This window comes from Streptomyces sp. CA-251247, from assembly GCF_050952975.1.
GTDB lineage: Bacteria > Actinomycetota > Actinomycetes > Streptomycetales > Streptomycetaceae > Streptomyces > Streptomyces achmelvichensis.
This window is the reverse complement of the sequence record NZ_CP191861.1, coordinates 571,595-681,664: the sequence shown is the minus strand read 5'-3', so window position 1 is coordinate 681,664 and position 110,070 is coordinate 571,595. Positions and strand designations below refer to the sequence as shown.

Sequence of the window (110,070 nt, the reverse complement as noted above, 5' to 3'; positions counted from 1 at the left end):
GCGCTGCCAGATCCGGATCGAGCCTGTCCGCCGGCAGTACGAGCCGGAGGAAGTGGGGATGCTGGGCGACCTGTTCGGCGAGCCGAGCCGCTGGAGCAGCACCCTCAAGCCGATGCAGTTCGCGCACTCCTCCATCACCGTGCCCGGTTTCACCGGCACGACGGACATCGATCTTCCGGTGCCCTGCACCTACGACACGGAGGTCGCTTCCGCGTCGTACTTCCGGGCCCTGTCCCGCGGCGAGATACCGCTGCTGTTCCTCTTCTCCGGCACGGTCTTCACCGGCAGGAACGGCTTCCGCGCCGAGCCCATCCCCTGGCACAAGGAGTCGAGCTATCTGATGCCCGTGGACGTGTGGCAGCAGATGATCGAGGAGTACTTCCCCAACTCGGGATGGCTGAGGCTGCGCAAGGACTGCCTCGAATCGCTCCGGCGCTACCGCTCGCAGCGAGCCCTGTCGTCGTGGGAGCAGGTCTTCCAGGAACTGCTCGCCACCGCCGGCGCGAAGGGGGGCGACTGAGATGAAGAACCCCGTCGAGGACGCCTTCGGGCAGGCCCGCGCGGTCGCGGACGCCGTCCTGTTCGAGGGCTATGTCCTCTACCCCTACCGTGCCTCTTCCGCCAAGAACCGGATGCGCTGGCAGTTCGGCGTCCTGGTGCCTCCCGCCTGGGCGGTCACCGGCGGCGAACACTCCGTACAGCGCACCGAATGCCTGCTGGAGCCGCGCGACGGCGAGCGGCTGCACGCGGAGTTGCGCTTCCTGCACGTCCGGCGGCGCACCGTCGAACAGCTCGGTGCGGACGGCGCCTACACCGAGGTGCCCGAACTGGAGCTGGCGGACCGGGTCGTCGTGCCCTGGGACGAGGGCGCCGAGGAACGTGTCCTCATCCATGCGCCCCTCATCGAGCTGACGGAGGATCAGGCGCATGCGCGCGCGGTCCGGTTCGACCTGCCGCCCGCCACCGCATACGAACCGGTGCTGGACGAGGACGGCACCACGCTGGGCCGGCTCGTCCGGCGTCGGGAGCGGCTGACCGGCGAACTGCGCCCGCAGATCGAGGAACTGCCCGGCCCCTACCGGGTCTCGCGGCTCACGGTGACCGTGCACAACACCACCGAGGACGCCGGTCCCGAGAGCGGCGGCCGGGAGGCGGCCCTCGCCCACAGCATGATCGGCACCCATCTGCTGCTCGGAGTGCCCGGCGGGCGCTTCCTCTCGATGACGGACCCGCCCGAATGGGCGCGCCCGGCCGTCGCCGACTGCCACAACGACCACACCTGGCCCGTCCTGGCCGGCATGGAGGGGCGCGAGGACATCATGCTCTCCTCGCCGATCATTCTGGAGGACCACCCCGTCCTCGCCGACGAGAGCCCGGGACCTCTCTACGACGCCACCGAGATCGACGAGATCCTCTCGCTGCGCACCGCCGCTCTCACCGAGCAGGAGAAGCGTGAGGCACGCGGCACGGACGTCCGCGCCTCCGAGGTCATCGATCTGGTCGACAGCATGCCGGAAGCGGTGATGGAACGGCTGCACGGGGCGATCCGCGGACTGCGCGAGGTGACGGGCGAGGAGCCGGCGGGCCGGGCAACCGCACCCGCGACCGGGCTGAGCCTGCCCGACGGCGCCGGACACCCCTGGTGGGACCCGGCGCAGGACGCCGAAGCGATGGACGTGCCCGCCACCGTCACCATCGACGGCGAGGCCGTGGGTGCGGGGAGCAGGGTCCTGCTCACCCCCGGCGCCCGGCGCTCCGACGCCCAGGACGCCTTTCTCTTCGGCCGGCACGCCACCGTCGAGGCGGTGGTCGGCGACCTGGACGGCGAGACCCACCTCGCGGTCGTGGTCGACGACGACCCGGGCACCGATGTACGCCGGCAACAGGGCCGCTTCCTCTACTTCAAGCCCGACGAGGTCGCCCCGCTGAAGGAGGAGCCATGACCGCAACGGAGACACCACGCCGTGTCCTCGTCGCCGGAGTGGGCAATGTCTTCCTCCAGGACGACGGATTCGGGGTGGAGACCGTCCGGTGGCTCGGCCGCGAGCCCTCCCGACTGCCGCCCGGCGTCGAGCTGATGGACGCCGGTATCCGCGGTGTGCACCTCGCCTATCGGCTGCTGGAGGGATATCGCACGCTCGTCCTCGTCGACATCGTCGACCGGGGCGGCGCCCCCGGCACGCTCTACACGATCGACGTCGGGCCCGAGCCGCCCGAGGCGCGCGAACCAGGGCCGCTCGACACCCACGCCATGGATCCCGCCACCGTGCTGGGCCTGCTGCACGATCTGCACGCGGGGGCGGGCGGCACCCTTCCCGACGAGGTCTACGTCGTCGGGTGCCAGCCACAGAACACGGACGAGGGCATGGGCCTGACTCCACCGGTCGCGGACGCCGTGGAGCCGGCCGCAGGGCTCGTGCTCGGCCTCGTGCGCCGCGCAACCTCCGTACCCCAAAGGAGCTGAACACGATGGAGGCACACATGGAATGGACCTGGGCCGGACTGGCGGTCGTGGGACTCGCGATGGTCTACGGCGCCGCCAGGGTCGTACCGGACGTACGTCGTTATCTGCGCATCCGGCGCATGTGATCCGGATGGTGCGGACCGGGGTCCGGGGCTTCCCCGCCCCCGCCCTCACCGCCCGCGACGTCCTCGAGCTGCACGTACCGCTCGAGGAAGAGGTGGAGGGTGCTGTGCAGCTCACCGAGGCGTACGAACCACAGGGCGAGGTCCATGGCGCCCTGCTGGGTGATGGCGTACACCCTGCGCGCGGGTCCGGTGGCCGAGGCGTGCCAGTGCGAGGAGACCTCCCCGCAGCTCTCCATGCCTCTCAGCAGCCGGTACACGTGCGCCGATTCGGCCTCGGCCCAGCCGAAAGCTCCCAGTCGCTGCACCAGCTCGTAGCCATGACCCCGACGTTCGGCGAGCAGCAGGAGCAGGACCGGGGTGAGCAGAGCCCGTCGCTCGACCTCGTGACCAGCCATCGTTCTTTCAGAGTAGCCAGGCAGGCCGGGTCCGCCCACCGGGACGGGCCGGACCGCGGTCCGGGCAGGTGAACGCCGTGCACGAACTCTCCATCGCGATGGCCGTCATCGACCAGGTGAGGGGTGCCGTCCCCGACGACCGGGTCGAATCGCTGACCCTGCGGATCGGCGAGCTCGTGGCGGTGGTCCCCGAGGCCCTGGACTTCTCCTTCGGACTGGCCGCCGAGGGCACTCTGCTCGCGGGCGCCCGGCTGGTGATCGAGACTGTTGACGGAGAGGCCCACTGCGACGGCTGCGGCCGGGACACACCGACCGGGATGCCCCCGGTGCTGTGGTGCGGCGACTGCGAGCGTCCGCTGACCCTGCTCGCCGGCCGGGAACTGGAGATCGTCCGGGTGGTCGTGGCCGACGAAGGTCCGGACGGGGCCGCGGTGGGGGACACCGCCCGGGACACGACGCGCGACGAGGAGACGAGCCATGTGCCGCACCGTTGACCTCCACCAGGCCGTGCTCGCGAAGAACGACGAGAACGCACTGGCCCTGAGGCGCTTTCTGGCGTCGCGCGAGACGGTCGCCGTGAACCTGATGTCCAGCCCCGGCAGCGGCAAGACCGCCCTGCTCGAACAGTTGCTGACCCGCGCGGTCGCGGCGGGCACACCGGCCGCTGCCGTCACCGCCGACCTGGCCACCGAGAACGACGCGACGCGGCTCGCCCGCTCCGGCGCCCCTGTGCAGCAGATCCTCACCGACGGCCTCTGCCACCTGGAGGCGGGGATGCTCCAGGGCCGGCTGGAGGACTGGCTGCCCGACGGCACTCGTCTGCTGTTCGTCGAGAATGTCGGCAACCTCGTCTGCCCCGCCTCCTACGACCTCGGCGAGACGCTGCGGATCGCGCTCGCCTCCGTGACCGAAGGTGAGGACAAGCCGGTCAAGTACCCGGCGGCCTTCGGTCTTGCCCAGCTCGTGGTGGTCACCAAGACCGACCTCGCGGATGCCGTGGGCTTCGCACGCGAGACGTTCCTCGGCGGAGTCCAGCAGGTCAACCCCGGTGTTCCGGTCCTCGAGACCTCCGCCCGCACCGGAGAGGGCATCGACGCCCTGCTCGCCCACATCCTGCGCAGCGCCGAGGGCGAGGAGACACACACCCCGGTGCTGGCGCGGCAGCACGAGAAGCATCTGCACAGCCATGCGAACGGCACGGTGCGGGAACCGGGGCCGGTGTCATGACCGGGGACCGGAGCCGGGAGCGCAGGCGGGTCACCGTCCGCGGTGTCGTGCAGGGCGTCGGCTTCCGGCCCTTCGTCTACACCCTCGCCGAAGAACTCGGCCTGACGGGATGGGTCACCAACAACGCGGACGGGGTCGTCGCCGAAGTGGAAGGCCCGGGGCGGGCCGTCGCGGACTTCTGCACGCGGATCGGGTCCGAGCCCCCACCGCTCGCCGTCGTCGAGTCCGTCGAGCACCGCGCCGTACCCGCACAGAGCGGTGACCACGGGTTCACCATCCGGCCCTCCGCCGGCGGACCCGGCCGCACCCTGGTCTCCCCGGACACCGCCACCTGCGACGACTGCCTGCGCGAGCTCGCCGATCCCGCCGACCGGCGCCACCGGCACCCGTTCATCACCTGCACGCACTGCGGTCCGCGCTTCACCGTGGTGACCTCGCTGCCGTACGACCGGGACCGGACCACCATGGCCGCGTTCCCGATGTGCGCCGACTGCCGGCGCGAGTACACCGCACCCGGCGACCGGCGGTTCCACGCGCAGCCCATCGCCTGCCCCATCTGCGGCCCCCGGCTCACCCTGCGCCGCGGCACCGCGGACACCGCTCCGCGCCAGGACGCCGCCGCGCTCGCCGAGGCCCGCAGCCTGCTCGCCCAAGGTGCCGTCCTGGCCGTGAAGGGTCTCGGCGGCTACCACCTGGCCTGCGACGCGAGCGATCCCACAGCTGTCAGGACCCTGCGCAAGCGCAAGAACCGCGGCGACAAACCCTTCGCCGTGCTGGCGGACTCCCTGGAAACGGTCGAGCGGCTCGCCCAGGTCGGCGAGGCGGAACGGGAGTTGCTCCTCGGGCCGCGCAAGCCCGTCGTACTGCTGCGGCGTCACCGGTCCGCGCCCACCGCCGACGTGGCGCCCGGTGTCGCACCGGGCAGCCCCGACCTCGGCGTGATGCTGCCGTACACCCCCCTGCACCGGCTGCTCCTCGGACTGCCCGGTGATCCGCCCGGTCCCACCGTCCTCGTCATGACCAGCGGGAACCGCGCAGGCGAGCCCATCGTCACCGACGACACCGAGGCACTCACCCGCCTCGACGGACTGGCCGACGCCTGGCTGATGCACGACCGCCCCATCCATGTGCCCTGCGACGACTCGGTCGTCCGGATCTGCGCCGGGGCCGAACTGCCGGTGCGCCGCTCACGCGGCTACGCCCCCTTCCCGGTCGCCCTGCCGGTGCCCGTCGTCCCCGCGCTCGCCGTGGGCGGCGACCTGAAGAACACCTTCTGCGCGGGCGACGACCGCTACGCCTGGATGTCCGCGCATGTCGGGGACATGGACGATCTGGCCACCCTGACCGCGTTCGAACGCGCCACCGCGCATCTGACGGACCTCACCTCCGTCTCCCCGCGGATGCTGATCGCCGACCGGCACCCCGGCTACCGCTCCACCCAGTGGGCGCGCCGCGCGGCCGAGACCTCCGGACTGCCCCTGCGTCAGGTCCAGCACCACCACGCCCACGTGGCCTCCGCGATGGCCGAACACGGCCTGGACGGCTCGGCACCGGTCATCGGGATCGCCTTCGACGGCACGGGCTACGGCGACGACGGAGCGGTCTGGGGCGGTGAGGTGCTCATCGCCGACTACGACGGATACCGGCGGTTCGCCCATCTGGCCTATGTGCCGCTGCCGGGCGGCGACGCGGCCGTCCGCAACCCCTACCGGATGGCCCTCTCCCACCTGCGGGCCGCGGGGCTGCCCTGGTCGGACGACCTGCCGTGCACCGCGGTCGCCACACCCGGGGAACGCAAGCTGCTCGACCGTCAGCTGGAGCGCGAACTCGCCTGTGTGCCCACGTCCAGCATGGGGCGCCTGTTCGACGCGGTGTCCTCGCTGGCAGGCGTCTGCCACCGGGTGGAGTACGAGGCGCAGGCCGCGATGGAACTGGAGAACGCCGCACTGTCCGATGTCACCGGCAGTGTCGGCGACGACGCGCGGAATGACGCGTACCGGTTCATCCTGAGAGCGGAGACCGAGGACCCCGCGGCTCCGCTGATCGCCGATCCGGCGCCGGTCCTCGCAGCCGCCGTCGCGGACATCCGCGCGGGGGCTCCGGCCGGGCCCGTGGCCCGTCGTTTCCACCAGGGCGTGATCGCCCTGGTCCAGGAGGTGTGTGAGGTGGCCCGACACCGTACGGGCATCGAAACGGTGGCTCTGAGCGGCGGGGTGTTCTGCAACGCCCTGCTGACCCAAGGCTGCTGCGACGTCCTGGAACGGGACGGCTTCACCGTGCTGCGGCACCGCCGGGTGCCGCCCAATGACGGCGGTCTGGCCCTCGGACAGCTGATCGTCGCCGCCCGAGCCGAGGAGTGAGGGAGGAACGCATCATGTGTCTGGCCGTACCCGGCAGAGTGCTGGAGATCGAGGAACGTGACGCGACGCGGATGGCCAAGGTGGACTTCGGCGGCGTCGTCAAGGACGTATGTCTGGAATACGTGCCGGACATGCAGGTCGGGGACTACGCGATCGTCCATGTGGGCTTCGCGCTGCAACGCCTGGACGAGGAATCGGCCAAGCAGACTCTCGAACTCTTCGAGAACCTTGGCGTGCTCGAGGAGGAGTTCGGCGACGCCTGGGGCAGGGCTGCCCGGGACGCGGGCGCGGAACGCCCCGCCGGCACCGAACTCCCCGGCGCCGGGGACACCCCCGTGGAACCCGTCGACAAGGAGGCGCGGTCATGAAGTATCTGGACGAGTTCAGCGACCCGGTCCTCGCCAAGCGGCTCTTCGACGACATCCGGGCCGTCACCACCCAGCCGTGGTCGCTCATGGAGGTCTGCGGCGGACAGACGCACTCGATCATCCGGCACGGCATCGACCAACTGCTCCCCGAGGAGATCCAGCTGATCCACGGGCCGGGCTGCCCCGTCTGCGTCACCCCGCTGGAGATCATCGACAAGGCCCTGGAGATCGCCTCCCGCCCGGACGTGATCTTCTGCTCCTTCGGCGACATGCTGCGCGTGCCCGGCAGCGGCCGCGATCTCTTCAAGGTCAAGAGCGAGGGCGCTGACGTACGCGTGGTGTACTCGCCCCTGGACTCGCTGCGGATCGCTCAGGAGAACCCGGACCGTCAGGTCGTCTTCTTCGGCATCGGCTTCGAGACCACGGCACCCCCGAACGCGATGACCGTCTACCAGGCCAAGAAGCTCGGCATCTCCAACTTCAGCCTGCTGGTCTCCCACGTCCGGGTACCCCCGGCCATCGACGCGATCATGAACTCCCCGGACTGCCGGGTGGAGGCATTCCTCGCCGCCGGCCATGTGTGCACCGTCATGGGCACCGGCGAGTACCCCGGTCTCGCCGAGAAGCACCGGGTGCCGATCGTGGTCACCGGTTTCGAGCCCCTGGACATCCTGGAGGGCATCCGCCGCGCCGTGCGGCAGCTGGAGGCCGGGCAGCACACGCTGGAGAACGCCTACCCACGCGCCGTGCAGGCCGGCGGCAGTCCTGCCGCCCAGGCCATGCTGGCCGACGTCTTCGAGGTCACCGACCGGGCGTGGCGCGGCATCGGCATGATTCCGCAGAGCGGCTGGCGCCTGTCGCCCAAGTACCGGGAGTACGACGCCGAATACCGCTTCTCGGTGACCGGCATCGACACCGAGGAGTCCACGGTCTGCCGCAGCGGCGAGGTGCTCCAGGGCCTCATCAAGCCGCACGAGTGCGCCGCCTTCGGCAAGGAGTGCACGCCGCGCAACCCGCTCGGCGCCACCATGGTCTCCAGCGAGGGCGCCTGCGCCGCGTACTACCTGTACCGGCGGCTGGAGGCACCGAACAAGGAGGCGAGTTCCGTTGGCTGACTCCGCTTCGGCACCCGTCGACTTCTCCGGGTGGACCTGCCCGGCGCCCCTGCGCGATCACGAGCGGATCGTGATGGGGCACGGCGGCGGCGGGACGCTCTCCGCCGAGCTGGTGGAGCATCTGTTCGCGCCGGCGTTCGGCAGCGACGTCCTCGCCGAACTGGGCGACTCCGCACACCTGACACTCGGCGGCGCCCGTCTCGCGTTCTCGACCGACTCGTTCGTGGTGCGGCCCCTGTTCTTCCCCGGCGGCAGCATCGGCGACCTCGCGGTCAACGGGACGGTCAACGACCTGGCGATGGTGGGAGCCGTGCCCGCCTACCTCTCCTGTGGATTCATCCTGGAGGAAGGCGTCGAACTCGCCCTCGTCGGGCGGGTGGCCGAAGCACTCGGAGAAGCAGCCAGGACGGCCGGGGTGGTCATCGCCACCGGGGACACGAAGGTCGTCGACGCCGGCCACGGTGACGGAATCTTCATCAACACCGCGGGCATCGGCCTGATCCCGGACGGCATCGACATCCGTCCGCAGCGCGCGGCGCCCGGCGATGTGGTCCTCGTCAGCGGACCGATCGGCGTGCACGGTGTGGCGATCATGAGCGTGCGCGAAGGGCTGGAGTTCGGCGTCGAGATCCAGAGCGACACCGCGTGCCTGGCCGGGCTGGTGGCGGACATGCTGGCGGTGTGCCCGGACATCCACGTCCTGCGCGATCCGACCCGCGGTGGTCTGGCCACCTCCCTCAACGAGATCGCGGCGGCCGCGGGCGTGGGCGTCACGCTCGACGAGCGGTCCCTGCCCGTGCCCGACACGGTCGCCAACGCCTGTGCCTTCCTCGGGCTCGACCCGCTGTACGTCGCCAACGAGGGCAAGCTCGTGGCGTTCGTGCCGCCGGACCACGCGGACGCCGTTCTCGCGGCCATGCGCGCCCACCCCCTGGGCAAGGAGTCCGTGTCGATCGGCCACTGCGTCGAGGAGCACGCGGGGATGGTGGTCGCGGCCACCGGTCTCGGCGGCACTCGCGTGGTCGACATGCCGCTCGGCGAGCAACTCCCGCGTATCTGCTGACGAACAGCCCGACCGCCGCCGCTGGTTCAGCGGCGGCGGTCGGGCATGTCACTGCCCCTGGAGCTTCGACCGGCGGCCGGCTACGTCACGGTCCGACGAGCGCCCAGCTGTCGAGCGTCTCTCGGCTGAGAAAGGCCAACTGCGCCCTCTTCTCCGGCTTGTCGATCTCGGGCCCGAGCACGAAGCCGGACCGGACCATGCGCGCGACGGCCTTCTCGTTGCGGGCGTCGGGCTCGACGACCACCCGCAGGACCTGCGGGTCCTTCAGGACGAATCCCACCAGCGCCGTCATCAGGGCACTGGTGAAGCCGCGCTGCGATGCGCCCGCGGCCGGAGGGCCGACCAGCAGATGGATGCCGAAGTCGCCGGGCTGCACGTCGTAGCACTCACCGACCGGGTCGGCGCCCGGCTCGTACGTCTGGAAGAGCGCGACCGGCTCGTCGTCGCGGTGGACGAGGTAGGCGTGGTGAGTGGCGAGCGAGTCCACGAACTCGTAGATCTCCTGCACCTGTTGGCGGGTGTGACCGGCCATGCCCCAGTACCGGGCGCGCGCCTCGGTGACCCAGCGGTGGACGAGAGCCGCGTCGGCGGCGGGGTCCAGCGGGACGACGCGGACCGTACCGAACCCGTCGACGGCGGCCTCGTGCACGGCCGTACGGGAGCGGGTGGCGTGTTCAGCGGGCATGTCTTCCTCGGTGAGTAGGTTCCAGTCGGTGATGACGGGGACGAAACCGCCGTGCAGCCACAGCGGCAGCTGGTCGCGCCGGTGCGGGTCGCCCGCGGCGCCGGAGGCGCCGAGCGGCACCACCCAGAGGCTGTCGTCGCGGCGGGCCAGGTCCCAGACGTAGCGCGCGGCGGGGCCGCGGGCGCTGAGGTCGCTGATGCCCGGGATGCTGGAGGTGGACAGCACACAGTCCTGGTCGCCGGAGAGCCCCGGCCACTCCTCCGGCTCGCCGTCCGGCTCTGCCTGCCAGGGCGCGAGCCGGTGCGTCTCGCCCCAGGTGGCAGCGGTCGGCGCGGCAGTGGCGGCCTCCTCCAGGGCCCTTCGTACGAGGTCCTGGCGGTCGAGTTCCGGCAGCGCGGAGGTCACGAGCAGCCCTTCCAGGGCGAAGGCGACCTTGGGGACCAGTGCCAGCCAGGGCCGCAGGGCCTCGGGGTAGGCGCCGGGGTCGACCTGCCCGGCGAGCTTCTCGAGCGCCGGGTGCTCCGCGACCAACCGCACCACGACGGAGCGCAGTCGGGCGTACGCCGCCGCGACCTCGCTGTCGGCGTCCATCCGCCGGTTCCAGCCGGCCAGCCGTTCCCGCAGACGGGCCGCCTCGGGGCTCAGCCCGTCGGCACCGGCGACGAGCCGCAACAGCGGCTTCGCCGAGTCCAGTTGGGTGTCCATATGGACGACGGCCATGCCCTCGGCGGTCCAGGAGTGCTGCTCGTGCAGCAGGGTGCGGATGCGCTCGGCCCGGTGCGGGGGAGCGAACTCGACACCGAGCGGGCCGGCGATGCTCCGCTCGTTGGCCATCACGGCGATACCGTCGACGGGCCGTCGCGGTGACTCGTGCCAGCCGTCCCAGTCGTGACCCGCCTCCCACGCGGGCACGACCCGCAGCATGTTGTCGGGGTGGCGCACCGGGACGCGTCCCGCCACGCGGTGCAGCACCCCGCCCTCGGTGTCGGCGGCCTGGACCACATTGACCGGCTCGGCCCACCGGTCGAAGGCCCGGTCCACATCGCCGACCGTGCGGGCCCGCAGCAGTGCGGGCAGTGCGTCGAACCCGAGCTCGCCGGTGACACGCGGCGGAATGCGCAGGCTGATCGACTCGGCCTCCCCGGGGCCGCCGATGATGACGGGGCCGCGTTCGGTCTCCACCACCTCCACGGTGACGGGGTCGGCGTCCGCCACCTCGATGGTCTCGCTGTGCACGGAGACGGAGCGCCAGCCGTCGGGGCCCAGCGCCTCCAACTCCCCGTCGCGGTCGCGGAATTGCTCGCGGTAGAGGTCCTGATAGTCGGCCATCGCATTGGTGATCGCCCAGGCGACCGAGCCGGCGTGGCCGAAGTGTGCGATGCCGGGGACTCCCGGCACGGCCAGTCCGACGACGTCGAACTCCGGGCAGGCGAGATGGATCTGCTGGTAGATGCCCGGGTCCTCGATGAACCGGTGCGGGTCGCCGGCGATGAGCGGGGCACCGCTCGCCGTACGGTCCGCATCGACGAGCCAGCCGTTGCTGCCCGCCTGGCCCATGCCGTCGGTGGCGAACAGATCGATCACGTCCTCGCCCAGCGCCCGGGCGACCTCCTCGCGCCACAGCTTGGTGGGGAAGCCCGCGAAGAGGATGTGCGTGCTCAGCCAGATGCCGAGCGGCACCCACGGCTGCCACGGTGTCGGTGCGAGACCTGTCGACGCGAACTGCGGCGCGCGCCCCGCTCCTTCGTCCAGGCCGGCGTTGACCCCGTCGACATAGCTGGTGATCCAGGCCGCCGTAGCGGGTTCCAGGCGCTCGAAACAGCGCCGCGCGGTGTCGTCGAGACGCGACTGCCGGGCGAACCGGTCCCAGCCGACGGCGCCACTTCCCAGGAAGGACGCGGAGGTGCCCTGCGCCCTGTGTCTCTCCACCTCGATCTGCCACGCCCGGTCGAGGGCGGCGTTGCGCCCCTGCGCCCAGGCGAGTTCGGCCGCGCTGCCGGCCCGCAGATGCGGGACCCCCCAGGCGTCGCGGTAATTCCTGATGTCCACTTTTCCCCGCCCTGTTGGCTCAATCCCCCGAGTGCTTAGGTTAGGCTGGCCTAAATTAGAGCACGGATGTTCGGGAGACAATCCCGGACCAAGGGGGAAGGAGCGGGCTGTGGGGCATGGCTGGGAGGGCGTCGTCCTCAAACTGATGCGAGGCAAGGACTTCGCATTCACCGTGACAGGAAGCGAGGACGTCACCGACCACTTCCGGCGGGTGCACTTCACCGACGGCGGCATGCTGGCCCAGACCGGGGTCCACCCCACCATGTGGGTCCGTGTGTGGTTCGACAACGCGGGAAAGCCGCATCAGCGCGCCTACACCCTGGTGGACGCCGACCCCGACGCGGGGACGTTCAGTCTCGAATTCGCCCTGCACGACGGCTGCGCCAGCGAGTGGGCGCGGAAGGCGCAGCCCGGCGACACCGTCGAGGCGACCCTCCAGGGGACGGGCTTCATCACGCCCGACCCGCTCCCCGCCAAGCTCCTCGTCGTCGGAGACCCCGCCTCGCTCCCCGCCATCAACTCCCTGCTCGCCGCGCTCCCCGCGGTGCCCGCGGTGATCTGGTTCGAGACGACGCACGACTCCGACAAGGAGCTGCCGCTGCGCCTGGACCCGGCTCTCCACGAACTGCGCCTGGTACCGCGCCGCGAGGCCGGCAACCACCTCGTCACCGAGGTGAAGGAGGCCCTGCCCGGTCTGCTGCGCGACAACCCAGGGGCGTACGTCTGGGTCGCCTGCGACACGGCGACGACCCGTTCGCTCGGCACCTTCGCGCGCAAGGACCTGGCCCTGCCGAAGGAGCAGGTCAACGCCCTCGGTTACTGGCGCGCGGCCTGATCACGACGGAGCGCCGCCGGGGCCGGCCGCCGCCGCCCGCCCCGGCCGGCGCCCGTCAGTACTCGACGAGACGCAGGTGCCGCCGCGCCGCACCCGATGGGCCGTAGGTCACCGCGCCACCGGCAGCGTGATACTGCTGACGCCGGTGCGTACGGTCATCCGGGTACCCGCGGGGTACCGCAGCGTGTAGTCGTGGTCGGTCGAGATCAGCACCACGCCCAGCCGGTGCCCCTTCTTGAACACATGGTCCTGGGGCTGCATCGCCCACTCCAGCCGGTACTCGCGCCCCTCGACCACCCGGTCCTCGCGGGAGAGCGAGTGACGGTTGCGGGCGTCCAGCCAGCCGCGCGAGACGATCTTGAAGTCGGTCGTCTCGGTGCGGTGTGCCGTGCGGTAGGCGCAGCCGGTGTCCCCGGGGATGCCCTCGCCGTAGCAGACGAGCTGCGACGTGTCGGCCACCGTGCCGGCCGTAGCCCGGGTGTCCCGGCCGTAGTCGACGAGCAGCGCCGTGACGTACGGCGATGTCCCGTCCAGCGAGGCACGCACCGACACCTCGGGCACACCGTTGACCCGCAGATCGCTCGGCAGCGGGCCGGTGGTGTAGGCGAGCCGGTTCGGGTCGGCGCTGTCGGGATCGGCAACCAGCGTCTCCGCCGGCAGGGTACGGCCCGAGTCCGTGAGTGACTGCTTCACCGGCACTCCCGGCAACGCCCCCAGTCCACGCGCACCCAGACGCAGCGTCAGATCGCGCGTGCCGCGGGCCGGCCAGTCGGACTGACGGCGCCAGCTGAAGTCCGCCTGCTCGACCTCGACCGGCGGCTCGTCGAGCGCGCCGTTGTCCAGGTCGTACAGCCAGTAGTCGAACCACTGGTGCAGCTGGCGAAGCCATTCCTCCATCCGCAGGGGCATCGGGTTGATGTGACCGGCCTGGTGCAGCCACATCTTGCGGGGCACGTCGTGCTTCTTCAGCGCCTGCCACAACTGGCCGAAGTGCTGCGTCTTCACGTTCCAGTCGTTGCCGCCGTGCACCGCGAAGACACCGGCGCGGATCCTGCCGACATCCCGCAGGTAGTCCCGCTCGGCCCAGAACCTGCTCCAGTCCCCGGTGACGCGGTCCTGCTCGGCGGTGAGGCGGTCCAGCACCGGCCGGCAGATCTCGCGGTCGGTGCGGCTGTAGACGCCCTTGGCGAGAACGTCGGTGTCCTCGCCCTGATAGCCGCCCGGAGCCACCACCCCGCCGCCCGCCCGGTAGTAGTCGTACCAGGAGGAGATCCCGGAGATCGGCACGATGGCCTTCAGACCTCTCACCCCCGTCCCGGCGACGGCGGTCGGCAGCGTCCCGTTGTACGAGATCCCCATCATGGCCGCGTTGCCCGTCGACCATGCGGCACCCACCGGCCGCCCGGTCGGATCCCAGCCCCTGGCGCGTCCGTTCAGCCAGTCCACGGCCGCCTTGGCGCCGAGCGTCTCATTACGTCCGCCGGAGGTCGGGCAGCCGGTCGAGTCACCGGTGCCGAGGCTGTCGACCTGCGCGACCGCGTACCCGCGCGGCAGGAAGTAGTTGTCGGTGTAGCCGGAGAACGGCACCGAAGGGCCGATGAGCCCCGGCAGCCGGGTCTGGCCGCCGAGCCGCCTGCCGTCGGGCAGACCGTCCTCGTCGAGATCCACCGGGTGGAACGGCACATCGTTGCCGCCGCCCCAGTACGGACTCGCCTCGATGATCGTGGCGACCCTCAGCCCGGCGTCCGTCTCCTTCGGGCGCAGGATCCGCATCCGGACCGTGTCCCGTCTGCCGTCGTGATCGCTGTCCGCCTCGGTCTCGACGTCGACGAGCTGCGAGACGGCGTCGGCGCGGGAGAAGGCGGGCTCGGTCCGGTTGCCGACGATCTTCAACGCCGGCTCGTCGTCCGCGTGCGCCACCGGCGCCGGGAGTGCGGTGAGCAGGGAGGCGGCGAGCGCGGTGACGCCGAGCCTGCGTGCCGAACGTAATGCGGTGTGTCTCGCCATCGTGTCTCCAGGGCCCGGAAGGTGACGATCACGCGGGGAGCGCGCGCACATTCCACCGCGTGCACGCGCCTCACGCCAGACACACTCCCGCCACTTCCAACCCTTGGCGCAAAGGGCCGCCCTCGGCTCCTTTTCCTCATGGATCACCGGCGGGCAATACTCGTTCCATGCAGTCGGACATGACAGGAGCCGGCCGGGGCGGGCGGCGGCAGGCCGCGCTGATCCGGCGGGCCACCGCCCGGGACGGGAAACGGCTCACCGCCCTGGTGCGAAAGTCACGCGCCTACGAGGGCCCCTACGCCCCGATGGTCTCCGGCTACCGGGTCGGCCCCGACTACATCGAGACCCACCGGGTCTTCGTCGCGGCCGACGAGACCGGCGCCGTGCTCGGCTTCTACGCGCTGCTCCTCGACCCGCCCGAACTGGACCTGATGTTCGTCGCGGACAGCGCGCAGGGCCGGGGCATCGGCCGGCTCCTCGTCGCCCACATGGTCGCCGAGGCGAAGGCCGCCGGGATCGAGGCCGTACGCGTCGTCGCCCATCCGCCCGCCGAAGGCTTCTATCTGAGTGTCGGTGCCCGGCGGACCGGCACGGTCCGCGCCCGTCCGCCCGCGGTGATGTGGGACCGGCCGGAGCTCGTCATCGACACGAACTGACCGCGCACCCCGCGCTGGACGACCACGACCTGTCCGTCCGCGATACGGCGCCGGTACCGCTTCCCGCGACCACCTTTCCGGCCATTCGACCGGCTCATGGGACCGGGCTGACGATCACGCAGAGCCGCAGGCCGGACACCGTGTCGGACCGGCCCGAACGCATGGTGGACAGCTCCCTCACCTACCGCCGCCGGTGCCTTACGATCGCGACGGACGGTCTCGTCGTGTCACCGCCCGCCCTGTACCCCATGGAGGTCAACCGTGTTCTGGACGGCCAGAGGACACCGCAGTCACCGCAGCAGCTTCCGCATCCGCGCCGCGGCCGGTACTGCCGCCGCGGGGATGTTCCTTGCCGTCGGCTGTTCCTCCGGCAGCGACGGTCCGGGAGAGGCCGCGGGCGGTGTGCCCGTCGTGGAGAAGGGCAAGCTGACCACCTGCACCCATCTGCCCTACCCGCCGTTCCAGTTCGAGAAGAACGGCAAGATCGTCGGCTTCGACGTCGCCCTGGTGGACCTGGCGGCGAAGAACCTCAAGGTCGAACAGAAGATCCTCGACACCCCGTTCGAGAACTTCAAGACCGGTGCCTTCCTCAACTCCGGCGAGTGCGACCTCGCGGCCGCCGGCATGACGATCACCGAGGAGCGCAAGAAGAACGTCGACTTCTCCGTTCCCTACTTCGACGCCACCCAGGCCCTCCTCGCCACCAAGAAGAGCGGTGTGACCTCGCTCGCCGACGTGAAGGCCAAGAACAAGAAGCTCGGCGCACAGGCGGAGACCACCGGCGAGAGCTACGCCAAGGAGCAGGGCTTCAACCCCGTCGCCTTCGAGAGCTCCGACGCCGTCCTCAACGGTCTGCGCACCGGCCAGGTCGACGCCGTCGTCATCGACTACCCCGTCGTCCAGGGCTGGCTCAAGGACAAGAAGAACGCCGCCGAGTTCGCCCTCGGGCAGAACATCGAGACCGGTGAGCAGTACGGCTTCACGGTGAAGAAGGGCAACGCCAAGCTCCTCGCCGCGCTCAACAAGGCGATCACCGACGCGCGCGCCGACGGCACGTACAACAAGCTCTACCAGCAGTGGATCGGTCCGCTGCCCAAGGCTTCGTCGTGACCTCTCGGCTGACCAAGCGGCAGCAACGCCGCATCTCGCAGGGCATCCAGTACGCGGTCTTCGTGGCGGTGCTGGTCCTGATCGGCGTCTTCGCCGACTGGGACCGGCTCCAGCAGCAGTTCGCGCAGACCGACCTGGCCTCGCGGCTCTTCCCCGACATCATCACCATCGCCCTGCGCAACACGGTGGTGTACACCCTCTCCGGGTTCATCTTCGGGCTGGTGCTCGGGCTGATCATCGCGCTGATGCGGCTGTCGTCGGTGGCGCCCTACCGGTGGTTCGCCGGCGTCTACATCGAGGTCTTCCGCGGCCTGCCCGCCCTGCTGATCTTCATCTTCGTGGGTGTGGCGATCCCGCTCGCGTTCCCGGGGGTGGAAATCCCCGGTGGTACGTACGGCAAGGTCGCGCTCGGCCTCGGTCTGGTCGCGGCGGCCTACATGGCGGAAACGATTCGGGCGGGTATCCAGGCGGTCCCCAAGGGACAGATGGAGGCCGCCCGGTCGCTGGGCTTCTCGCATGCCCGCGCCATGGTGTCGGTGATCATCCCGCAGGCCTTCCGCATCGTCATCCCGCCGCTCACCAACGAACTCGTCCTGCTGTTCAAGGACTCCTCGCTGGTGCTGTTCCTCGGCGTGACGCTGGACGAACGGGAGCTGACCAAGTTCGGCCGTGACCTCGCGAGCGAGACGGCCAACTCCACACCGATCCTGGTCGCGGGCATGTGCTACCTCCTCGTGACCGTGCCGCTGAGCTTCGTGGTGCGCCGCCTCGAAGCGCGCGCCGACAAGGCCAGGTGAGGACGAGATGCCGAAAAAGACGGAGACCGCGGAAACCATGGCCACCGACCGCCCGGAGATCGAGATCCGAGGGCTGCACAAGTCCTTCGGGGACAACCACGTCCTGCGGGGCATCGACCTGGAGATCGGCCGCGGCGAGGTGGTGTGTGTCATCGGCCCGTCCGGCTCGGGCAAGTCGACACTGCTGCGCTGTGTGAACCTTCTGGAGGAGCCGAACGAGGGCCAGGTCTTCGTCGGCGGCACCGAGGTCACCGACCTCGATGTCGACATCGACGCCGTGCGCCGGCGTATCGGCATGGTCTTCCAGCAGTTCAACCTGTTCCCGCACGTGAACGTCACCGAGAACCTCACCCTGCCCCAGCGCAGGGTGCTCCGCCGGGACAAGGCGCAGGCCGCGGCGGTCGCCCGGGAGAACCTGGCACGCGTCGGTCTCGCCGACAAGGCGGACGCCTACCCGGCGCAGTTGTCCGGCGGACAGCAGCAGCGGGTCGCGATCGCACGAGCCCTGTCGATGGGCCCCGCCGTGATGCTCTTCGACGAGCCGACCTCGGCGCTCGACCCCGAACTGGTCGGCGATGTGCTGTCGGTCATGCGGCTGCTCGCCGCCGAGGGCATGACGATGATGGTCGTCACCCATGAGATGAGCTTCGCCCGCGAGGTCGCCGACCGGGTCGTGTTCATGGACGAGGGAATGATCGTCGAGCAGGGACCGGCGGCGCAGGTCGTGGGCGACCCGCAGCACGAGCGGACAAGGAACTTCCTCAACCGCATCCTCGATCCGGCCGCTGCCGCCGCACCCGTGGCCGGATCGCAGGACCGGCTGCGGAAGTCGGTTGACGAGCCGTCCGAGGAGTGATGGGATCCCACGTCAGCGTCGCGGTGTACCCGGCAAAGAGACCGCCGTGGACATGGAGGCGCCGCACCATGGGACCCCAATGGACACCCCTGTCGAACCCGACGGCCGCATCACGGCCCTCGGCAATCAACTGATCGGCATTCATCTCGCGCTCCGCGAGGAACTCGAACAACTCCGCGAGGACGCCGACGCCTGGCTCGACGGCCGGGGCGAACGGCCGCGGGAGCTGCGGGCACACTGTCTGGCCTTCTGTTCGGCCCTCACCCGGCACCACACCGGTGAGGACGGCGGAGCCTTCCCGGCCCTGGCCCGGCAGCACCCCGAACTCCAACCCGTCATCGAGGAGTTGGAGCACGACCACCAGGCAGTCACCGCGATTCTGCGTGCGGTGGAGGAACTCGTCGCCGACGAGTCGGCACTCGACCCCGCGCGCGTACGGGCCGAGCTGGAGGGCCTCACCGCGTTGCTGGAGTCGCACTTCGTCTACGAGGAGAAACGGCTCGTGGCCGCGCTGAACGCGCTGCCCGCGGCAGCCGGGGACGCCGAGAGCCTGCTCGGCAGACCCGTCACCTGACCGTCCGGCCGCACGGCGGGCCGGGACGCCTGAGCACCGGGTCTGAGCTCCGGGCTTCGGGCTCCGGCCGCCCCGGCCCGCCGTGCGCTCCTCGGATCACGCGGGTCCCACGGGACAGCCCTTAGCGTGGACGTATGCGCCCGCACGACACCGCAGGTCCGCCGCCCGCACCCGACGACGGTGACTTCCCCGCCCGCCGCGCGCCGCTCTGTGTCGATGTCGCCGAGCTGGATTCCGTCGTCACCGAGTGCCGCGCCTGCCCGCGCCTCGTGGCCTGGCGCGAAGAGATCGCCGTGGTGAAGCGGGCGGCCTTCCGGGACCGGGAGTACTGGGGTCGTCCCGTGCCCGGCTTCGGCCCCACGGACGCGGCTCTGGGCGTCGTCGGACTCGCCCCCGCGGCCCACGGCGCCAACCGGACCGGCCGCATGTTCACCGGCGACCCCTCGGGAGACTTCCTCGTCAAGGCGCTGTACGAGGTCGGGCTCGCATCCCGGCCGACGTGCACCGACATCGATGACGGCCTGGAGCTGTACGGGGTACGGCTCACGGCGCCCGTCCGCTGCGCGCCGCCGCAGAACAAGCCCACCCCGGCCGAGCGGGACACCTGCCGCCCGTGGCTGGCACGGGAGATCGAGCTGCTCGGCCCCTCGCTGCGGGTGATCGTCGTACTCGGAGCATTCGGCTGGCAGGCGCTGCTGCCCGTCCTGCGTGACGCGGGTCGTCAACTCCCGCCCCGCCGACCGGTGTTCGGCCACGGTGCACACGTCGTTCTGCCCGCGGCCGGTGAGGCCAGCGATCTGCATCTGCTCGGCTGCTACCACCCGAGCCTGCGCAACACGTCCACGGGACGGCTCACTCAGCCGATGCTCGTGGAGGTCTTCGACCGCGCCGCGCACCTCGCCGGCCTGGATCGACGCGACGGATGAGCCCTTCCCCCTCATGGCGCGAGGCGGAACCTCACAGCGACCCCAGGTGCGGCAGGACGACATCCGGTGTGAGCGGCAGCTCCCGCAGCCGCACCCCGATGGCGTGATGGACGGCGTTGCCGATCGCCGCTGCCGTGCCGACGATGCCGATCTCCCCGATGCCCTTGCTGCCCATCGGGTTGAGGTGATCGTCCTCCTCGTCGATCCAGTGCGCCTCGATCTCCGGGACATCGGCGTTCGCCGGTACGTGGTACGACGCCAGGTCGCTCTCGGTGAAGTCGCCGAAGACCGGGTCGAGATGGCTGCCCTCCGTGAGCGCCATGCCGATGCCCATCGTCATCGCGCCGGTGAACTGGGAGCGGGCGGTACGGGCGTTGAGGATCCGGCCGGCCGCGAACATCCCGAGCAGCCGGCGCACGCGGACCTCGCCCGTCACCGTGTCGACCTGGACCTCCGCGAAGTGCGCGCCGAACGCGTGCCGTGAGTACGGCGATTCCTTCGCCATCTCCTCCTCCGTGTCGACGGTCACCGTCAGGCCCTGCGCCGGCAGCTCGTTCACCAGACCGTGCAGGCGCTCGACGAGGGTCCGGCAGGCCTTGTGCACCGACCAGCCCCAGGACGCCGTCCCCGAGGAGCCGCCCGCCAGCGGGGCATGGGGCAGGTCGCTGCTGCCGATGTCCACACGGACGGACTCCAGCGGTACCCCGAGCGCGTCCGCCGCGATCTGCGCGAGCACGGTACGGGCCCCGGTGCCGATGTCCGTCGCGTTGATGCGGATGCGGAACGTGCCGTCGGCCGCGGCATGCGCCGAGGCGCTGGAGGCGCTCACCTGTACCGGGTACATGGCGGCCGCGACCCCGGTGCCCAGCAGAAGGGTGCCCTCACGGCGGATGCCCGGCTGTGGGTCCCTGGGCTGCCAGCCGAAGAGCCGGGCCCCTTCGGCGAGGCACTCGGTGAGGTGACGGCTGCTGAAGGGGCGGCCGCTGTCGGGCTCCTCGTCCGGCTCGTTGCGCAGCCGCAGAAGCACCGGGTCCACACCGGCGGCCACGGCGAGTTCGTCCATGGCCGACTCCAGGGCGTACATGCCGGACGCCTCGCCGGGAGCCCGCATCCACGAGGGCGTGGGGACGTCCAGGGCGGTGACCCGGTGGCCGGTACGGCTGTTCGGCGAGGTGTACATGATGCGGGCGGGAACGGCCGCCTGCTCGACGAACTCCCTGATCGTGGACGTCTGCGTGACGACCTCGTGGGCGAGGGCCCTGATCACGCCGTCGGTGTCGGAGCCGATCCGCACCCGCTGGATCGTGGGAGCGCGATGGCCGACGACCGCTGCCATCTGGCGGCGGGGGAACACCACCTTGACGGGCAGCCCGGTGTGACGGGTGGCCATCGCGGCCAGCACCACCTGGGGCCTAGGGGTGCCCTTGGAACCGAAGCCGCCTCCGACGTGTTCGGAGAGCACGGTGATCTTCTCCTGCCGCAGCCCGAACATCGCGGCGAGGGTGTCGCGTACGGTGCTCGCGCCCTGGCTGCTGTCGTACACCGTCAGATGTCCGTCCAGCCACCACGCGGTCGCGGCATGCGGCTCCATGGGGTGGTTGTGCAGCGCGATCATGCTGTACGTCGCGTCGACCTGTACGGCCGCCGAGGCGAAGGCTCCGTCGAAGTCCCCGCGCTCTCGCAGGCCGGCTGCGCCGGCGTTGGCCTCCTCCGGTGTGTAGAGGCCCGGGTGGTCGGCCGTGAGCGTGACGTCGGGCTTCTCCTCGTCGTACTCCACCCTCAGCGCGCCGGCGGCCGCTTGGGAGTTCTCCGGGCTGTCGGCGACGACGAGTGCCACGTACCAGCCGCGGTGGGGAACGTCGGCGCTCTGGAGCACCGCGAGGTTGGCGTCGTCGGGCGGTTCCAGCCGGGGCGCGTTCTCGTGGGTGAGGACCTCGTGCACGCCCGGCAGCGCGAGCACCTCGTCCGTGTGGACGGCGGTGATCCGCCCCCGGCCGATGGAGGCCGGGACGGGCCAGGCATAGAGACAGCCCGGTGCGGTGTGCTCCGCCGCGTAGCGTGCGACGCCCGTGACCTTGTCGGCCGCCTCCCGGCGTACGGCCGGCGACCCCAGAACGCGCGGTGTCTGCGTCATGACGGGTCCTCGCTGTTCGGGTGCGGGGCGAGCGCGGTCAGCACGCTGACGGCGAGATTGCGGGCGAGCGGCACCTTGAATCCGTTGTCCCGCAGCGGCGAGGCGGCGGCCAGCTCGGCTTCCACGGCCCGGGCGAAGTTTTCCGGGGTCGCGGGCGCACCGTGCAGTGCCTCCTCGGCGACGCGAGCGCGCCAGGGGCGGTGGGCGAGCCCGCCGAACGCGAGGGCCGCGTATCGCACGTCGCCCTGTTCGAGCTCCAGCACGGCGGCGACGGACACGAGGGCGAAGGCGTAGGACGCCCGGTCGCGGGCCTTGCGGTACCGGGAGCGGACGCCGATGGGGCCGGGTGGCAGTTCCACGGCGGTGATCAGCTCACCCGGCCGGATGAGGGTGTCCTGCTCGGGGCGGTCGCCCGGGAGCCGGTGGAAGTCGGTCACGGGCAGGGCGCGCTCACCCTCCGGGCCGTACAGATGCACGGTGGCGTTCAGCGCGGACAGGGCCACGGCCATGTCCGACGGGTGGGTGGCGACGCAGTGTTCGGAGTGGCCGATGACGGCGAGGTCCCGGTGGGAGCCCTCCCGCGCGGGGCAGCCGCTGCCGGGGAGCCGCTTGTTGCAGGGCTTCGTCGTGTCCTGGAAGTACGGGCACCGTGTCCGCTGGAGCAGATTCCCGCCGGTGGTCGCCGTGTTGCGCAGCTGGCCGGACGCCCCGGCGAGCAGTGCCTGGGAGAGACAGGGGTAGCGCGACCGGACGCCGGGGTGGGCGGCGAGATCGCTGTTGCGCACGCCCGCTCCGATGTTCAGCCCTCCCTCCGCCGTGTCCGTGATCCGGTCGAACGGCAGCCGGCGGATGTCGATGAGCAGGTCCGGGGCGGCGACACCGAGCTTCATGAGGTCCACGAGATTGGTGCCGCCGGCGAGGTACTGCGCTCCGGCGCGGGAGGTGAAGGTGTCGATGGCGTGATCGGCGGTGGCCGCGCGGAGGTAGGCGAAGGGTTTCACCGCGCCACGTCCTCGATCGCCCGGACGATGGAGGGGTAGGCGCCGCAGCGGCACAGATTGCCGCTCATGCGCTCCCGGATCTCCATGGGGGTCAGCTCCGCCTCACCGCCGCCCGTGTACTCCGGCGGTGTCACATGGGAGGGGTGTCCCTCGGCCGCCTCGGTCAGCATGCCGACCGCGGAGCAGAGCTGGCCCGGTGTGCAGTAGCCGCACTGGAGGGCGTCCCGCGCGATGAACGCCTCCTGCAACGGGTGGAGCGACGCGCCGTCGGCGAGGCCTTCGACGGTGGTGATGTCCGCCCCGTCGTGGGCGACCGCGAGCATCAGACAGCTGTTGGCGCGACGGCCGTCGACGAGCACCGTGCAGGCGCCGCACTGTCCGTGGTCGCAGCCCTTCTTGGTACCCGTCAGATCCAGATGCTCCCGCAGCACGTCCAGGACGGTGGTCCTGTGGTCGAGCGTCAGAGGATGCTGGGTTCCGTTCACCCGGAGGGTGAGGGAGGAGCGGTGGGCGCCCACCGGGCGCTGGGTCACCGGGCCCTCCGGTCGGCTGGTTGGCTCCACGGCGCAGTGCCCTTCGGTCGCTCGTCCGGCGCTTTGCCTCTTTCCTACCAGTACGTGGCGTTTGGTGCGGCTCGGGAGGCCGGGACGTGCGTCGGGCCGGCGGCCCGCCTCGCGGCGGACCACCGGCCCTCGTCGTGCGTCGATCGGGTGCACCCGATCAGCGCCCCGATCACTGAGCGGATCGGCGCGTCGAACCGGTGTGTCAGAAGACGCTCACGCCATAGGCGCTCAGCGCCTCGGTGACCGGCTGGAAGAACGTGGTGCCACCGGAGCTGCAGTTGCCACTGCCGCCGGAGGTCAGACCGAGCGCGGTGGAACCGGCGAACAGGGAGCCGCCGCTGTCGCCGGGCTCGGCGCACACGTTGGTCTGGATCATGCCGTAGACGATGTCGCCACCGCCGTAGTTGACCGTCGCGTTGAGACCGGTCACCGTGCCGCCGCGCAGACCGGTGGTGCTGCCGCTGCGCTGCACCGCCTGGCCGACGGAGGCGTTGCCCGCGGACGTGATGTCGCGGTACGAGCCGTTGTAGAGGTAGACCCGGCCGTCGGCGGCCGACGCGTTCGCGTGCCGGATGATGCCGTAGTCATTGGTCGGGAAGCTGGATCCCGTCCGTGTGCCCAGCACCGTGGTGTTGGCCGAGTTGGTGTACCAGGTGCTGCCGATGTTGGTGCAGTGGCCCGCGGTGAGCGCGTAATAGGTGCTTCCGCTGCGGACGTTGAAGCCGAGGGAGCATCGCCCGCCGCCGGCGTAGATGGCCTGGCCTCCCGCGATGAGCTTGTTGAAGGTGCCCGGGGTGCGCTTGATCTCGAGGGTGCCGGCCTGCGCCCCGGCGGCCTTCTTGATCTGGGCGATCTCGGCGGCCGAGACGCTCTGGTCGGCCGTGACGACGAGCTTGCCCGTGGCCTTGTCCGTGTACCAGGCGGTGCCGGCGACGTCCGCGCCGAGCACGGCGTTGTTCGCCTGGGCGAGCTGGGCCGTCGTGGCTCGTGCGACGGTGCCCGTTTCGGCGACAGCGGTGGGGGCGGCAAGCGCGGAGACGGTCAGCAGTCCGGTGGCGACGGCGATCAGCCGGCCACGTCTGCCGACGCCGCCGAGGGGGGAGAAGCGCTTGATGTTCACTACATCCTCCGGTGGGGGATCCGGGGCCCGTTGGGTGGGCGGGCCCTTGAGCGCCGAACGGCCGGCTCGTCGACCGGGTGAACGGTCATGAGCCTGCCAAGCGGTGCGGTAGGAATCCTGTGCTCCGGATGGGATGGCGACAAGATCGCCTTTCGGCCGCTCTACGCGCGTCCGTCGTCCGTGCGAGGTGAATTGCGGGGCGGTGGCCGCTGGTTGGGCCGTGCGGGCGACAGTGGCGCGGGTGTCGCGAAGGGGTGCGGCGGCGCGAGCGACCCTTTGCTCACGTAGCGTCAGCTCACCCGCGCCGCAGATGTGACACAAGGTTTTCGAGTGGTACGCGCGGCGTGAACCGGAACCTCACGCACCGTTTCGGCTGTTCAGTGTCTGATCGGCAGCGGCAGCGCGCGCTCGCGGCCTCTCGGGTGATCTACGCGCATCGAACAGGCCCACCCGTGGCGGGTGCACACGGGCGCGAACCCTTCCGCGGGTGCCGTCGGGCGGGCCGGGCGGGGGCCGGACGGGTTGCGGCACCCCGCCGGCGACGCCGGCCGACTGGTCCGTGCGGGGCGGACGGATCGTGGGAGGCAGCCGTTATGGGCCCGATCGCCACCCTTGGGTCACCCTCCGCACGTGTCCGGAACTGGACGCGTCGATTCGGCTTTTCGCGGGAAGGGGTGCCCCGGACCGGACTACGCCGTCATTCCCGACGCGTCCATGAGGGCCTGTGCGGTGGTGAGTGTCAGTCCGTCGAGCTGCTCGGCGCCCACGCCGGCCCGTGCGCTCGCCCCGTCGAACAGCAGCGTCAACTGCCGTGCGAGCAGAGCCGGATCGCGGGCGCCGCCGTGCTGCGCCTCGAGGCGGAAGTACTCCGTGAGGGTCTGCTTCACCTCGCGGGCGACCTTGCTCGCCGGATGCTCCGGGTCCTTCAGTTCGACCTGTGCGGCGAGGAACGGGCAGCCCCGGAAGTCCGCGGTCAGGGCCTCCGCCTCCAGCCGCTCGAAGACATGGAGGATCCGGTCCCTCGGCGGCCGGGTGTCGTCCGACGCGGGGAAGAGCGCCGTGGCATACGCGGGGGCGCGCCGCTCCAGGCAGGCGGCGAGGACCGCGTCCTTGCTGTCGAACAGCTGGTACATCGAGCGCTTGGAGACCCCGGCGGCCTTGCACAGCGCTTCGACGCCGATGTTGACGCCCTGGAGGTAGAAGAGCTCGGCCGCTGCGTCGAGCAGCCGGTCGCGGGTGGGCGCCGTCGCTGTCGTGGTCATGCGACCGAGATTACCTCGCGGACTTGCCTGTGGAAAACGATCGGTTTACCGTGGTGGAAACCGATCGGTTTCCATGCCGTGCGAAACACCCTCTCGCGGCCCCACACGGAACGAGGAGAGATCACCATGCAGATCGAGGGCGCAGTAGCTCTGGTCACCGGAGGCAACCGCGGACTGGGCGACCAGTTCGTCAAGGCGCTCCTCGACCGCGGAGCGGCGAAGGTCTACGCGGCGGCCCGCAACCCGGACACCGTGACCACCCCGGGTGCGGTACCCCTCGCGCTCGACATCACGGATCCCGCATCCGTACGGGCGGCGGCCGAGCAGGCCCAGGACGTGACCCTCCTGATCAACAACGCGGGGATCTCCACCGGGACGGGCATCCTCGACGGCAGCACGGACGGGTTCCGGCGCGAGATGGACACCCACGTCTTCGGCACGCTGGACATGAGCAGGGCCTTCGCCCCCGTGCTCGCCCGCAACGGAGGCGGCGCGCTGCTCAATGTGCTGTCGGTGCTGTCCTGGTACGTGTTCCCGGACAATGCCGCGTACAGCGCGGCCAAGGCCGCCGAATGGGCCGTGACGAACGCCCTGCGGGTCCAGCTCGCCGGGCAGGGGACCCTGGTCACCGCGCTCCACGTGGGATACATGGACACCGACATGGCCGCGGCGGTCGAGGGGCCCAAGACCGACCCGGCCAAGGTCGCCCACGGGGCGCTCGACACCATCGAGGCCCGCCGGTTCGAATACCTCGCCGACGACATCAGCGCGCAGGTCAAGGCGGGCCTCGCCGCGGACCCCGCCGCGCTCTACCCGCAGGTGGCCGAGCTGCTGGCCTAGGTCGTCTCCGCAGGCCGGCGTTCTCCGTCAGGTCCGACGGATCGCGGTCTCGGGCGTCTCCGCGGCGCCCGGCAGCACCGAACTCCCGCGGCTCCCGGCAGCACCGAACTCCCGCGGCTCCCGTTCCCGGCGGGACAGCCCTCAGAGCAGCAGCCGCAGCCTGGCGTCCGCGACACCGAGACGTACGCTCTGGCCCCAGGTCAGCTCCAGGGCGTCGCTCTCGATGCCGTCACCGAAAACCACCAGGCGGTCGGACTCGACGACCAGTCGCAGCTGCTCGGCGCGTTCGAGGACGCCCTCGACCAGCGTGGTTCCGGTGGTGGGGGAGGGCCAGGCCTCGCGGACGAACCAGACGAGCCGGGGATCGGCGGGACCGGGCAGCGCCAGCCGGCTGGCGCGCTCCTGCCACAGGGAGCGCAGCCAGCCGGTCGATCCGGTGCCGGTGCCGACGAGAACACCCGACGAGGCCTGTGTCTCCGAAGCATCGTCGTCGGCGCCCGCATGCAGCCGGTAGCGGGCGCTCTGGTGGCCGGGCCGGCCGAGATAGATCTCGTTCAGTGCCCGCAGCCGCTCGGTGTTGTCGGCGACGGCCTCCACCATGGTGAGCTCGTCGAACGAGCCGCCCGTGCTCGTAGCCGCTCCGAGCAGTCGTCCGGTGTCCCGCGACCGGTGGCGCACCAGGACGCCCGGGTTGCGGCCCGGGTCCGTGTCGATCCCGATGACCGGCTGACCGGTCAGGTACTTCGCGGTGTTGGCCACCAGGCCGTCCGCCCCGACGACGACCACGACGTCCTCGGGGCCGAAGAGGAAGCGGTCGAGATCGGCTCGCTCCACGCGCGCCTGCCGCCAGTTCAACGGCACCGAAGCCGTCACCTCGGAGAGGATGCGCCGCGCGCGCCGATGGCGTTCGGCGACATCCTCGATGCTCCGCCCGCGTGAGGAGAGGAAGAAGCCCGCCTGCCCGTGCGTCCCGTGCAGGGCGAGCAACTCCTCGTACTCACTGGTGCGGTGCACCAGCACCGCCCGCGGGGCGAGACTCATTCCTCTTCCCCCTGCGGGCGGCCGAGCTTGGCGAGCAGCCCGGTCAGCACGTCCGGGGACACGGTGAGACTGTCGATCCGCGGCAGGTTCTCGGCCAGCCGGGCCCCCGTCAGTGCGTGCAGCGTGGACGCGTCGACCTCGGCGTGCACCCGTAGCCAGGCGGCCTGGGCGTGCGCCCGGGCGTCACCCACCTCGCGGGCGGCCTCGGCCTCTGCCGTGGCGAGCCGGACCGTACGAGCCGCTTCCGCCGCCGCCCGTACACCGTCGGCGGCGGCCGTCTCCTCGGCCTCGCGACGGGCGTTCGTACCGCGCTGCTCGACCAACTGCTCCTCCCTGCGGGCAAGTTCGATTTTGCTGGCGAGCTCGTTCTCCGCGATGGCGCGCTCGCGCTCCACGGCCACGGCCCGCCGCTCGTACGTCGCCCGGTCCGCCTCCTGCTGGATCTGTTCCCGAGCGGGCGTGCGCAGCGCCCGTTCCACCTCGGGCTCGGGCCGCAGGGCGACGACGCGGACGGCCACGACGGCGATGCCCGTGGCCGCCAGCCGGGGCTCCCCGGCCAGCCCGTCGCTCATCCGCTCCCGTACGGCAGCGACACCGTCCGTCAGGGCGGCGGCAAGAGGGGTGCGGGCCAGCACGTCGAGGGCGTGCTGCTGGGCGGTCTCGGTCAGCAGGGTGGAGATCTGCTCCAGCGGTGCGCCGCGCCAGACGCCGGTGTCGGGGTCGACGGAGAAGTCGAGCCGCGAGGCGGCGGTGGACGGTTCGCCGATCCGGTAGGTCACGGTGGCCTGCACGGTCACGTCCTGGAAGTCCGCGGTGCGGGCGTGGAAGGCCATGGACTCCTCCCGGTCGTCCACGGGAATCTCGCACAGCGCGGCGGTGAGCGCGCGGTACCAGAAGCTCAGGCCGGGTCCGTCGTGGACCAGCTTGCCCCGCCGGTGGTGGCGGACGTGAGCGGTGGGCGCGGAACGAAGGTGGCGCCATCCGAAGCGCCTGATGATGTCGGCCATGCCGGACCCCTTTTCGTCTCCTCGACGATATAGGCCCCGACGGGTTATCGTCAATAAGACGAAAGCGGGCGGGTGTCTGCACGACGCCCGCCCCTGTTGTGGCCTCCGACCGTCAACGCGCCCTCGGCTCGGGCTGGTTCGCGGTCCCCGGTGGTCACCCGTACCGATGTGCACCCCACAGCAAAGCGGCCGGCCCTCCGGGGGTCGGCCGCTCTGCTCGTGCTGATGGTCCGGTCAGGCCACCGGAACCGGGTACGTCGGGTACTCCACCCCGGAGACGTGCTGGACGACGCGGATGACCTGGCACGAGTAGCCGAACTCGTTGTCGTACCAGAGGTAGAGGATCGCGTCGTCGCCCTCGACCTTGACGGCGCCGGCGTCGACGATCGAGGCGTGGCGCGAGCCGATGAAGTCGCTGGAGACCGCGTCGGGAGCGCTGATGAAGTCGATCTGGCGTTTGAGCGGAGAGTTCAGCGAGACGTTGCGGAGGTGGTCGAGGACCTCCTCGCGGGTGGTCTCGCGCGCGAGCCGCAGATTCAGGATCGCGATCGAGACGTTCGGCACCGGGACGCGGATCGAGCTGCCGGTGATCCTCGCCTTGAGGTCGGGCAGCGCCTTGGCGACGGCGGAGGCGGCACCGGTCTCGGTGATGACCATGTTGAGCGGCGCGGAGCGGCCACGGCGGTCGGCCGCATGGTAATTGTCCAGCAGGTTCTGGTCGTTGGTGAACGAGTGGACGGTCTCCACGTGACCGCGCAGGACGCCGTACTCGTCGGCCATCGCCTTGAGCGGCGGGACGATCGCGTTGGTGGTGCAGGACGCGCAGGACAGGATCTGCTCGTCCGGCTTGATCGTGTCGTGGTTCACGCCGTGCACGATGTTGGGGACGTCACCCTTGCCCGGGGCGGTCAGGACGACCTTGTCGATACCGGGGCGCAGGTGCTTCGACAGACCCTCGCGGTCGCGCCACTTGCCGGTGTTGTCGATGAGGATGGCGTCCTTGATGCCGTACGCCGTGTAGTCGACCTCCGACGGGTCGCCCGCGTAGATGACCTTGATCTCGTTGCCGTTGGCGTTGATCGTGCTGTTCGACTCGTCGACCGTGATCGTGCCCTGGAACTGGCCGTGGATGGAGTCGCGGCGCAGCAGCGAGGCGCGCTTGACGATGTCCTGGTCGCCACCCTGGCGGACGACGATGGCCCGCAGTCGCAGGCCGTTGCCGGAGCCGGCCTTCTCGATGAGGAGGCGGGCGACGAGACGGCCGATGCGGCCGAAGCCGTAGAGGACGACATCGCGCGGCTCGCGGCGCTGGATCTTGTCGGCACCCGTGGCGCCGGCGACGGCTTCGGCGGTGAACTCCTCCACCGAGAGGCCGCGGTCGTCGGTCCGGTAGGTCTCGGCGAGCAGGCCGATGTCGATCTGCGACGGACCGAGGTCGAGCGTGGTCAGGGCCTGCAGGAACGGAAGTGTGTCGGTGACCGAGAGTTCCACTCCGGCGATCTGCCGGGCGAAGCGGTGGGTCTTGAGGATGCTGACCACCGACTTGTTCACCAAGGAGCGGCTGTGAAGGAGGACCGTGACGTCCCGCTCCCGGTGCAGCTTCCCGATGACGGGGATCATCGACTCCGCGATCTCCTCGCGGTTCTTCCAGTTGGTGAACGAGTCGTCATTGACAGTCACAGGTTTATCTTTCGAGCTAGGCGGTGCTCATATGCTAACCCGCCCTTGTTCTGATCATGCAGGCGGTGTCGACGGGCCGAGAACGGCGCCTCCTTTGCCTGGCCCCTATGGCAGGCTGCGCCGCATGTCAGGAGATCCGTACGACGGCCACAACCCCCTGCTCGTACTGCTGCTGGCCCTGGCGGGCCTCCTCGTCACGCCCTGGGTCGGCGTCCGGGCGGTGGTGTTGCTGATCCGCTCGGCTGCCAACCGGTCTGCGCGTACCGGCGCCAAGGGGATCGCCGTTCTGGCCTGGGCGGGCGCGGTCGGCATGTACACCTGGGGCGTGCTGCACCTCGCCTTCCTGGACGAAAGCGGACAATCCATTGCGTGTCGGGAGGCGGTGGGGAAGGAGAACGCCCAGCACGTCGAGGGCTACGAACCGTCGTTCGTCCCCCTGCACTTCGGGTGCCGCGTCGACGGCGGTCGGATCCACGAAGGGGCTGTGCCCGCCTATGTGAACCCCGCGGCAGTCATCTTCGGTGTGAGTGCCATTGCCCTGACCATCGCCGTGCGCTCCCACCCCGAGCGGGCGGACGCTGCTGCGAGCAGCGAGCCCTCGTCAACCTGAGGTGGAGCGCTGGTGGTTACCGCGTCCGACGGCGGACCAGTACGCGGGTGGTGCTGCCGTCATCCTCCTCGACGTCCCTGACATGCTCGAAGCCGATCCGGGCCAGCAGAGTCAGCGATGCCTCGTTCGCTGCGGCCACGGTGGCGAACACCTCGTCCAGTCCCAGGGTGTTGAAGCCGTGGGCGACGAGCGCCTCGGCCAGCTCGGTCCCCAGTCCGGAGCCCCAAGCCGTCGGCGCGAGCGCGTAGATGATCTCGTGGCCTCCGACGGCCTCCGTCGGCTTGGTCTCGGCATGTCCGACCAGGAGCCCGTCGCGACGAACGGCCCAGACGTCGAACAGGCCCTGGGCGTAGACCTTCGTGAAGATCCGCCCGAACAGCGCGCGGTCCGCCGCTTCGGGAGCCGGGCCGTCACCCATCCACTGTGACACCTTGGTGTCCTGGAAGAGAGCGACGAAGTCCTCTTCGTCCTCGGGGGTGTACGGCTCCAGGACGAGCCGCTCGGTGCGCAGAGTCGGGTTCACGGGTGGCGACGCTACCCACGCGAAATCGATGTCGGCAAACCCCTTTTGCCCGCGTGCACATGGTCCCTGCGAGAACCGACCGGAACCTGTACCGGCCGGACGCCGTCCGGCCGGGCAGCCGGTGTCCGCAGGTTGCAGTCGACCGGGAGTCCGGTGCCATGCTGGCCGAACAACGACACAGCGAGGTGAGGGCGCACCATGCGGTTCCGTATCACCGTCGAGACCGACGACCCCGACGGTCCGGAAGAGACCGTGGCCCTTTGCACGGACGCGGAGGCGTACTACGTCGACCTGCCCCGTCCTGCTCGCCACCGCTACGAGCTTCGCGGGTGCTTGCCGAAGGGCAGACTCGCCGGGGCCGTTGCAGCGGCGCTCGACGGCGGCTCGGCTCCCCTCGGAGGGCTGACACTGCACGCTCTGGACCGGCACGGAGTGCCGGTGGAGCCGGCCTGGGACGTGTGGTGCCTGGCGGACGTACGGATTCTGGGCGGTGGGCCGGCGGGAGCGCATGCCGCTCCGGTCGACATCACGCTCGAGGCCGTCATGGGCGGCCACGCCGGGGAGGACGCCGACGAGCAACCGGAAGTCCCCGAGGTGCCCCCGCTGTTCAGCGGATTCGCTCTGACGGGCACCGGCGAGGAGGACTTCGGCGTCTGCAGGCAGGTGGCTCTGATCGGCAAGGAACCCGAACCCGACGTCGAAGCCCCGCGGCTTCTGGGATGTGAGCTCCGGGGGCCGTTGTCGGCCGCATGGGAATCGGGAGAGGACCGGTTCGAGCTGGGCGGTGTGTATCTGTCGTCCCTGGACCGCTCCGGCGTGGTCATCGACGAGCACTGGACCTGTCTGCACGTCGAGTCATGGGCTCCCTCTCGGGCGGGCGCAGGTCGCGTGGACCTCACCCTCGACATGTCGTGCAACGACTTCAGGTCCTCAGCTGCCGGCACGGTCCACGAGATGTGGTGGGACGGACCGCCCCGGGAGCCCAATCTCTGGGCCCCGCTCAGCAGCTTCGAGCGCGGCGCCTGGTCGAACGCCACGCAGAACAACCGGGCCGCGCGTCCCACACCCGGCGCTCCAGTCCACGCCACACACCACCTGGACGGGAGATACATCACCGACGCGCAGGGTTTCGCCCTCGCCCTCGGCGAGGCCGTCAACGGCCCGGGCGGCTACTTCGGCTCCTGCTTCGGAACCATCGAGTACGCACTCGGCGACGACTGCGGCGCCCGGCCCCCGTTCACCCTGGTGTGGCACGACCACCATGTGGCCCGCGCATGCCTCGGTCGCACCCCGCTCACGTACGACGCGTCACCCTCCTTCGCCGAGATCCTGGCGTTCTTCGCACAGCACAAGGTGGACGTCGTCCTGGCGTGACACGCCACCATCCGGCAGACGGCAGACGGCAGACGGCAGACGGCGGACGGCGGACGGCGGACGGCGGACGGCGGACGGCGGACGGCCCGAGGGGCCGATACTGCTGCGTTTGCCTCACATACGCGGTGCGGGGCGTGTGACGGACCGGCGGCGGGTACTACGGACCGCATGATCGCCCCGCCGATTGCGGGTCCAGCGGCGGGGCGGCCCTATCGGTACACGGCGAAGTGTGGGTGACAGACGATGCGCGTGGTGTTCCTGCTGTCTCTGGGTGTCGTCTTCGGCGGCCTGATCTATTTCCTCGGGGTGGCTCTGCTGTAGCCATGACCGGGCCCGGCACGGTGACCGCATGCGGAGCGGTCGCACGTGTCCTCCTGAGAAGCGGGCGAATGTCGTCCCGCGCAGACGGGCGTAGTGTCCCCTTATGGGTGAGGTTCGGTGCGGTTGGTGCCGCGCACGCGCGATCGGACGGACGCGGGTGTTGCGCCCGGTCGGCCCGCGGGAGGCCGGATGAGCCGGAAACCGTCCCGCCCCACGACGACCGTGGACTCCGGGGGTCAGCTGCTGGACACCGCTCTGATCGATGTGGTGCGACAGGCCGGTGCGTCCCGAGGGATGTTCTACGTGCTGTCGCCGGCGGGGGAGGCGCTGTGGCTGGTGGTGGTCACCGGCACCCCGCGCGAGATCGCCGCTCCGTGGACACGGGTGGGGCTGACCGATCCGATTCCGGTGGCGGACGCGGTGCGGGAACGGCGTCTGGTCTGGGTCGGTGGCATGGAGGACGCGGCGCGCCGGTACCCGCGGCTGTCCCTGGTGCTGCCGTACGACTTCGCCCTGGCGGCCGCCCCGGTCACGTCGAACGGCACGGTCCGGGGCGCGCTGGTCCTGCTGTGGCCCGGTTTGCATGCGCCCGGTATGAGCCCGGCCGAGCGCGACGCCATGGAGGAGGGCTGCCGGCGCCTGGGGCGCATCCTCCAGGTGGCCGCCGACGAGGGAGCCTCACTGCCGCCGAACCGGCCCCGCGTCCTGGCCCCTCTGGCACTGGGGCAGGCGACGGCGACGGCGGCATTCATCGACCGGCTGCCGGGCGGGTCATGCGCCTTGGACCTGGGCGGCCGGATCACCTTCATCACCCCTGACGCGGCCGAACTCCTCGGCGCCGACGCGGCCGACCTGCTGGGCGCCCGGCCCTGGGAAGCCCTGCCGTGGATGGACGTGCCCGAAGTCGAGGACCGCTACCGGGCCGCGCTGGTCAGCGAGCAGCCCACGTCGTTCACCGCCGTGCGGCCGCCGGACACGTGGCTGGCGTTCGAGCTGTACCCGGATCCCTCCGGCATCAGTGTCCGCATCACCCCGAGCCGCCCCGCCGAGAGCAACGCCGCAGCTCAGCCCGTGCGCGGCGCGGGGCCGAGCCGTGCCACCATGCTCTACCACCTGATGCACATGGCCGCCACGCTCACCGAGGCCATCGGCGTCCAGGACGTCGTCGACCAGGCCGCCGACCAGCTCATGCCGGCGCTCGGCGCCCAGGCCATGGCCATGATGACCGCGGAGGAGGGGCGCCTGAAGATCGTCGGCCATCGCGGCTACAGCGCCGCGCTCATCGAGCGCTTCGACCTCATCCCCCTGACGGCGGACACTCCCGCAGCCCATGTCCTCGCCACCGGCGCTCCGAGCTTCTTCGCCTCCTTCGCCGACCTGAAGCGCTCCTACGCCGCGGCGGTCCATCAGGACGACATGGCCTCGTGGGCCTTTCTGCCGCTGATCGCCTCCAACCGCACCATCGGCACACTCGTTCTCGCCTACGCCCGGCCCCGCGCCTTCCCCCCTGCCGAACGTGCGGTCCTCACCTCCCTGGCAGGTCTGATCGGCCAAGCCACCGACCGGGCCCGGCTCTACGACACCAAACACCGCGTCGCCCGGCGCCTCCAGGACGCGCTGCTGCCCGACGCCCTTCCTCACGTCCCGGGCCTCAGTGTGGTGGCCCGCTATCTGCCCGCCGGACACGGCATGGACGTCGGTGGTGACTTCTACGACCTGATCCGGCTGGACCGCACGACCGCCGCAGCGGCCATCGGCGATGTCCAGGGCCACAACATCGACGCCGCCGCCCTGATGGGGCAGGTCCGCACCGCCGTCCACGCCCATTCCACGATCGGCGCACCACCCGGCGATGTCCTGAGTCGGACGAACCGTCTGCTCATCGACCTCGACCCAGGCCTGTTCACCAGCTGTCTGTACGCGCACCTGGACCTCGGACGCCAGGCCGCCTGCCTGGCCACGGCCGGCCACCCCAGACCACTGCTGCGTCACGCCGACGGCCGCACGCATGTACTGCATGTCCCGCCCGGGCTGCTGCTCGGCATCGACGCGGCAGCGGAGTACACGGCTCTCGAAATCCCGCTGCCACCCGGCAGTGTGCTCGTCCTGTACACCGACGGACTCATCGAATCCCCCGGGGTGGACCCCGACGACGCCGTCGCCGTACTCGCCCGGCTCGTCGAAGACGCGGACCCCGACGATCTGGAAGCCCTGGCGGACACGCTGATCGAGCACGCCCCCGGCCATGGCGACGACATCGCCCTGCTGCTCATCAGCCCGCAGCGGAGCGGGAGGTGACCGGAATCCAGGGGCCGGTGGCTGTACCGATTCTGTCCCGGAGCAAGCCGGGAGGCCGCCGGTGCCGGTGAGCGGGTGTGACAACCCGGGTCCCGGCCGGTCGCGTTGAACGGTCCGGCGCTTTCGTCCGTACTGAGTGGTGCGCGCCGTGCCAGTCGCCGTCCCAGTGCTCCCGACACAAGAGCAGTTCGTTCGTCATGCCGAACCGGGAGGCACCCATGCCATCGAATCGACGCGCCCCATCTGCCCTGCCCCTGCGCACGATCGGGATCATCATCGCCGCGTGCGCGGTCGTCGCCACGCTGCTGATCGTCACGCGAGGCGGCGACGAGGAAGCGGCCGCCGATCCGGTCTCCGCGGGAGTGCCGCAGCATGCCGGCGCCCACGACGCCGGTGCCGACGCGGCTGTCGATGCGGCAGCACCGGAAGGACAGTCCCTCACCGAGGTGGACAAGACGTTCCTGGTCAAGGTGCGTCAGGCGGGCCTGTGGGAGATCCCGGCCGGGAAGCTGGCACAGACGCGTGCATCGAGCGAGTCCGTGAAACGGGCCGGACTCCACCTCATCGACGGCCACAGCAAACTCGATCAGCTGGTCCGCGAGGACGCCCGGATCCTCGGCGTCGCCCTGCCCAATGAGGCCACAGCCGAACAGCAGGGATTCGTGAAGCAGATGGAGAACGCCCAAGGGGCGGAGTTCGACCGGATCTTCGCCAACCTGCTGCGCGCCTCGCACGGAAAGATCTTCGCCACGATCGCCGAAGTCCGGGCGGGTACGCAGAACGACCTCATCCGCCGCCACGCGCGTCAGGCCAACCAGACCGTCCTGGACCATCTCGAAGTTCTCGAGGACACCGGGTTCGTCGACAGTGCGACGTTCCAGGAGGTCGAGACGGCTGTGAAGCCGAAGTAGCGCCCAGTCGTGCCGATCGCACCCCGTGGTGGCTTCGCCCAGCCCTCTGGACCAATCCATTGCACTGTGCAAAGCTCCCGGGTGAGGAGGGCCCGGCATCGAGCCGGCCCCTGCCCGGGAGCACGGCACTGGCACGGTGACGCCGCTCGAAACGGCAGGGGGTTCGACGACGGATCTCTCCTTGCCGCATGGTCGGCGGCGCGGGCCGCGGCCGGAGGTGCCGGCGCCTTTGGCGTCCTCGCTGTGACTGCTGCTCGGTGGCCGGTCCGTAAGCTCCACCCCATGACCGGATCCGCAGCCGAGAGTCTCCATGCATGCCGGACGAACCTCGGCCCCGCGCCACGCACGTTCGACTTCGGCGACAAGCGCCGTTATCTGCGGATCCCTCTTCCCGAATGGATCGCGGCCGCGGAGCCCCTGCGGGAGATTCTGTGGCAGCAGAACACCCTGCTCCGGGAAGGGCGGTTGGTCTGGGCTTCTTTGGTGCAGGCGGACGAGCGGCTCTTCCTGCCCGGCGTTCACGACCACCCGTCGACGGTGATCTACAGTCCGGACGCCGCCGCCTTCGACGAGCACCCCGACCGTCTGCGCGCCATGGCCCATGCTCTGAAGGCCGTGAAAAGCGCCGGTCACGAGGATCCAGAACGGGGTGCCTTCGCTGCGATGCTCGCCGACGAGACGCACTACCTGCCGAGGGTGCGCGTGCCGAAGGGTCTGGCGGGCGACGACGAGGTCTACTGCACCCACATCATCGTCTGCCGCCGCCACCTGCCCGACGGCGTCCTCCGTAACGCGCTCTTCCCATTGATCATCCACCCGGACCTCACGCCGAGGGCGATGATGCTGCCGAGCCGTTACTGGCCCCCGGAACTCGCCGGCTGAGGTCGGGATGATCGACGCCCGCGAGTCCTCGTCAGGTGGTGAAGCGGCGGCGCGAGGCCTCGATGTGGCCGAGGTAGCGGTGGGTCCAGTCGCACATGCCGTCGATCGTCACCCGCAGGGCCTGGCCCGGCTCGGTGAGGGTGTACTCGACCCGCGGCGGAACGACGGGGTGCACCGTCCGCTCGACCAGGCCGTTGCGCTCCAGCATGCGCAGGTTCTGGGTGAGCATCTTGTGGCTGATGCCCTCGATCTCGTTCCGTATCTCGCCGAAGCGCAGGGTGTGCGCCCCCAGGGCCTCGATGATCAGGAGCGCCCACTTGTTGGCGACGTCCGAGAAGATCTCCCGCGCCAGCGAATCCGCACGCCTCAGGTCCGCTTCGTCGGGCGAGCCGCTGAACTGCTTGGTCACCATCAGGTTCCCCAGTCACCGAAAAGTGCGTTCTTCCACGTCAGCGGTCACTCTCCTACAGTTCCTGAGTAACCACAAGAGACCGGGATCGCCCCGGTCCGGTGACAGCGGGCCCCTGGGCCCGTCATGACAAGGAGGCGGGCAGCATGGCCATCACCCTGGTGAACCCCAGCGGATTGCCGGAGATCGATGCCTACCGGCAGGTGTCGATCGCGACCGGGTCGAAGCTGGTCTTCATCGCCGGGCAGGTCGCCTGGGACGCCGAGGGGACGACGGTCGGCGAAGGCGATCTCGCCGCTCAGGTCGAGCAGTGCTACCTCAACGTCGGCACCGCGCTGGCCGCGGCCGGTGGGTCCTTCGACGACGTGGCGAAACTGACCGTCTACGTCGTCGACTGGACCCCCGACAAGATGCCCCTGTTCCTGGAAGGCGTGGCCCGGGCGGCCGCGAAGCTCGGGGGCACCCCGGTGCCGCCGGGCACGCTGCTGGGAGTCGCGGCACTGGACGTACCCGAGCATCTCGTCGAGATCGAAGCCACCGCGGTCATCGACTGAACAGGCCTTCCCCACGCGGAGGTTGCCAGTGGTGCTCGAGACCGCGGAGCTTCGGACACCCTCGCGCCGGCACTATCGGTCGCCCTGCACTATCGGTCGCCGGCCCGAGCGGGCTCACCCAGCCCCGGGGCCGGACCCGATGTGCGTGACCCGTGCCCATGCGGGTGGCGAGTTCGGCACATAGTCCGGGTCGTCCTCGTCCCAGGTCGCGCGCGTCTGCCGAGGGAACAGACCCACCACCGTCCGGCACGGTGGTCGCCTGTCCGGCCAGGGCGTCTGGCCGTCGGTGAGGGCCACGACGACGTCCGGCCGGGGCTGCGTGCGGAGTGCCTTGGCGAAGCCCGTACGCAGATCCGTACCGCCACCGCCCATGAGCGGAATTCCCTCGGCGCGGCACAGCGAGTGCGCGAACTCGGCCGCCGCGTCGCACGGCACGACGGTGACCAGGTCGCGGCGGCCGCCCACGGCGCGGGAGATCGCGGCAACTTCGAGGAGCGCGCTGCCGAGTTCGGCGTCGCTGACCGACCCGGACGTGTCGATGACCACGGCGACCCGGGGCGGCACCCGCCGCAGGCTCGGCAGAACGGCGCCCGGCACCCCGGCCGAACGCCGCGACGGCCGGCCGTAGGTGTAGTCCTCGCCCGCACCGGCGGCGGAGGCCGCCGAGCGGACCGCCGCCCCCAGCAACTCCCGCCACGGCTGCGGCGGGTGGAAGGCTTCCTCCGCCCACCGCCGCCACCCCCGGGGCGCGCTCCCCGGACGGGCGGTGATGCCCTGCGCCACCCGGAACCGGACCGCGTCCCGTTCCTGGTCGCTGAGGCCGTGCGCGCCGTCCGGTCCCCGTTCCCACTCCCGTGACAGTCCGTCGGCGCCACTGCCGCAATCCAGCCAGGTCATGCTCTGCGTACGCGGCCCGAGCCCGAACTGACGCAGATAGTCCTCCATCAACTCCCCCTCGGGGAGCCCCAGGAGCGCCGGATCGACCGCGCCGTCGGGCCGGACCAGCCCGTCACCGAACGCGTCGTCGTTGATCTCGCAGTCCGCGGCGATGTTCATCCGAAGCCGTTCCCCCGGACCGGTCAGCCCGCGCTCCTTGGCGACCCGGTCGCTGCGGCCGTGATGGTCGCGCAGCAGGTGCGACACCTCGTGCACCCACACCCCGGCCAGTTCCTCCACCGGCGTCCGGGCCACGAAGCCCGGTGAGACATAGCACCGCCAGTGCCGGTCCACGGCCATCGTGGGTACCATCCGCGACTCCACGGTGTGCAGGGCGAAGAGCGCGGTCGCCAGGTACGGCCGGGCCCGGGCGGCCTGTAGCCGGGCGGCGAACAGTTTGTCGAGGTCCAGGGTCCCCGGTGCGTCCGGCATCATCGTCCGGCCTGCGTGGCGACCGCGGCACGGGCCGCCGCCTTGTCGGCTCGCCGGGACAGGGACACCACACCGGCGAGCCCTTCGATCGATGTCGGTACGTCCCAGTCCTCGCGGCGCAGCGAGGCGAGGGTGGTCGCGGGGACCACGACCAGATCCGGGGCTCCCGTCTCCAGCGCTCGTACCAGCAGTGCCCAGGCCGCGTCCCAACGGGACTTCTCCGGCCGGGTGCGGACCGCCTGCACGACACCGTCGAGCACGGCCTGGCGCAGATCTCCCCGGTCGGGCAGGACCGCACCCGCGGGGTCGGCGAGCAGCGCCTCGGGATCGGGGAGGTCCATGCGGTCGAGACCGGCCAGCAGTTCCAGCCCAGGACCGTCGCCCACGGTGCCCCTGACCAGCAGGGAGAGTACTTCCCGGGAGGAGCCGGCCGCGGTCGCGAAGGCGATCAGACACAGTGTCATGTCCCAGCTCCGCGGTGACGGCCACGGCCCGCCCCGGCGCATCTCGTTGCTGGGCAGCCGGTGCACGAGACTCGGGCGGGCGGCGAGCAGCCCGCACACCGCGCGGCGGGCGAAGTCCACGGCGTCCGGCAATTTCGCCGGGTCGAGCTGCGGCAGTGTGGCCCGCGGCCACGTCCCACCGAGGCCGCGTACCACCACCTCATGGTCGTGGGTCCACTGAAGATGGACGAAACGGTTGGCCAGCGGCGGACTCAGCTCCCAGCCGTCGGCAGCCGAGGACCGAGGGTTGGCGGCGGCCACGATCCGTACACCGGGCGGCAGTTGGAGTGAGCCGATCCGCCGCTCCAGCACAAGACGAAGCAGCGCGGCCTGAACGGCCGGTGGCGCCGTGGACAGTTCGTCCAGGAACAGCAGCCCCTTGCCGGCCCGCACGAGTCGCACCGCCCAGTCCGGCGGGGCCATCGGGACACCCTGTTCCGCCGGATCGTCCCCGACGATGGGCAGACCCGAGAAGTCGGACGGCTCGTGCACACTGGCGATCACTGTGGTCAGCGGAAGGTCCAGGGCCGCGGCGAGTTGTGTCAGGGCCGCGGTCTTGCCGATCCCCGGCTCACCCCACAGGACGACGGGCAGGTCGGCGGCGACGGCCAGCGTGAGTGCCTCCAGTTGTGTGTCGGGACGCGGTTCGGTGGTGGCATCGCGCAGCAGCGTCAGCAACGCACCGGCGACGTCGAGCTGGGAAGCGTGGGCGGGGTCGTCGGGGAGTGTGCCGGTGGAGGCAGCGGCGAACGGGGTGTATGTGGGCATGTCTGATCACCTTTGGGGTTCGTGAGGGTGGCGAGTGGGTGCGGAGGACCGAGGTCCCCGGGTCAGCGTGCGGTGGTGTGGCGCGGGCGGGAGCGCAGGTCACGGGGACGACAGGGGCCCGGGCGGAGGCGGTCGGGCCCGGGGCCGACCAGGCCTGCCCGGTAGAGCCCGTAGGCGATCCGGCGCCGCGCGGCCGCCTCCAGCGCGTCCCGTAGAGCGCCGTCACGCAGCACGGCCTCGGAGCCCAGGAGGCCCTCGACGACGGCCAGTGCACCGGAGGTGTCACCGTGCTCCAGACGTTCACGCACGCCGACGAGACAGTCCGGCCGACGATGTGCCTGGTCGATGAACTGCAGGCAGGGAAGGGGAGTACCGGTCAGTGCGACCAGCAGTTCTTCCCGCCGGATCTCGGCAGGGTCGTGATCCAGGGGCACGAGGAACCCGTCGACCAGACCGACCCGGTGCCGAACTCCCCGGCACTCCACGAGGTGTGGTTCTCCCGCCCCGGTGGGTACGGGGGAGCCGGCGGCCGGTGCGTGGTCGGGTACGAGTGCCGAGGCGACCAGGGGGTGCAGCCCGCCGGCCTCGATCGAACCGGTGCGGATCAGGTCCAGATCGGGCAGCACCCAGGTCGCCGCGTCGGGCAGGACGGGCAGGGTGGCGATGCTCCCGTCCGTGGGCGCCGGCGTGATCCGCAGGGCGGGCGGTCGGAGGCCGTCCCTGTCCGCGGCCGGCTCCAACAGCAGCCTGCGCCGTCCTCCGAACCGCACGGCGACGGTGCCGTCCGTCCGCCCCTCGGCGCGGAGCAGGATCGCCGCCTCGTCCGCCCACCGGTCAACGGCACACCGGAGCTCCCGGGGCACCAATCCCAGCGGATCCGGGTCCGGGTCCGGGTCCGGGTCCGGGGGAGGGGAGGCGGCGGACAGCGCACCTGCGCCGGACCGGACCCGCAGCGCATCGCTCCTGCGCGCGTCCCAGAGATGACGGTGCAGGTCGAGGCGGAACCGCCGGTCGGGATGGGGGTGCGGGTGTCGTCGGGCGCCGGGCTCGGCATGGGATCCGTCCCACAGCGCGAGGCTGATCCGCTGACCGCCGTCCGCCCAGGCAGGCGGAGTACGGACCACCAGGTGCACAGGCGATCCGTCGTCCCGCCCGGCAGCGTCGTACCGGGCGAGGGCAATGGTCAGACCTGGGCGCAGCAGTCCGTCGGGAGCGACCCTCGGCATGTGCCAGCGCAGCAAGTCGGGGGCCAGATGGCGGAGATCGGCCCGGATCCGGGTCGCGAGGTCGCGGCCATGAGTGCGGGCCACGGAGCGCAGATCGAGGTCGACATCGATGCCTGCGGCGGCGCATGCGCCTGCCCAGTCCCCGGCATGGCGGCGGGCGGTCGCAGTCTCGATCATGGACGGCGGCACGGCGTAGGCACGCACGCGCAGCCAGAAGGAAAGGCGGGAATCCCCGTTCGCGATCTGAGTGAGCATCAGCACTCACCTTGCGCGGACGGGACCCCCAATCTGTGAACAGAATGAGTGATCATCGTCGGCGAGCATAGCGCGCCGGACCGCGATCTGCCAGGTTCCGCGGGCGGGGCCGAGCCTCCGCCGGTCCGTAGGCTGCTGCACGGAGGAAGGGGAGTGGCATGGCGCCGGACCGTGACGACTCGAAGCTTGCGGTCCTCAACCGCCTGATCATCCGCACTGTTTGCCTGGCGATCGGCGTATGGGTGATCACCATTCTCGTCGGGACGGTGCTCTTCGTGTGGTGGTGACCTGATGGCGACGCGACGTGCCTGCGACGGCACGCTGGTTGGACTGCTGAGTCGGCCGGCCCGAGTAGTTGCGGGATGCCGGCCAGATGATGAGGTCACTGGCGATCCCGCCGATTTGTGTGTCGGTTTCGACGCTGTGTTCGCGGCGTGTGCTGTCGCGCAGGACGATTTCGTACCCGCCCTCGTCGAGGACGGCCACCGAGGCGAACCAGGCGGGGTCGTCCTCGTGGGGTTGGACGACGATGAACGTGTTGTCCGAGTCGTTGAGTTCGTTGATGAGGTCGAACAGTGCGTCCTCGGACGGGTCGTCGATGTGGTGCCCGTTCTCGCTGTCGGAGTAGTAGTAGGTTGCCGCCACGATCCGTTCTCCCCTGGTGCCGAGGTGGTGCCACGTTGCCGCAGGTCGGCTTGCCTAGACGCGCCGCGCCGCAACCACCGCTGAACTGACCGGTGTTGTCAGTACCTCCGTGGCGTCCAGCGCAGGATGTGTGAGGTAGAACAGGCGGAGCTCATCCACGTCACCCTCGAAACGCGGTGGCCAATGGGACGACGGGGTGAAGTCGTCCAGGACGAGCAGGCCACCGGGAGCGAGCATCTCGACGACCCGCCGTGGGTCGTCCCGCTTGCCGCCGCCGTCGCAGAAGAAGACGTCGAACGGGGCGTGCTGCTCCAGCAAGCGCCAGTCCCCGGTGAGCACGCTGACGCGCGTGTCGTCCGCGAAGACACCGGCCGCTCGACGGGCCAGCTCCTCGTCCCGCTCCACGGTGACCAGGCGCGCGTCCGCGCCCAGGCCACTGTGCAGCCAGGCGGTGCCCACTCCCGAGCCGGTGCCGCTCTCGGCAATGACCCCGTTGGGTTTCGCAGCAGCGGTCAGCCTCAGCAACCTGCCCACTTCACGAAGGCAACTCTTCTTGAATCCCGTCTCGGAGGCGACACGCTCTGCGGCCACCACGCGAGACGGGACCGCACGTTCTGCCATGGTCACGCCCCCTTCATCGTGAACGGGACGCTATCCGTCACCGGGAGCGTCCGTAGGGACTTTCAGCCGTCAGGCACCGTCGAACCCTTCCCGGTCGAAGCATTAGGGTCGCCCGGATGACCGAGGCGATGAGTGATCCACTGGAAGGATGCGGGTACGAGCACGTGAGGCGGCCCGCCCGTATGCGGCTGCCCGCGCCGCGGGCGCTCGGCGCGTGGGTGGCGAGTGGCAGAGGGGAGGAGACGACGCATGGCCGAGCAGCCGGGCCGCGACTGGACGGCCATGACGCGCGCGGACTTCGACCCTGACGTTCCTCTGCAGCTGGCAGTGCCCACGGGTCCTGCGGCCATTCCGGCCGAGCCCGACGCGTGCGGTACGGCCCCGCTGTTCGGCGACGAGTCACCCGTCCGTCGAGCCCCGCGCACGGTCCGGCGCCGGGCGGTGCGCATCGATCAGGACGGCCTCTTCTGAGTGCATGCTGACGATCGCGGTGTTGACGGTCTCCGGACGGTCGAGCCGCCAACTGCACAGGAATCGCAGCACAGTTCGTCGAGACGGCGGCCCCGGGGCCGGTTGTGCACACCTCGAAGGGAAGCGGCGCGACCGATCGCGAAAACCCCGTTGCCCGGTCCCCGGGTGCCCGCGTACCTTCGTCCGCATGGGAACTCTGTGATCGCCCCGCGCACGACCGCGTCGAGCTCTGCTCCGCGGTCGCGGCGTTGATTCGTCCTCGAATCCGTTCTACCGGCATCGGCCGAGAACTGGGGCTTTCGCATGCGTGCGCCACATCCCTCATCCCTCTCACAGCTTTCCCTGCGCGGTGTCTCCCGGCGGTACGACGACCGCACCGTGCTCGATCAGGTTTCGTTCAGCCTCGCCCCCGGTGAGAAGGCCGGCGTCGTCGGTGACAACGGGGCCGGCAAATCCACCTTGCTGAACCTTCTCGCCGGCAGGGAGCAACCCGACGCGGGGGAGGTGACCGTGACCGCGCCCGGCGGGACCGGGTACCTCGCCCAGAGCCTCGGCCTCCCCCGGAAGCCACCGTCCAGGACGCCGTCGACCTGGCGCTCGCGGAGCTGCGTGCACTCGAAGCGGCTCTGCGACAGGCCGAACGCGCCCTCGCGCAGGCCCCCGTGGACGCGGATCCGGCCGAGCGCCTCGCTGAGTACGCGCGGCTGACCGACCAGTACGAGGCCCGCGACGGTTACGGCGCCGACACCCGCGTGGATGCCGCGTTGCACGGGCTCGGTCTGCCGGGGCTCGCCCGGGACCGGCAGCTCGGCACCTTGTCGGGCGGTGAGCGGTCGCGGCTGGCGCTGGCCGCGACCCTGGCGTCCCGGCCCGAGCTCCTGCTGCTCGACGAGCCGACCAACGACCTGGACGACCGGGCCGTCGGATGGCTGGAGGAGCATCTGCGGACCCACCGCGGAACCGTCGTCGCGGTCACGCACGACCGCGTGTTCCTGGAACGGCTCACCACCACGGTTGTGGAGGTCGACGGCGGCCGCGTTTCCCGACACGGCAACGGCTACGCCGGCTACCTCGCCGCCAAGGCCGCCGAACGCCGCCGACGGCAGCAGCAGTACGACGAGTGGCGTGCTGAGCTCGACCGGAGCCGCCGGCTGGCCGAGTCCAACGTCGCGCGCCTGGGCAGCATCCCGCGCAAGATACCGAAGGCCATTTTCGGTTCCCCCGCGTTCCGCGCACGGGGGCGGGCCCACGGCGCGATGAGCCGTATCCGCAACGCCAAGGAAAGGGTCGAGCGGCTCACCGCGCACCCAGTGGCACCTCCGCCGGACCCGTTGTCGTTCACGGCCCGCCTCGCCACCGACAGCGGACCGGGCGAGGCGCCTGCGGCGAGGCTCGACGGTGTCGTGGTGGACGACCGGCTGTCGGTGCCCGAACTGCGGATCGGCCCGGCGGAGCGGCTGTTGGTCACCGGCCCCAACGGAGCCGGTAAGAGCACCTTGTTGCGGGTCCTGGCCGGGGAACTGGCTCCGGACGCGGGCACCGTGGTGGTTCCCGGGCGAGTGGGCCACCTGCGGCAGGAGGAAACGCCGTGGCCGTCGGCACTGACCGTCCTGGAGGCGTTCGCACAAGGCCGCCCCGGTGACCGGGACGAACACGCGGACCGGCTGCTGTCGCTCGGTCTGTTCGCACCGGAGGCGTTGCGGCTGCGCGTCGGGGAGCTGTCGTACGGCCAGCGGCGCCGCATCGAGCTGGCACGGCTGGTCAGCGAGCCGGTGGACCTGGTTCTGCTGGACGAGCCCACCAACCATCTCTCACCGGCGCTCGTGGAGGAACTGGAGTCGGCGCTGACCGGTTACGAGGGTGCGCTGGTGCTGGTCACCCACGACCGCCGGATGCGGTCGCGCTTCACCGGCCCGCGGCTGGAGTTGCGCGAGGGGGCGGTGGCCGGAGGACGGTGAAACGAGGGGACTGCCGTGCGTGTTTCGGTGCTGGGGCGCACGGCGGTCACCGCGTCTCCCGGGGGGTGGAGCGGGCTGTCGTCGATCCCCACGCCCGAGGTGTGCCGGGCCGTTGGAGAGCGGCTTCTCGCACCGGCCGGCCCTCGGACGGCAGTGGTCCCCGAGACGGAAAATGCCTGGTCAAGCACTCGTCTGCCGGTGCTCCGCTTGACACGGGGTGTCACGGTGGCAGGCTTGAGGCAGCGCCTGCTGCTGGAAATCCGGCGTGTTGTGCGGCCGACGCCGATGAGTCATGCCGGTACGTACAAGCCGGTACGTACGTCGCCCGCGGGTGGTCCAAGGAGATCTGCCGAGGAGGTGCCACGATGACTGACGTGTTCCGTGTCTGCAGTCACCTCGACCAGGTCCGGCCCGTGGTCACACCCGACAGCCCGGATTCCTGCAGGGAATGCGTCGCCGAAGGTGGCACATGGGTGCACCTGCGGGAGTGCCAGATGTGCGGGCACGTGGCCTGCTGTGACTCCTCGCCCGCCCGCCATGCCACCGCGCACAATGCCGCCACCGGCCACCCGTTGATCCGCTCGTACGAACCGGGCGAGACCTGGTGGTGGTGCTACGAGGACCAGGTGGTCTTCGACGTCGAGGGTGAGGGCCCGGCCCGAGCGGCCTAGACCTGGCCCGGTCGGTCCGGCAGTCCCCACGAGCGTGCGCGACGGGCGACGCGATCGTCGGTGACACACCTCTGAAGCTCAAGGAGCTGTCATGCAGGAAGACAAGCACCCGGCCTACCGTCCTGTGGTGTTCCGAGACCGTGCGGCGGGGTACGCCTTCCTCACGCGGTCCACGGCTACGAGCGATCAAGAGATCACCTGGGACGACGGCGAGACGTACCCGGTGGTGGACGTCGAGATCTCCTCGGAGAGCCACCCCTTCTACACCGGCAAGGCGCGGACGGTCGACTCCGAGGGGCGCATCGCCCAGTTCGAGCGTCGTTTCGGGAGCACCCCTGAGTCCGGCGGCGAGGGCCGTGCGTGAGGCGAGCGCGTGCCCGCAGCGCTGGGCCGTGTGAGTCACGTTTGATCTTGTGGGGCCGGCGGGCGCAGCCGAAGCGGCCTGATTCCGGACAGGGCCTTCCCGGTCCAGCGGCCATGTCCTGGCCGCCCTCCACGGCGGGGTGACACCGGACACGGGGCACCACGACTTGATAGGCAAGTGAATAGTTGCCTATCATGTGGGCGTGGCCGACGACCTTTTCAAAGCCCTGGCCGATCCCACCCGACGCACCATCCTCGACGAGCTCACGGAGAAGTCCGGACAGACCCTGTTCGAGATCTGCTCGCGACTGAGCATGAAGCATCAGCTCGCGATCTCACGCCAGGGGGTCTCCCAGCACCTCGCCGTGCTGGAGGCCGCCGGGCTCGTCGAGACCAGGCGGGAAGGCCGCTACAAGTTCCACGACCTGAACACAGCCCCACTTCGGCACATCGCCGAGCGATGGCTCGTGCCCGACACATCCGGACCGGAAGAGAGCACTCCATGAAGATCCGTATGACCAGCGTCTTCGTCGACGATCAGGCCAAGGCCCTGCGCTTCTACACCGAGATCCTCGGCTTCGTGAAGAAGCACGACGTCCCGGTGGGGGAGAAGGACCGGTGGCTGACCGTCGTCTCGGCCGACGAGCCGGGCGGCACCGAACTCCTCCTGGAGCCCGCCGGCCACCCGATCGTCAAGACCTACCGCGACACGCTCGTCGGCGACGGCATCCCGCTCGCCCAGTTCGCCGTCGAGGACGTGACGGCGGAGTACGAGCGACTGCGCGGCCTCGGCGTCCGCTTCACCCAGGAGCCCCTGGAGATGGGGCCCGTCACCACCGCCGTCTTCGACGACACCTGCGGCAACCTCATCCAGATCGCGACCCAGCCGCAGTAGACGGTCGGCCACGCGGGCCCGCCCGCGGCGGCGAGGGGTGGACCCGCGCCGGAATGCACCCGCGCCGGAATGCACCCGCGCCGGGAATGCATCCGCGCCGGGGATGCGACTCCGACGGCGCTGCTCAGTCCGTGAAGAGCGCGGCGATCCGGGGCAGTCGGGCGGCGATCCGGCCGTGGTCGTCGAAGTCGACATCCCAAGCGGGGTCGAGCTGGGGGTAGTTGATGCTGAAGGAGCCGCCGGGCAGCTGTGTTCCGGTGGCCTTCTCGTAGGCGTCCCAGGCGATGCTCAGGGTCCGTTCCCCTTCCAGATCCATGCCGACTCTCGCTGCCGCGCGGACGGCGGGCAGGTCGGCCAGACGGTCGGCATCGTCGACGACCTGCTCGAAGGTGGTACGGCCCTGGGTGATCAGCCAGCCGCGGAAGTACTCGAAACCGTCGTCCGAACATCCGCCGTTGATGAGATAGGCGGCAGCCCAGAGGGGCGCCTTGTACGACGCGGCCATCACGTCCCACAGGATCTGCTGGGCATCGAGGACCTGCTGGGGCTCGCGGGCGGCGAGCAGAGCCGTGGCCTGGCGGGCGATGTCCTCCGCATCGGTCGAATCCGCGGCCCGGCCGCGAGCTTGTTCCATGAGGTTCCAGAACTCTTCGGTGTCCATGGCGGCACAGCCTGGCACCCGGGTATGACAACCGACGGAAACCCGCCGTTCCGTGCACCCCGGAATATGCGGCAGCCGGAGGTGTTGAAAGCTACAACTCCCTTACGGCAAGGGGCTGTACGGCGACAGGAGGACGTGTGGCGGAGCGTAGACCGGGGTCACGTACCCGGCCGGACCGGATATCTTTCCTCGGCACCCTGCCCGTCGCGGCCACCGCGCTCACCGGCACCGTCGCGGTGTACATGGCTCTGGTGGCCTTCGGGAACATCACCGACTTCGACACCAATCGGCAGTTCGTCCAGCATGTGCTGGCCATGGACACCACGTTCAAGGACGAGGACGTCATGTGGCGGGCGATCGAGTCCCGCACGCTGAGCGACATCGCGTACGTCGGGATCATCGCCTGGGAAACGGTCGCCGCGGTCGTCCTCGTCGCGGCCACCTGGTGGTGGGTGAAAGGCCTCGCGCGAGGGGAGTTCGCCCGGGCGCGCCGGGCGGCCACTCTGGGCCTGACCATGATGCTGCTGCTCTTCGGACTCGGGTTCATCGGCATCGGCGGTGAGTGGTTCCAGATGTGGCAGTCGTCCGACTGGAACGGTCTGGACGCCGCGAGTCGCAATGTGATGCTCGCTGCCTTCGTCCTCGTCGTGATCCATCTGCCCGCGGTGCGCGGTCGGGACGACAAGGCGGCGGTCGTGGGCCCGGAGAGGTGAGTACGGCTCGGTGAGCCCGCCGGCGCCGGGCAGGTGCCGCAGGGCTGCCCGGCTGCACCGCTGCAGCGTGGTCGGCGCCGGAGATGTGACGGAGGCCCGTCACATCTCCGAGAGCGCTCCCACTTCGTCCGCGCGCCCACCTGACCCCATGCACCAGGCCTCGCTCGCCCCCCCGCCCGGCCGGATCGACAGACCCAGCTGTGTCAGGTTCATTGACAGAAGATGAACGCGGCCGGATTCTGAGAGCGCTCTCACCCTTCAGGCACCGTCCATTCCCTCCCCTCTGGCGCCCCACAGGCCGCGTGGGCGCCGCACTTCCCGTCCCTCGGGATTCACCCCCACAAGGAGGAAAGAGCGTGTTCCGCTTACCGAAAGTGCTCGCGTCCGTGGTGTCGGCTTTGGTCGTCGCCACGGGTCTGACGGTCCTCGGTCCGTCGACATCCGCGGAGGCCGTGCCGGCGACCATTCCGCTCACGATCAAGAACAGCTCGGGGCGCAGCGAACCCGTCTACATCTACAACCTGGGCACCGAACTCTCGTCGGGCCGGCAGGGCTGGGCCGACGCCAACGGCACGTTCCACCCCTGGCCGGCGGGAGGCAATCCGCCGACGCCCGCCCCCGACGCCTCGATCGCGGGACCGGCCAACGGGCAGACCAGGACGATCCGGATGCCCAAGTTCTCGGGCCGCGTCTACTTCTCCATCGGCCAGAAGATCGTCTTCAAGGTCACCACCGGCGGTCTGGTGCAGCCCGCCGTGCAGAATCCGTCCGACCCCAACCGCAACATCCTGTTCAACTGGTCCGAGTACACGCTGAACGACGCCGGTCTGTGGATCAACAGCACCCAGGTCGACATGTTCTCGGCTCCGTACGCGGTGGGCGTCAAGCTCGCCAACGGCACGGTCAAGAACACCGGCAGGCTCAAGCCGGGCGGGTACAACGCCGTCTTCAACCAGCTGCGTTCGGCGGGCTGGGGCGGGCTGATCCAGAACCGCCCCGACGGCACTCCGCTGCGTGCTCTGTCACCCGGTCACGGCATCGAGGCGGGTGGCCTCTCCGCCGGCGTCATGAACGACTACATCAACCGGGTCTGGAGCAGGTACAGCTCCTCCACGCTCACCGTGACGCCGTTCGCGAACCAGCCGAACACCAAGTACTACGGCAGGGTCTCGGGCAACGTCATGAACTTCACCAACGGCTCGGGAGCTGTGGTGACGAGCTTCCAGAAGCCCGACTCCGACAGTGTCTTCGGCTGTTACAAGCTCCTCGACGCGCCGAACGACCTGGTCCGCGGCCCGATCTCGCGCACCCTGTGCGCGGGCTACAACCGCTCGACGCTGCTGACCAACCCCAACCAGCCCGACCCCAACAACGCCAACTTCTACCGGGACGCGGTCACCAACCACTACTCGCGCATCATCCACGGGCAGATGGTCGACGGTAAGGCGTACGGTTTCGCCTTCGACGACGTGGGCGCTCATGAGTCCCTGGTGCACGACGGCAACCCGCAAGAGGCCTTCATGACACTGGAACCGTTCAACTAGGCCCTGACCTACCGCTGGGCCCTGTCCGGAGAACGGCCGGACAGGGCCTGCCGGCCCGTCCGCCGCTGTCGTACCCCGGTTCTATGGTGGATCTCCCGATGGACCAGGACACCTACGGACGGGGCGAACGGCATGACGGACTTCACGGGACGCTGGACACTGCTCGGCGCGGTCTCGCACGACCCCGACGTGGCGTACGAGTCGGAGGACGAGATCAGGATGGACGCGGTGATCGGCGGCACCCGGCTGGACCTGGAACTGCTCCTGCACAAGTGGCTCGCGGGCGAGACGTTCGACGCGGAACCGCCCCTGGGGCCGGCGTCGGGACTGACCCTGGACATCGGTGACGACGACACCTTCACGGAGTCGGGCACGGCCGAGGTGGAGTGGTTCTGCGAGGAGGGTGTCCTCGAACCCAAGGCCCTGCCGTTCGACGGCCGGATCGTCACCACCCCGGCCGGGAGCCACCTCCTGCTGCACGGCGCTGGGACCGAGCCGGCCTCCGCCGACGGCCACCGGTACGGCGACGTCCGGCTGCGGCTGGACGACGGTGACACACAGATCACCGACACCGTCGTACTGGACGGAGACCGGCTGCGGCGGACGGTGTCCGTGGTGACCGACGAGATGTACCTCAGCCGCGTGCGGTACGAATACGGGCGCGCCTGACCCCGCAATCCGCCTGCCCCCTGCGATCCGCCGAGTCCGAGTCCGAATCCGGAACCCGCGATCCGCGCGCCGGGTCTCTGCCGCCTTCCGTCACGGGCAGCTGTACGCGAACCGGACGTCTGCCGTCCGCGGGGACGGTGAGACGATCCGCAGTTCCGCCCGGGCGCGGTACTCCCCGGACCCGTGGAACGTCCACAGCAGATGCAGACGCGCCCGCTCCTGGCCGCGCGTCAGCTTCTCGGTCAGCAGACCCGATGTGGTGCCGTCGCTCCTGGCCCAGCGGTAGGTGAGGGTGCCCGGCCGGCCGTTGGTGTCCACCACGCCCACCACATCGGCCGTGCCGTCGCAGCCGGGACCCTCGGTGACCGTACGGACGGACACGTCCTGCACGGCGAGACCGGGCCCGAAGCGCTGCCAGGCGAGGAAGGCGAGGACCGCCAGCAGCACCACACCCGCCAGGGTGTACCGGCGGAGGCCGCCGCGACGGGGTTTCTCGGGAGGCCGGCCGTCCTCGGGCCGTCCCGCCAGGGTGCCGCCGTGCCAGACCGCGGCCGTGGAGTTGTGGGCGACGCGGTCGCGGGCGAGCGCCGTCACGCCCGGCCCGAAGCGCAGGACCTCCCCCTCCACCCGGTCCGGCTCCGCGTCCGGCCGCACGCGCTGGACCAGGGTCGCCCTCTCGGTGGCGGTCTCGGGTTCGGGTTCGGGTTCTGGACGTTCGAACCACTGGCTGCCGAGCGCGGTCGCGCTGTACTCGTCACCGCCGTCGTCGTGGCCTCGTCCGACCTCGGAGTGGTCACGGCTGCCCTCGGAGCCGGGTCCGCCGTCGTGGTCACGGAGATCGTGGGTCCGGTCGTCGCTCATGAGATCGTGCACCGCCGGATGAAGACCTGCTGGGAGGAACTGCCGGAGGCGGCTGCCGGGTTGGTCGACGCCCGCACGCCCCAGTAGCAGCCCTTCCCCTGGAAGGTGTGGTCCAGCGCCAGCGTGTACTGCGTCGCGCCGCTGCGCTCGAAGGTCTGCGACCCGTCCGGGACGCCGAGTTGCCCTTGGGCATCTCCGGTGAACCAGGTGATGACGACGGTGACGGGCCCCGTTCCGTCGGTGGCGACGTCCACCGACGCGACGCCGCCCGTGGTCGACACCTGGCGCAGGCCGGTGACGGAGACGGACTTGACCCTCAGCGGAGCTGTGGTGGGCTCCGACGGTGTGGGTGCGGCAGTCGTGGGGTCCGCCGTCGGTGGGGTCGGGGGAGTGGTGGGCGGGTCGACCACCGGTGTGGGCGTGGCGGTTCCGCCGCTCGCGGTGTCGGTCGGGGACGGGGAGTCCGTGGCGGACGGTGAGGCGGATGCGGAGAGGGAGGGGCTCGCCGAGGGGGACGGGTCCTGGCTCGGCCAGACGGTCGTGCCGGGCCGGGCACTGGTGGTGGCGAGACTCTGGGCCGTCAGCTGCGGGACGCCGCCGCCCGTGGCATCCGCGGCCACCACGACGAGTACCGCGATGACGATGGCAGCGACACCGGTCAGGATGCCCCGGAGGCCGGGCTTCCAGCTGCCGCCGCGTCCTGCGCCGAGCGCCGTCGTGGCCACCGCGGTCGTTCCCGCCGACTGCCCGCCGGCGGAGGGGAACAGCAGCGGCAGGAGGGCCGCCAGCGCGGCGAGCCGGCGCTGGCCCCGCTCCTCCCAGTCCGCGCCGTACGCGGCCAGGGCGACGTCCTCCAGCTCGTTGACGAACGCCGCCGCGTTCTCGGGGCGTTCCTCCGGGGTCTTCGCCAGTCCGCGCCGGATCAGCGGCCGTACCGGCTCGGGGGCTTCGTCGTCGGGGACCGGCGCGCCGATGTGCTGGAGGGCCAGTTCGGCGAAGTTCTCGCCGGTGAACGGCTTGTGTCCGGTCAGGCATTCGTAGAAGGTCGCGGTCGCCGCGTAGACGTCGGCGGCCGGTGACGCGGGTTCCCCGTTCCACTGCTCCGGCGCCATGTACGCGGGAGTGCCGGCCACCCCGGGGGTGGTCCCACGGCCCGCCGCGATACCGAAGTCGACCAGCTTGGACGAACCGTCCGCGGCGACCAGGACGTTCTCCGGTTTGTAGTCGCGGTGGACGACGCCCGCCCGGTGGGCCGCGGCCAGCCCCAGCAGGGAGCCCTTGAGGACCACCAGTGCGGCCTCGGGCCCGGTGGCGCCCTCGCGGAGCAGCAGCGTGCGCAGGGCGACACCGTCGACGAGCTCCATCACGATGGCGGCGCCGTGCGGGGCTTCGACGTACTCGTACAGACCGACGACGTACGGCGAGTCGAGACCGCCGAGCAGCCGGGCCTCGGAGCGGAAGTCCTGGACGAAGGCGGTGTCCGTCCGCAGCGTCTCGCTGAGGTACTTGACGGCCACCGGAACGCCCGTCCCGTCATGGACGGCCAGGACGACGCGCCCGCTGGCGCCGGAACCCAGCTCACGGCTCTCCGTGTACCCGGGCACTGTCCACGCGTTCATCCGTCCCCCTTGCCGCAAGCGCTCCCGCCGGATGTCCGGGGCGTGGTCGCACCGAACGCGACCGCCGCACGGTAGCCCACTTGCTCTCCTCAGGGCAGACACAATTCCGTCACGACCGGTTCCCGCGCCCCGGGGCCGGGGGACAGCTCCCTGCCGACCAGCCCCTCCCGTCCTCGCCTGTCGGACGGCCGTCAGCGCCTAGGCGGTCCGGTAACGCAGCAACAGCACACCGGAGTTGAACGGACGTGTCTCCACCAGGCGCAGTCGCGGGACCTTCTCGGCGTCCTCGAAGAGACGCTGCCCGTGGCCGATGACGACCGGGTACACGAAAAGCCGGTACTCGTCGACGAGTCCGGTCCCGACGAGGTCACGCACCAGGGTCATGCTGCCGGTGGTGACGATGTCCTTGCCCGGTGCGGACTTCAGCGCCTCCACCTCCTCCGCGAGACCGCCGCGCAGAACGCTGGTGTTGTCCCACTCGGGATCGTCCAGGGTGCCGGACAGCACGTACTTGGACACCGAGTTGAGGTAGTCCGACACGCCTGTCGTGTCATCGGTCCGCCGGGGCCAGAAGCCGCGCATCTCCTCGAAGGTCACCCGCCCGACGAGCAGCGCGTCGGCGGCCGCCATCTGGGTGCCGAGTGCTGCCTCGATGTCGGACTGGTCCGCCTCAGCGTCGACCCCGGCCGGGCCGAACCAGCCCTCTGCCGCGTCGATGACTCCGTCGAGCGTGATGTTCTCGGTGATGATCAGATCGCGCATGTCCGAGCTCCAGACGTCGGTTCGGTCTTCTTCATCGGACTGCCGCCGTGCGCCGGACTCATCGGGTTGCCGGACTCATCGGGTTGTGGCGTCCGGGATGCATTCGCGCTCCGTGCGAGGCACGGTGGAGGCATGCCTCCTCACCCACCGGTCATCGTTCACCCTCCGTCGCCCAGCGGCGGCCGTAGAGTGACCATCCACGGACAGATCGCCGGCCTCGCGCACGGCCGCGGCGACCTCGCGGAACTGCTGCGCAAGGAACTCGGTGCCCAGGACGAGGTGATCGATCTGTCCGACACGGATCTGATCGAGTGGCGTGGCGGCGGAGTCGACGACTGGCCGCATCCCTGAGGAGCGAGCCGCATCGGGAAAGCAAGCCGCATCGGGCAAGAGGAAGCCCCGGCTGGAGGGGGGAATCCAGCCGGGGCGGTACGAGGTGGACACGGAGGGCGGTCGCCTCGCGGCGAAAGGCTCCATGGGGCTTCAGCCGAACGATCTTCCCCAGGGGCTATAGGTAGGGCCCGGGGACACTGTCCCCTCCGCAGCCACATACCGCTCAACGGGCGACCGGCCCCCGTTGTTCCGGTATTCACCGTTCCGGCATGTGATGTGCCTCATGCCGACCACAGCCGTGGCGCCAGGAGTCGTCACGCAGGTGCGAGCCGGCCCTGGGCCCGACCGCGTCGGTCACCACGGCCGGTTCGGGGAGTTCCGCCCGATCCATGGCCGCGACGCCGGCGGCCTCAGTGGAGGGCGCCCGCTCCCGTGCTCGCGGCGCGGGCCTGCGCATCATCGTCGTGGACGGCCAGGTGGTAGACGGCGAACGCCCTGCCGATCACCGGCTGGGCGACATTGCGCACCCGTACACCGCCGCTGGTCATCCCGTGCTCGGCGCCGTGATGCGCGTGCCCGTGCACGGCGAGGTCGGCCCCCGCCGCGTCCATCGCCTCCGCCAGCAGATAGCTGCCGAGGAAGGGGAAGATCTCCAGCGGCTCGCCCGCCAGCGTGTCCGCCACCGGCGCGTAGTGCGTCAGCGCGATCCGGACGGTGCAGCCGCGCTCCTTCAGATCCTCCAGGGAGCGCCGCAGTTCCTCCGAGCACCGTTTCGTCAGGCGGATGAAGTTCTTCATCTCGGGTTCGCCGAAATCGCCGCCCTCGCGTCCCGCGAAGCCCCCGCCGAAGCCCTTGGTCCCGGCGATTCCGACCCGTACGCCGCCGATGTCGAGCACCGTGCCGTCGCCTTCCAGCACGGTGACGCCGGCCTCGCCGAGCAGCTGCGCGATCTCGGTCTGGAGATCGCTGTGGTAGTCGTGATTGCCCAGCACGGCGACCACCGGCACGTCGAGGCCGGCCACCTCCCTGGCCACGACCGCGGCCTCGTCGAGCGTCCCGTGCCGTGTCAGGTCCCCGGCGAGAAGCAGCAGATCCGCGCACTCGCCCAGCGTCTCGAAGGCGGGGCGGAGCACGCCGGCACTGTCCGGGGCCATATGGATGTCGCCGACTGCTGCTACGCGGATCACGCCAGCTCCTCGGGGTGGTCGGGGGCGGTGGCGCACACCACCACCAGGTCCTCACGGACGGGCAGCCCCGAGAGCTCGTCCTCGGCGATACGCAGAATCTCGTCGCGGCAGGCGGCGCTCGGCACGCTGCCGGACAGCAGGACGCTGTCACCGCGCATCTCGATCCGCACGCCCATCTCCGCGGCGGATCCCTTCGCCAGGCGCTCGCGCAGATGGGCGATGCGGTACTCGGCGGTATCCGTGTGGCTCATGCGTCCTCGTCCCCCTGCTCGGTGTCCGTACCCCGCTCGTCGATGATCTCCAGACGCTCCAGGAGGTAGAGGAAGGCGTCGGGCATCGGGGCGTCCTCGTAGTCCCCGCGCAGCCGGTCCCAGTCGATCTTCTCCCGCAGCGTCCGGGCGATCGGCAGGACGGCGCCGAAGTCGCAGTGGTGCTCCGAGAACGCGGCCATCAGGCTGCTCACCAGGTCGGTCGGGGAGAGGACCGGCATCCGGACCGAGTCCACCGGCAGGATCTCCGCCCGGTCCAGCAGCTCGTGCGTCACGGGCCGCTGAGCGAGCTCGAAGATCAGGTCGATCTCCTCGCCATGGCTGCGCGCCTTGATCAGCCAGTCCTCGGGAGGCGTGCGGACCTCGACGCCTGCGGCCTCCAGCTCCTGGGTCACCGCCTCGGCGTCCTCGCGCAGGATGCAGAAGTCCACGTCGTGCTGGAAGCTCGCGGGCACCCCGTGCGCGTAGGCGGCGACGCTGCCCACGAGGGCGAAGGGGTGTCCGCCGCTCTTGAGCCGGGCGGCGACGTGCTTGGTGGCCTCCAGGATGGCCTGCGTACGGTCCGGCGGCAGGGGCCATGGACTGCTCCGCCGGCCGGCGCCCTGGGCGGCTTCGGCGGGGAGACCGGTCGCCGGGCTGCCGACGGCCAGGTGCAGGCCGGCCGGCTCCGCGCGGTCGCCCAGCTGCGTGGCGTCCTGAGAGTGCTTGCTCACGAGTGCACCGTCCTCCTCGTTGGCCGGCGGGGAACTGTCGGCCCCCCGGCCTGTGGCGTGGTCCCTCTTCACTCCGTGCCCATTTCCCGGCGTTCATCATCGCTCCAGGCCCGGGTGTCACGGGGCTGGACGTACGGTTCCTCGTCCGCGGGGTGCCCGCCGACGATGGCCCGCTCCCGCGCCATTTCGGCGTCGAACTCCAGGCCGAGCAGGATCGCCAGATTGGTGATCCACAGCCACACCAGAAAGATGATCACGCCGGCGAGGGTGCCGTAGGTCTTGTTGTAGGAGGCGAAGTTCGCCACGTAGAGGGCGAAGCCGGCGGACGCCGCGATCCAGATCAGCAGGGCCAGGAAACTGCCGGGGGTGACCCACTTGAAACCGCGCCCCTTCGCGTTCGGGGAGGCCCAGTACAGGATCGCGATCATGATCGTGACGAGCAGGACCAGGACGGGCCATTTCGCGATGGACCACACCGTCAGCGCGGTGTCCCCGATGCCGAGGGCGCTGCCCACCTGCCGGGCGATTCCGCCCGTGAACACGACGATCAGCGCGCTGGCGCAGGCCAGGACCATCAGCACCACCGTGATGACGAGGCGCAGGGGAGTGACCTTCCAGACCGGGCGGCCCTCGGGGATGTCGTAGACGGCGTTGGAGCTGCGGATGAACGCCGCCACATAGCCCGAGGCCGACCACAGCGCCACCAGCAGACCGACGATCGCCAGGACCGATCCGGTGCCACTACTGGCCTGGAGCTGCTCGACGGCGTTGGAGATGATCTGGCGCGCCGATCCGGGCGTGAGCTTCTCGAGATTGTCGAGAATCGACTGCGTGGTGGACTTCCCCGCGACGCCGAGCAGTGACACGAGCACCAGCAGCGCCGGGAACAGCGCGAGCACTCCGTAGTACGTGAGCGCGGCGGCCCGGTCCGCGAGTTCGTCGTCCTTGAACTCCGCGGCCGTCCGGCGCAGCACCGCCCACCACGACTTCCTGGGCAGCTCCGCCGGAGTGTCCGGGGCCTCCTCGGACTCGCCCGGAGGCGGGTTCCCGGTCTGCGCCGAGGGGTCCTCGGCGTGTGCCGGAGGCTGTTCCTTGGTGTGCCAGATACGTGCCATGCCGTTACGGGTAACCGCAAAACCGCTGAAGTCACCTGCCCGGCAGAAGTCCCGCCGTGAGGCGGCCGTGCCGTTGCCCGGCGGGCCCGCAGCCGCTCCTCCGGGCGGACGACGACACTGTGCGGACACTCCCTAGGGGGCGCCGTCCTCCTCGTCGGGAATCGTGTGCATCGCGGCTTCCTCCGCGGACGCCGCGCCACCGTCGATGCCGACGTCCCGCGCGGTCACATCGTTGTGCTGACGGGACGCGTAGCCGTCCTGGGTCAGCCTGCCCGAGCGGGCGTCTCCCGCTTCGTCGTCGAGGGGCTCGCCCTCGCCGCGGGGCAGATCGCCGATCCCGTCGCCCGGCTCCGGCTCGACGTCCGGGGTCTCCTGGGCGAGCCGCTGATCGAGGGACTCACCCTCCCGCTGTTCCTCGCCGGTGGTGCCGTACTTCCCCACACCCAACGGGCGCTCGGGCGGTGAGTAGCCTTCCTCGACGATGTCGTCCAGATCCCGCTCGCCGATCGCGTTCTCCAGGTCGAGATCGTCGGTCGGACGGTTCTGGCTCTCCGTCGCGTCGGGCTGGTACACGTCGTCGCCGCGTGCATCGTCGGACATGTCACGCTCCTCGTCTCCCGTGAGATCGGCCCCGTGGTGGGCGGGCACAACTCAGTGCACGTGCCGCACGGACGTGCGTACGCGCAAAGTCGCACATTCCGGGTGCCCGAAGAGAAGCGGGTAAACCTCTGGGGCTGCTGGGAAGTCCCGGCGCCATGAGGACGGCGTCCTCGGCCGCGGGGGCCTGCTCGGGCCGAAGCCGCAGGGCCGCCGGTCAGGACGACGGGATCCTGGTGAAGCGTCCGGCGATGCGCAGATCGGCCTCGATCCGGGCGGCCGCCGACCGCAGCGCGGGCAGCACCTCCGCCAGGCACTGGTCCACGGTGCGGCGACTGCTGTGCATGGCGACGTTCACGGCTCCGACCGCCCTTCCACCGAGATCTCGCACCGGCACGGCCAGAGAGCGCAGGCCCTCTTCGAGTTCCTCGTCCACCACTGCGTAGCCGTCCTGCGCCACCTGTGCGAGAACGGCGTCGAGCCGCTCCCGGTCGGTGACGGTCCGGGAGGTCAGTGCGTGCAGTTCCGTTCGTGCCAGCAGCGCGGCGCGCTCGCGCGCCGGCAGGTCGGCCAGCAGGACACGCCCCATGGATGCCGCGTACGCCGGAAATCTCGTGCCGATCCCGATGTTGACGCTCATGATGCGGCCGGTCGCGACCCGGGCCGTGTACTGGATGGCATCGCCGTCGAGCACCGCCAGGGACGCCGAGTCGTGCACCTCCTGTACGAGGGCGGCCAGATGCGGCGAGGCGATGTCCGGCAGCGTGATGCGCGACAGCGGCGGATACCCGAGCGTCAGCACCTTCGGGGTGAGGCGGAAGGTCCGCTCGCCTGCTTCGACATGTCCGAGGTGCTCGAGGGTGATCAGCGCGCGGCGGGCGGTGGCGCGCGCGAGTCCGGTGGCCTGGGCGACCGCGGCGAGCGTGAGCTCCGCGCGTCCCTCGCCGAAGGCGGTGACCACGGTCAGCCCGCGGGCCAGCGATTCCACGAACTCGGCGCCGAGTTCCTGCTTGGAGGCGCCGGTCCAGGCGGCGAGCCCGCCCGCCCGGGTCTCGGTCGCCACCGGGCTCGTCCTCAGCCGCTCCTCCATCGCGGCCACGGCGTCCCGCGCCCGCGGCAGCAGCGACTCGCGCATCGAAGCCTCGGTGTGACGGCTGGTGTGGCTCACCACGCCGACGGCGCAGACCACCCGGCCGTCGGGGGAGCGGACCGGCAGGGCGAGCGTGATCAGGCCCGGTTCGACGAGCTGGTCGTCCAGGGCCCAGCCCTGTATGCGGGCCTGTGCGGCACGCTGCTCGAAGCCGGGACCCTCCTCGGCGGGGTCCGTGGGTGGCAGGACGGGCAGGACGGCGTGGCCCTGCGGGTCGGCGCCGCGCCGTGCGCGCCAGTGCGACCACTCCTCCTCGCTCCAGGATGCGGCGAACACCGCTCCCTGCGCGGTCCGTTCGGCCGGCAGCAGGTCTCCGATGCCGAAGGTGAGCGACATGGCACGCCGCCGCCTCGTCCGGTGGACGAAGCGGATGCCGTCACCGTCGGGCACGGCCAGCGAGACGGACTCGTCGAGTGCGTCGGCGAGCTGTTCCGCGAGCGGGCCGAGCGGGCCGGGCAGCCGGATCGCGGCGAGGTAGGCGTTGCCGAGCTCCATCAGCCGGGGCGCGAGGACGGCGGTGTGTCCGTCGAGCCGGAGGTGGCCCATGCGCGCCAGGGTCGCGGTGATCCGGTCGACGGTGGAGCGGGCGAGTCCGGTGGAGCGTACGAGCTCGCTGACGGTGGCCCGACCGCCCGCCTCGCTGATGTCCTCGAGGACGGCGATACCGCGCATCAGCGGGCCCACGGCCTCGCGGGGCGCCGCGTCGGAGATCGGGATCGTGACGGCCATCGGCCCTCCGTACGGTCGTCCTGCGTCGATGTCCTGGAGCCCGGGCTCGGCCCGCAGCCGCCCCGTGGGGCCGTTGACATCGCGTGGCCGGTGAACGCACACTCGGCGGAGTGAAAAATGAACTGTAGTTCATCTGGCGAACCACTGTATCCCTGTCGGTGCTTCCGCCCCACGACAAGGAACCTCCGCGATGGACAAGGTCAAGCAGAGCGCCGCCGACGCGGTCGGTGACATCGGGGACCACGCCTCCCTGGCGGTCGGCGGCTTCGGCCTCAGCGGGGTGCCGAACACACTGATCGCGGCGGTCCTCGCCCGCGGGGTCCGCGGACTGCGGGTCGTCTCCAACAACTGTGGCGTCGACGGCGCGGGCCTCGGCACCCTGCTCGCCGCCGGCCGCATCGCCCGCGTCACCGGCTCGTACATCGGGGACAACAAGGAGTTCGCCCGGCAGTACCTCGGGGGAGAGCTGGAGGTCGAGCTCGTACCGCAGGGCACGCTCGCCGAACGGCTGCGGGCCGGCGGGTGCGGCATCCCCGCCTTCTTCACCCCCGCAGGTGTCGGCACCCAGGTCGCGGACGGCGGGCTGCCCCTGCGGTACGCCGCCGCCGGGGCGGACGCAGGCGCGGGCAGCGTGGCCGTGCCGAGCCCCGCCAAGGAAGTGCGCGTGTTCGACGGACGGGAGCACGTCCTCGAGTACGGCATCACCACCGACTTCGCGCTCGTCCGGGCCGCGAAGGGGGACCGCTACGGCAATCTCGTCTTCAACAAGGCCGCGCGCAACTTCAACCCGCTCGCCGCGATGGCCGGGCGGGTGACCGTCGCCGAGGTCGAAGAGCTGGTGGAACCGGGCGAGTTGGACCCCGACGCCGTGCACCTCCCCGGCGTGTTCGTGCAGCGGGTGGTCGTGCTCGACGCCGAGCAGGCCGCCGACAAGCAGATCGAGAAGAGGACGGTACGCACCTGATGGCGTGGACGCGGAACGAGATGGCGGCCCGCGCGGCCGCCGAGCTGACCGACGGCTCGTACGTCAATCTCGGCATCGGACTGCCCACGCTCGTCCCCGGCTTCCTGCCCGAGGGTGTCGATGTGGTTCTCCACTCCGAGAACGGCATCCTCGGCGTCGGGCCCTATCCGACCGACGACGAGGTCGACGCCGACCTCATCAACGCGGGCAAGGAAACCGTCACCGTCCGGCCCGGAGCCGCCTGTTTCGACTCCGCCCTCTCCTTCGGCATGATCCGCGGAGGTCACATCGACACCGCCGTCCTCGGCGCCATGCAGGTCTCCGCCACCGGTGACCTCGCCAACTGGTCCGTCCCCGGAAGGATGATCAAGGGCATGGGCGGCGCCATGGACCTGGTCCACGGAGCCCGCCGGGTCATCGTCCTCACCGAGCACACCGCCCGGGACGGCTCCCCGAAGATCGTCCGGGAGTGCACGCTCCCGCTCACCGGCACGTCGTGCGTGCACCGGGTCATCACCGACCTCGCCGTCCTCGACGTCACCGAGGACGGGCTGCTGCTCGTCGAGACCGCGCCGGGCGTCACCCCCGACGAGGTCCGGGCGAGGACCGCAGCGCCCGTCCTCATGCCTGGTCCCCACCCCCTGACACCCCTTCACGCCCGCACCCAGGAGCTGACATGACCGACCGCCTCCGTGATGTCTACGTCGTGGACGCCGTCCGCACGCCCATCGGCAAGTACGGCGGCGCGCTGTCCGGCGTCCGGCCCGACGACCTCGCGGCCGGCGTCCTCGGCGCCCTTGTCTCCCGTACGCCCGACCTCGACCCGGCGCGGATCGACGACGTCGTCTTCGGGAACGCCAACGGGGCCGGGGAGGACAACCGGGACGTCGCACGCATGGCCGTGCTGCTGGCCGGACTGCCCGTCACCGTGCCGGGTGCCACGGTCAACCGGCTCTGCGGTTCCGGTATGGAAGCCGTCATCCAGGCCGCCCGTGCCATCGCCGTGGGAGACGCGTCCATCGCCGTCGCGGGCGGTGTCGAGTCCATGAGCCGCGCGCCCTGGGTCGTGCCCAAGCCCGAACGCGCCTTCCCCGCGGGCCACCAGGAGATGTTCTCGACCACGCTCGGCTGGCGGATGGTCAACCCGAGGATGCCCAAGGAGTGGACGGTCGCCCTGGGCGAAGGCGCCGAACTGGTCGCCGACCGCTACGGCATCGGCCGTGAGGCACAGGACGCCTTCGCGCTCGCCAGCCACCAGAAGGCCGCCCGTGCCTGGGACGCGGGGCTGTACGACTCCGAGGTCGTCCCCGTCGACGGCGCCGACCTGGCCCGCGACGAGTGCATCCGCGACAACACCTCCACCGAGGCACTCGCCAAGCTCAAGCCCGTCTTCCGCCAGGGCGGCACGGTCACGGCGGGCAACTCCTCACCGCTCAACGACGGCGCCGCCGCTCTGCTCCTCACCGACGAGGACGGTCTGCGCGCCACCGGCCGGGAACCGCTGGCCCGCATCGGCGCCACGGCCGTGACCGGCATCGAGCCGCAGTACTTCGGCGCCGGGCCGGTCGAGGCGGTCCAGCGCGCACTCAAGAAGGCGGGTCGCGGGGTCGGCGACCTCAGCACCCTCGAACTCAACGAGGCGTTCGCGGCCCAGGCGCTCGCGTGTGTCGGTCAATGGCCCGGACTCGACCCTGCCGTGATCAATCCGCGCGGTGGCGCCATCTCCATCGGCCACCCGCTGGGCGCGTCGGGCGCCCGGATCACCGGAGCCGTGGCGCACCAGCTCGCCGCGGCGGGCTCCGGCACGGGCATCGCGGCTCTGTGCATCGGCGTGGGCCAGGGTCTGGCTCTCGTCCTGGAGAGGTGACCGTGACGGGGGCGGCGGGCCCCGGTGAGCTGTCCGTGACCCGGCCCGCGGTTACCGGGAGCTGACCGGCGCCGGGATCGCCGGCGCCATCTGCCCCGTCCGAGGAGCCTCATCCAGGCAGGAGGACCGCTGATGGACACCACCGTCGGCATCGTCGGGGGCGGCCCGGCCGGGCTGTTGCTCGCCCGGCTGCTGCGCAACGCCGGCATCGCGAGCGTGACCCTGGAGTCCCGCGACCGTGGGTACGTGGAGAGCCGCCAGGGCGCGGGCATCCTGGAACAGGGCACAGTGGACGCCCTGCGCTCCGCCGGGGTCGGCGAGCGCATGGACCGCGAGGGAATGACCCACGACGGTATCGAGCTGCGTTTCGACCGGCGTGCCCACCGGCTCGACCTCGCCGCGCTCACCGGCGGCCGGAGTGTGATGGTGTACCCGCAGGCCGAAGTGGTGAAGGACCTGATTGCCCGCCAACTGAGCCAGGGTGACCCGCTGTTGTTCGACGCGGAGGTGTTCGCGGTGGAGGGCGCCGACACGGACCGGCCCGTCGTCCGCTTCGTCCACGAGGGACGGGAACAGACCCTGTCCTGCGACTGTGTCGTGGGCTGCGACGGCTTCCGCGGAGTGACCCGCAGTGCGGTCCCCGAGTCGGTCCGGACGACGTACGAGCGGGTCCACCCGTACTCCTGGCTGGGCATTCTCGCCGAGGCGCCGCCCGTGTACGACGAGTTGATCTACGCCCACTCCGATCGCGGGTTCGCCCTGGCCGGCATGCGGTCCGCCATGGTCAGCAGTCTCTGTCTCCAGGTGCCGAACGGCACCGATCCCGCCGACTGGCCCGACGACCGGGTCTGGGACGAACTGAACGCCCGGTTCGCCCTCGACAGCGACCCCGGATGGAAGCTCCGACGAGGACCCGTCGTCGCCAAGACCGTGCTGCCGATGCGCAGTTCGGTGACCGAGCCGATGCGGTACGGCCGTGTGTTCCTGGCCGGGGACGCCGCCCATGTCGTGTCACCGACGGGGGCGAAGGGCCTCGATCTCGCGGCATCCGACGTGATCACCCTCGCCCGCGCCCTGATCCACGAACAGAACACCGGATCGGCGGAGCTCCTCGACGCCTACTCCGACACGTGCCTGCGGCGGGTCTGGCGCGCGGAGCACTTCTCGTACTCCATGACGACCATGCTCCACACCGATCCGGCCCGATCCGCCTTCGACACCCGTCTGCAACTGGCCCAGCTGCACCGCCTGGCGACCTCGCGGCACGCGGCGGCGGAACTGGCGGACAACTACACGGGGCTGCCCATCGGCTGAGGCGGCAGGAGTGCGGACTGGGTGGTGGCCCCGGGAACGGGGGCCACCACCCAGTCCGCGGTAGCGGGTCTCCGAGCGGGCGGGCTGCCGCACCCACCGGTCAGGACGCGGTGGGACGACGGTGCGTCAGCCGGATCGTCAGCACCGGGATGATCACGGCCGCGGCGACCAGGTGCGACAGGGCCAGGACGATCTGGGTCGAGAGCGACGTGTGCGGAGCCATGAACGGCGGTGCGAGGGACAGTACGGTCATCGCGACGGTCGTGATGGCGAAGGTACGGGCCGGACGCTTCGCGAAGCGGGCCAGCACCACCGCGAGGACGATGCCGACGACGGACCAGAACAGCACACCGAACGCGAAACCGAGGGGCGGGATCGCCGCCGCCGCATCCGCGCCGGGATTCGCCGCCTCCATCGGGACGCCCGCGCCGCGGGCGACGGTGGCGAAGACTTCCGTCGTGATCGCCCCCGCGACGGCGGCGACGACACCGGCCCGCCACACGGGCTGCGCGATCACAGCGGCACGGAACACGCGGGCCGAGCGGGAGGTACGGGGTTCGGTGGTGAGGGTCGTGGTGGTCATGATGCTGCCTCCTGGCGCATGGCGGGTTGCATGTGTCATCGAGGCAGACGGGACCGTGGCCGTGAACTCATCGGTTCCGGCAGAGTTTTCTCCGAGGTGTCGAGATCGCCGGAGCCGGCACTGTCGGACCCCGGTGACAGACTCGTATGCACCACAGAACGGAACGCAGAACGAAACGCAGAACGAAACACAGAACGGCCGCCGCGGTCCGATGAGTTCTCGTTGCCGGCCCGGTCGTATCCGGTGACACAAACAAGACGTACGGAGCGCAGCATCCTTGATGAGAGACCCGGACTCGACACGAGACCGGACGCGATGAGAGACAGACCCGGAGATTCAGGAATCGGAGACATGAGATGTGCACACACCGGCCCACCTGCCCGACCGCCGCCCACCCCGACCGGGACGCCGCGCGAATCGTCGCCGCCCACCCCGAGCAGGGCTGGAGCCTCCTGTGCAACGGCACGGTCGTCTTCGACGACACCGGCGAGCTGCTGCCGGACGGCGAGATCATCCCGCCGCACCGGCCCCTCGCCACCACCCCGCCTTCCCGTGGGCAGTTGACCGTCGCCGCCTGATCCGCCCGTCAGGACCCCGGCCACCGATCACGTGAAGTGATCCGTCGCCCTCGCGTACCACCCGCTGACCCGGACTGCCGCCGGCGCCACAGCCGGCCGGCCTCGCCCCTCGTGTTCCCGCTCGTCCGACTCCGTCCGACGGTGTTTCCGTCCGTCGTGCGCACGGGCGCCCCCGCACCACCGGTTTGGCCGCTGCAATCCGGGCAACCCGGCGTTCGAACGGCGTCCAGCAAGCGAATTCACCGAGTTGGGCACATGACACGTGAACCGGGAAGGCAGCCATGTCCACAGTCCTGACCATCGTCGCACTGGTCGCGGTACTTGCGATCGTCGTCGCCGCGGTGTTCTACCTCGGCCCGGGCAAGGGAGGCGGACGGGGGCTCAAGCGCCGGTTCGGTCCCGAGTACGACCGGGTTCTCGCCCGCCACGACGGAGACACCAAGGCCACGGAACACGAACTGAACGAACGCGTCAAGCGGCACGGTGACCTGAGGCCGAAGCCCCTCGCCAACGAGGCGCGCGAGCAGTATGTCGCACAGTGGGCCGGTCTCCAGGAGCAGTTCGTCGACTCCCCGGCCCAGGCCGTGGCCGACGCGGACAAGCTCGTCGCCCGTCTGGCACGGGACCGGGGCTTCCCCGAGGCCTCGCAACACGACGAGCACCTGGACGCCCTCTCCGTGCACCACGCCCAACACGTCGGCGGCTACCGCCGTATGCACCTGGCCACCCGCGCCAAGTCGAGCACGGAGGAGCTGCGCGAAGCGATGGTCGAGGCCCGCGCGCTCTTCGAGGCCCTGGTCACGGCCGGGCCCGAGGACACCCGCACCACCCGCGAGCGTCCAGTCGAGAGCGGCCGCCGCGGCCACCTGCTGAAGCCGAAGGGGAGTGGCGTGTGATGGCGTACGAAAGGGAGAAGGTCCCGGCACCGAAGCGCATCGGTACCCCCGACCCGGTGGAGACGGCGAAGCCGCCCGCGTCCCGGGAACGGTCCGAGTCCGGCGAACCGGTGGAGACGGCAAGCCCTGTCGGCTCCGCCCGACCGGTCGAGCCCCGCGAGCCCGCCGAGCCGGCGACGTTCGTCGAGCCCACCACCGCGACCGGCACCCGTGAGCCGGCCCGCTCGGTGGCGGCGGGCGACACCGCCCGGCAGACCGAGACCACGGAAGCGCCCAGGACTCCGGAGTCCCACGACACCCCGGTTCCGCACAGTGCTCCGGCCGGCTCCGCGCACTCCGAGCCGCAGGAGCACAAGACCCCCGGTCACCTGATCGCACAGGACGAGCGCGAGAAGCTGGCCCGGCGCCTGCACGACTCCCTCAGCGGGTTCGTCGACGCCCCGCGGCACGCCGTCGAGGACGCGGCCTCGGTCATGGACGACGCCGCACAGAAGATCACGGCCGCGCTCACCGAGCAGCGCCGCGCCCTTCGCGCCGACTGGCACGGCGAGGGGAAGGGCGGCCCGAGGGAGGCGGACACCGAGGATCTGCGCCTCGCGCTGCGCTCCTACCGCGAGATGACGGAACGCCTGCTCCGTCTGTAGAGCGTGACCGAGAGCTGTCGACGGCCGTCGAGGACATCGACGGACATCGACGGACATCGACGGATGAGGCCCGGCCGCCGGCCGGGCCTCATCCGTGTGCGCGGATCCACTGCCCGGCATCCCGGTAGGCGCAGGCTTCACGCGGATGCGGGCGGGCTCGCCGTCCGGCGCCCGAGCGTGTCGACCGCCGCGATCACCCGGTCCCAGAACAACTCGCTCTCCAGGTGCACGGCGACCCGCGCGTTCACCGGCCGGTCCAGATACTGGTGGAGATCCACCACCGTCGCCCCGCGCGTGTACCGGCCGTGCAGTTCGACCGCGACATGCGCGTCGACGCACTGCACGATCGCGGGGTCGATGACCCGTGCCACCGCCACCGGATCATGCACCGGCGGCGAGGTGAAACCCCACAGCCGCTGGTACGTGGAGGCGAAGTAGGTCATCAACTCCACGCACATGTGCCCCAGTTCCGTGCCCAGGCCGTCGAACCGCGCCAGTACGTCGGGGGTTGCCGGCGCCTGGTGCGTGACGTTGAGGCCGCACATCGTGACCGGCACACCGCTGCGGAACACGATGTCCGCGGCTTCGGGGTCGACATGGATGTTGAACTCGGCGGCCGGGGTCCGGTTGCCGCGCTCCGTGGAGCCGCCCATCAGCACGATCTCGCGGATACGGGCCGCCGCATCGGGATACCGGGTGAGCAGGAGGGCGACGTTCGTCAACGGCGCCGTCGGCACCAGGGTCACCGGCTCCGGATGCTCGGTCAGGATCCGGTACATCAGCTCCACGGCGTGCTCGGGAACCGTGTCCACCGTCGGGTCCCCGAACCGGGGGCCGTCCATGCCCGAGTCGCCATGGACGTCCTCCGCCACGAGAAGGGGCTGTACGAGCGGCTGTGCGCACCCCGCCGCGATGGGAACGTCGGTGATGCCGGCGACCGTACAGACACGGCGCGCGTTGAGTGTGGTCTTCTCCACCGTCTGATTGCCGGCCACGGTCGTGATGGCCAGCAGATCGATCGCCGGGTCTCCCGCGGCGAGCAGGATGGCGATGGCGTCGTCGTGTCCGGGATCGCAGTCGATGATGATCGGAACGGGCGGCACGGTGCTCCTCGTCGTCAGAATCGGCAGCGTGTTCAGTGTGCCCCTCGACCCGTCCCCCGGGGCGGACATCAGACCTGACGCCGGCCGGCCAGGCTCCGGAAGAACGCCCGTACGTCGCCGACCAGCAGATCCGGCACCTCCATCGCCGGAAAATGCCCTCCGCGGTCGAACTCCGTCCAGCGCACGAAGGTGTTCGTCCGCTCCCCGATGTGGCGCAGTGGAATGAAGTTGTCCATCGGGAAGACGGCGAGCGCGGTCGGCGCGTCCGACGGCTCCGGCGGCATGCCCCAATAGGCCGCGTGTGCACGCTCGTAGTAGATACGGGCGGACGATCCGGCCGTACGCGTCAGCCAGTACAGCATCACGTTGGTGAGGAGGTGGTCACGGTCGACTGCGCCCTCGGGGCGTTCGCGCCTGTCCGTCCACTCGTGGAACTTCTCCGCGATCCAGGCAAGCTGGCCGACCGGGGAGTCCGTCAGTCCGTACGCCAGGGTCTGCGGCCGTGTCGCCTGGATGTCGGCGTAGCCCTGGCGCTCGCGGATCCACACCTTGTTGCGCTCCCAGGAGGCGTGCGTCCGCTCGCGCTCCGCGGGGCTCAGTGCGTCCAGCACCTCGGCGCCCGGCTCCTCGGGCGCGGCCGCACCCGGCAGGAGGTTGAGGTGGACACCGATGACCCGGTCGCGGTGGATGCGGCCGAGCTCCCGGGCGATGGCCGCACCCCAGTCGCCGCCCTGTGTGCCGTACCGCTCGTAGCCCAGTCGCGCCATCAGCTCGCCGAAGGCGGCGGCCACTCGCTGGAACTCCCAGCCGCGCTCCTTCGTCGGCCCGGACAGTCCGAAGCCGGGGATGCTGGGCATCACCAGATGGAAGGCGTCGGCCGGGTCGCCACCGTGCGCACGCGGATCGGTCAACGGGCCGGCGACGGCGGCGAACTCCACGACGGAGCCCGGCCAGCCGTGTGTGACGATCAGAGGTGTCGCGTCCGGCTCCGGGGACCGGAGATGGGCGAAGTGGATGGTCGCCCCGTCGATGGTCGTGGTGAACTGCGGCCACGCATTGAGTCCGGCCTCCGCCGCACGCCAGTCGTACTCGTGCCGCCAGTACCTGACGAGCTCCCGCAGGTGACCGAGCGGGACACCGTAGTCCCAGCCCGCCCCGGGCAGTTCGTCCGGCCAGCGGGTGCGGTCCAGACGTTCGTGCAGGTCGTCGAGCTCGCTCTGCGGGATGTCGATACGGAAGGGGCGGATGCTGTCGTCGTTCGAGGTCGTCACGGCGACGGATGCTATCTCTGTGCCGCGGCGGTCTGTCGACGCATTTTCAGCACCCTCCCGCGGGCGGCACTCCAGGTCGGGCGGCGATCCGGGCCTGTCGGCCGCTCGGGGCCGGCCGGAGCCGGGGTCGTGACGGCACCTCGGAGGCGCGAGGCGGTCGGCACCTGGTTGGCGGCGGACCTCGGGGAGCGGCGCGGACGGCTACCGGCGGCCGCACCGGGGCTCATTCGGGGGTCTGCGCCGCCGGCCGTTCGGCCGCCTCCCTCGCCGCCGATGCCTCGCGGCGCGCCGACTTCGCGGCCTGCTCGGCCGCCTTCGCGGTGTCACGTGCGGTCCGTGCCTTCGCGCGGGCGTCCTTCTGTTGCTGCTGGGCGGCCTTGAGCTCCCGTGCCAGCTCCGACACCCGCTCCTCGGCCTGGTCCCGCGCGCTGTCCGCCCGATCCCTCTCCGATTCGGCCTCCTGCTGCTCCGCCTCCAGAGCACTCGCCTTCTCTTCTGCGGCTTCGGCGGTCTCGGCCGCCTTGCGGGCACGGTGGACCTGCTTGCGCAGTTCCCGCTCTTCGGCCCGCGACTGCGTATGCGCGCGGGGCTGCGTCCGCTTCTCGGGCGTCGCCGAGCGGCCCGGCGGCGTGGCCGGTGTCTCCCGGGGAGGCACCGTGGTCTGCACCGCCCCGGCGAAACCCACGGGCGCACTCAGCGGCCTGGCAAGACGGCCCGCTGCCCATTCCTCGGCCGCCCGAGGATCGGCGAGCACGGCATGCAGCGTGTCCTCGATCTCGTGCTGTGCTGCCTCGCCGACCGACTGGCCGGCCGCCTCCGCTAGCGTCCGCGCCTCCCGGGCCAGTGCACCGACGAGAGCGTGCTGCTGTCGGCCGAGATCCCTCAGCTGCCCACCGTCGAGCTGCTGATGGGCCTGGCGTAGTCCTTCCCCCAGGCTGATCAGCGGCTGTACCTTCTCCGGCTGTTGTCGTACGAGAAGGTTGCTGGCCCAGGCCGACAGCGTCGGACGCCGCAGCTCCTTGATCCGTGCCGCCAGTTCCCGGTCGCCCGCTGTGCGGGCCCGGGCCGCGCGCTCATTGCGCGCGGCCGTGAAGTCCTGGGGCAGCAGCTGGTACAGCTCGTCGGTCACGCTTTCCAGATCCACGGTCCTCCAGCGGGCGCTGCCCCCGTGATCGATTCTCCCACCGCCGGACCGGCGTCGCTTCTGGAGCCCGGCCGGGACGGGGGCACAGGGGAGGGGGCGGCGAGCGCGACCGACGGGGCTCCGGGGAGTGAACTGCCTCTCCCCGGAGCCCCAAAGCCCAAAGCCAAAGCCCCAAAGCCAAAGCCCCAAAGCCAAAGCCCCAAAGCCAAAGCCCCAAAGCCGGGGCCCCGGCGGAGCTCCGTCTCGCGGCCAGGGCGGTTCAGCCGACCTTTGTGGGCTCCTGCTCCGGTGCCGTGGCCGCTGGCTCCTCCGCTGCGGCCTTCCGCCGCCTGCGGCCCGGCAGGACGAACAGCACCAGCAGCGTGCCCGCGCCCATCGTGATGCCGCCGATCAGGCTGGTGCTCGACACCGCTTGAGCGAACGCCTGGTGGACGGCGCCCAGGAGCGCCTGAGCCTGCTGAGGCCCGACGGCCGGGTCCTGGGCGAGACGCTCGGCGACGGCGAGTCCTCCGCCGACGGAGTCCGTCGCGGTGTCGAGGGCCGCGGCGGGCAGCCGGCTGCCGACCAGGTCGGTCAGTTCGTTGCGGTAGGTGGTCCCGAGCAGCGAGCCGAGGACGGCGATTCCCAGTGATCCGCCGAGTTCGAGTGCGGTGTCGTTGGCACCGCCGCCGACGCCCAGTTCGTTCTCCGGGAACGTCGACATGATGGTGTCGGTCGCGGGGGACACGCTCAGCCCGATCGCAACACCCAGCAGCACCAGGGGCCCGACGAAGTCCGTGTACGTGGAGTCCGTGTCGATCAGCGTCAGCAGAAGGACGCCGACGGTGCCGATGACCATGCCGGCCACCACGGTTGTCTTCATGCCCAGCTTGGGTGTGAGGCGTCCGGTGAGAGCGGCACCCACGAACACCGCGCCGGCGAGCGGCAGAAGACGTACGCCGGTGTCCAGCGCGCCGTAGCCGAGCACGAACTGCAGGTGCTGCGTGGCGTAGAAGATCGAGCCGAAGGTGCCGAAGAAGAAGAACAGCACGGCGAGCATGGAGCCGCTGAAGGAGCGGATCCTGAACTTGCGTACGTCCAGCATGGGCTGCGGGTGACGCAGCTCCCACAGGACGAAGAGCAGCAGGCCCACGGCGGCGACCACCGCGGCGGCGACGGGACCGGTGCCCCAGCCGAAGTGGGGGCCTTCGATGATCGCGTAGACGAGTGCGGCGATCGAGACGATGGACAGCAGTCCGCCACCGAAGTCGAGCCTGCCCATGCCCTCCGCCTTCGACGGCGGGATCAGTGTCAGGGTCCCGATGAGGGTGAGGATCACGATGGGGACGTTGATCAGGAAGGTGGAGCCCCAGGCGTGGTTCTCCAGCAGCCAGCCGGCGACCAGCGGGCCCACAGCGATCGCCAGGCCCGATGTGGCGGTCCAGGCGGTGATGGCGCGGCCGCGCTCCTTGCGGGGGAACGTCGCCACGAGCAGGGACAGCGTGGCCGGCATGATCACGGCCGCGCCCACACCCATGATCCCGCGGGCGGCGATGACCAGCCCCGTCTCATCGACCAGACTTCCCATGACCGATCCCGCACCGAAGATCAGCAGACCGACGACGAGTGCGCCCCGGCGGCTGTACTTGTCGCCTATCGCGCCGAGAACCAGCATCAGGGCCGCGTACGGGACGGTGTAGCCGTCGATCACCCATTGCAGGTCACTGCTGCTCAGGCCCAGGTCACGGGTCATGTCCGGGGCCGCGACGATCAGTGACGTATTGGCCATCACGATGATCAGCAGGCTGAGACACAGCACCAGCAGCGCCCACCAGCGCCGCGCATAGGGCGTGTCCATCCTGTCGACCGGCGTCTTCGCGAGGAGAGGCATCGTCTGGTCTTTCGGGGGAGGGGATGAGGGGAGCACGGTTATTTGCACGCTCATGTGCAGAGTAGTTACTTGCACAGCCGTGTGCAAATTGGCTGCCCGGGCGAGGTGGCGCGCCTGCGCCGGAGCGGGGGTGGACGATGCTGCGCATGCCGAAGAGCGGCTGGTTGCAGCCGTACGGCGTGGGTGAAAGGCCCTGAGAGGCTGGGTGAAAGGCCCTGAGAGGGTGGGTGAAAGGCCCCGAGAGGGGTGGGTGGATCAGAGAGTGTCGTCGGGCTCGATGACGACGTCGATCGACTCCGACAACTCACGCACCACGGCCTCGGCCCGCTCCGTCGGCACACCGGCGGCGATCAGTGTGGTGACCGCGGTGGCTTCCGCGTTGTCCTTCCAGGCCTGCGTGTTGACGCTCTCCAGCAGGGACAGCGTCAGGGCTTCCAGCGCGGCGCTGAGTACGTCCGGCGGCACATGGGCGTGGAAGGTGCCCGCGGCCTGGCCCCGGTCGAGGATGCCGGTCACTTCCCGGCGTGCGGGCGCCAGTACGTCGGTGACGCGTTCCATGCCGAGATCGCGTCGTGCGAGCGAGAGCAGCATGCGGTAGCGGTCGCCGATGGGCCACATGGTCAGGACGAAACGCGCGAAGGCCCGTTCCGGGTCCTCGGACGGAGCGGTCGCGACGTCGACCGCGGTTCGCAGCACGCCCGCCGCCTCGTCGGCGAGAGCGTCGAGCAATGCGGTGCGGCCGGCGAAGTGACCGTAGACGGTACGTCGTACGACACCTGCGGCCCGGGCGATCTCCTCGAGGGTGGTGTCCGGGTTGAACGCCAACTCGCGGCGTGCGACAGCCAGAATCCGCGCCCGGTTCGAGCGGGAATTGCTTCGTTGCGGCTCGCGAGCGGCGGACTTGGTCACGGTGGTACCCCGGGGGACGGGCGTCCTCGGACGGGAGGACGCGGTCGGTGTCACCATGCTTGCACAGCCCTGGGCAGACACCCTCGCACCCGTCGGTACCACGGCTCGTCGGTGGTGCACCACGAGCGCCCGCACCCGGCGGCCCGGCCCCCCGGCCGGGCTCGCCTTCGTCCATGGGTGGCGCCCTTACTGTACCTCGGCACAGTAGGAACGGGGCAGGTCGTGCGGGGGTTTCCGGCGGTAAACGGAGCGCGCGCGACCGTCGTTCGCGAAGCCGCACACCGTCGTCGTCGCCCTCACCTCACCGATCGCGCCATCGCGAACGCAACCACGACGTACGGCACGGCGAACAGCGCGAACAACGCGCCGTGACCGGTGTATTGGGACGCCGTGCCGTAAGCCGCGTACATCAGCAGCGTCGACACACTCGTGCCCAGACCCGCCAGCGATGTCACCGTCGCGCGGCTCGGCCCGGTGATGGCCGCCTGCAACCGGGCGTCGGCGACCACGTCGGCCATCTGGAACACCAGAAAGGCCGACGCGAGAAGCAGGAAGCCGAACGGACTGCCGGACAGCGCGCCCACCGCCATGACCAGTCCGGCGACCGCGACGGCCGCGCCCATCGTCCGCGCCGCCATACGTTCGGCGCGTGCCGCCAGCAGACTGCCGAGGGTCACACCGACCCAGACGGCCAGGACGAGAAAGGGCACGTCCCGCGTCGATGCCCCGGTCTCCATGGCCAGCAGCGGCACATACTCGTCCAGCGCACCCCACACCGTGGTCAGGAGGATCGCCATCAGCAGAGCGTTGCGTACGGCCCTGCTCCCGCGGACCTCGGACAGACCCGTTTTGAGTGTCGCTGCGTAACCCCCGTCCGGGGCGTCGTCGTCCTGCCCCGCCGAGTTGTCCGACCGGTGCTCGGGCAGAAGGGCCGCCGCAGCCGCGCACAGCACACACGCCACGACACTGGCCGTACCCAGCACCGCATAGCCGCCGAGTGCGAACAGCGGGCCCGCTGCCGCGGTGGCCACCGCCGTGGCGGCCATGCTCACCGCCCCCGCGCGGCCCATGAGCCCGCCGTAGCGCGACGCGGCACCGAGCCGGTCGAGCTCCTCGTAGACGAGGGCCTCCTGCGCACCGGAACGCAGCGCACCGCCCGTGCCCCAGAGGACGAAGCCGACGGCAAAGGCCCCGTACGACGGGGCCACGACCCACAGGGCGAAGCCGGCGGCGGACAGCAGCGGCCCGATGATCAGCAGCAGTCGGCGTGAGACCACGTCGGCCCACACGCCCGAAGGCACTTCGAGCAGCAGTCCGGTCACCGACCAGATGGCGAAGAGGGAAGAGATCTCCGCGGTGCTCAGGCCGTGTTCGGCGAAGAGCAGTGCGTAGACCGGGTAGAGCAGGATCAGATCCTCGAAGCCGGCGGACACGAGGAGCGTCCGCTCCAGCCGCCGGATCTGCGGGCCGGGCACGCGGGTGCGTGCGGGCACGCCTGAGGTGGGAAAGAGCATCGAAGGTCCTTCTGCGAGCGGAACGGATGACGGCGTCGGCGCTCGTCCCGTGGGCGGCGCTCGACAGCCCGTTCCGTGCGGACCTTCAGTGGTGGATCAATGTCGTCGTCGGTTCATGCCCTCAGTGTACGAAGGCGGCCGACGCGCGGCACGGGAATTCTTCCCGGCGCGACGGGCGTGCGGCCGGGCGCGGCGGGGGCGTGCACACACGCCCCCGGACCCGGGCTGTCCGGGTGCCCGACTGCTTCACGCAGTGCGCCCCGGGCCCCGGACAGCATCCTCAGCCGGGCCAGGTGCCCGTCAGCCGGTGGGTGGCGGTCGCTCCACTGCGGTCCACCGCGGCCTTCACGACGGCGAAGATCGCGCCCTGCAGTGCGGCGGCGATCAGTACCTCGCGCCATGAACGGTCCTGGTCCGTGGCGTCGGGGGCGTCGTCCTGATGCCCGATGACCTTCCACGCCTGCTTGAACGCGGCGCCCGCGATCATGCCGCTCACGGCACCCAGAGCCATGCCGACCGGCTTGTAGGCGATCTTCGACGCCTTCATCAGCGCTTCCTGCCACGGCGCTTGACGGCAACCAGCACCAGCGCGCCCGCGGCGGCGGTGAGCAGCAGCGGCCCCTTGCGGCGTCGCGCGACGTCGCCGGCCTGGCTCGCCTTGTCGGTCACCGCGTCCGGCGTCTTCTCCTGGAAGGTGTGCGCCACGGTGGCCACGGTCTCCGCGATCTGCGCCTTGGCCTGAGCGGCCTTCTCGCGCACCTGCTCGGGCGTCTTCTCCTGAGCGATGTGCGCCACGCGGGCCGCGGTCTCCTGCACCTGGGCCTTGCCCTGTGCGGCTGCGTCCTGGACCTGCGTCTTCGCCTTGGCGGCCTTCTCCTGCGCCTGCCCCTTCACATCTGCCTTTCCGGCCAGCTTCTCCACGGTGATGCCCAGTTCCTCACGAGTGCCTTCCACCTGCCGGCGCAACTCGTCGGGGGTGGGGGAGTTTTTCGGCCCGGTCTTGCCACTCATCGGTGTGCCCTCTCCTTGATCTCGGCCACATCGGCCTTGACACTGTCGATCGCCCGCTCGGGGGTGGGCGGTGTGGCCATACCGACCTGCTTCTTGCCCATCGCCGCGAGAATCGCCGCGATGACGAACAGCACGCCGGTGATGATCAATGCGGCCGCCCACAGGGGCAGGACCAGCACCAACGCGGCGATGGCGGTGGCAGCGAGGGCCTGAAGCCCGATGAACGCCACGATGCCGGCACCACCGAACATGCCGCCGCCCTTGCCGAACCGCTTGCCCTTCTGCGTCATCTCGGCCTGCGCCAGCCGGAGCTCCTCGCGGACGAGCTGCGACAACTGCTGCGACGCCTGGGAGACCAAGTCGCCCACTGATTCCTTGGATTCGCCGTGCTCTACGCGGCGCTCAGAGATGGTCACCGCTGCTCACCTTCCCTCCTCGCTTCGTCGGCGGGGTGTGCTGTGCGGTCGTCGTACCGAGGTTTCGCGCCCGGCCGGGCGCTGAAGCGCGGTTCATGACCCCACCGCTGCTTCGCTGCGGGTACCCAGGGCGAGGAGACCCATCCCTCGGGAGGACCGACGGCCTGAACGGAGCTGCCGTGACACCTTCCCGGTGCCGCGGCAGCTCTGTGTACGCCGCGCGTGACGCACGGTCGCGGAGTCCTCGTTCCCCGAACACGCGATCCGGCCGGCGAAGGGCGCTCAACGCATGGCCCCGCGTCTACCTGTGGCGTCGAGCGCGCGGTTCAACCCTCGTTCTGTGAAAGTCTGTTGGGGCCCGTGTTCGGTACCCGTGTGGAATGCATGGGTTTCGCAGGGGTACGCGGCTGACGACCGGGACGTCGTGTCCCCGAAGACGGAGCATGACGGAGAAGGAGACCTGCCGTGCTGATGGCCCACCCCGCGGTACTACGGAACCTCATCGAGCAGTACGAGACGCTGAAGGTCCTGCATGCCGAGGCCGGAAGCGCGGAGGTCCGGCGCCGCATGGACGATGTCGCCTACACCCTGTGCGTCTCCACCGGTACGCGTGACGTGGACGCCGCACTCATCGCCGCGCGCCACCGGCTCCCGGGCGCCCGCCCGCAGGACGACTCCCTGCTCAGCGTCTGAAGCATGTCGCCCGGCGTCTGACCTACGTCCCGGGCCGCGGGCCGGGACAGCACCACCCGCCGGACAGTGCGCCGTGGAACGCCGTGGAACGACGATCTACACGTCGTTCCACGGCGCATACGCGTCCTGGCCGCCCATGCCGGGCTGCTCGCTCTGCTGCTGGAGCCGGCGGGCCTTGTCCTCCAGCCGTTGCCGCAGTTCGGGATCGGTGGTGCGGGCAGCGGCCGCCGACAGTTCGAGGGCCTTCTCCCGCAGCTGGCGGGCACGGCCACCGGATTCCTTCGCCACGCTCATGGTCGGCCTCCCTCAACTCGTGCAGTCGGATGAGATCAGCGAAACAGCGAGCCTGCGGCTGCGCATCTCCAACTGTCACTCTCCGCCGTCTGTGCAGCTCACGACCGCGCTCGGCACGGGAGCACCACAGCGCGCGGGGGCGAAGGGCCGCCTGCCCTTCGCCCCCGCGCGCTGGGGGACGTATCCGTCGGTCCGTTCAGATGCCCTGTTCCGCGTCGAGTTCCTGGTAGTAGCGGCCGACCGAGGACAGATACGCCATGTCGCCGGTCTCGCTGTCCCGGGAGAACTGGGGCGCGCTCTTGATCTCGTCCCTGGTGCGCCCCAGGAAGACCTTCTGCGCCTCGACGTCGATGCGGGTCACCAGGCCCGCAGGGATCAGCACACTCTTGCCGAACACCCACACCCCCGTGTCGACGACCAGATGCTGCACACCCGTGTCGTCCTGCTGCCTGTCCACGTGTCCGACCACTCCGTCGGACGTCTCGACGACAAAACCTGTGAGGGACAGACCTGTTGAATATCCGTCGGCTGCCGAATAGCTCCAGATGCTGTTCACTGCCATCTCCTGTCCCTGTTCCTGGAGGAAAAGCGGCCGGGGAGCGCGCTGGAGGAGACCAATCCTGTACGCGCGCCCCGGCCCGCAGACCCCGGCTACCCCGTCGCGGGAAGCGCACGCTCCCCGATCACCGGGCAGGCCGGCGGCAGCGGAAGATCTCAGCCGACCCTCGTGTACGTCACGTCGAAGTCCGGCGTCCAGGTCTCGCCGTCACGCGATCCCTCCCAGCCGCCCCTGATCGTGCCGCCCCCGTCATCGATGGTGGCGGTGAATCTCTGGTGGAAGCCGGGCGCTGCCCGCCACTGCTTCCACACACCGTCGTGCACGCTCGTCCGGTAGACGCGGGCGACACCCCGGCCATCGGCATACAGCGTCGTGAACTCGTCGGCCGTGTCGTCGTAGCCGGTCAGCGTGACGGTGGGGAACGGCAGATGCGGACCCCACTCGGCGGGAACGGCCGAATCCGGCCCCACGTCCGCGCGTTGCACGAGAACGACCCCGCCCTCCAGCCAGGAGAACTCGGTCCGCACCGGCCCGGCCCGGTGTCCGAGGGCCCACATGTCCCATGCGCCCACGAGCACGTCCAGGCGGCGCAGCGCGGAATGAGGTGTCGGTTGCCGCATCGGGCCTCTCCTCGTCTCGGGATCGGTACCTGTGAGATCAGTACCCACGAGTGGAGACCGGACCGGACGGCCGGACTCATCGCTGTCACGCGTCCCGTACCGAAACGTCCCGGTGCCGATGCGCCTCGCTGGTGAAGCGTTCCGGCGCGGATGCGTCTCTGTTCCGAGGGCCCGCCGCTCGCGCCGCGGGCCCGGTGCCCGAAGGATGTCAGCAGGTGCGTCCGGTGTAGAACGCGCCGTCGATCTTGCCGGCGGATCCGAGCCAGGTGGTTCCGGGCGCCACACAGCGCTCGTAGTTGGGCCCGAAGACCTCCACCTCGACGATCACGCGGGAACCGTCGCTCGTGCAGTGCTGGTAGTAGGCGTCGCTGGACGTCTCATAGAAACCGCAGGGGTTCATGAGGGCCGTTCCCGCGGCAGGGGCCGCGGGGGCCGCCGACGCGGTGGTGGCTCCGAGGACGAGGGCAACGGCACCGATGACGACCGACAGGGAACGGCGCATGGCCATGGAAATCTCCTACTCGAAAAGGTGATGCCCGCAGCCGAAGGGCTCGGGTCCACAGAGAGGATCCATGATCACGAACGGTGTGCTGTTCGAACTCCCCCGAACGGCGGCAGGAGTTCACACCGTCGGGTGCCCTACGCCTTCGGCGGCGCGTTCATCTGCTCGCCCGGTGACAGCGCGACCTCCGCCCACACCTGCTTGCCGCCGGCGAACGGTACCGAACCCCACGCCGTGGACAGCGCCTCGACGATGAGCAGTCCGCGACCGCCCGTCGCGTCCAGGTCCAGCGTCGTCGGCCGGGCGGGGGAGCGGGGCGAGGAGTCGTTGACGGCGATCCTCAGCCGGTCCTGAGCGAGCGTCAGATCGAGCCGCACCTGTCCCTGGGTGTGCGCGATCGCGTTGGTGACCAGCTCCGAGACGATGAGGAGAGCAACGTCCATCTCGTCCACCGCCTCCCAGCCGCGCAGGGTCCGGGCGGTGAAGCGGCGGGCGTGCACGATCGCGTCGGGGAGCCTCCACACGGTCCAGCGCGCCCGCTTCGGCCGGACGAGCATGCCGTCGTACCGCAGGAGCAGCACGGCCACATCGTCGTCACGCCGGTCGACGTTTCCGAGGAGGTCGTCGGCCGTGCGACCCGTGTCGGACGGATCCGCGGCGCTGAGCAGTGAACGGAGGCGGTTCATACCGTCCTCGAGCGGCAGGTTCGCCGACTCGACCAGCCCGTCCGTGACCAGTGTCAGCACCGTGCCCGGCGTCAACCCCGCCTCGGTCATCGGGAACTGAGCATCCGTCATCACACCCAGTGGTGGGCCGCCCTGGACGTTCAGTTCGTCGGTGGAACCGTCCGGGTGCCGCAGCAGCGGCTGAAGATGGCCCGCCCGTACGAAGAGGGCGATGCCCTCCTCCATGTCCAGGTCCACATAGCAGCAGGTCGCGAAGAGATCGGTCTCCATGCCGATGAGCAGCCGGTTCGCGTGGCTGACCACGACGTCGGGCGGATGCCCTTCCACCGCGTACGCCCTGATGGCCGTGCGCATCTGTCCCATGATGGTGGCGGCCTCGGCACTGTGCCCCTGGACATCACCGATGACGAGCGCGACATGGCTGTCCGGGAGCGGAATGACGTCGTACCAGTCGCCGCCCACTTCGAGTCCGACCGTCGCGGGCAGGTAGCGGGCCACGGCCTTGCCGCCGGGCAGCACCGGAAGTTTGCGGGGCAGCAGACTGCGCTGCAGCGTTCTGGCCAGCTCGTGCCGGGCATCCAGCGCATGGGCGCGCATCAGGGCCTGGCCGACCAGACTGGCGGTCGCCGTCAGCAGGGACCGTTCCTCCGGGCCGAACCGGTGCTCCTGGTCCCAGCCCACCAGGCAGGCTCCGACCATCCTGCCGTCGGCCAGCAGCGGCAGCACGGCGAGACCGCCGGGTCCGATGTTCGCGAGCCCGGGTTCCAGATCGGCGCCGGGCAGCCACACGGAGACCGTGCCCTCGCGCAGCGCGCTCCGGAGGGTGGGCAAGGCGCTGCTCGCCGCGTCGGGCCACTCGGACCGCCACTCGGATCTCCACACCTCCGGCCAGGCGTCGGGATCGGGCGGGTCGAGGATGGTGACGACCAGGCGGTCGGCCTCCAGCTCCGCCACGGCGACCCGGCTGGCGTCGAGCGGTACCCGCAGGGCCGCGACCACGACCTCGCTGACATCGCGGACGGTCGTGGCGCCGGCGAGCTTGGCGGACAGCCGCTGCACACGGGACACCTCGTCGGCGTTGGGCCGCAGATAGGAGGCGTCGGCGACGACACCCAGCATGCGCTCCGGCTTGCCCTCGGGGGAGAGCAGCATTCGGCACCTCAGGCCGAGCCAGCGGAGTTCGCCATTGGGCCGGCGGATGCGGAAGGCCAGTTGGTGGTCCGTGGACGACGACCGACCCGGCTCCACGATCGACATGAGCGCGGGCACATCGTCCGGGACGGCGCAGGCGAGGAGTGTCTCCGCGCGCCCGTCGAAGTCCTCGGCAGCGACGCCGAGCAGGTCCAGGACCTGGTCGTCGGCCTTCATGTCGCCTGTCTTGAGCACCAGCGTGAAGGCGCCGCTGCGGGGTGGGAACAGCCCGGCACCCCGGCGCGGACGGACCTGCGGCTGCCGCTTCACGACCTGTGTGTCGAGCGCCTCGATCCCCGCCGCGACCTGATCGGCGTACAGCTCCAGCAGATGCCGGCAGTCCGTGTCGAAGCCCTCCGCGGAGGTACCCACGACGACGAGGCAGCCGAGCTTGCTGGTGTGCCCGCCCAGCGGCAGGGCGCCCAGCGACGTAGTGCTCGGCCAGGCCTTGACGCATTCCGCGAGGACGGTGTCCGGACCGGGCGTCGCGTCGCCCGCGCGTGCGTACTCCGTCAGCTGCGCCGGGCCGAGCCACCGGATGCGGTCGTCGCGGAAGGCGTCGGCGACCGGCGACCGGCCGGAGAGGAAGAAGGCCTCAGGCAGTGAGCAGATATTGTCGGGGCCTTCGACCACGTCGGCCAGGTCGAGCCGGTCGTCTTCCCCCGAGTAGAGATAAACAGCTGCGAACTCGGCCCCGCAGAAAGCAAAACCCTGCCTTGTCAAGGCTGCATCGCCTCCCAGGAAGCCGTGGCCGCGCCAAAGGTTCGTGGCGTAGAGATACCCGTTTGGCCGAGATCGAGCCCTCGCCGTGAGCGCCTCACTCTATGCCGCGATGTCCGTGCCGGAAGGGCCGAACGAGCAGCTCTGTGATGACCGGTCATCAGAATATGACCTCTGTGGTCGGAAACGGACAGTGAGGCCGGACAGGTGTGCGACGTTCAGGGGGTGAGAGCGTCGCTTCTCCATTGCTGTGTCGCGTCGGACGACGGCTGGGCCGCCGGTTTGAGAACCACCGCGGTGTACGCCGTCCGGTCGACGGGGACCACCGCGAGTCCCTGTTCTTCGCGGGGTACGAGCAGGCCGTCGGGCGAGAGATCGAAAGGTGAGGCCGGTTCGTCGCCGGTCTGCGTGCTGCACGGCGAGAGCTGGAGCCGGAAAGAGGTCCGGTGGAACGCCAGGCACAGGTCGTCCGTCCCGGCGTTGCGCAGCAGGCCGGCCGCGTCGAACTGCCAGCGCTGCGTGGGCTGCGTCGAGCAGGGCGCGGTGACGGCCGTGGCCCCGGATGTCGCGGGGGAACGCGCGTCGAGGCACAGACTGGTCGCGGCGTTGCGGAAGCGTGCCGACGGAGCGGCGGAGGGACCGGCCGCCGGGGCCGTCGAGGAGGGGGGCGCGGACGGAGCCGGGGAGGCCGAGGACGGTGAGTCGGCCGGGAAGAGGAAGAAGCCGGCCGCGAGAACCGCGATGACAACGTTTCCGGCGACCACGAGCGTGAGGACCGGACGCTGCCGGGCCTGCCGCAGGACGAGTCGCGGTTGCGAGGCGGGTGTCCGGTGCCTGCCGTGCTCCGGGAGCGGATCGCCGGCGGGGACGGCTCCACCGGTGCTGCCGGAGCCGGCCTGCCGGGCGGCCAGATAGGCGTCCGCGCCGAATTCCAGCACCGCCCCGGCGAGGAGGCGGCGCAGCCGGTCACCGGAGTGGTCGAGCTGATCCGCGGCCCGGCGGCAGAAGGCGCAGCTGTCCAGATGCTCCTGGAGGTCGGCCATCATCGGCACCCCGGGACGGCTCGTGTAGACGTCGAGGAGCCGGTTGTACCTGCGGCAGTAGTCACCGCCCAGATTGAGATGGGCCTGCTGGCACGCCGTGCGCAGGAGCACCCGGTCGCGCTGGAGTTCCACCCGGGCCGCGGCCGGGTTCGGGCTGCCGATGACGGCGGACGTGCCGATGTCCTCGGCCTCCACCTCCGCGTGCCACAGACGTGCCTGCGCTCGTTCCGGCAGCGCGTTGAACGCACGTCGCACGAGGTTGGTGTGCTCCGGACGGGACTGCGCCCCCGTCCTGTCGCCGTGCAGCTCTCGCAGACCCGGCTGGAGGGTGAATCTGCGTTCGTCGCCGCTCCATTCCCTGGCCGTCTGGAGGACGGCGGTCAGCAGCCGGATGCGCCACGGACTGGCGGGAGACGGGGCATCGGAGCCGGGGGTGCCGAGGGCACCGGGGGAGAGGTCGCCGATGGTGCGGAGGAATGCGCCGCCGGCGAGTTTCTTCGCGCTCTCGGGAGAAACAGTGCAGATGTACGCGTAGTCGAGAACTGCCCGCCAATGGTGGGCCAGCAGACTCGAGACGGATATCGCATTCGTCTGCACCTTTTCCGAGCCAAGGGAGTGATTCCCGTCCGGAATCGGAGATTCGCCCCCGGAGGAGGCGGATGGCCGCGGAAATTCTTTCACCCTTGCGCCCCCATTGGTCTGTACTATTGCCCGGTGCGGCGGAAAGCAGCGGACCGGCCTGGGTGGGGCCTTGGTCGGGGATGGGCTGCTCCGTCGTCCGAGCTGCACGTACTGCGTGGCTCGTGGGCACAGAGTGCACTACATCGCGCGCCTGGGCAATCCCGACCTTGACGTCGCGCCGGAATTGTGGTGTTCGCGGCTGCATCCCTTTTGTCGAGCTGACCCGGGAGTAGTGATTCGTGGTCCGATGTTTGGGTGTACCTGGCTTGTTGAGGACGAAACTATCGAGTTCTGTGAATTGCCTCACCGGTAAAGATCCGGCCACCATTGGCGATGATTGTCACATGCAGATAAGTGCCTCATCGAGATGCGTGGATGTTCCTGTCACTCGTGCGAGTGAACAATGAGGCGCAGGGATGCGATTGAGGGCTCATCCGAGCTATAGGGCCAGGTGCCCGGAGCGCGGTCGGTGTGCCCCTCGACACAAGCCCCCGGAGAGCGAGGGCTTCTGACGGGCTGTCATCGCTCGGCGGCTGATCCTGCCCAGGTCGGAGGACTGCGCCGCGCCGATGAGCACGCGGGGAATTTCCGCGCGACCCTGCTCCACCGCCCGATCCGCCGCTCGCGGGCCCGTACTCACAGCACAAGCCTCCCCACCTCGCGCCGCCGCCGGGGCAGTCGGTGAGCCGGACGGGCGAAACCGGTCCGGGCAACAGAACCATTGCGCTTGTGCCGGTCTCGGTCAGGGCGGATTCTGGAGGCAATGAATCGGGCTGGTGTGGCGCCATGAGCGATGGGAATGCGACGAAGAGTCCCGACTTCCGTGGTCCGCTCGACGTCACCCGAGCTGCCACGGCGGTTCTCGATGCCCAGGACACCGTCGTCGGATGGAGCCGCGCCGCCGAGGAGCTTCTGGGATACACCCAGGACGAGATCATCGGCCGGCCGCTGGACACCTTTCTGCCGCCCCGGCACCCCGCCGAGGTCCCTGCGACCGGGTCCGGACCCGGTCCCGGCACACCCAGCGGCACCGAGATCCGTATCGCCCGGCACCGCGACGGCCGCAGCCTGATGGTCGCCACCGCCGTCTGCACACTGCCCGGTGGCGGCCCGGCGGCCCGCGTGCTGGTCGCGACCGAGCTGGAGCGCCTCAGGCTCTGGGAGTCCCGCCTGGCGCTGCTCGAGGGTCTCGCCACCCAGTCGCCGGTGGGCCTCGGCATCTACGACACGGAGCTGCGCCTGACATGGTGCAACGCCGCCTACGAACGCGAGATCGGACTGCCGTTCGCCGAGTTCCGCGGCCTGCGGGCCGATGAGCTGTACTCGGAGGGCAGGTTCATCACCGAGGGCGATCCGCACACCCTCGACGAGGTCATGCACCACGTCCTCGACACCGGTGAACCCATCCTCGACCTCCACTTCCGTGGCCGGCCGCCCAGCGACCCCGGCCAGGAGCACCTCTGGTCCTGCTCGTACTACCGGCTCCAGGATGCGGACGGGCATGTCTTCGGCGTCTGTGAGGACGCCTTCGACATCTCCGACCGCTACGAGGCGCAGCAGCGGCTGGCGCTGCTCGTGGAGGCCGGGCGCAGCATCGGAACCGTGCTCGACGTCGTCCGCACCGCCGAGGAGGTCACCGAGGTGGCGGTGCCGGAATTCGCCGACACCGTCACCGTCGATCTCACGTCCGGCGTCCTGGAGGGCGAGGAGCTGGGTCCGGGCGGTCCGGCGGGCACCGCTCTCGTACGGGTCGCCGCCCGGCCCGAGCCGGCCTTCGGCCCCGACGGCCCGGCCCGGACGAAACCGCCGGCCCCGGTCGAGTATCCGACCGGTTCGCTCCAGGACCGCAGTCTCTCCTCCGGCGGACTGGTGCTCGAGGACAACACCCTGGTCGTGCCGCTGCGGGCCGGGGGAGCGTGCTCGGTCTGGTGACCTTTGCCCGCCAGTCGCCCTCGGCGGCCTTCGACCGCGGCGAAGTCGCCCTGGCGGACGAGCTCGCGGCCCGTACGGCCGTGTCCATCGACAACGCCCGGCGCTTCACCCGGGAACGCAGGGCTTCCCTCGCCCTCCAGCGGCAGCTGCTGCCACAGCATCTGCCGCGGCAGTCCGCCGTCGACCTGGCGTACCGCTACCTGCCCACCGACGACGTGACCGGAGTCGGCGGCGACTGGTTCGATGTGATCGCCCTGTCCGGCAGCCGGGTCGGACTGGTGGTCGGTGACGTGGTCGGGCACGGCCTCCAGGCGGCGGCCACCATGGGGCGCCTGCGGACGACGGTGCGTGCGCTCGCCCAACTGGACCTGACACCGGACGAGTTGCTCACCCGGGTCGACGATCTGGTGGGTCAGTCGGCCGACGAGCCGTCCGCGAACGCCGGCGCGCAGGACCCTCCGCACGACGACGCCACGGGAGCGACCTGCCTCTACGCGGTCTACGACCCGGTCACCCGGTGCTGCACCATGGCCCGGGCGGGACATCTGCCGCCCGCGATCGTGGAGCCCGACGGCCGTGTGTCGTTTCCCGCGCTGCCGGCCGGACCGCCGCTGGGTCTCGGCGGCCTGCCGTTCGAGTCCATCGACATCGAACTCCCGGTGGGCAGCCTGCTGGCGCTGTTCACGGACGGTCTGATCGAGTCACGCGACCGCGACATCGACCAGGGTCTGGACGCTCTGGGGAGGGTGCTCGGCGAACGACGGGGGAGTCTCGAAGAGCTCTGCGACCGCACCCTGGCCGAGCTCCTGCCGGGCGGTACGACGGCCGACGACACCGCGCTGCTGCTCGTCCGCACCCGTGAACTCGACCCCGGGAAGGTCGTCGACTGGGAACTCCCGGCGGAGGCGGTCGCGGTGGGCCACGCCCGGGGGCTCGCCGCCGAACAGCTCCACGAATGGGGCCTGGACGACCTGGTGTTCTCGACCGAGCTCGTCGTCAGCGAATTGGTCACCAATGCAATCAGACATGCCGAGGGGCCGCTGCACCTGCGGCTCATCCTCGATCGCTCGCTGTTGTGCGAGGTCGCCGACACGGGCCACACCTCGCCCCATCTGCGGCACAGCGCCGAGGACGACGAAGGCGGGCGCGGACTGTTCATCGTCGCCCAGCTCGTCCACCGGTGGGGCACGCGTTACACCCCGTCCGGCAAGACGATCTGGACGGAGCAGCCCTTCCCGTCCGAGGGCTGACACCGCGTCGTACGGCGTGTGGCGGGTGGCACGAGAGGACCGTGAGCAGGGTGGGCACCGGCCGGCGGGAGCGGTGCCGCAAAGTGCCCGCGGTGCGCGACTGCCTCCGCCCTTCGGGGGAACCCGGAGCCCGTGAAGACACTTACTCGAGCTCCTGAGAAGCAGCACCCCACGGGGCGCTCGCCGGTGCCGTGGTGGGTGAAGGTACCCGTCGCCCTGCTGGTCGTCCTGGTCCTGTTCGTGCTCGCCGGACGCTTCAGCCTGGTGCCCGGCCTCGATGACGTCTTCGGTGAGGAGACCAAGGACCGTTCGGGTCCTGCCGTACTCAAATCCATTCAGGACATGAACCGTTACGAGGGCGCCGCCGGCAACTTCCAGATCGTCGTCGACCTGGAGAAGGACGCCAAGTTCCTGCCGGACGCCATCCGGGGCACCCGCACCCTGTACGTCGGCGCGGGCACGGTGAGCGCGTACGTCGATCTGAACCGGCTCGGCGACAAGAGCGTGACCGTCAACGAGGACCGCACCGAGGCCACGCTGCGGCTGCCGCATGCCCGGCTCGGTACCCCGGCCCTGAACGCGGACCGTTCGTACGCGGTCTCCAAGCAGCGCGGACTCCTCGACAGGCTCGGAGATCTCTTCTCCGACAATCCTGCCGACGAGCGGGCCGTGCACCGGCTCGCCGCCCAGCGCATCGGCGAGGCAGCCAAGGAAAGCGAGCTGAACGTACGCGCCGAGAAGAACACCACGGCCATGCTTCAGGGTCTGCTGCGTTCCCTCGGCTTCCGCCAGGTGACCGTGACCTACGCCTGACGCACCACCCGATCCTGCCGCTGCCCGGCGCGCCAAGGCGCCGGGCAGCGGAGCGTTCAACACTCCCTGGGCGGGGGAGTGTCGAACCTTCTGTCACCGCATCCGGCAGTACTGCCGGGCGAGCGCGTGGAACGACTCCTTCGGCTCCCAGTGCCAGCCGGATGCCGGGTCGTCGGGCCTGTCCCTGATCGCCTTGACGATGCTGTACGAGGCCATGTCGAGGTCGTAGCGCGGCTCCGGCCGGTGCGGGGCGTCGGGGGTCACGAAGGTGTACGCCATCGCCGCGTACAGGCTCATCGACTCGAAGACGTCCAGGACATCGGTGAGATACGCGGCCTGGGTCCGCTCGCTGCGGACGAGGTCACCGCGGATCTCGGGCGGGTCCTTGCTGTAGTCGACGGCGTTCCAGCCCATGCCGCCCTGCTCCGGAGCGCCCAGGAAGGTGCAGCTGCCGAACTCCAGCATCGCCAGAGGTTTACCCCATCGCAGGTACTGGGTGATCTCCCGGACGTGGTCGGCGCGGCGGGGGTGGGAGGAGTAGTAGTCGATGCCGACGATGTCGAAGAGGTTCCAGTCGACCTGCTCGTCCTGAGCCGCCGCGTACGTCAGCCGGCCGCGGAAGACGGACCTGCCGACGGCGGCCGCGCGTGCGGTGAAGGCATGCAGCCGCCGTGCCATGAGCTCGGGGTCGACGTTTCCGCTCAGCAGGTTCTCGATCCGTTCCACGGCATTGTCGCCGGGCACGATTCCCGGGACGAACAGCACGAACTCGCAGCCCACACTGAGGTGGATCCGCGCGCCCTGCCGACGCAGACGCTCGGCGTACCTGCCCGCCTCCGCCACATGCTCCAGGATGTCGGCCTCGGGCCGGTCTCCCAGGGTCGGTTGGAGCCAGACGTGCAGCCCGCGTTCGACGGCCTCGGTGGCGGTCGAGGTGAGCCGGTCGATGCCGTCGCCCCCGATCAGCACCGAGCCGGCGTGCAGGTCGTTCTTGATCGCCCGCATGTCGTGCCGCATCCGCGCGGTACTCCAGGTGGTTCCCGGGGTCTCGCCTTCACCGACCTCGTAGCAGACGCCCCGGTGGGTCAGGCCGCGTCTTCTGTTGTGTTCGGTGCCGGCCTCCGGCGCCGCCGCGGCTGTTCCCGCCGTCGGGAGCAGTCCGGCCGCCGCGATCCCCGCGGCCCCCGCCCCGGCCAGAAACCGAGCCCGGCTCATCCCCTTGTCACGCACCGTGTCTCCCCGCCTCTTCGTCCACCGGTCACGACGCCAACGGTCGGGTGACGTCGTCGTTTCCGAGTCTGATCGGGGTGACGGCGTCCGGCGTCCGGCGAAGGTCTCTGCGGCGGCGCCGGAGGGATGAACTGCGGTGTGCACACAGCGACTTCGGTCGCGGGGAAGCAGGCCCTACGGCGTGATCCGAGGGCCGGGAGGAAGGAGGGCTTGTGGCGCTAGGTGGACCGGCCGGGCGAGACGATCTCGTCCAGCACCTTCCGGACGGTCTCGAAGGCCGATCCGAACACCTCCGCGCGACGCGCCCCGTCCGGATCATCGGCCTGCATCTCGCCGGTCCGTGCCTTCCACGACTCCTCTTCACGGCCCGCCCAGTCACGCGCCCGCTGGATTCGCCGCAACAGCTCGTCTGAGTCCACAACGTCCATAGGCCACGCCTACCCACTCGCGGCGTCCGTGTGCGGTGGGATGTCACATCGGTGCTCGGCCCCCGGCGTCCGGCGGCACTGCCGACGACTGCCGGGCGTTGCGTGCGAGGCGGCCGGCGCCCGGTGTCAGGCGACGGTGGACGGCACGGACACGCTGGTCAGGCGCTCGGCCTCGGCCCACAGGCGGGCGTTGGCCGCGGGGTCCAGGGCCCGCCGGGTCACCCGTGCCGTGCCGGTCGGGCCGACGAGCCCGAACCGGGCGCTGGGACCGTAGTAGCCGTTCGCCACGGCTTCCGGACTGGTCGCCGCGTACAGCAGCGGTTCGGCGCCCTGCTCGACACCTTGCTTGGGCAGGAAGTCGATGGCACTCACCAGTGCGTGCAGCCGGGAGGGCTTGCCGCGGCCGAGGCTCGCGCCCGCGGTCTGGAGGTTGGTCGTGGTGTACCCGGGGTGGGCGGCGGTGCTCAGCAGGTTCCAGCCGCGCTCGGCGGCGACCGCGGTCAGCTGCTGGGCCATGATCAGGTCGGCCAGCTTGGACTGGGCGTAGGCGAGATTGGGGCTGTAGCGGCGGTTCTCCCACTGGAGATCGCCGAAGTGGATCCGGCCGTAGTTGGCCGTGCCGCTGCTCATGGTGGCCACGCGCGGAGCCGGGGCGGCGAGCAGCAGCGGAAGGAGCCGGAGGGTCAGGGCGAAGGGGCCGAGGAAGTTGCTCCCCAGCTGCAGTTCGAAGCCGTCGGCGGTGGTCATACGGGTGGGCGGCGCCATGACGCCCGCGTTGTTGACCAGCAGGTCGAGGGGTGTGCCGTCGGCGATGAGCCCGTCGGCGAACTCCTTCACCGAGTCCAGGTCGGCCAGGTCGATGCGGCGTACTTCGAGCTGGGCGTGCGGGTGCCGGGCCATGATCTCGTCGCGGGCCTGCTCGCCCTTGGAGAGGGTGCGGACGGCGAGGACGACACGGGCTCCGGCGTCGGCGAGACGGCGTGCGGTCTCCTTGCCCGTTCCGCTGTTGGCGCCGGTGACGACGGCGAACTTCCCGGTCTGGTCGGGGACGGCATACATGGGGGCTCCTGGGGTGGGCAGATGTGCCGACGGTTAGCAGACCGCCGGTCTGTTGCATTTCGAAGTTAGCAGACCGCTGGTCCGATAACAAGAGACCGGGGGTCTGTAGCATGTGGTCATGGCAACGACATTCCAGCGCGCACGCAACGAGGAGCAGCGCGCCCAGCGCCGCAAGGCGATCCTGGACACGGCGGCCGCCATGCTCACCGAGATGCCGGTGGCGCAGGTGAGCCTGAACGAACTGAGCCGACGCGTCGGTCTGGCGAAGTCGAACGTGCTGCGCTACTTCGAGTCCCGGGAGGCCGTTCTCCTCGAACTGCTGGACGCCGCGTGCCAGGAGTTGGTGGAGCACCTGCGCACCACACTGCCGGAGGCTCTCGACGCTGCCGCACCCGTCACCGGACGCGCCGACCGGGTCGCCGCCGTCATCGCGTCCGCGCTGGCCGAGCGCCCGGTGCTGTGCGACCTGATCGGTGCTCAGGCCGCGGTGCTGGAGCGCAATGTCTCCCCGCAGGTCGCCGCGGAGTACAAGCGCTCGGCCATCGCCGGCGCGATGGCCATGGCCGAACTGGTGCGCACCCACCTGCCCGAACTCGGCGAACACGACGCCCTGCGCTTCACCGGCGGCATGATCATGGTGACCGGTGCCGTCTGGACGCACGCCCATCCGTCGGCCGCCATGCTGGCGGCCTACGAGGCGGACCCTGCCCTCGCGGCCATGCGCCTCGACTTCCCGTCCACGCTGCGCCAGACGCTCGAAGTGCTGCTGTCGGGACTGCTGGCACGAGCCGCCGGCTGACCCGGAACCCCGCGCACCGGCCTCCGCGCGTCAGGCGGACCGGCGCCGCTGGAAGGCGGGCAGGGTAGAGGGATGAGACTGCTGCTGACCGCCGACACCCACGTCCCGAGGCGCGCCCGGCATCTCCCCGCCGAGTTGCTGGAGCGGATCGACGAGGCGGATGTGGTGCTCCACGCGGGTGACTGGGTCGACAGCGCGACACTCGACCTGCTGGAGGCCCGCTCGTCACGGCTCCTCGCGGTGTACGGCAACAATGACGGCCCCGCACTGCGGGCGCGTCTGCCGGAAGTGGCGCGGGCCGAGCTCGGCGGGCTGCGCTTCGGCGTGATCCACGAGACCGGCCAGGCCAAGGGGCGGGAGCAGCGGTGTGCGGAGCGGTTTCCCGACCTCGACGTGCTGGTGTTCGGGCACAGTCACATCCCCTGGGACACGACCGCTCCGGGCGGACTTCGGCTGCTGAACCCCGGCTCGCCGACCGACCGGCGGCGTCAGCCGTACCGCACCTTCATGACCGTGGACGTGGCCGAGGGGCGGCTGTCCGGTATTCGCCTGCACCGTCTCTGACCTGCGCAACCGGATCGGGGGTGCGGGCAGGCCGCGTGCGGGCCCCGGCGCGGGGCGCGCTCCGGGGGATGGGTAGTTTGGAGCTCAACCAAACTCCGCGGGATGCCCGGAGTCCGGTGTCGACCACACTCCCCGGGAGATGCCCGTGTCCGTCCGTCCGCGACTGCTCTTCGTCACCGACCTCGCCTATCCGGCACGGGGCCGCCGCTATTGCGACGAGGACATCTTCCTGACCTCCCGGCTGCGCGAGGACTTCGACCTCGCCCTGTGTCACCCGCGGGAGGCGCTCGCGCTGATGGACGGCTTCGACGCGGTCGTGGTCCGCAACAGCGGCCCTGTGCTGCACTACCAGGACGCCTACGACGCCTTTCGCGACCGGGCCACGGCGTGGGGAATCCCCGTCTACAACCCGCTCTCCGGCAGGGGGGACATGGCCGGCAAGCAATATCTGCTGGATCTGACCGCCGACGGCCACCCCGTCATACCCACCGTCGACCGGCTCGCGGACCTCGACGTCCTGCCGGCGGCGCAGCAGTACGCGGTCAAGCCCAAGGCCGGCGCGGACTCGATCGGCCTGGAGTTCGTCACCCGCGAGCGCTTGTCGCATCTCACCTACGGTGATGTGCTCGTCCAGCCGCGGATCGACTTCCGCTACGAGGTGTCCTTCTACTTCGTCGACGATGCCTTCCAGTACGCCTTGTACGCCCCCGATCCCGAGCGGCGGTGGGTGCTCGAACCGTACGAGCCGACCGGAGCGGATCTCGACTTCGCCCGGCGATTCATCGACTGGAACACCATCGCGTCGGGCATCCAGCGGGTCGACGCATGCCGCGCCCCCGACGGCGAACTGCTGCTCGTCGAGCTGGAGGACCTCAACCCGTATCTGTCGCTGGACCTGGTGGCCGACGAGACCCGTCAGCACTTCGTCGCGGCGATGAAGGCGTCGATCCACCGCTTCCTCGACATGGCCGGGCGGCTCTGAGCTCAGGAGCTCTGAGCTCCGGGCCTCGGTGCGAGCAGGTCGTCCACTTCGGTGGCGAAGAGCAGGGCGGGGTCGAAGTCCATCCCGGCGAACTGGCCCGCGAGTTCCAGTGACAGGACGCCGTGCAGACGGGTCCAGAACGTCAGGAACCGATGGAGGGTCTCCGGCGGGGCGGGGTGCCCGGCGGCCCAGCCCCGGTGGTCCGCCAGATGGCCGGCGAACGGTGTCGGTGTGCCGCCCGGAGCGAGCGCCGCACACGCGTCGACCAGAGTCGTCATGATCTCGGTGGAGATCGCGGTGATGTCCTCGGGTGCGTGGTAGCCGGGGATGGGGGTGCCGTAGATGAGGAAGTACCGCTGCGGGTCCGCCATCGCCCAGCCGCGCAGGGTGTGTGCCAGCCCGGCCAGGTCGGCGCCGGTGTCGGAAGCCGAGCGGAGGGTGTCGGCGAGGCTTCGGTACGCCTCCCGGACGAGCTCGGTGATCAGGTCGTCGCGGCCGGCGAAATAGCGGTAGAGCGCCGGTCCGCTCATGCCCATCTGCTTGGCGATCGCGTTGAGGGAGAGCGCGGACGCTCCCGCCGTGGCGATCTGCTCCCAGGCGCGTTCCGTGATCTCCGCGCGCACCTGGGCCCGATAGCGCTCCCGCGGTGTGTTCGCGCCCGTTGTCGCCATGGCCTGTCACCGTCCCGACCTATCGGTCTACAGCCTCAAAATTTCGTTAGAGGTTATCACGCAACCCATTGACCGGCCGCTCCGTAGGGAGTTATAACTTCTAACGAACACATGAGCTTCTAGCGGAGCGCGGCTGCGGAGGCAGTTGCGTCACACGCTCAACCGGCAGTGCTCACCCCTTCCGACAGAGGAGAACTCCATGTCCGGCCTCCGTAGCACCAGCAGTCGCGCCGCCCTCTACGCCGTCCCGCTCGTCCTCGGCCTCCTCGGCGCAGCGGCAGCGCCCGCCGGGGCCGCCGCCTCCCATGCCCCCCACTCGGACAGGCCCGTCACCTGCCGCGGAAAGGGCGTCGACCCCGACGCCCTCGTCCGTCACCGGACCGAGGTCGTGATCAACGCCCCGTTGCGCACGATCTGGAGCCTTCAGACCGACGTGGAGCGCTGGCCGTCCTGGCAGACCCCCGTCGAGTCCGTGGACCGCCTCGACCACGGCCCGTTCCGCAAGGGTTCGGCATTCCGGTGGACGACCCCGATCCCTCCCAACCCCGCAACTCCCGCCACCAGCCTGGACATCACCTCGACCGTCCGGCAGATCAAGCACCACTCGTGCATCCGGTGGACAGGGCCCGCGGTCGGTGAAGGCCTGCGCATCGACGGCGTTCATGTGTGGACCTTCACCAAGGTCAAGGGCGGCGTTCGCGTGAGCACCGACGAGACCCACACCGGCGCCCAGGTCGAAGCGGACGTCCCCACGGCGACGAAGCTTCTCGGCGCGGGCCTCGAAGCCTGGCTGCGCGAACTGAAGTCCGCCGCCGAAGCCGACGCCCACAACCGGCCGCACTGACCCGCGAGTCGGGCCCGCGCCGGCATCGCGGCTGGGCGCGGGTGCTCCGGCTCAGGCGCCTGCCAACGCGGCGTTCGCGCGCTCCGTGACCAGAGACAGCACTCGTCCCGCGATCGCGAGGTCCTCTGCCGGAATGCCGCCGTACAGCCGGGCGGCGATCTCGGCGCTCTCGGCGGAGGTGGTGTCGAACAACTCCCGTCCGGCGTCCGTGAGTCGCACCTGGGATGCTTCGGCCGGGTCCTCTTCCAGCAGCTTCGCGGCCGTCATCTCCTCGATCACGCCGTGCGTGACCGACTCGTCGGTCTTCAGCGAGCCGGTGACGTCGGCGACGAGCCGGTCACGGCCGGCGGACTCGCCCGCGGCCACGAGGGCGCGGAGCGTGACGCTTTGGTGGAACGTGACGCCGTGGCGCGCCAGTGCGCCCTCCAGGAGGGCGCGCCCGGCGTAGTGCGCCAGGGCTATGACCCGGGCGTTGGCCGCGGGTGCCGTGGTGGTGGTCATGACTGCTCCTTCTCGTTCTCCGTGTGCGGATCAAGAGGTGCGTCGAGCAGGATGGCCAGCTCACGGGTGAACTGCCGTGTACGCGCGCTGTTCTGGCCCCCGAGCGGCTCCAGCAACTGGTCGAGCAGACCCTGGACCACCGTGATCGCGCGGCGCGTGACGTCGAGCCCCTGCTCGGTGAGCGACAGTTGCATGGCGCGCGGGTCGTTCGGGTCCCGGGTGCGGGCGACGAGCCCGGAAGCCTCCAGTGCGCGGGCGAGCTTGGACACGTACAGCGGTTCGAGCCCGGTGTGGTCGGCGAGTCCGCGCTGACTGGGCGTCAGTCCGGACCGCCGCATGCCGTACAGCGACGCCATCAGCGCGTACTGCGCGTGGGTCAGGCCCAGCGGCGCGACCGCCCGGTCGACGGCCACCCGCCACTTCATCGACAGGCGCCAGACGAGAAACCCCGCCGTGGCGTTCTCCGTTGCTGAACTCACGAGCAATACCGTACATGGCTACTATTTTCTGGCGGGCAGGAACCTGCGGGGGACGGTCCGGGGTGTCGCAGACGAAGAACCGCCTCCCCGGGCGGTGGGGAGGCGGTTCGATCGGGGGGTGGCGCGGGTCGGCGGGCCCTGCGGTGGACGGCCGCGAGGACACCTTCACTATGACGCAGCGGAGCCGTTCAGGTCTAGACCAACCGTTCGGTCAACTCGGCTGTTCACGGGTGGAGTTCCGGGCGTAATCGCCGGAACTCCTCGGTGACCGTTGCGCCGCGGCGCGCAAATCTGCCGTGCGCCTGTCATGGACCTGGTGATGTGCCTCGGCTACGCTCCGCCGGGGAGCGATTGAGAGCGCTCCCAAAGCTGTGCTGTTCCACCCCCACCTCGTTGGAACAACCGAAGGGCAACGCCTTGAGACGCACAACAGTTCTGCGCACCGGCATGTCCGCACTTCTCGTCCTGGGCGCCTGGGCCGGCGCCGGACTCGCCCCGGCATCCGCCGCAGCACCCGCCCCCACCGCCGAACCGCAGGCGTCCGCCGGCCTGCTGGATGCCATGGAGAGGGACCTCGGCCTGACGAAGGACCAGGCCCGGTCCCGCCTCGCGGCGGAGCGGGCCGCCACCGCCATCGAGAGCACGGCGCGCCGCGCGGCGGGCCCCGCCTTCGGCGGTGCCTGGTTCGACGCCGGCACCGGCAAGCTCGGTGTCGCCATCACCGACCGCGCCAAGGCCGGCGCCGTCCGGGCCACCGGCGCGTCGGTTCGGCTCGTGACGTACGACGCCGCCCGGCTCGATGCCGTGAAGAAGAAGATCGACGGCTTCAAAGCCCCTGCCGGCGTGAGCAGTTGGCATGTGGATCCGCGTATCAACCGCGTCGTGGTGAACGTCGTTGCCGATCAGCAGACCGACAACGATGTCAAGGCCTTCCTCGCCCGTGCACGCCAGGCAGGCCCCGTCCAGGTCCAGAAGACGGCCGAGGCGCCCAAGACCTTTGCCGCAGGCACCGTTGGCGGCGACCCGTACTACACCGGAAACGTCCGCTGCTCCATCGGCTTCTCCGTCCACGGCGGCTTCGTGACCGCCGGGCACTGCGGTGGTGGGGGTGCGGCGGTCCGGGGCTGGGACGGCTCGCACATCGGAAACTTCCAGGGATCGTCCTTCCCCGGTGACGACTACGCCTGGGTCAGTGTCGGCAGCGGCTGGTGGACCGTTCCCGTGGTCCTCGGCTGGGGCACGGTGCCGGACCAGTTGGTCCGCGGCTCCGCCGAGGCTCCCATAGGGGCTTCGATCTGCCGGTCCGGTTCCACCACGCACTGGCACTGCGGTGCGGTCCTCGCGAAGAACGAGACCGTGAACTACAGCCAGGGCGCCGTCCATCAGATGACGAAGACGAGCGTGTGCGCCGAACCCGGCGACTCGGGCGGCTCCTTCATCAGCGGCGACCAGGCGCAGGGCGTCACCTCCGGCGGCTGGGGCAACTGCAGCGGCGGAGGCCAGACCTGGCACCAGCCGATCAACGAGATCCTCGGCCGGTACGGGCTGCGGCTCCACACGGCCTGACGCGCCGACCAGGCGGCCGGTGCGGCACTTCCTCCCGGTGCCGTGCCGGCCGCCGCCTTCGAGGGCGCGCGTACCTCCTTGCCCCGTGTTCCGACCCTGGTCCCGCGTGCACCGACCGGCCGGGTCGGGCCGGGCGCGGTTCGGCCCTCGCGTCCCGGTCGCCGCTCCGGAGCGGAAAGATGGGACTCATGGCCTTCCATGAGCTCCATCGCCGCGAACTGCCGCTGGTCCTGCCCAATGCCTGGGACGTGCCCTCGGCGCTGGCCTTCCTCGACGCAGGCTTCGAAGCCATCGGTACGACCAGCCTCGGCGTGGCCGCCGGCATGGGCCGCCCCGACGGCGGGCGTGCGACCAGGGAGGCGAACATCCTCCTCGCCCGCGCGCTGTCGCGGTTGCCGTGCTTCATCAGTGTGGACATCGAAGACGGCTACGCGGACGAACCGGACGCCGTCGCCGACTACACGGCCGAGCTGGATGCGGCGGGCATCAACATCGAGGACAGTTCCGCCGAGCGGCTCATCGGGCCGGAGGTCCACGCCGCGAAGGTCGAGGCCGTCAAGCTCCGCCGCCCGGACCTCTTCGTCAACGCCCGCGTCGACACCTACTGGCTTCGGCAGGAGGCGACCGTCGACGCCACCCTCGACCGCGCCGCGCTCTATGTGGAAGCCGGCGCGGACGGGATCTTCGTACCCGGTGTGTCGGAGCCGGCCGTGCTCCGCGAGCTGGCCCGCAGCATCCCGGTGCCGCTGAACGTGCTCGCGGTCCCGGGCCTGTCGCCCGCCGACCTGGCGGCCCTGGGCGTCCGCCGGGTGAGTACGGGCTCGCTGCCCTACCGTGCCGCCATCCATGCCGCAGCCGAGGCGGCGCGTGCCGTACGCGAGGGCCGCGCGCTGCCCGAGGCGACGCCCTACCCGCAGGTGCAGGCCGGACTCGAGGGATTCCAGCGGCAGGCCCGCTGACGGATCCTCTCGCCGTAAGTCCCCGGGCCGGGCCGCCGGTCGTTCTGTGCGGGATTCCGGTTCTCCGGCGCGCAGTCGGATTTCCCGTGCTCGGACGGTGGTTCGGCGCATCATTTCCGTGCCCGATGCTTCCGCTATGTCAGTAAGTGTCCAGGGCCTTCGTGGAGAGATGTCTGCGTTCACTTAACTAACGGACAAAACCTGTTGCCATCTCGTTAATATTGCACTTCTTGACGCATTTGTCGGAGCGGAGTTGACTTCCAGCCACCTCGGTCGCAAGGAAGCGGCCTGTCAGGGAGGTTGATTTCCACAGATGAACGCACATTTGCGTCGCACCGCCATAGCCATCACTGTTTCCGCGATGGCCGTGTCCCTCGCTGCCTGTGGCAGCGAAGAGGGCACGGGCGTGAGAACCAGCGACGACATCACCGTCGGCCTGCTCCTTCCGGAGAACGAGGCGGCGCGCTACGAGAAGTTCGACAAGCCCGTCATCGAGAAGAAGGTCAGCCAGCTGACCAATGACAAGGGCAAGGTCGTCTACGCCAACGCCAAACAGGACGCGGCTCTCCAGGCGCAACAGGTCGACACCATGATCGAGAGCAAGGTCGACGTCATGATCATCGACGCCGTCGACTCCAAGGGCATCGCGAGCGCGGTGCAGAAGGCGAAAGACGCCGACATTCCGGTCGTCGCCTTCGACCGCCTCGCCGAGGGGCCGATCGACGCCTACACCTCCTTCGACAACGAAGAGGTCGGCCATGTCCAGGGGAAGGCGCTCCTCGAAGCGCTGGGGGACAAGGCCAAGTCTTCGAAGATCGTGATGATGAACGGCGCGGTCACCGACCCGAACGCCGCCATGTTCAAGAAGGGCGCGCACTCCGAGCTCGACGGCAAGGTGGAGATCGGCAGGGAGTACGACACCAAGGAGTGGAAGCCGGAGAACGCCAACGCGAACATGCAGGAGGCGATCGTGAGCCTGACCGGTGACAACATCGCCGGTGTCTACTCCGCCAACGACGGCATGGCGGGCGGCATCATCGCCGCCCTGAAGAAGGCCGGCGTCTCCCCGCTCCCGCCGGTCACCGGCCAGGACGCGGAACTCGCTGCCGTACAGCGCATCGTCGCCGGCGAGCAGTTCATGAGTGTCTACAAGCCCAACGCGCCGGAGGCGAGTGCCGCCGCGGAGATGGCCATCCTGCTGGCCAGGGGTATCGGACTCGGTGCCATGGCCCAGGCGGACATCGACAGCCCGACCACCAAGGGCATTCCGTCGGTACTGGTGCCGGTGGTCTCGCTGACCAAGGAGAACATCAAGGACACCGTCGTCAAGGACGGTGTCTACACGGTCGAGGAGATCTGCACCGCGAAGTACAAGGCCGACTGTGAGGAGATCGGCCTGACGTCGTAGCGAGGGTCCCTCCGGGCACCGTCTCGACGCGTCTTCGGGCACCGCTTCATCGCGCCGCGCATCGGCGACCCCGCACCACCTGCGGGGTTGCCGATGCGCTCCCTTGTGCACCGGTCGTGCTCCCGGCGTGCCCCCGCGCGCCCGTTCTTTCGGCTCCGATGTGGGCACTCGGGTGAGGGTGGGGCGGCGGCCGGCTGATCGGCCGCGGTAGTCGGTGAGTTGAAGGGGTGGACATGATCCGGGTCATCGTCGCGTACGACGCGCAGCTGATGAGATCTGCTCTCGTGGAACTGCTGCGTTCCGATGGCGCGCTTGACGTCTCGGCTGCATCCTGCCTTCCGGGGAGGCAGGAACGGGGGGCGTTGTCGCCCGATGTGTGTGTTGCCGACGCGGACTCCCTGGAGGCGTCGGTGCGGGGGAGCCGCGCAGCACTCTCCGACGCCCGTTCGGAGGCCGCGTTACTGGTGCTGGCCACACCGGAGAAGCCCGGAGTACTGCGCAAGGCGTTCAACGCCGGCGCGCTGGGCTATGTCGACAAGGATTGTTCGCCCTGTCGATTACTCGAGGCCATTCACACCGTTGCCAAAGGCGAGCGATTCATCGACGAATCGCTCGCTTTCGGGTTTCTCCAGGCCGCGGAGATGCCTCTGACTCCCCGTGAACTCAGTGTGCTGTCGCTCGCTGCCGAAGGTGCGACGATCGCCGAGGTCGCCGGTGACCTGCATCTGTCGCAGGGCACGATCCGCAACTACATGGCCAGCGTCATCCGCAAGATAGGGGCCCGCAACCGCGTCGACGCGATCCGGATCGCCCAGGGCGCCGGCTGGACGTAGAGACACCCGACACAGACACGAGGGGCCGGCAGGGGGCCGCTCAGCGGTCCTCCTGCCAGTGGCCCACCAGATCCCGGTAGAGCTCCGAGCGGGTCAGGAGCTCAGCGTGGCTCCCGAACTCCGCGCGCGTGCCGTCGAGGACGAGCACCCGGTCCGCCCGCAGCGCGGACGACAGGCGGTGGGCCACGACGATCAGGGTTCCCGGCCGCCGGGCGAGCGCCCGCTCCGCATGGGCCTCCGCGGCGGGGTCCAGGTGGCAGGTGGCCTCGTCGAGCAGAAGCAGCGGCGCCGGAGACAGGTAAGCGCGCCCGAGGCACAGCAGCTGCCGCTCTCCCTGTGACAGCGCGGAGGGTGTCACGTCGGCGTCGATCCCGCCGAGGCGCCGGACCAGCGGCCCGAGACACAGTGCATCGGCGGCCGCCTCGATGTCCTCGGTCGGCGCGCCGGGACGAAAAGCGGTGAGGTTCTCGCGCACCGTGCCGGTGAAGACGTACGCCTCCTGGGGGGTCAACACCCGCAGCGGCGCCAGCTCGTCGGCCGGGCGCCCCGTGACCGGGCGGCCCGCCAGGTGGACCGTGCCCCGGTCCGGTAGCAGCATGCCGGCCACCACGCCTGCGAGCGTGGACTTCCCGATGCCGCTCGGCCCCACGACCGCGATGTGCTCCCCGGTCCGGACGGACAGATCGAGCCCGTCGAGGACGGGCCGGGCCCGCGGCCCGTACGCCAGGCGAACGGACCGGATGCCGACGGCTGTTGCCGAGTCGGACGGCTTCACCGGGGTGTCGGCCACGGGCCCGACGGAGGACGCGATCTCGGACGTGTCCCGGACGAACCGGTCGAGAACCACCACGAGCCGGGTGCCCGCCGCACCGAGCGCCGTCATGAGTGTGTGCAGCGCCGGCAACAACGCCTGGACCAGATAGGTGAGCGCACCGATCAGCGCGCCCGCCGTCACGTTCCGGCTCAGCAGCCACGGGGTGGCCACCAGCAGCAGAATGACGGGCAGTTGGCCGCCGACACCCAGCGCCAGCGTCCGTACCGCGGCCCAGCGGGCCAGCGAACGGGACGCTTCCTCGGCGTCCGTGATCAGCCGCGCGCCCCGGCGTTCCGCCTCGTTCCGGGTCCCGCAGGCCACGATGTCGCGCAGCGCGGCACGGACGGTCCCGCTGTGCTGCGTGAGCGCTTCGTCGGCGTCGAGGAACCGGTTCTGGGCCGCGGCCATCGGCCGCAGAGTGGCGGCGAACAGCGCCAGGCCGAGGACCAGGGGCGGCAGGACGACGAGCAGGAACTCGGGCGCCAGCGTGAGCAGGCCGGCCAGCGCGCCCGCGGCGGTGAAGGCGAACGACCGCAGGGTGAGCACCAGTCCGGCGAAGCTGTCGCGGGCGATCTCGGTCTGCTGTGTGAGCCGGGACACCGCTGTGCCGTCTGCGCGACCCGGTGCGGCGACCGCGCTGCGCAGCGACCGCGAGACGGCCCGCGTCACCAGGGCGTCGCGGAGGGGCTCGACGAGATGCGTCAGCTGGGCGAAGACGCCGAGGACGACCGGCGCGGCCACGAGGATGGACACCGCGGCGGCCGACAGCCACAGCAGACCGGCCTTCGTGTCACCCGCGAGAAAGCCGCGGTCCAGAGCCTGGGCGATGCAGTAGCCGCCCAGAAAGGTCTGTGCGGACTCGACGAGGGACCAGCCTGCCAGAGCGGCCAGAGCCTTCTTGCGAGTCGCGAGGAAGCGGCGGGCGGGAGGGAGCAGACGTCGTAGCGCACCGGGCGCGATGCTGTCGCGCGGCTTGTGGATCCCGGCGGCCGTCATCGGGCGGCCCGTCCTGCTGCCGGACCACCCGCCGCGTCCGCCGACACCGGGGCCCGTGGCACCTGCTTCGGTGTGGGAGCCGGTTGCGCCGGCGCCTCTGTGGGCACGTCGGATGCGGCGAACACCGAACGGTAGGCGGGGTCCTGCCACAGATCACGGTGCCGCCCCACGGCCCGTACCCGGCCGTCCTCCAGCCAGACCACCAGGTCCGCCCGGCTCGCCGAGGAGATCCGGTGCGCGACCACCAGCCGGGTGCCCGGCCGTACCTCCTGGGCGAGGGCGCGGTCCACCTGCCGTTCGGTGGCGGTGTCCAGACTGGACGTGGCGTCGTCGAGAATGAGCAGCCGGCCCGCGTGCGCGAACGCGCGGGCCAGCCCGAGGCGTTGCAGTTCCCCTCCCGACAGAGGTGCGCCGACGACGGGCGACTCGTAGCGCTCGGGGAGGAGTTGGACGAAGCCGTCGGCGCCCGCCGCCCGTGCGGCGGTACGGATCTCGTTCGCCGAGGCACGACGGGCCCCCGACGCGATGGCGTCGGCCACCGTTCCCGCCAGGAAGACCGGCCGTTCGAAGGCGTACGCCACCTCCTGGCGCAACCGGTCGCGTGCCAGGGAATGCAGTGGTACGCCGTCGAGCAGGACGCAGCCCTCGTCCGGTTCGGTGAGGAGTCCGGCGACGGCCGCCAGAGTCGACTTGCCGGCTCCGGAGCGGCCCACCACGGCCGCGGTCGTCCCGCCGGGCACCACCAGGTGCACATCGGTGAGCACCGTGCGTCCCTCCCGGACGACGGTGACTCCGCGCATCTCGACCGTGCCGCTGCCCTCGTGCGGCAGTGTTCCCTCTCCGTGCCGAACGGCCGGCAGGTCCTGGAGCACGGCGAGGCGGGCGGCGGCGCTGCGGCCCCGGACGATCGCACCGAGGAGCCCGGCCAGGGCTCCCATGCCCGCCGCCAGGGCGGCGTACCGGGACGCGGCGAGCAGTTCGCCGACACTGATGGCCCCGGCGGCGAGCCGTACTCCGCCGACACCCAGAACAGCGGTCGTCAGCAAGGGCAGCAGCACCTGACTGTTCGCGACCGCCCTGCCGTGGATCCGCCACATGCGCCGTCCCTCACGGTCCAGGCCTGCCAAGGGCTGGAGAATGCGGGCCCGTTCCCGGTCCTCGGTGCCCGCAGCGGCGATGGTGCGCGCCCCGTCGAGCGCTTCCAGGAGCCGGGACGCGATGTCCGACTGGATCTGCTGGTACCGGCCCACGGTGTCCGAGGAGTTGCGGGCGAAAGCGCGCAACACGACGACCAGCAGGGGCAGTCCGGCGAGGAAGGCGAGAGCGACCCAGACGTCGATGAACAGCAGGGCGATCACGGCACCGGCCGGGCCGAGCAGGGACGCGGTCAGCGCGGCGGCCGCCGCGGGCACCGTCCCGGCCTCGGTCGCGTTGACCGACAGACGTGTCGCGACATCCCCCGGGGGGAGCGGGGACGCCCGGTCCGGTGACGTCGCCAGAAGCCGCCCGAGGGCGCCGGTCCGCAGCCAGGCGGTCGACCGGGCATTGGTGACACCGGTCAACAGGGCGACGGCTGTGTCCAGGAGCACTTCGGCAGTGAGGAGCGCGGCGCTGAGCACGACCCAGGACGTGGCATCGCTGTGCCGGTCGAGGAGGAGGTCCAGCGTGTGTCCGAAAACGGCGGGCGACGCGACGGCCGCGCCGGCGGATGCGACGGAGCAGAGCAGAATCGCCGCGGTACGGGTGGCGCTGCTCCGGACCGCGGCACGCAGCAGGCTGTGCGCGCCGCCGGTGGGCACCCTGCCACCGGCGTCGGTGCCGCTGGGGCGGGGGCGCTTGTAGGCCATCGCGGGGGCTCCTCTGTGGCCGGCCGCGGGCCACGGCCTCGTGCGGGTCGGTGAACGGCGGCCGTCCCGGGCGGCGAACCGCCCGGGACGGGACGGGCCCCGGTCGGCGGCGTGGTGCCACCGACCGGGGCCCGGCGACCTCAGTTACAGGTCGTGATGCTCAGGCTGCTGTCGCCGCAGAGCAGCAGGCTGGCACGGCTTCCGCCGGTCTCGACGTCGCCGATCGCCTCTTCCTTCGGGGTCTCCATCGACTGCAGGTCGAGAAGGTTCATGATCTTTCCTCTCATTCGGGGACGGTGGTGCTCAAGGACGGCCCGGAGTCGGGCCGGTTCTGGGGCCGCCGGAGCGGCGGGAGGAACGGCAGATGAGCGTGGTGGTCGCCCTGTGCCGCGGCGATCGCGAGCAGACAGCCCGCGGTGCCGGTCGACAGGTCCATCGAGAGACGCATCATCTGCTCGCCGGGGAAGGCCAGGTGGCCCTGGTACGTCAGGGCGTGCCAGGCGAGGGCGTCGATCTGCCGGCGGACGTCGGCCGGCTTTGTGCCGGGTCCGCCCGTGGTCGTACGGCTCAGATGGAGAACCATGCCGGCGGCGCCCCGGAACAGTCCGGGCTGGGCGTAGAAGGTCGCCTGCGCGGCGCGGACGATCTCGCCCCGGGCGCGCTCGAAATCGGCGTCCGGGCGGTGGGCCAGGTAGTCGTCGAGCACCATGCCGATGCCGACACTGCCAGCGCCCAGGTACGGCATGGTGCGCCAGCCCTCGTCGACCTGGAGGGTGCCGCCCGCGCCGTGCACGCAGCGGGCGAGGTCACGGCGCAGAGCTTCCGCTGCCAGATCGAGGAGGGTGCTGTCGCCGGAGCGCTCGTACAGCCGCAGGAACAACAGGGCGGTACCCGACGCTCCGTGCAGCAGCCCGGCACGCGATCCGTCGCGGGCCGTGTGGCTGCCTGCGTTCTGGCCGGGCCCTCCGGTCAGGGAGCGGGCGGCGAGCTCCGCACACCGCAGCGCCGCCGTACGAAGGTCCGTGTGGCCCGTCGCTGCGGAGAGGGCGTCGAAGGCGAGGCCCAGTCCGGCCAGGCCGCTGTGGAGGTCCGGCGCGAGCTCTTCCCAGGGCTGGCCCAGGGCGAGTTCGGCGAGCGACAGCGCGTGTTCGGTGTGACCGAGACGTTGCAGGGTCCAGGCGACGCCGGCGAGGCCGTCGTAGAAGCCGACGGGTGTTCCCGAGGGCACTTCCTTGCTCCGCAGCAGTAACCATTCCTCTGCCGCGGGGCAGCGGTCCGCTCCGCTCGCGTCCAGCGCGTACAGCACGCCGGCCGCTCCGTAGCCGAAGGTCAGACCGCCGCCCGCGGTAGCGAACTGGGCGATGTCACCGGGGAAGACACGGTCCTCCCGCTCCGGTGACGCGGAGGCCAGGACGGCACGGACCAGGGAGTCGCGGCTGTGCGGCCAGTCGGCGGGGGAGACGGGCAGGTAGCTTCCGGAGTCCGGGGAGCCGGCGGCGCCCGCTTCCGGTGCACTGCCCGGGTCCCGCAGGATCTCCCGCACGGCGTCGTCCAGAAGGGCCCGGTCCACCGGGAACTGACGGGCGATGATGTCGGCGAGGTGCGTGGCCTTCGCGCGGTCGACGGCGAAGAGGCTGGTCAGCGGGATGAAGAGCGCGAGCCGCAGACACGCCAGGGCGTAGCGGTCCACGTCGAACCCGCGACGGCCGGCCGGAGCGACGAAGGCCGGATGCGCCACCGTCTGGCGGCCGCCCTGACCCTTCTGGTGCGCGGCCTCGAAGTCGAGGAGGACGACGGACGACTCGTCCTCGGAGACCATGATGTTGAACAGATGCAGATCGTTGAAGACCACACCGCGCGCGTGCACCGCCTCCATGGCCTGCTCCACCAGCCCGTGGATGCGCAGCGCCCACGCCGTGTACTCCGCGAGGCGATCCGGCCCCGGATCGGCGTCGATCAGCGGGTGACGCCGGGCGAAGAACGAGTTGAGCGGCTTGCCCTCGATGTACTCCAGAACGAGGAAATGATGGTCGCCGAGCACGAAGGCATCGCGGACCTCGGGCGTGCAGGCCAGGCCCGACAGTCGCTCCAGCGCGGTCCGTTCGCGGTGCAGACGCGCCACGGCGTCGGCGCCGTCGGCGGCCAGTCCGGCATGCGGCCGCGCTTCCTTCAGGACCACTTTCTCGCCGGTGCGGTTGTCACGGGCGGCGTACACACCACCGCCGTTGGAGAAGTGCAGCGCCTTCTCGACGGTGTACGGCATGGCGTCGACCGTGACCGCGGAGCGCGCGTCGAGGTGAGGCTTCAGAAAGTCGGGTGGCGTGACCCATGCGGGTATCTGGAACACCGGGCCCCGCAGGTCCGGCACCAGTTCACCGTCGGCGTTCGCGACGGCGGGGCGCAGCTCGCCGTGCTCGTCGTAACAGTGTCGCCTGGTGAAACTGCCGTAGCGCAGGTGGACGGGCCCGTCGCCCCAGCGGATGTCGCTGAGGATGTACGGTCCGGCCTCGCCGGCCAGGAGAGCGGCGAGCTCCTCCGCGATGACGCCGCACTGCTCGTCGTCGGCCGGATAGACGGTGATGAACTTGCCGCTGCCGGCCCGGTCCGCGTACTTGGCGTTGCGGTTGTGCAGCAGATACCGGCTCGGCATGAACTTGAAGGCGATGTCCCGTGCGACGCAGTAGGACCACACGCGGGTGAGGACCGATTCGGCGTTGTCGAGACAGGCGGAGACGTGGATCTTCCAGCCCTGGGCGGGCAGATCGGTGTCGACCGGGCGGAGCGCGAGCCAGTCGCCGGACCGGTTGCGTTGCCAGCCGGCGGGGACGGGGCGGCGCGCGGGCTCGTACAGGGAGGTGCGTCCGGCGTCGTCGGTGAGCGACAGCCGGTGCGGCGCGTCGTAGAAGTGCCGGTCTGCGTCGCAGAAGACGGCGTACCCCTTGTTCACGCGAACTCCCTCGGTCGATGACGGGACCGACGCTGTCACGCGGTGGAGAGGCTCCGACAGTCACGGCTGTCACCTTCGACCTGTGCAGAACGCACAGGTAACAACCGCTCTGCCGGTCACCGGGATGTTTTACGTTTCGTCCATCTCTGGATAAAGTGTCCATCACCATGTGGCAGGACCGGCGGGAGGAGACCTGGTGGAAGACCGGCGCGAACCTGAGGACCCGCACGGCGGCGAAGCGCGAGACGGACGCGAAGACCGGTCCGGGCACGCTCCGCACCTGGTCGACGAGCGTTCCGGCAGGACGTACGCGCTGGACGCCCGCCGCTGGCGCGGTGACGACGGCGCGCCGTTGAGCGTCTCACCGCTGCCGGGTCTCACTCCGGCCGACATCGACAGCGGTACGCGTTCCCTCTGGCGCTACCGCGCTGCGCTGCCGTCGGCCGTCGGCCGTCCGGTCACCCTGGGGGAGGGCAGCACCCCGTTGCTCGACAGGGAGTGGGACGGTGCACGCGTCGGCTTCAAACTGGAGTGGTTCAACCCCACCGGCAGTTTCAAGGACCGTGGCAGCAGCGTCATGATCTCGGCGCTGGCAGCGACCGGGGTGCGCGAGGTGATCGAGGACAGCTCGGGCAACGGTGGCTCGTCGGTCGCCGCCTACTGTGCCGCGGCCGGTGTCGGAGCCACGATCCTCGTGCCGGAGGGGACCTCACCGGCGAAGATGCTGCAGACCCGGGCATTCGGCGCCACCATCGAGCCCGTCCCCGGTGGGCGGGACGCCACCGCCGCCGAGGCCCTGCGCCGCTCGGCCCGCACGTGCTACGCCGGGCACAACTGGAACCCCTTCTTCCTCCAGGGCACCAAGACCCTTGCCTACGAGCTGTGGGAAGACCTCGGCTTCGCCGCCCCGGACGCGGTGGTCACCGTGGCAGGAGCGGGCAGCCTCGTGCTCGGTCTCGATCGGGGATTCTCCGAGCTGATGACAGCAGGTCAGATCACCAGGCGGCCACGGCTGTTGGTGGCGCAGCCCGCCGCGTGCGCTCCGATCCACGCCGCGTTCCACGGCGCCCCGGCACCCTCGTTCGGCCCGACGATCGCCGAGGGCACCGCCATCCGTACCCCTGTCCGGCTGCCCGAGGTGGTGGCCGCCGTCCGCCGGTCCGGCGGAGACATGGCGGCGATTCCCGAGGCGGCCATCGCCGGCGGCGTCCGCCGACTCGCCGCCACCGGGTTGTATGCCGAGCCCACCAGTGCGACCGCCGCCGCGGCCATTGACGTCTTCCGCGAGCGGGGCGCCATCCGCGAAGGGGAAACGACGGTGGTGGTGCTGACCGGTTCCGGGCTCAAGGCGGCGACCGCGATGGGGAATCTGTTCCCGGAAGGCACCGTCGCGTGAGCGCCGCGTCCGAGGGGCACGAGCGCGCGGAGGACGAACTGCTCCTGCGCGAGGGGGAGAAGATTGTCGTCGCACTGGGGCGGATGTTCCCGGGGCTCTGCGAGGTCGTCCTGCACGACCTGCGCGATCCGGACCATGCCGTCCGGGCGATCGAGAACAACCTCTCCGGCCGCACCGTGGGCGACCCGGCGACCGAACTCGGCCTCGCCCGGATCGCGGATCCCGACTACCCGAGCGTTCTTCAGAATTACCCCAATCGCTTTCCCGACGGCCGTCCCGCGAAGAGCACCTCCATCGGTCTGAAGAACAGCCGGGGCGACTATGTGGCGGCCATCTGCCTCAATCTGGATGTCTCCCTCTTCGCCACGGCGGCCCGGAGTCTCGCCGGACTCGTGCGAACCGAGGAGCCCGATGTATCGCTGGAGGAAACACTCCGGGCCCGCAGCAGCGGCGAACTGCGCGCGGCTGTCGAGGAGTTCTCCGCCGCGCGGGGGCAGACCCCGCGGAGCCTCGATGCCGCATCCCGGCGTGAATTGGTGCGTTCACTCAAGGAGCGCGGCTTTCTTCAGGTGAAGCATTCGGTGCAGGCACTCACGGACCTCCTGGGCGTCTCCCGGGCGACGGTCTACAACTACCTTCGCTAGATCGTCCCGAGGGCCGGTGACGACGCGGGACCACCCGCAGACCGTCCAGATGATGCGTAGACACCGCTTGAGGGCCCAAAGCGGTCATATCGTCATCCTTTCAGGAGGGAAACGGGCATTCCGGGCATGTGGCATGTCCGAAAAGTCATTGCATGGGTAATTATTCGCCATGCGGCACAATGTCTGAATTGGGGGAACCGGGGGCGATTTACTTTCTTTCGTGCGCCCTCGCGGACCGCCCGGCTTCGCAATTGGTTGCAGTGAAATGGGTCACTCCGCGGGGAAATCGCGATCAATGCCCGTCGGCCCAGATCCGTTCTGCGTAAAGAAAGTTGAACCTCCCGCCCGATGCGGCCCGGCGTTATTTACCCCCATTGGATCATCCCGGGGGTTTACGTCGTGAATTCAGGGCTTGTTCCGTCCCGCCCGACTCGCTTAACGTCACCGTCAATCCGGGTGGAACGCCGAATCCTGCCGCCACCCGTAAACCACGACCACTCACCCATGGCAGGAGCGGGGGAACCAGGTAAGCCGCCGATCCGCAATCCGGAACGGCTCGGGGTCAAGTCGCATTCAACCGCGGCCGGACATCTCCAGTCCGCACCCGACAGCTCACCTCGCAGGCGACGGAGAGGAATGCGTCATGCCTGCAAAGGGTAAGCACCGCCGTCCCAAGACCAGTTCCCTGACCCGGGGCATTGTCGCCGCGGGTACGGGCGGGGCCGCTCTGGTCCTCCCGGTGATCGGGGCGACCACCGCCGGCGCCGCCCCGGCGACGACGCACCCGTCCCTGGGTCACCAGGCCGTGGCCCCCGCCGCGCCGGCTCCCGCGAAGAAGGCCCCCACGACCTACTCGGTCGCTGCCGGTGATTCCCTGTCCTCGATCGCGGACCAGCTCGCCGTGAGCGGCGGCTGGAAGAAGCTCTACCAGGACAACCGCAGGGCCATCGGCGCGGACCCGGCGCTCATCCACCCCGGCCTGAAGCTCTCCGTCGGCAAGAAGGCCACGGGGGTCACCCCCGCCCCGGCCAGGACCTCCACCGAGCGGGCCGACCGCTCCGAGCGGACATCGACGCCGGCCGTCGAGACCGTCGCGAAGGCCGCACCGGCCGCGAAGGCCGCACCGGTCAAGAGCTACACCAACGACCTGGACGGCTGGATCAAGGAGTCGCTGGACGTCATGGCCCAGCACGGCATCCCCGGCACGTACGAGGGCATCCACCGCAA

106 protein-coding genes, 3 pseudogenes and 1 riboswitch (2 of these 110 only partly in view) are annotated in these 110,070 nt (G+C 70.5%); of the genes and pseudogenes, 55 read left to right on the top strand and 54 right to left on the bottom strand.

What is annotated here, in order from left to right; genetic code table 11:
• The 4 genes in view from ACQPWZ_RS02980 to ACQPWZ_RS02965 are tightly spaced (at most 5 nt apart) and all read left to right on the top strand, a layout consistent with a single transcriptional unit that may run on beyond the window.
• On the top strand, positions 1 to 520 hold the 3' portion of the coding sequence (locus ACQPWZ_RS02980; protein WP_340471551.1) for a DUF6084 family protein. It extends 122 nt beyond the left edge of the window; 520 of the gene's 642 nt are visible here — the last part of the coding sequence; its start codon lies off the left edge, out of view; it ends in the stop codon at positions 518 to 520.
• Between the two features lies 1 nt (position 521).
• Positions 522 to 1,943: a hypothetical protein gene (locus ACQPWZ_RS02975; RefSeq protein WP_433570524.1), complete on the top strand. Its 1,422-nt coding sequence runs from the start codon at positions 522 to 524 to the stop codon at positions 1,941 to 1,943.
• The gene (locus tag ACQPWZ_RS02970) at positions 1,940 to 2,464 is read left to right on the top strand and encodes a hydrogenase maturation protease (RefSeq protein ID WP_340471549.1); all 525 of its coding nucleotides are present in this window, start codon (positions 1,940 to 1,942) and stop codon (positions 2,462 to 2,464) included. The genes ACQPWZ_RS02975 and ACQPWZ_RS02970 overlap by 4 nt, the downstream gene beginning before the upstream one ends.
• 5 nt (positions 2,465 to 2,469) lie before the next feature.
• Positions 2,470 to 2,589, top strand: a complete 120-nt coding sequence (locus tag ACQPWZ_RS02965; protein ID WP_383242773.1) for a DUF6893 family small protein — start codon at positions 2,470 to 2,472, stop codon at positions 2,587 to 2,589.
• Here the strand turns inward: ACQPWZ_RS02965 and ACQPWZ_RS02960 are convergent.
• A complete protein-coding gene (locus tag ACQPWZ_RS02960; RefSeq protein ID WP_340471548.1) occupies positions 2,565 to 2,984 on the bottom strand; it encodes a helix-turn-helix transcriptional regulator in 420 nt (139 codons plus the stop codon). The two genes, ACQPWZ_RS02965 and ACQPWZ_RS02960, sit on opposite strands and share 25 nt — an antisense overlap.
• 77 nt (positions 2,985 to 3,061) lie before the next feature.
• Here ACQPWZ_RS02960 and ACQPWZ_RS02955 point away from each other — a divergent pair, with 77 nt between their 5' ends.
• The 6 genes from ACQPWZ_RS02955 (at position 3,062) to hypE (ending at position 9,117) form a co-directional block, all read left to right on the top strand.
• The gene (locus tag ACQPWZ_RS02955) at positions 3,062 to 3,478 is read left to right on the top strand and encodes a hydrogenase maturation nickel metallochaperone HypA (protein ID WP_405567715.1); all 417 of its coding nucleotides are present in this window, start codon (positions 3,062 to 3,064) and stop codon (positions 3,476 to 3,478) included.
• A complete protein-coding gene (gene hypB, locus ACQPWZ_RS02950) occupies positions 3,462 to 4,211 on the top strand; it encodes a hydrogenase nickel incorporation protein HypB (RefSeq protein WP_433570523.1) in 750 nt (249 codons plus the stop codon). The genes ACQPWZ_RS02955 and hypB overlap by 17 nt, the downstream gene beginning before the upstream one ends.
• On the top strand, positions 4,208 to 6,571 hold the full coding sequence (gene hypF / locus ACQPWZ_RS02945) for a carbamoyltransferase HypF (protein ID WP_405567711.1): 2,364 nt from the start codon (positions 4,208 to 4,210) through the stop codon (positions 6,569 to 6,571). Before hypB ends, hypF begins: the two co-directional genes overlap by 4 nt.
• A gap of 14 nt (positions 6,572 to 6,585) precedes the next feature.
• A complete protein-coding gene (locus ACQPWZ_RS02940; RefSeq protein ID WP_340471544.1) occupies positions 6,586 to 6,939 on the top strand; it encodes a HypC/HybG/HupF family hydrogenase formation chaperone in 354 nt (117 codons plus the stop codon).
• Positions 6,936 to 8,054, top strand: a complete 1,119-nt coding sequence (gene hypD, locus ACQPWZ_RS02935; RefSeq protein WP_340471543.1) for a hydrogenase formation protein HypD — start codon at positions 6,936 to 6,938, stop codon at positions 8,052 to 8,054. The genes ACQPWZ_RS02940 and hypD overlap by 4 nt, the downstream gene beginning before the upstream one ends.
• Positions 8,055 to 8,127: 73 nt before the next feature.
• A complete protein-coding gene (hypE, locus tag ACQPWZ_RS02930; RefSeq protein WP_433573759.1) occupies positions 8,128 to 9,117 on the top strand; it encodes a hydrogenase expression/formation protein HypE in 990 nt (329 codons plus the stop codon).
• Between the two features lie 85 nt (positions 9,118 to 9,202).
• Here hypE and ACQPWZ_RS02925 read toward each other — a convergent pair whose 3' ends face one another.
• On the bottom strand, positions 9,203 to 11,851 hold the full coding sequence (locus ACQPWZ_RS02925; protein WP_433570522.1) for a GNAT family N-acetyltransferase: 2,649 nt from the start codon (positions 11,849 to 11,851) through the stop codon (positions 9,203 to 9,205).
• Positions 11,852 to 11,960: 109 nt separating this feature from the next.
• Here ACQPWZ_RS02925 and ACQPWZ_RS02920 point away from each other — a divergent pair, with 109 nt between their 5' ends.
• The gene (locus ACQPWZ_RS02920) at positions 11,961 to 12,686 is read left to right on the top strand and encodes a siderophore-interacting protein (RefSeq protein WP_433570521.1); all 726 of its coding nucleotides are present in this window, start codon (positions 11,961 to 11,963) and stop codon (positions 12,684 to 12,686) included.
• Positions 12,687 to 12,794: 108 nt separating this feature from the next.
• On the opposite strand, the gene ACQPWZ_RS02915 is transcribed toward ACQPWZ_RS02920, so the two are convergent.
• Positions 12,795 to 14,693 carry a Xaa-Pro dipeptidyl-peptidase gene (locus ACQPWZ_RS02915; RefSeq protein ID WP_433570520.1) on the bottom strand — a complete coding sequence of 633 codons (1,899 nt, stop codon included), beginning with the start codon at positions 14,691 to 14,693 and terminating at the stop codon, positions 12,795 to 12,797.
• A 167-nt stretch (positions 14,694 to 14,860) separates the two neighbouring features.
• On the opposite strand from ACQPWZ_RS02915, the gene ACQPWZ_RS02910 reads away from it, so the two are divergent.
• The 6 genes from ACQPWZ_RS02910 (at position 14,861) to ACQPWZ_RS02885 (ending at position 19,612) form a co-directional block, all read left to right on the top strand.
• A complete protein-coding gene (locus tag ACQPWZ_RS02910; protein ID WP_340471539.1) occupies positions 14,861 to 15,349 on the top strand; it encodes a GNAT family N-acetyltransferase in 489 nt (162 codons plus the stop codon).
• Positions 15,350 to 15,691: 342 nt separating this feature from the next.
• The gene (locus ACQPWZ_RS02905; RefSeq protein ID WP_327686974.1) at positions 15,692 to 16,459 is read left to right on the top strand and encodes an ABC transporter substrate-binding protein; all 768 of its coding nucleotides are present in this window, start codon (positions 15,692 to 15,694) and stop codon (positions 16,457 to 16,459) included.
• Positions 16,456 to 17,256: an amino acid ABC transporter permease gene (locus tag ACQPWZ_RS02900; protein WP_340471538.1), complete on the top strand. Its 801-nt coding sequence runs from the start codon at positions 16,456 to 16,458 to the stop codon at positions 17,254 to 17,256. The genes ACQPWZ_RS02905 and ACQPWZ_RS02900 overlap by 4 nt, the downstream gene beginning before the upstream one ends.
• 37 nt (positions 17,257 to 17,293) lie before the next feature.
• Positions 17,294 to 18,112 carry an amino acid ABC transporter ATP-binding protein gene (locus ACQPWZ_RS02895; protein WP_340477710.1) on the top strand — a complete coding sequence of 273 codons (819 nt, stop codon included), beginning with the start codon at positions 17,294 to 17,296 and terminating at the stop codon, positions 18,110 to 18,112.
• 79 nt (positions 18,113 to 18,191) lie between these two features.
• Complete coding sequence (locus tag ACQPWZ_RS02890) at positions 18,192 to 18,686, top strand: hemerythrin domain-containing protein (protein ID WP_433570519.1); 495 nt, start codon at positions 18,192 to 18,194, stop codon at positions 18,684 to 18,686.
• Between the two features lie 134 nt (positions 18,687 to 18,820).
• Positions 18,821 to 19,612, top strand: coding sequence for a uracil-DNA glycosylase (locus tag ACQPWZ_RS02885; protein ID WP_433570518.1), 792 nt, complete (start codon positions 18,821 to 18,823; stop codon positions 19,610 to 19,612).
• A gap of 31 nt (positions 19,613 to 19,643) precedes the next feature.
• On the opposite strand, the gene ACQPWZ_RS02880 is transcribed toward ACQPWZ_RS02885, so the two are convergent.
• From ACQPWZ_RS02880 to ACQPWZ_RS02860, 5 genes are all read right to left on the bottom strand, one after another.
• Positions 19,644 to 21,746, bottom strand: a complete 2,103-nt coding sequence (locus tag ACQPWZ_RS02880; protein WP_433570517.1) for a xanthine dehydrogenase family protein molybdopterin-binding subunit — start codon at positions 21,744 to 21,746, stop codon at positions 19,644 to 19,646.
• Positions 21,743 to 22,747: an FAD binding domain-containing protein gene (locus ACQPWZ_RS02875; RefSeq protein ID WP_433570516.1), complete on the bottom strand. Its 1,005-nt coding sequence runs from the start codon at positions 22,745 to 22,747 to the stop codon at positions 21,743 to 21,745. Before ACQPWZ_RS02875 ends, ACQPWZ_RS02880 begins: the two co-directional genes overlap by 4 nt.
• The gene (locus ACQPWZ_RS02870) at positions 22,744 to 23,280 is read right to left on the bottom strand and encodes a 2Fe-2S iron-sulfur cluster-binding protein (protein ID WP_340471533.1); all 537 of its coding nucleotides are present in this window, start codon (positions 23,278 to 23,280) and stop codon (positions 22,744 to 22,746) included. The genes ACQPWZ_RS02875 and ACQPWZ_RS02870 overlap by 4 nt, the downstream gene beginning before the upstream one ends.
• Positions 23,281 to 23,512: 232 nt before the next feature.
• Complete coding sequence (locus tag ACQPWZ_RS02865; RefSeq protein WP_340471532.1) at positions 23,513 to 24,430, bottom strand: S1 family peptidase; 918 nt, start codon at positions 24,428 to 24,430, stop codon at positions 23,513 to 23,515.
• A 689-nt stretch (positions 24,431 to 25,119) separates the two neighbouring features.
• Positions 25,120 to 25,692, bottom strand: a complete 573-nt coding sequence (locus ACQPWZ_RS02860) for a TetR/AcrR family transcriptional regulator (protein WP_433570515.1) — start codon at positions 25,690 to 25,692, stop codon at positions 25,120 to 25,122.
• A gap of 126 nt (positions 25,693 to 25,818) precedes the next feature.
• Here ACQPWZ_RS02860 and ACQPWZ_RS02855 point away from each other — a divergent pair, with 126 nt between their 5' ends.
• Positions 25,819 to 26,532: an SDR family oxidoreductase gene (locus ACQPWZ_RS02855; protein ID WP_340471530.1), complete on the top strand. Its 714-nt coding sequence runs from the start codon at positions 25,819 to 25,821 to the stop codon at positions 26,530 to 26,532.
• 141 nt (positions 26,533 to 26,673) lie between these two features.
• Here ACQPWZ_RS02855 and ACQPWZ_RS02850 read toward each other — a convergent pair whose 3' ends face one another.
• From ACQPWZ_RS02850 to ACQPWZ_RS02840, 3 genes are all read right to left on the bottom strand, one after another.
• Complete coding sequence (locus tag ACQPWZ_RS02850) at positions 26,674 to 27,573, bottom strand: hypothetical protein (RefSeq protein ID WP_433570514.1); 900 nt, start codon at positions 27,571 to 27,573, stop codon at positions 26,674 to 26,676.
• A complete protein-coding gene (locus ACQPWZ_RS02845) occupies positions 27,570 to 28,580 on the bottom strand; it encodes an SPFH domain-containing protein (RefSeq protein WP_433570513.1) in 1,011 nt (336 codons plus the stop codon). The genes ACQPWZ_RS02850 and ACQPWZ_RS02845 overlap by 4 nt, the downstream gene beginning before the upstream one ends.
• A 234-nt stretch (positions 28,581 to 28,814) precedes the next feature.
• A complete protein-coding gene (locus ACQPWZ_RS02840; protein WP_340471525.1) occupies positions 28,815 to 30,260 on the bottom strand; it encodes a glyceraldehyde-3-phosphate dehydrogenase in 1,446 nt (481 codons plus the stop codon).
• Positions 30,261 to 30,384: 124 nt separating this feature from the next.
• On the opposite strand from ACQPWZ_RS02840, the gene ACQPWZ_RS02835 reads away from it, so the two are divergent.
• Positions 30,385 to 30,870: a hypothetical protein gene (locus tag ACQPWZ_RS02835; RefSeq protein WP_433570512.1), complete on the top strand. Its 486-nt coding sequence runs from the start codon at positions 30,385 to 30,387 to the stop codon at positions 30,868 to 30,870.
• Positions 30,871 to 30,886: 16 nt separating this feature from the next.
• Here ACQPWZ_RS02835 and ACQPWZ_RS02830 read toward each other — a convergent pair whose 3' ends face one another.
• The gene (locus ACQPWZ_RS02830; RefSeq protein WP_433570511.1) at positions 30,887 to 31,393 is read right to left on the bottom strand and encodes a GNAT family N-acetyltransferase; all 507 of its coding nucleotides are present in this window, start codon (positions 31,391 to 31,393) and stop codon (positions 30,887 to 30,889) included.
• A 198-nt stretch (positions 31,394 to 31,591) separates the two neighbouring features.
• On the opposite strand from ACQPWZ_RS02830, the gene ACQPWZ_RS02825 reads away from it, so the two are divergent.
• From ACQPWZ_RS02825 to ACQPWZ_RS02810, 4 genes are all read left to right on the top strand, one after another.
• Complete coding sequence (locus ACQPWZ_RS02825) at positions 31,592 to 32,767, top strand: barstar family protein (protein WP_433570510.1); 1,176 nt, start codon at positions 31,592 to 31,594, stop codon at positions 32,765 to 32,767.
• A gap of 510 nt (positions 32,768 to 33,277) precedes the next feature.
• Positions 33,278 to 35,386, top strand: a complete 2,109-nt coding sequence (locus ACQPWZ_RS02820) for a SpoIIE family protein phosphatase (RefSeq protein ID WP_433570509.1) — start codon at positions 33,278 to 33,280, stop codon at positions 35,384 to 35,386.
• A gap of 218 nt (positions 35,387 to 35,604) precedes the next feature.
• Entirely contained in the window at positions 35,605 to 36,297 is a 693-nt protein-coding gene (locus tag ACQPWZ_RS02815) for a DUF4142 domain-containing protein (protein WP_433570508.1), read from the top strand.
• A 282-nt stretch (positions 36,298 to 36,579) separates the two neighbouring features.
• Positions 36,580 to 37,179 carry a hypothetical protein gene (locus ACQPWZ_RS02810; RefSeq protein WP_433570507.1) on the top strand — a complete coding sequence of 200 codons (600 nt, stop codon included), beginning with the start codon at positions 36,580 to 36,582 and terminating at the stop codon, positions 37,177 to 37,179.
• A 31-nt stretch (positions 37,180 to 37,210) separates the two neighbouring features.
• Here ACQPWZ_RS02810 and ACQPWZ_RS02805 read toward each other — a convergent pair whose 3' ends face one another.
• On the bottom strand, positions 37,211 to 37,591 hold the full coding sequence (locus ACQPWZ_RS02805; RefSeq protein ID WP_340471517.1) for a winged helix-turn-helix transcriptional regulator: 381 nt from the start codon (positions 37,589 to 37,591) through the stop codon (positions 37,211 to 37,213).
• A 143-nt stretch (positions 37,592 to 37,734) separates the two neighbouring features.
• On the opposite strand from ACQPWZ_RS02805, the gene ACQPWZ_RS02800 reads away from it, so the two are divergent.
• Entirely contained in the window at positions 37,735 to 38,142 is a 408-nt protein-coding gene (locus ACQPWZ_RS02800) for a RidA family protein (protein WP_433570506.1), read from the top strand.
• A 114-nt stretch (positions 38,143 to 38,256) separates the two neighbouring features.
• Here the strand turns inward: ACQPWZ_RS02800 and ACQPWZ_RS02795 are convergent, their stop codons facing one another.
• From ACQPWZ_RS02795 to ACQPWZ_RS02775, 5 genes and pseudogenes are all read right to left on the bottom strand, one after another.
• Entirely contained in the window at positions 38,257 to 39,513 is a 1,257-nt protein-coding gene (locus ACQPWZ_RS02795) for a vWA domain-containing protein (protein WP_433570505.1), read from the bottom strand.
• Positions 39,510 to 40,781, bottom strand: coding sequence for an AAA family ATPase (locus ACQPWZ_RS02790; RefSeq protein ID WP_433570504.1), 1,272 nt, complete (start codon positions 40,779 to 40,781; stop codon positions 39,510 to 39,512). The genes ACQPWZ_RS02795 and ACQPWZ_RS02790 overlap by 4 nt, the downstream gene beginning before the upstream one ends.
• A 62-nt stretch (positions 40,782 to 40,843) precedes the next feature.
• A complete protein-coding gene (locus ACQPWZ_RS02785) occupies positions 40,844 to 42,262 on the bottom strand; it encodes a hypothetical protein (RefSeq protein WP_433570503.1) in 1,419 nt (472 codons plus the stop codon).
• A 321-nt stretch (positions 42,263 to 42,583) separates the two neighbouring features.
• Positions 42,584 to 42,907: pseudogene (locus tag ACQPWZ_RS02780) on the bottom strand (hypothetical protein); the annotation flags it as partial.
• A gap of 54 nt (positions 42,908 to 42,961) precedes the next feature.
• The gene (locus ACQPWZ_RS02775) at positions 42,962 to 43,534 is read right to left on the bottom strand and encodes an O-methyltransferase (RefSeq protein WP_340471511.1); all 573 of its coding nucleotides are present in this window, start codon (positions 43,532 to 43,534) and stop codon (positions 42,962 to 42,964) included.
• A gap of 243 nt (positions 43,535 to 43,777) precedes the next feature.
• Between ACQPWZ_RS02775 and ACQPWZ_RS02770 the strand changes: the two genes are divergently transcribed.
• The 6 genes and pseudogenes from ACQPWZ_RS02770 (at position 43,778) to ACQPWZ_RS02745 (ending at position 47,886) form a co-directional block, all read left to right on the top strand.
• Complete coding sequence (locus ACQPWZ_RS02770; protein ID WP_340471509.1) at positions 43,778 to 43,999, top strand: hypothetical protein; 222 nt, start codon at positions 43,778 to 43,780, stop codon at positions 43,997 to 43,999.
• A 303-nt stretch (positions 44,000 to 44,302) separates the two neighbouring features.
• A pseudogene (locus ACQPWZ_RS02765) lies at positions 44,303 to 45,957 on the top strand (TlrC/CarA/OleB/SrmB family ABC-F type ribosomal protection protein).
• A gap of 365 nt (positions 45,958 to 46,322) precedes the next feature.
• Positions 46,323 to 46,628, top strand: coding sequence for a UBP-type zinc finger domain-containing protein (locus ACQPWZ_RS02760; protein ID WP_340471507.1), 306 nt, complete (start codon positions 46,323 to 46,325; stop codon positions 46,626 to 46,628).
• Between the two features lie 91 nt (positions 46,629 to 46,719).
• The gene (locus ACQPWZ_RS02755) at positions 46,720 to 46,992 is read left to right on the top strand and encodes a type B 50S ribosomal protein L31 (protein WP_340471506.1); all 273 of its coding nucleotides are present in this window, start codon (positions 46,720 to 46,722) and stop codon (positions 46,990 to 46,992) included.
• A gap of 202 nt (positions 46,993 to 47,194) precedes the next feature.
• Positions 47,195 to 47,497, top strand: coding sequence for an ArsR/SmtB family transcription factor (locus tag ACQPWZ_RS02750; RefSeq protein WP_327685762.1), 303 nt, complete (start codon positions 47,195 to 47,197; stop codon positions 47,495 to 47,497).
• The gene (locus ACQPWZ_RS02745) at positions 47,494 to 47,886 is read left to right on the top strand and encodes a VOC family protein (RefSeq protein WP_340471505.1); all 393 of its coding nucleotides are present in this window, start codon (positions 47,494 to 47,496) and stop codon (positions 47,884 to 47,886) included. Before ACQPWZ_RS02750 ends, ACQPWZ_RS02745 begins: the two co-directional genes overlap by 4 nt.
• Positions 47,887 to 48,010: 124 nt before the next feature.
• Here the strand turns inward: ACQPWZ_RS02745 and ACQPWZ_RS02740 are convergent, their stop codons facing one another.
• Positions 48,011 to 48,547, bottom strand: coding sequence for a DUF4240 domain-containing protein (locus ACQPWZ_RS02740; RefSeq protein ID WP_433570502.1), 537 nt, complete (start codon positions 48,545 to 48,547; stop codon positions 48,011 to 48,013).
• 137 nt (positions 48,548 to 48,684) lie between these two features.
• On the opposite strand from ACQPWZ_RS02740, the gene ACQPWZ_RS02735 reads away from it, so the two are divergent.
• The 3 genes from ACQPWZ_RS02735 (at position 48,685) to ACQPWZ_RS02725 (ending at position 51,473) form a co-directional block, all read left to right on the top strand.
• Complete coding sequence (locus tag ACQPWZ_RS02735; protein WP_433570501.1) at positions 48,685 to 49,260, top strand: DUF2165 domain-containing protein; 576 nt, start codon at positions 48,685 to 48,687, stop codon at positions 49,258 to 49,260.
• Positions 49,261 to 49,616: 356 nt separating this feature from the next.
• The gene (locus tag ACQPWZ_RS02730; protein WP_356703466.1) at positions 49,617 to 50,804 is read left to right on the top strand and encodes a glycoside hydrolase family 64 protein; all 1,188 of its coding nucleotides are present in this window, start codon (positions 49,617 to 49,619) and stop codon (positions 50,802 to 50,804) included.
• 132 nt (positions 50,805 to 50,936) lie between these two features.
• Positions 50,937 to 51,473: a hypothetical protein gene (locus ACQPWZ_RS02725; protein ID WP_433570500.1), complete on the top strand. Its 537-nt coding sequence runs from the start codon at positions 50,937 to 50,939 to the stop codon at positions 51,471 to 51,473.
• A gap of 90 nt (positions 51,474 to 51,563) precedes the next feature.
• Here ACQPWZ_RS02725 and ACQPWZ_RS02720 read toward each other — a convergent pair whose 3' ends face one another.
• From ACQPWZ_RS02720 to ACQPWZ_RS02710, 3 genes are all read right to left on the bottom strand, one after another.
• Positions 51,564 to 52,334 (bottom strand): hypothetical protein, encoded by a 771-nt coding sequence (locus ACQPWZ_RS02720; RefSeq protein WP_433570499.1) that lies wholly within the window; start codon positions 52,332 to 52,334, stop codon positions 51,564 to 51,566.
• Complete coding sequence (locus tag ACQPWZ_RS02715; protein WP_433570498.1) at positions 52,331 to 53,953, bottom strand: serine/threonine-protein kinase; 1,623 nt, start codon at positions 53,951 to 53,953, stop codon at positions 52,331 to 52,333. Before ACQPWZ_RS02715 ends, ACQPWZ_RS02720 begins: the two co-directional genes overlap by 4 nt.
• A 198-nt stretch (positions 53,954 to 54,151) precedes the next feature.
• Positions 54,152 to 54,715: a dihydrofolate reductase family protein gene (locus tag ACQPWZ_RS02710; protein ID WP_433570497.1), complete on the bottom strand. Its 564-nt coding sequence runs from the start codon at positions 54,713 to 54,715 to the stop codon at positions 54,152 to 54,154.
• A gap of 132 nt (positions 54,716 to 54,847) precedes the next feature.
• Between ACQPWZ_RS02710 and ACQPWZ_RS02705 the strand changes: the two genes are divergently transcribed.
• The gene (locus tag ACQPWZ_RS02705; protein ID WP_313948125.1) at positions 54,848 to 55,066 is read left to right on the top strand and encodes a hypothetical protein; all 219 of its coding nucleotides are present in this window, start codon (positions 54,848 to 54,850) and stop codon (positions 55,064 to 55,066) included.
• A 392-nt stretch (positions 55,067 to 55,458) separates the two neighbouring features.
• On the opposite strand, the gene ACQPWZ_RS02700 is transcribed toward ACQPWZ_RS02705, so the two are convergent.
• The 6 genes from ACQPWZ_RS02700 to ACQPWZ_RS02675 form a co-directional block, all read right to left on the bottom strand.
• Positions 55,459 to 56,235: a metallophosphoesterase family protein gene (locus ACQPWZ_RS02700; protein ID WP_383239841.1), complete on the bottom strand. Its 777-nt coding sequence runs from the start codon at positions 56,233 to 56,235 to the stop codon at positions 55,459 to 55,461.
• On the bottom strand, positions 56,232 to 56,486 hold the full coding sequence (locus ACQPWZ_RS02695; RefSeq protein WP_328859614.1) for a hypothetical protein: 255 nt from the start codon (positions 56,484 to 56,486) through the stop codon (positions 56,232 to 56,234). Before ACQPWZ_RS02695 ends, ACQPWZ_RS02700 begins: the two co-directional genes overlap by 4 nt.
• On the bottom strand, positions 56,483 to 57,217 hold the full coding sequence (locus ACQPWZ_RS02690) for a nucleotidyltransferase family protein (protein ID WP_340471497.1): 735 nt from the start codon (positions 57,215 to 57,217) through the stop codon (positions 56,483 to 56,485). The genes ACQPWZ_RS02695 and ACQPWZ_RS02690 overlap by 4 nt, the downstream gene beginning before the upstream one ends.
• Before the next feature lie 68 nt (positions 57,218 to 57,285).
• On the bottom strand, positions 57,286 to 58,332 hold the full coding sequence (locus ACQPWZ_RS02685) for a YihY/virulence factor BrkB family protein (protein WP_433570496.1): 1,047 nt from the start codon (positions 58,330 to 58,332) through the stop codon (positions 57,286 to 57,288).
• A gap of 132 nt (positions 58,333 to 58,464) precedes the next feature.
• On the bottom strand, positions 58,465 to 58,932 hold the full coding sequence (locus ACQPWZ_RS02680) for a DUF5709 domain-containing protein (protein WP_340471495.1): 468 nt from the start codon (positions 58,930 to 58,932) through the stop codon (positions 58,465 to 58,467).
• A 214-nt stretch (positions 58,933 to 59,146) separates the two neighbouring features.
• Positions 59,147 to 60,808, bottom strand: a complete 1,662-nt coding sequence (locus tag ACQPWZ_RS02675; RefSeq protein WP_433570495.1) for an IclR family transcriptional regulator domain-containing protein — start codon at positions 60,806 to 60,808, stop codon at positions 59,147 to 59,149.
• Between the two features lie 190 nt (positions 60,809 to 60,998).
• Between ACQPWZ_RS02675 and ACQPWZ_RS02670 the strand changes: the two genes are divergently transcribed.
• The 4 genes from ACQPWZ_RS02670 (at position 60,999) to ACQPWZ_RS02655 (ending at position 64,953) form a co-directional block, all read left to right on the top strand.
• A complete protein-coding gene (locus tag ACQPWZ_RS02670; protein ID WP_433570494.1) occupies positions 60,999 to 61,772 on the top strand; it encodes a CoA transferase subunit A in 774 nt (257 codons plus the stop codon).
• A complete protein-coding gene (locus ACQPWZ_RS02665; protein ID WP_433570493.1) occupies positions 61,772 to 62,452 on the top strand; it encodes a CoA transferase subunit B in 681 nt (226 codons plus the stop codon). The genes ACQPWZ_RS02670 and ACQPWZ_RS02665 overlap by 1 nt, the downstream gene beginning before the upstream one ends.
• Positions 62,449 to 63,639, top strand: a complete 1,191-nt coding sequence (locus tag ACQPWZ_RS02660; RefSeq protein WP_433570492.1) for a thiolase family protein — start codon at positions 62,449 to 62,451, stop codon at positions 63,637 to 63,639. The genes ACQPWZ_RS02665 and ACQPWZ_RS02660 overlap by 4 nt, the downstream gene beginning before the upstream one ends.
• 132 nt (positions 63,640 to 63,771) lie before the next feature.
• Positions 63,772 to 64,953 (top strand): 4-hydroxybenzoate 3-monooxygenase, encoded by a 1,182-nt coding sequence (locus tag ACQPWZ_RS02655; RefSeq protein ID WP_433570491.1) that lies wholly within the window; start codon positions 63,772 to 63,774, stop codon positions 64,951 to 64,953.
• Positions 64,954 to 65,053: 100 nt separating this feature from the next.
• Here ACQPWZ_RS02655 and ACQPWZ_RS02650 read toward each other — a convergent pair whose 3' ends face one another.
• Complete coding sequence (locus tag ACQPWZ_RS02650; RefSeq protein WP_433570490.1) at positions 65,054 to 65,536, bottom strand: DUF6069 family protein; 483 nt, start codon at positions 65,534 to 65,536, stop codon at positions 65,054 to 65,056.
• Positions 65,537 to 65,892: 356 nt separating this feature from the next.
• Between ACQPWZ_RS02650 and ACQPWZ_RS02645 the strand changes: the two genes are divergently transcribed.
• The 3 genes from ACQPWZ_RS02645 to ACQPWZ_RS02635 all read left to right on the top strand — a co-directional run bounded on the left by ACQPWZ_RS02645 (position 65,893) and on the right by ACQPWZ_RS02635 (position 67,654).
• A complete protein-coding gene (locus tag ACQPWZ_RS02645) occupies positions 65,893 to 66,114 on the top strand; it encodes a DUF5999 family protein (protein ID WP_328859608.1) in 222 nt (73 codons plus the stop codon).
• A gap of 281 nt (positions 66,115 to 66,395) precedes the next feature.
• A complete protein-coding gene (locus tag ACQPWZ_RS02640) occupies positions 66,396 to 67,010 on the top strand; it encodes a hypothetical protein (protein ID WP_340471488.1) in 615 nt (204 codons plus the stop codon).
• Positions 67,010 to 67,654, top strand: a complete 645-nt coding sequence (locus tag ACQPWZ_RS02635; protein WP_433570489.1) for a hypothetical protein — start codon at positions 67,010 to 67,012, stop codon at positions 67,652 to 67,654. Before ACQPWZ_RS02640 ends, ACQPWZ_RS02635 begins: the two co-directional genes overlap by 1 nt.
• Before the next feature lie 137 nt (positions 67,655 to 67,791).
• On the opposite strand, the gene ACQPWZ_RS02630 is transcribed toward ACQPWZ_RS02635, so the two are convergent.
• From ACQPWZ_RS02630 to ACQPWZ_RS02590, 9 genes are all read right to left on the bottom strand, one after another.
• A complete protein-coding gene (locus tag ACQPWZ_RS02630) occupies positions 67,792 to 68,757 on the bottom strand; it encodes a nucleoside hydrolase (RefSeq protein WP_433570488.1) in 966 nt (321 codons plus the stop codon).
• 68 nt (positions 68,758 to 68,825) lie between these two features.
• Positions 68,826 to 70,028, bottom strand: a complete 1,203-nt coding sequence (locus ACQPWZ_RS02625; RefSeq protein ID WP_340471485.1) for an epoxide hydrolase family protein — start codon at positions 70,026 to 70,028, stop codon at positions 68,826 to 68,828.
• A 223-nt stretch (positions 70,029 to 70,251) separates the two neighbouring features.
• Positions 70,252 to 71,172 (bottom strand): hypothetical protein, encoded by a 921-nt coding sequence (locus ACQPWZ_RS02620; protein ID WP_433570487.1) that lies wholly within the window; start codon positions 71,170 to 71,172, stop codon positions 70,252 to 70,254.
• 259 nt (positions 71,173 to 71,431) lie between these two features.
• Positions 71,432 to 73,042, bottom strand: a complete 1,611-nt coding sequence (locus ACQPWZ_RS02615; RefSeq protein WP_433570486.1) for an MFS transporter — start codon at positions 73,040 to 73,042, stop codon at positions 71,432 to 71,434.
• Between the two features lie 255 nt (positions 73,043 to 73,297).
• Positions 73,298 to 73,951, bottom strand: coding sequence for a TetR/AcrR family transcriptional regulator (locus tag ACQPWZ_RS02610; protein WP_433570485.1), 654 nt, complete (start codon positions 73,949 to 73,951; stop codon positions 73,298 to 73,300).
• Between the two features lie 296 nt (positions 73,952 to 74,247).
• On the bottom strand, positions 74,248 to 75,465 hold the full coding sequence (locus ACQPWZ_RS02605; RefSeq protein WP_433570484.1) for an MFS transporter: 1,218 nt from the start codon (positions 75,463 to 75,465) through the stop codon (positions 74,248 to 74,250).
• Positions 75,466 to 75,745: 280 nt separating this feature from the next.
• Positions 75,746 to 76,012, bottom strand: a complete 267-nt coding sequence (locus ACQPWZ_RS02600; protein ID WP_340471480.1) for a DUF4235 domain-containing protein — start codon at positions 76,010 to 76,012, stop codon at positions 75,746 to 75,748.
• Positions 76,012 to 76,476, bottom strand: a complete 465-nt coding sequence (locus ACQPWZ_RS02595) for a DUF3618 domain-containing protein (RefSeq protein ID WP_433570483.1) — start codon at positions 76,474 to 76,476, stop codon at positions 76,012 to 76,014. Before ACQPWZ_RS02595 ends, ACQPWZ_RS02600 begins: the two co-directional genes overlap by 1 nt.
• Positions 76,473 to 76,892, bottom strand: a complete 420-nt coding sequence (locus ACQPWZ_RS02590; protein WP_356703487.1) for a phage holin family protein — start codon at positions 76,890 to 76,892, stop codon at positions 76,473 to 76,475. The genes ACQPWZ_RS02595 and ACQPWZ_RS02590 overlap by 4 nt, the downstream gene beginning before the upstream one ends.
• Before the next feature lie 465 nt (positions 76,893 to 77,357).
• Here ACQPWZ_RS02590 and ACQPWZ_RS02585 point away from each other — a divergent pair, with 465 nt between their 5' ends.
• Positions 77,358 to 77,585: a DUF5133 domain-containing protein gene (locus ACQPWZ_RS02585; protein WP_340471477.1), complete on the top strand. Its 228-nt coding sequence runs from the start codon at positions 77,358 to 77,360 to the stop codon at positions 77,583 to 77,585.
• A 96-nt stretch (positions 77,586 to 77,681) separates the two neighbouring features.
• Here ACQPWZ_RS02585 and ACQPWZ_RS02580 read toward each other — a convergent pair whose 3' ends face one another.
• The 6 genes from ACQPWZ_RS02580 to ACQPWZ_RS02555 all read right to left on the bottom strand — a co-directional run bounded on the left by ACQPWZ_RS02580 (position 77,682) and on the right by ACQPWZ_RS02555 (position 83,797).
• On the bottom strand, positions 77,682 to 77,879 hold the full coding sequence (locus tag ACQPWZ_RS02580) for a DUF6381 family protein (protein WP_313948151.1): 198 nt from the start codon (positions 77,877 to 77,879) through the stop codon (positions 77,682 to 77,684).
• 196 nt (positions 77,880 to 78,075) lie between these two features.
• Positions 78,076 to 78,435: a PRC-barrel domain containing protein gene (locus ACQPWZ_RS02575; RefSeq protein WP_433570482.1), complete on the bottom strand. Its 360-nt coding sequence runs from the start codon at positions 78,433 to 78,435 to the stop codon at positions 78,076 to 78,078.
• Positions 78,436 to 78,593: 158 nt separating this feature from the next.
• Positions 78,594 to 79,058: a hypothetical protein gene (locus tag ACQPWZ_RS02570; RefSeq protein WP_433570481.1), complete on the bottom strand. Its 465-nt coding sequence runs from the start codon at positions 79,056 to 79,058 to the stop codon at positions 78,594 to 78,596.
• A 208-nt stretch (positions 79,059 to 79,266) separates the two neighbouring features.
• Entirely contained in the window at positions 79,267 to 79,566 is a 300-nt protein-coding gene (locus ACQPWZ_RS02565) for a DUF6355 family natural product biosynthesis protein (protein WP_433570480.1), read from the bottom strand.
• A gap of 131 nt (positions 79,567 to 79,697) precedes the next feature.
• Complete coding sequence (locus tag ACQPWZ_RS02560) at positions 79,698 to 82,160, bottom strand: SpoIIE family protein phosphatase (protein WP_383241519.1); 2,463 nt, start codon at positions 82,158 to 82,160, stop codon at positions 79,698 to 79,700.
• Positions 82,161 to 82,375: 215 nt separating this feature from the next.
• Positions 82,376 to 83,797 carry an RICIN domain-containing protein gene (locus ACQPWZ_RS02555; protein ID WP_433570479.1) on the bottom strand — a complete coding sequence of 474 codons (1,422 nt, stop codon included), beginning with the start codon at positions 83,795 to 83,797 and terminating at the stop codon, positions 82,376 to 82,378.
• An 870-nt stretch (positions 83,798 to 84,667) separates the two neighbouring features.
• Between ACQPWZ_RS02555 and ACQPWZ_RS02550 the strand changes: the two are divergent.
• Positions 84,668 to 87,063 (top strand): annotated as a pseudogene (locus tag ACQPWZ_RS02550) (SpoIIE family protein phosphatase).
• A gap of 132 nt (positions 87,064 to 87,195) precedes the next feature.
• Positions 87,196 to 87,876, top strand: a complete 681-nt coding sequence (locus ACQPWZ_RS02545; protein ID WP_405567589.1) for a DUF4230 domain-containing protein — start codon at positions 87,196 to 87,198, stop codon at positions 87,874 to 87,876.
• Between the two features lie 93 nt (positions 87,877 to 87,969).
• Here ACQPWZ_RS02545 and ACQPWZ_RS02540 read toward each other — a convergent pair whose 3' ends face one another.
• The 3 genes from ACQPWZ_RS02540 to ACQPWZ_RS02530 all read right to left on the bottom strand — a co-directional run bounded on the left by ACQPWZ_RS02540 (position 87,970) and on the right by ACQPWZ_RS02530 (position 90,593).
• On the bottom strand, positions 87,970 to 89,091 hold the full coding sequence (locus ACQPWZ_RS02540) for an abortive phage infection protein (RefSeq protein WP_433573758.1): 1,122 nt from the start codon (positions 89,089 to 89,091) through the stop codon (positions 87,970 to 87,972).
• 233 nt (positions 89,092 to 89,324) lie between these two features.
• Positions 89,325 to 89,534, bottom strand: coding sequence for a hypothetical protein (locus ACQPWZ_RS02535; protein WP_340471469.1), 210 nt, complete (start codon positions 89,532 to 89,534; stop codon positions 89,325 to 89,327).
• Between the two features lie 126 nt (positions 89,535 to 89,660).
• Complete coding sequence (locus tag ACQPWZ_RS02530) at positions 89,661 to 90,593, bottom strand: SDR family oxidoreductase (protein ID WP_340471468.1); 933 nt, start codon at positions 90,591 to 90,593, stop codon at positions 89,661 to 89,663.
• Between the two features lie 118 nt (positions 90,594 to 90,711).
• Between ACQPWZ_RS02530 and ACQPWZ_RS02525 the strand changes: the two genes are divergently transcribed.
• The 3 genes from ACQPWZ_RS02525 to ACQPWZ_RS02515 all read left to right on the top strand — a co-directional run bounded on the left by ACQPWZ_RS02525 (position 90,712) and on the right by ACQPWZ_RS02515 (position 92,938).
• Positions 90,712 to 91,392 carry a TetR family transcriptional regulator gene (locus ACQPWZ_RS02525; RefSeq protein WP_433570478.1) on the top strand — a complete coding sequence of 227 codons (681 nt, stop codon included), beginning with the start codon at positions 90,712 to 90,714 and terminating at the stop codon, positions 91,390 to 91,392.
• A 72-nt stretch (positions 91,393 to 91,464) separates the two neighbouring features.
• Positions 91,465 to 91,956 (top strand): metallophosphoesterase family protein, encoded by a 492-nt coding sequence (locus ACQPWZ_RS02520; protein ID WP_433570477.1) that lies wholly within the window; start codon positions 91,465 to 91,467, stop codon positions 91,954 to 91,956.
• Positions 91,957 to 92,095: 139 nt separating this feature from the next.
• Entirely contained in the window at positions 92,096 to 92,938 is an 843-nt protein-coding gene (locus ACQPWZ_RS02515; RefSeq protein WP_433570476.1) for a hypothetical protein, read from the top strand.
• A gap of 2 nt (positions 92,939 to 92,940) precedes the next feature.
• Here the strand turns inward: ACQPWZ_RS02515 and ACQPWZ_RS02510 are convergent, their stop codons facing one another.
• Complete coding sequence (locus tag ACQPWZ_RS02510; RefSeq protein WP_433570475.1) at positions 92,941 to 93,609, bottom strand: TetR/AcrR family transcriptional regulator; 669 nt, start codon at positions 93,607 to 93,609, stop codon at positions 92,941 to 92,943.
• A 199-nt stretch (positions 93,610 to 93,808) separates the two neighbouring features.
• Between ACQPWZ_RS02510 and ACQPWZ_RS02505 the strand changes: the two genes are divergently transcribed.
• Positions 93,809 to 94,453, top strand: coding sequence for an SRPBCC family protein (locus ACQPWZ_RS02505; protein ID WP_433570474.1), 645 nt, complete (start codon positions 93,809 to 93,811; stop codon positions 94,451 to 94,453).
• Positions 94,454 to 94,504: 51 nt separating this feature from the next.
• Here the strand turns inward: ACQPWZ_RS02505 and ACQPWZ_RS02500 are convergent, their stop codons facing one another.
• Positions 94,505 to 94,954, bottom strand: a complete 450-nt coding sequence (locus tag ACQPWZ_RS02500; protein ID WP_433570473.1) for a MarR family transcriptional regulator — start codon at positions 94,952 to 94,954, stop codon at positions 94,505 to 94,507.
• Entirely contained in the window at positions 94,951 to 95,433 is a 483-nt protein-coding gene (locus ACQPWZ_RS02495; RefSeq protein WP_383241933.1) for a MarR family winged helix-turn-helix transcriptional regulator, read from the bottom strand. Before ACQPWZ_RS02495 ends, ACQPWZ_RS02500 begins: the two co-directional genes overlap by 4 nt.
• A 417-nt stretch (positions 95,434 to 95,850) precedes the next feature.
• Between ACQPWZ_RS02495 and ACQPWZ_RS02490 the strand changes: the two genes are divergently transcribed.
• The 4 genes from ACQPWZ_RS02490 (at position 95,851) to ACQPWZ_RS02475 (ending at position 100,199) form a co-directional block, all read left to right on the top strand.
• Entirely contained in the window at positions 95,851 to 96,999 is a 1,149-nt protein-coding gene (locus ACQPWZ_RS02490) for a S1 family peptidase (RefSeq protein ID WP_356703500.1), read from the top strand.
• 188 nt (positions 97,000 to 97,187) lie between these two features.
• On the top strand, positions 97,188 to 97,958 hold the full coding sequence (locus ACQPWZ_RS02485; RefSeq protein WP_433570472.1) for an isocitrate lyase/PEP mutase family protein: 771 nt from the start codon (positions 97,188 to 97,190) through the stop codon (positions 97,956 to 97,958).
• 313 nt (positions 97,959 to 98,271) lie between these two features.
• Positions 98,272 to 99,366: a sugar ABC transporter substrate-binding protein gene (locus tag ACQPWZ_RS02480; protein ID WP_340471457.1), complete on the top strand. Its 1,095-nt coding sequence runs from the start codon at positions 98,272 to 98,274 to the stop codon at positions 99,364 to 99,366.
• A 233-nt stretch (positions 99,367 to 99,599) separates the two neighbouring features.
• On the top strand, positions 99,600 to 100,199 hold the full coding sequence (locus tag ACQPWZ_RS02475; protein WP_340471456.1) for a response regulator transcription factor: 600 nt from the start codon (positions 99,600 to 99,602) through the stop codon (positions 100,197 to 100,199).
• Between the two features lie 40 nt (positions 100,200 to 100,239).
• Here the strand turns inward: ACQPWZ_RS02475 and ACQPWZ_RS02470 are convergent, their stop codons facing one another.
• The 4 genes from ACQPWZ_RS02470 to lanKC form a co-directional block, all read right to left on the bottom strand.
• Complete coding sequence (locus ACQPWZ_RS02470; RefSeq protein WP_433570471.1) at positions 100,240 to 102,009, bottom strand: ABC transporter ATP-binding protein; 1,770 nt, start codon at positions 102,007 to 102,009, stop codon at positions 100,240 to 100,242.
• Complete coding sequence (locus ACQPWZ_RS02465) at positions 102,006 to 103,856, bottom strand: ABC transporter ATP-binding protein (protein WP_433570470.1); 1,851 nt, start codon at positions 103,854 to 103,856, stop codon at positions 102,006 to 102,008. The genes ACQPWZ_RS02470 and ACQPWZ_RS02465 overlap by 4 nt, the downstream gene beginning before the upstream one ends.
• A 140-nt stretch (positions 103,857 to 103,996) precedes the next feature.
• On the bottom strand, positions 103,997 to 104,128 hold the full coding sequence (locus ACQPWZ_RS02460; protein WP_340471454.1) for a SapB/AmfS family lanthipeptide: 132 nt from the start codon (positions 104,126 to 104,128) through the stop codon (positions 103,997 to 103,999).
• An 11-nt stretch (positions 104,129 to 104,139) separates the two neighbouring features.
• Positions 104,140 to 106,803: a class III lanthionine synthetase LanKC gene (lanKC, locus tag ACQPWZ_RS02455; protein WP_433570469.1), complete on the bottom strand. Its 2,664-nt coding sequence runs from the start codon at positions 106,801 to 106,803 to the stop codon at positions 104,140 to 104,142.
• 280 nt (positions 106,804 to 107,083) lie between these two features.
• Here lanKC and ACQPWZ_RS02450 point away from each other — a divergent pair, with 280 nt between their 5' ends.
• From ACQPWZ_RS02450 to ACQPWZ_RS02440, 3 genes are all read left to right on the top strand, one after another.
• Complete coding sequence (locus ACQPWZ_RS02450) at positions 107,084 to 108,199, top strand: threonine synthase (RefSeq protein ID WP_433573757.1); 1,116 nt, start codon at positions 107,084 to 107,086, stop codon at positions 108,197 to 108,199.
• Entirely contained in the window at positions 108,196 to 108,843 is a 648-nt protein-coding gene (locus ACQPWZ_RS02445; protein ID WP_405567557.1) for a helix-turn-helix transcriptional regulator, read from the top strand. The genes ACQPWZ_RS02450 and ACQPWZ_RS02445 overlap by 4 nt, the downstream gene beginning before the upstream one ends.
• A gap of 485 nt (positions 108,844 to 109,328) precedes the next feature.
• A riboswitch (cyclic di-AMP (ydaO/yuaA leader) is annotated at positions 109,329 to 109,484 on the top strand.
• A gap of 2 nt (positions 109,485 to 109,486) precedes the next feature.
• Positions 109,487 to 110,070, top strand: partial view of a transglycosylase SLT domain-containing protein gene (locus ACQPWZ_RS02440; RefSeq protein WP_340471451.1) — the 5' portion only. Its footprint extends 232 nt past the window's final position; the window shows 584 of its 816 coding nt (coding positions 1-584); the start codon lies at positions 109,487 to 109,489; the stop codon falls past the right edge of the window.

What these genes read in the sequence shown, in the direction of transcription:
- ACQPWZ_RS02975 (WP_433570524.1), top strand. Translation starts at nt 522, where the DNA reads ATGAAGAACCCCGTCGAGGACGCCTTCGGGCAGGCCCGCGCGGTCGCG.
- ACQPWZ_RS02970 (WP_340471549.1), top strand. Translation starts at nt 1,940, where the DNA reads ATGACCGCAACGGAGACACCACGCCGTGTCCTCGTCGCCGGAGTGGGC.
- ACQPWZ_RS02965 (WP_383242773.1), top strand. Translation starts at nt 2,470, where the DNA reads ATGGAGGCACACATGGAATGGACCTGGGCCGGACTGGCGGTCGTGGGA.
- ACQPWZ_RS02960 (WP_340471548.1), bottom strand. Translation starts at nt 2,984, where the DNA reads ATGGCTGGTCACGAGGTCGAGCGACGGGCTCTGCTCACCCCGGTCCTG.
- hypB (WP_433570523.1), top strand. Translation starts at nt 3,462, where the DNA reads ATGTGCCGCACCGTTGACCTCCACCAGGCCGTGCTCGCGAAGAACGAC.
- hypF (WP_405567711.1), top strand. Translation starts at nt 4,208, where the DNA reads ATGACCGGGGACCGGAGCCGGGAGCGCAGGCGGGTCACCGTCCGCGGT.
- ACQPWZ_RS02940 (WP_340471544.1), top strand. Translation starts at nt 6,586, where the DNA reads ATGTGTCTGGCCGTACCCGGCAGAGTGCTGGAGATCGAGGAACGTGAC.
- hypD (WP_340471543.1), top strand. Translation starts at nt 6,936, where the DNA reads ATGAAGTATCTGGACGAGTTCAGCGACCCGGTCCTCGCCAAGCGGCTC.
- hypE (WP_433573759.1), top strand. Translation starts at nt 8,128, where the DNA reads ATGGGGCACGGCGGCGGCGGGACGCTCTCCGCCGAGCTGGTGGAGCAT.
- ACQPWZ_RS02915 (WP_433570520.1), bottom strand. Translation starts at nt 14,693, where the DNA reads ATGGCGAGACACACCGCATTACGTTCGGCACGCAGGCTCGGCGTCACC.
- ACQPWZ_RS02910 (WP_340471539.1), top strand. Translation starts at nt 14,861, where the DNA reads ATGCAGTCGGACATGACAGGAGCCGGCCGGGGCGGGCGGCGGCAGGCC.
- ACQPWZ_RS02905 (WP_327686974.1), top strand. Translation starts at nt 15,692, where the DNA reads ATGTTCCTTGCCGTCGGCTGTTCCTCCGGCAGCGACGGTCCGGGAGAG.
- ACQPWZ_RS02895 (WP_340477710.1), top strand. Translation starts at nt 17,294, where the DNA reads ATGGCCACCGACCGCCCGGAGATCGAGATCCGAGGGCTGCACAAGTCC.
- ACQPWZ_RS02890 (WP_433570519.1), top strand. Translation starts at nt 18,192, where the DNA reads ATGGACACCCCTGTCGAACCCGACGGCCGCATCACGGCCCTCGGCAAT.
- ACQPWZ_RS02885 (WP_433570518.1), top strand. Translation starts at nt 18,821, where the DNA reads ATGCGCCCGCACGACACCGCAGGTCCGCCGCCCGCACCCGACGACGGT.
- ACQPWZ_RS02880 (WP_433570517.1), bottom strand. Translation starts at nt 21,746, where the DNA reads ATGACGCAGACACCGCGCGTTCTGGGGTCGCCGGCCGTACGCCGGGAG.
- ACQPWZ_RS02860 (WP_433570515.1), bottom strand. Translation starts at nt 25,692, where the DNA reads ATGACCACGACAGCGACGGCGCCCACCCGCGACCGGCTGCTCGACGCA.
- ACQPWZ_RS02855 (WP_340471530.1), top strand. Translation starts at nt 25,819, where the DNA reads ATGCAGATCGAGGGCGCAGTAGCTCTGGTCACCGGAGGCAACCGCGGA.
- ACQPWZ_RS02850 (WP_433570514.1), bottom strand. Translation starts at nt 27,573, where the DNA reads ATGAGTCTCGCCCCGCGGGCGGTGCTGGTGCACCGCACCAGTGAGTAC.
- ACQPWZ_RS02845 (WP_433570513.1), bottom strand. Translation starts at nt 28,580, where the DNA reads ATGGCCGACATCATCAGGCGCTTCGGATGGCGCCACCTTCGTTCCGCG.
- ACQPWZ_RS02835 (WP_433570512.1), top strand. Translation starts at nt 30,385, where the DNA reads ATGTCAGGAGATCCGTACGACGGCCACAACCCCCTGCTCGTACTGCTG.
- ACQPWZ_RS02825 (WP_433570510.1), top strand. Translation starts at nt 31,592, where the DNA reads ATGCGGTTCCGTATCACCGTCGAGACCGACGACCCCGACGGTCCGGAA.
- ACQPWZ_RS02820 (WP_433570509.1), top strand. Translation starts at nt 33,278, where the DNA reads ATGAGCCGGAAACCGTCCCGCCCCACGACGACCGTGGACTCCGGGGGT.
- ACQPWZ_RS02815 (WP_433570508.1), top strand. Translation starts at nt 35,605, where the DNA reads ATGCCATCGAATCGACGCGCCCCATCTGCCCTGCCCCTGCGCACGATC.
- ACQPWZ_RS02810 (WP_433570507.1), top strand. Translation starts at nt 36,580, where the DNA reads ATGACCGGATCCGCAGCCGAGAGTCTCCATGCATGCCGGACGAACCTC.
- ACQPWZ_RS02805 (WP_340471517.1), bottom strand. Translation starts at nt 37,591, where the DNA reads ATGGTGACCAAGCAGTTCAGCGGCTCGCCCGACGAAGCGGACCTGAGG.
- ACQPWZ_RS02800 (WP_433570506.1), top strand. Translation starts at nt 37,735, where the DNA reads ATGGCCATCACCCTGGTGAACCCCAGCGGATTGCCGGAGATCGATGCC.
- ACQPWZ_RS02795 (WP_433570505.1), bottom strand. Translation starts at nt 39,513, where the DNA reads ATGATGCCGGACGCACCGGGGACCCTGGACCTCGACAAACTGTTCGCC.
- ACQPWZ_RS02790 (WP_433570504.1), bottom strand. Translation starts at nt 40,781, where the DNA reads ATGCCCACATACACCCCGTTCGCCGCTGCCTCCACCGGCACACTCCCC.
- ACQPWZ_RS02785 (WP_433570503.1), bottom strand. Translation starts at nt 42,262, where the DNA reads ATGCTCACTCAGATCGCGAACGGGGATTCCCGCCTTTCCTTCTGGCTG.
- ACQPWZ_RS02770 (WP_340471509.1), top strand. Translation starts at nt 43,778, where the DNA reads ATGGCCGAGCAGCCGGGCCGCGACTGGACGGCCATGACGCGCGCGGAC.
- ACQPWZ_RS02760 (WP_340471507.1), top strand. Translation starts at nt 46,323, where the DNA reads ATGACTGACGTGTTCCGTGTCTGCAGTCACCTCGACCAGGTCCGGCCC.
- ACQPWZ_RS02755 (WP_340471506.1), top strand. Translation starts at nt 46,720, where the DNA reads ATGCAGGAAGACAAGCACCCGGCCTACCGTCCTGTGGTGTTCCGAGAC.
- ACQPWZ_RS02745 (WP_340471505.1), top strand. Translation starts at nt 47,494, where the DNA reads ATGAAGATCCGTATGACCAGCGTCTTCGTCGACGATCAGGCCAAGGCC.
- ACQPWZ_RS02740 (WP_433570502.1), bottom strand. Translation starts at nt 48,547, where the DNA reads ATGGACACCGAAGAGTTCTGGAACCTCATGGAACAAGCTCGCGGCCGG.
- ACQPWZ_RS02725 (WP_433570500.1), top strand. Translation starts at nt 50,937, where the DNA reads ATGACGGACTTCACGGGACGCTGGACACTGCTCGGCGCGGTCTCGCAC.
- ACQPWZ_RS02720 (WP_433570499.1), bottom strand. Translation starts at nt 52,334, where the DNA reads ATGAGCGACGACCGGACCCACGATCTCCGTGACCACGACGGCGGACCC.
- ACQPWZ_RS02715 (WP_433570498.1), bottom strand. Translation starts at nt 53,953, where the DNA reads ATGAACGCGTGGACAGTGCCCGGGTACACGGAGAGCCGTGAGCTGGGT.
- ACQPWZ_RS02710 (WP_433570497.1), bottom strand. Translation starts at nt 54,715, where the DNA reads ATGCGCGATCTGATCATCACCGAGAACATCACGCTCGACGGAGTCATC.
- ACQPWZ_RS02705 (WP_313948125.1), top strand. Translation starts at nt 54,848, where the DNA reads ATGCCTCCTCACCCACCGGTCATCGTTCACCCTCCGTCGCCCAGCGGC.
- ACQPWZ_RS02695 (WP_328859614.1), bottom strand. Translation starts at nt 56,486, where the DNA reads ATGAGCCACACGGATACCGCCGAGTACCGCATCGCCCATCTGCGCGAG.
- ACQPWZ_RS02685 (WP_433570496.1), bottom strand. Translation starts at nt 58,332, where the DNA reads ATGGCACGTATCTGGCACACCAAGGAACAGCCTCCGGCACACGCCGAG.
- ACQPWZ_RS02680 (WP_340471495.1), bottom strand. Translation starts at nt 58,932, where the DNA reads ATGTCCGACGATGCACGCGGCGACGACGTGTACCAGCCCGACGCGACG.
- ACQPWZ_RS02675 (WP_433570495.1), bottom strand. Translation starts at nt 60,808, where the DNA reads ATGGCCGTCACGATCCCGATCTCCGACGCGGCGCCCCGCGAGGCCGTG.
- ACQPWZ_RS02670 (WP_433570494.1), top strand. Translation starts at nt 60,999, where the DNA reads ATGGACAAGGTCAAGCAGAGCGCCGCCGACGCGGTCGGTGACATCGGG.
- ACQPWZ_RS02665 (WP_433570493.1), top strand. Translation starts at nt 61,772, where the DNA reads ATGGCGTGGACGCGGAACGAGATGGCGGCCCGCGCGGCCGCCGAGCTG.
- ACQPWZ_RS02660 (WP_433570492.1), top strand. Translation starts at nt 62,449, where the DNA reads ATGACCGACCGCCTCCGTGATGTCTACGTCGTGGACGCCGTCCGCACG.
- ACQPWZ_RS02655 (WP_433570491.1), top strand. Translation starts at nt 63,772, where the DNA reads ATGGACACCACCGTCGGCATCGTCGGGGGCGGCCCGGCCGGGCTGTTG.
- ACQPWZ_RS02650 (WP_433570490.1), bottom strand. Translation starts at nt 65,536, where the DNA reads ATGACCACCACGACCCTCACCACCGAACCCCGTACCTCCCGCTCGGCC.
- ACQPWZ_RS02645 (WP_328859608.1), top strand. Translation starts at nt 65,893, where the DNA reads ATGTGCACACACCGGCCCACCTGCCCGACCGCCGCCCACCCCGACCGG.
- ACQPWZ_RS02640 (WP_340471488.1), top strand. Translation starts at nt 66,396, where the DNA reads ATGTCCACAGTCCTGACCATCGTCGCACTGGTCGCGGTACTTGCGATC.
- ACQPWZ_RS02635 (WP_433570489.1), top strand. Translation starts at nt 67,010, where the DNA reads ATGGCGTACGAAAGGGAGAAGGTCCCGGCACCGAAGCGCATCGGTACC.
- ACQPWZ_RS02615 (WP_433570486.1), bottom strand. Translation starts at nt 73,042, where the DNA reads ATGCCTCTCCTCGCGAAGACGCCGGTCGACAGGATGGACACGCCCTAT.
- ACQPWZ_RS02605 (WP_433570484.1), bottom strand. Translation starts at nt 75,465, where the DNA reads ATGCTCTTTCCCACCTCAGGCGTGCCCGCACGCACCCGCGTGCCCGGC.
- ACQPWZ_RS02600 (WP_340471480.1), bottom strand. Translation starts at nt 76,012, where the DNA reads ATGAAGGCGTCGAAGATCGCCTACAAGCCGGTCGGCATGGCTCTGGGT.
- ACQPWZ_RS02595 (WP_433570483.1), bottom strand. Translation starts at nt 76,476, where the DNA reads ATGAGTGGCAAGACCGGGCCGAAAAACTCCCCCACCCCCGACGAGTTG.
- ACQPWZ_RS02580 (WP_313948151.1), bottom strand. Translation starts at nt 77,879, where the DNA reads ATGAGCGTGGCGAAGGAATCCGGTGGCCGTGCCCGCCAGCTGCGGGAG.
- ACQPWZ_RS02570 (WP_433570481.1), bottom strand. Translation starts at nt 79,058, where the DNA reads ATGCGGCAACCGACACCTCATTCCGCGCTGCGCCGCCTGGACGTGCTC.
- ACQPWZ_RS02565 (WP_433570480.1), bottom strand. Translation starts at nt 79,566, where the DNA reads ATGGCCATGCGCCGTTCCCTGTCGGTCGTCATCGGTGCCGTTGCCCTC.
- ACQPWZ_RS02540 (WP_433573758.1), bottom strand. Translation starts at nt 89,091, where the DNA reads ATGAGCCGGGCTCGGTTTCTGGCCGGGGCGGGGGCCGCGGGGATCGCG.
- ACQPWZ_RS02535 (WP_340471469.1), bottom strand. Translation starts at nt 89,534, where the DNA reads ATGGACGTTGTGGACTCAGACGAGCTGTTGCGGCGAATCCAGCGGGCG.
- ACQPWZ_RS02530 (WP_340471468.1), bottom strand. Translation starts at nt 90,593, where the DNA reads ATGTATGCCGTCCCCGACCAGACCGGGAAGTTCGCCGTCGTCACCGGC.
- ACQPWZ_RS02525 (WP_433570478.1), top strand. Translation starts at nt 90,712, where the DNA reads ATGGCAACGACATTCCAGCGCGCACGCAACGAGGAGCAGCGCGCCCAG.
- ACQPWZ_RS02520 (WP_433570477.1), top strand. Translation starts at nt 91,465, where the DNA reads ATGAGACTGCTGCTGACCGCCGACACCCACGTCCCGAGGCGCGCCCGG.
- ACQPWZ_RS02515 (WP_433570476.1), top strand. Translation starts at nt 92,096, where the DNA reads ATGCCCGTGTCCGTCCGTCCGCGACTGCTCTTCGTCACCGACCTCGCC.
- ACQPWZ_RS02510 (WP_433570475.1), bottom strand. Translation starts at nt 93,609, where the DNA reads ATGGCGACAACGGGCGCGAACACACCGCGGGAGCGCTATCGGGCCCAG.
- ACQPWZ_RS02505 (WP_433570474.1), top strand. Translation starts at nt 93,809, where the DNA reads ATGTCCGGCCTCCGTAGCACCAGCAGTCGCGCCGCCCTCTACGCCGTC.
- ACQPWZ_RS02500 (WP_433570473.1), bottom strand. Translation starts at nt 94,954, where the DNA reads ATGACCACCACCACGGCACCCGCGGCCAACGCCCGGGTCATAGCCCTG.
- ACQPWZ_RS02485 (WP_433570472.1), top strand. Translation starts at nt 97,188, where the DNA reads ATGGCCTTCCATGAGCTCCATCGCCGCGAACTGCCGCTGGTCCTGCCC.
- ACQPWZ_RS02480 (WP_340471457.1), top strand. Translation starts at nt 98,272, where the DNA reads ATGAACGCACATTTGCGTCGCACCGCCATAGCCATCACTGTTTCCGCG.
- ACQPWZ_RS02475 (WP_340471456.1), top strand. Translation starts at nt 99,600, where the DNA reads ATGATCCGGGTCATCGTCGCGTACGACGCGCAGCTGATGAGATCTGCT.
- ACQPWZ_RS02470 (WP_433570471.1), bottom strand. Translation starts at nt 102,009, where the DNA reads ATGACGGCCGCCGGGATCCACAAGCCGCGCGACAGCATCGCGCCCGGT.
- ACQPWZ_RS02465 (WP_433570470.1), bottom strand. Translation starts at nt 103,856, where the DNA reads ATGGCCTACAAGCGCCCCCGCCCCAGCGGCACCGACGCCGGTGGCAGG.
- ACQPWZ_RS02460 (WP_340471454.1), bottom strand. Translation starts at nt 104,128, where the DNA reads ATGAACCTTCTCGACCTGCAGTCGATGGAGACCCCGAAGGAAGAGGCG.